Below are 115,343 nucleotides of genomic sequence, written 5' to 3' on the forward strand. Positions count from 1 at the left end.
AAGCCCGAGGTGCTGCTGCTCGACGAGCCCTGCTCGGCGCTGGACCCCATCTCCACCGGCAAGATCGAGGAGCTGATCCACGAGCTCAAGACCGACTACACCGTGATGATCGTCACGCACAACATGCAGCAGGCGGCGCGCTGCAGCGACTACACCGCCTACATGTACCTCGGCGATCTGGTTGAGTTCGGCCCCACGAGCGAGCTGTTCATGAAGCCGAAGAAGAAGGACACCGAGGACTACATTACGGGCCGGTTCGGCTGATCCGGCCGCCCGCCCCGCCCCCTGCCGCAGAGGAAGTCCCTATGTCCGACAAGCACATGTCCACCCAGTTCGATGCCGAGCTCTCGGGCATTTCCGGCCGTGTCCTCGAGATGGGTGGCCTGGTCGAGTCCCAGGTCGTCCTGGCCGTCAAGGCGTTGACCGAGTTCAACGGCGAGCTCGCCGACACGGTGCTGGCACAGGAGGACCGAGTCAACCAGATGGAAGTGACGATCGACCGTGAGTTGTCGGCCATCATCGCGCGCCGCCAGCCCACGGCGCGTGATCTGCGTCTGCTGATCGCGGTCAGCAAGACGATCGCCAACCTCGAGCGCGTGGGCGACGAGGCGGCGCGCATCGCGCGCACGGTCCAGCGGCTCATCAACACCGGCGTGTCGACGCGGCTGCGATTGCCGGTTTCCGATCTCGGCTTCGAGGCGGAGTTGGCCATCGCCCAGCTGCGCAAGGCGCTCGACGCCTTCGCCCGGCTCGACATCGCCCGCGCGCTGGAGGTGCTCAAGCAGGACGACCAGATCGACCAGGAGTTCGACGGCCTGATGCGCAAGCTGATCACCTACATGATGGAAGACCCGCGCACGATCTCCTCGAGCATCGACCTCGTCTTCGTGGCCAAAGCCATCGAGCGCGTGGGCGACCACGGCAAGAACCTCGCCGAGGCCATCATCTACGTTGTCAAGGGCACCGACGTACGCCACACCTCGATGGAGGACGTCGAGAACGCGGTGCGCTGAGTGCGGCCACCCCTAACGGAGGCTCCTGAGCGATGGGTCGCGTGCTGGTCGTCGAGGACGAAGCTGCGATTGCCGAGCTGATCGCGCTGAACCTGCGCCATCAGGGATTCGAAGTGGCCGTCGCGGCCGATGCGGAAGGGGCGCAGGCCGAGGTCGACCGGGTGCTCCCCGACCTCGTGATCCTCGATTGGATGCTCCCGGGCACCAGCGGCGTGCAGCTGGCTCGGCGCTGGCGGGCCGACTCGCGCACCCGCGAGGTGCCGGTCATCATGCTCACGGCCAGGGCCTCAGAGACCGACAAGATCGCCGGGCTCGACGCCGGGGCCGACGACTACCTCACGAAGCCGTTCTCTCCCGCCGAGCTGCAGGCGCGCATCCGCGCCGTGCTGCGGCGCCGGGTGCCGTCGGCGCTGGATCTCCCGGTTGAGGTCGGCGCCTTGCGGCTGGACCCGGGGTCGCGCCGGGTCACTTTTGACGTGGTGCCGCAGCGCATTGAACTGAAGGTCGGCCCTACCGAGTTCCGCCTGCTGCACGTGCTGATGAGCCAGCCCGAGCGCGTGCACAGCCGGGCGCAGCTGCTCAACCGCGTCTGGGGCGACCACGTCTTCATCGAGGAACGCACGGTCGACGTGCACATCAAGCGGCTGCGCGAGTCCTTGGCCCCAGCCGGCGCCCAGGCGATGGTGGAGACGGTGCGCGGCGCCGGCTACCGGCTGGTGGCTGCGCCCGATGGAGCCGGCGCATGACCCCAATCTCGGTGTCGCGCCTGGGCTTTGCTCTGGTTTTCGGCGCGCTGGTGGGTGCCGTGGGTGGCGCGCTGCTGGGCCTGCCTTGGGCCGGGGCCGCCCTCGGCGCGCTGACCGGCAGCTTGGTGTCGATGGTGGTGGACATGCGCCGCGGCCTGCGGCTGCTCGACTGGCTGCGCGGGCCGCAGCAGGCTGATGCGCCCCGAGAACAGGGCTACTGGGGCGAGCTGGCCTACCGCCTCGAGCGCGCGCTGCGTCAGAAGGACCAGGCCGTCGTGCACGAGCGCGAGCGGCTGGCACAGTTCCTGGCCGCGATCGAGGCCTCGCCCAACGGCGTGATGCTGCTCGATGCCAACGACCAGATCGAGTGGTGCAACACCGTGGCTGCCCAGCACTTCGGCCTCGACCCGCAGCGCGACCGACTGCAGCGCGTCACCAACCTCGTGCGCTCGCCGCTGTTCGTGGCCTATCTGCAGGGCGGTGACTTCGCCGAGCCGGTGACCTTCCCGGGGCCGCTCGGCCGCAGCACCGTGTCGCTGGTGGTGCGGCCTTACGGCGGGGGCATGAGGCTGCTGCTGTCGCAGGACATCACCGAGCGCGAGCGCGCTGAGGCCATGCGGCGCGACTTCGTGGCCAACGTGTCGCACGAGATCCGCACGCCGCTGACGGTGCTGGCCGGTTTCGTCGAGACGCTGGCCGAGTTGCCGCTGACGGAGCCCGAGCGACGGCGCGTGCTGGGCCTGATGGCGCAGCAGACGGCCCGCATGCAGGCGCTGGTGGGCGATTTGTTGATGCTTGCGCAACTCGAGGGCAGCCCTCGGCCCGGGGCCGACCGCTGGCTGCCACTGGCGACGCTGCTGCAGCGTTCTCTGGCGGACGCCGTGGCGCTGTCGGCCGGGCGCCACCTGATCGTGCCGCGGGGGGTCAGCGACGTCGAGGTTGCCGGCACCGAGGGCGAGCTGCTCAGCGCCGTGGGCAACCTGCTCGGCAACGCCGTGCGCTACACACCGGAGGGCGGGCGCATCGAGCTCGGCTGGGGTAGGCAAGAGGACGGACGCGCCTTCATCGAGGTATCGGACACCGGGCCGGGCATCGCACGAGAACATCTGCCGCGGCTGACCGAGCGCTTCTACCGTGTCGACGGCAGCCGATCGCGCGACACCGGCGGCACCGGCCTCGGGCTTTCGATCGTCAAGCATGTCGTGCAGCGCCACGGCGGCGAGATCGACATCGAAAGCGAGCTGGGCAAGGGGTCGAGCTTTCGGCTGCTGCTGCCGGCGCTGCGCGTGCGCGCGCTGGCGCCGCCGATCAGCGCTCGCGCTGAAGCAGCTGCGTGAGCTCGTCGCGGGCTGTCGGCCGCGGCACCACCGCGACGACGCTCCAGCCCTCGGGCACCGGCGGCAGCACGCGGTCGCGGGCCACGCGCAGCAGCAAAGGGCAGGGGCCTTGCAGCGCGCCCGGCGTGGCGTCCACACGCCAGCGACCGAAGTGCTCAAGCGCCGCCACGGTGGCCGGTGCCAGGCCCGGTGCCGCGATGCAGGGCGTGTCCGCCGGCACGTGCGGCGCCAGACGCAGCACCAGCGGGCGCGCGCTGCGGGCATGGTCGAGCGCCGGCAGCCATAGCGTCATCAGCAGCAGCCAGCACAGCGCCACGCCGCCAGCTGGCAGCACCAGGCTCTTCCAGAGTGCCTCCTGGTGGCGGCCGGTGCGCCAGCGCACCACTGCCACCCAGGCCAGCGTGCCGGCCACGGCCACGGCCAGTGCCAGTGCCGAGAAGGGCGAGTCGAAGCCGGGCACCTGCCGCGCCACGTTGGCGGCCGTCTTGGCGGGCACGCCGGTCTGCATCGCCAGGTAGACGACCCAGATCGTCAGCGCCCCGGCCGTGAAGAAGAACATCGAGAACCAGTCGATGGCTGCCGTGGCGCTGCGCTTGAGCGTGGGCAGCGCAAACGCCGCCATCACCGCCAGCGCCGGCAGGCCCAGCATCAGCGCGCGGTCCGAGCCGCCCTGGGCCACGTTGGCGCCCAGCGCCACGAGCACGAACACCAGCGGCACCGACACGTGCCGGTACAGCAGCTGCCGCCGCCAGCGCCACAGCGTCCACAGCGCCAGCGGCCACGCTGGCCACAGGAACCAGAGCCACTGGCGTGCCAGGTTGGGCAGCTCGTCGAGGCCAAGGCCGACGGCCCGCCAGCGCCAGCCGTCGAGCCCGGTGGCCAGCGCGACGCTGGCCGCCAGCGCCGCCAGCAGCCAGGGTGCGAAGCGGCGCACCTCGGGCAGGCGCGAGCGCAGGCAGACGAGGGCGCCGAGCGTGCCGGCAGCGGCCGCCACCGCGGGTGCGCCACAGGCCGCCAGCAGCGGCAATGCCAGCAGCACCGCGACGCGCGCCCGCCAGACGCGGAACGGCGCCGCAGCCAGGGCGTACAGCGCCAGCGACATCGCCGTCAGCTGGGCCAGCTCGGGCGTGGTCTCGTGGCCCAGTTGCAGCAGGCCCAGCGTGGCCATCAGCGCCAGCAGGCCGCCGTCGGCCATCGCGCGGGCATAGGCCACGGGGTCGGCCTCGCCACCAAACGCGAAGGCGACCGGCTGTGCGGCCTCGGTGCGGGCGAGCAGGAAGGTGCTGTACCAGGTCAGCGCCAGCGTCAGGGCCAGCAGCAGCGCGAACGCCAGCCGTGCGGCCAGCTCGGCGTCCAGCCAGCCCTGGCCGGCCACGATGAAGGCGGCGCCCAGCCAGTGGGGCAGCAGCGCACCATCGATCGGCACGCCACCGAGCTGCGGTGCCAGCCACGGGGTACGCCCCTCGGCCATCGCGACCATCGCCCCGAACGCCGTGACGTCGGCACTGCGCCAGGGATCGCGCCCGAACAGCCCCGGCAGCAGGTAGGCCGCGCACAGCAGCAGCAGCAGCAGCCGCGGCAGGCGGCGCGCGCCACGCTGCGTGACGACGGCCGGCGTGACGGAGGGCACGTTCGGGCTCACGGGGCGATCATGGCAAAGAGGCCGTGGCAAAGAAAAAGGCAGCCGAAGCTGCCTTCCCGGGAGGGCGCCGCGGTGGCGCCACGCTCACTTCTTCAGGCCCACGCGGGCGAACTTGTTGCGGAACTTCTCGACACGGCCGCCGAGGTTGTCCACGCTCTTCTGCGTGCCGGTGTAGAACGGATGCGTCTCGCTGGTGGTTTCCAGCTTGATCAGCGGCAGTTCGCGGCCGTCGTCGAGCTTGATCATCTCCTTCGTGGGCGCGCACGAGCGCGTGACGAAGGTGAAGCCGTTGCTCAGGTCCTGGAACGCGACCTCACGGTAGTTCGGGTGGATGCCGTCTTTCATGGCGTGCCTTGAGGTGTGCCGGGAGCCACGCCGGCCGTTCAGGGCCGTGCGCACTTTCCGAAGGGTTGCGGGCGGAAAACCCGTAATCATATGCCGGAACGGGGCTCACCCGCCACGCCGCATCATGTCGAAGAAGTCGAGGTTGTTCTTGCTCTGCTTCATCTTTTCGAGCACGAACTCCATCGCCTCGATCTCGTCCATGTTGTAGAGCAGCTTGCGCAGGATCCAGGTCTTTTGCAGGATCTCGGGCTTGAGCAGCAACTCCTCGCGCCGGGTGCCGCTCTTGTTGATGAGGATCGAGGGGTACACACGCTTCTCGGCCATGCGGCGGTCGAGGTGGATCTCGCAATTGCCGGTGCCCTTGAACTCCTCGTAGATGACCTCGTCCATCTTCGAGCCGGTGTCGATGAGTGCCGTGCCGATGATGGTGAGCGAGCCGCCTTCCTCGACGTTGCGCGCCGCGCCGAAGAAGCGCTTCGGCCGCTGCAGCGCATTGGCATCAACGCCGCCAGTGAGCACCTTGCCCGAGCTCGGCAGCACGTTGTTGTAGGCGCGGGCCAGTCGCGTGATGCTGTCGAGCAGGATCACAACGTCCTTCTTCAGCTCCACCAGGCGCTTGGCGCGCTCGATCACCATCTCGGCGACCTGCACGTGGCGCGCCGCGGGCTCGTCGAAGGTGGAACTGATGACCTCGCCGCGCACGCCGCGCACCATCTCGGTGACTTCCTCGGGACGCTCATCGACGAGCAGCACGATGAGGTGGATCTCGGGGTGGTTGGCGACCAGCGCGTGGGCGATGTGCTTCATCATCACCGTCTTGCCGGTCTTGGGCTGTGCCACCAGCAGCGCACGCTGGCCCTTGCCGATGGGCGCGATGAGGTCGACGATGCGGCCGGTGATGTTCTCTTCAGTCTTGACGTCGCGCTCGAGTTTGAAGGCCGCTGTCGGAAACAGCGGCGTCAGGTTCTCGAACATGATCTTGTGTTTGCTCTCCTCGGGCGTGAGGCCGTTGACACGGTCGACCTTCACGAGCGCGAAGTAGCGCTCGCCGTCCTTGGGCACGCGCACTTCGCCCTCGACCATGTCGCCGGTGTGAAGGTTGAAGCGACGGATCTGGCTGGGCGACAGGTAAATGTCGTCCGTGCTGGCCATGTAGCTCGCCTCGATGCTGCGCAGGAAGCCGAAGCCGTCGGGCAGCACCTCGAGCACGCCGTCGCCGAACACCTGCTCGCCGGCCTTGGCGCGCTTCTTCATGATCGCGAACATCAGCTCCTGCTTGCGCAGGCGCTGCACGTTCTCGATCTCCAGCGCCTCGCCCATCTCGATGAGCTTGGCGACGTGCATGAGCTTGAGTTCGGACAGATGCATGAGGCACCCTGTGGCCCGGCCGGTCGGTGCTGCGCAGCGCCCGAGGGCACCCGCGGCTGGCGGCGAAGAGGGCGGTTCGTGGAGTGGCGCCGTGACCCTGCACGGGGCCGGCCCGGTGACCGAGGGACGCTCGGCGGCAGGAACCGGTTGGCGCCGGAGGCCGGCAGAGGCCGGCGCGGGCGGTGCAGGGAGGCGGATCAGGCGGCCGGCACCTCAGGTGCCGACCGCGTGAGTGGATTATAGATGGCCGTCGAGGAAGGCCGTCAGCTGCGCCTTAGACAGCGCGCCGACCTTCGTCGCGGCGACCTTGCCGTCCTTGAACAGCATCAGCGTCGGGATGCCGCGGATGCCGTGCTGGCCGGGCACGCCCCGGTTCTCGTCGACGTTCAACTTGGCCACCTGCACCCGGCCCTCGTAGGCCTTGGACACCTCTTCGAGGATGGGAGCAATCATCTTGCAGGGGCCGCACCACTCGGCCCAATAGTCCACCAGGACCGGCTTGTCCGACTGCAGCACGTCGCTGCTGAAGGAGTCGTCGGTGACATGCTTGATCAGATCGCTGCTCATGGTTGATTGGCTCCGCGTGCCCGCCGCGGACACCAACGCGCGGTCAGACACAACCGGGATTCTGTCACGGTGGCTGCACCACAGGCAGCCAAGGGTTCGCTGCTTCGTGGCGCGGGCACGGCGGAACAGCCGGCCCTTGAGTGCACGGACTGGCGCTTCGCCGTTGGGTGCGGCGAGCTGCAATCGGCCGGTATGCGCTCCCCCTTGCGCCCTATGCACGACAAGGCGCACGCTGCGCTGCGGAGGCCGGAGTTCCCTCCTTCGCGATTGGTCGGCACGCTGCCACCGGCGCAAGCACGCGGCTCTCGAACCGGGTGCAGGCCGTGGGGATGAACACTGCGCCAGCATCAGCGACGCGCCGACGGCGGGCAGCATCTGCTCACGGTTGCTGAGCTGCAGGCGCGGCGGGCCGCCCATCCGCGGATCTGCCGCCGATCTTCCGCCTGCCACTGAAGCCGCTGGGCGGTCTGACCTGTTCACCGCCCTCTGCTCGCGGGGCGACGGCCTGCTGATCGCCGAAACCGCGACGATTGCGTCGCGCCTGCCGGGGTTCTTGCGCGGGCGTGTCGCTGCGCCAACTTTCTGCTGCTGCCGCTGGTGGTGAGGGGTTCGCCCATCGGGCTGATGCGCGCCGACGAGCCCACGGCCCACAGCCTGCTGCTGGTGGAAGATGGGCTGACGGCGGTGAAGAGCCTGCAAGATCAGGCTGTCACGATGCTGCCCCGACCCTGAAGCCCCTGCAGACAAGGTGCCGAGCCTTACCCCCGGCACTGGTCGCAACGCTGAGGGCTGCTTGGTTCCCCACCTGACCCGGTTGGGCGCGCTTCCATGCGGGGAGGCCCGGCGCGGTCAATTGTAGGCTAGCGCAGCTGAAGTTCATCCGCTCCCCAGCGCACGCCCAGCGGCTCGATGAACAGCTGCTTCGGCCCGGCCTCCACGGAGCCCGCCACCCAGGCGGCGATGCCTTGCGCACGGGCCGTGGCCGCGGCGCGTTCGGCGTCGTCGGGGTGCACGAAGAGCGCGAAGCCGGCCCCCATGTTCAGTGTGCCGTAGGCCTCGGCGTCGTTCAGGCCGGCCTGTTGCTGCAGGAAACGCAGCACTGGCGGCACCGGCGGCAGCGTGTGCACGCGGTAGGTGAGGGCCCTGGGATGCCGAAGCAGCTTGCGCCAGCCGTGTCCTGTGACATTGGCCGCGTAGTGCACGCGCACGCCCGCGGCCCAGAGCGCCTCGGTCACGGGGCTGTACAGAAGCGTCGGCGCCAGCAGGGCCGGGCCGAATCGCGCATCCGGCTGGCCTGGCTCGGCTGGGCTGCCCATCACGGTCTGGTAGCCCAGTGGAAGGCGGCCGGCGACCTTGCGGGCCAGACTCAGGCCATTGGCATGGATGCCGCTGCTCTCAAGCAGCACGATGGCGTCACCGGGGCCCAGGTGTTCGCCCAGCGTCAGCCGGGGCTTGGGGTTGACGAGGCCCGTGCAGCTGGCGGCCAAGTCGATGCGACCGGCCTCGACGATGCCAGCCAGCGCGGGTGTCTCGCCGCCTCCCCAGGCGGCGCCAATGCGGTCGCAGGTGGCCTTCCAGCCCGCGATCAGCGCCTGAGAGCGCTCGCCGTCGGCGAACCACTCGCTGCCGCCGGCTGCCCAATAGGCCTGCACCACCAGCGGCGTTGCGCCCACGGTGACGAGGTCGTTGACGGCCATCGCGATGGTGTCCTGCGCGATCGCGCCAAAGAAGTTCTCGCCGTGCTGCCACATCGCGTCGGCCACCAGTGTCTTGGTGCCCAGGCATTCGACAATGCTGGCGAGGTAGAACGGTCCGAGGTCGACGACGTAGGCCGATTCGCCGCGCGAGGCGCCGACCTCGCCAAAACCGTGCGCGGGCAGGTGCGCCGCAGTGGTGGCGGCAGCCCGCTGCGCCGCCACCTTCAAGGGGTCGATCAGGTCGTATCTCACCCCGGCCTGTTCGTAACTCAGCGGGGTCTGCGGCGGCGTCGTGGCGGGGGGCGTCATGGTCGGCCGATTATCCCTGCCCGCCTAGAATGCCGCGCATGTCCTACGTCGTCCTGGCACGCAAGTACCGTCCGCGCAGCTTCGCGCAGATGGTCGGTCAGGAGCACGTGGTGCAGGCATTGACGAATGCCCTCACGCAAGGGCGTCTGCACCACGCCTACCTGTTCACCGGCACGCGCGGCATCGGCAAGACAACCGTCAGCCGCATCCTCGCCAAGAGCCTGAACTGCGTGGGAGCAGACGGCCGTGGCGGCATCACCGCCACGCCCTGCGGCTCTTGCCAGGCCTGCACCGAGATCGATGCCGACCGCTACATCGACTACGTCGAAATGGACGCCGCCAGCAACGGCGGCAAGGATGAAATCCGGGACCTCATCGAGCGTGCCGCCTATAAGCCTGGAGTCGGCCGCTTCAAGGTCTTCATGATCGATGAGGCGCATCAGCTCTCGAAGGACGCGTTCAACGCGCTTCTGAAGACGCTGGAGGAGCCGCCCGAGTACCTGAAGTTCGTTCTGGCCACCACCGACCCTGACAAGGTGCTGCCCACGGTTCTGAGCCGCTGTCTGCAATTCAACTTGAGGCCGATGGCACCGGCCACGGTGCGTGGGCACCTGGCCAGAGTGCTGGAAGCCGAAGGCATCGCGGCCGAGGCGGGTGCGCTGCGGCTGCTGGCGCGCGCGGCGCGTGGCTCGATGCGAGACGGCCTGTCGCTGACCGACCAGGCCATCGCTTATGGCGGTGGCCGCCTGGTCGAGGAGGTCGTGCGCGCCATGCTTGGGGCGGTGGACCGCGGCCACGCGGCTGCGCTGGTGGAGGCGCTGGCCCGCCGCGACGCGGCCGCTGTGCTTCGCGGCGTCGACGCACTCCGCGCCGTCGGCCTGAGCGCTGAAGCCGCGCTTGAGGAGATGGCGCAGCTCTTGCAGCAGATGGCCATCGAGCAGGCGGTGCCGGGTGCACTCGATGCCAGTGAACCCGAGACCGAAACCGTGCGCGCAATGGCCCCGCTGCTGCCGGCCGACGAGACGCAACTGCTTTACCGGATGGCCCTCCAGGGCCGCGAGGAATTGCCGCTGATGTCCGACGAACACGGCGCACTGGCGATGGTGCTGTTGCGCTTCCTGGCCTTCCCGCCAGCGGGGGGTCATCCCGTGCCGACAGCGGCGCGGCCGGCGGCGGCGCTTCGTGCGCCTTCGCCGCCCGGGCTTGCGGTGGTTCCGGAGGCGATCGGGCGAAGCGTGGCCCTGGGCGGGCCCGACAGGCGCGTCGATGCAGCTGCGGCTTCTGCGCCGCCAGAGCCACTTGATGCCGCAGACCAGCCGGCCCGCGCCACCGGTCCGGTGTTGACGCCGCATGCCGCCGAGTCCGCGGCACCGTCCCCTGGCGGGCCTGCCGACACCGTCCTTGCTGACCGCTGGCAAGCGGCCGTGCATGCCCTCATCGAGGCGGGCTCCGTGGTGGCACTCTTGCGCGAGCTGGCGTGGCAGGCCGGCCTGGTGGCCATTGACGCCGGCACCACGCCGTCTACCTGGCGCCTGGCCGTGGCGCGCGAGCCGCTGCGCAGCCCGGCGCTGGCCGACAAGCTGGCGCTGGCCTTGGGGGCTCACCTGGGTGAGCCGGTGCAGGTGACGCTGGTGGCTGGCGAGCCCCTTGACACGCCGGCCACGCGCGATGCTTCCGCCCGAGCGAGCCGCCAGGCCGCCGCCGAGGCCACGATCCAGTCCGACCCGGTCGTGCGCGAGCTGTTGGGGCAGTTCAAGGGCGCGCGCATCGTGCCGGGCTCCATCAGGCCCGTCTGAACGTCCAGATCCATCAGAACCTACCAGGAGATCGCACCATGATGAAGGGCCAGCTTGCCGGCTTGATGAAGCAGGCGCAACAGATGCAGGAGAACATGAAGCGCGCCCAAGATGAGCTGGCGCAGTTGGAGGTCGAGGGCCAGAGCGGCGCCGGTCTCGTGAAGGTGGTGATGACCTGCAAGCATGACGTCAAGCGCGTGGCCATCGACCCCAGCCTGCTGGCCGACGACAAGGACATGCTCGAGGATCTGGTGGCTGCGGCTTTCAACGATGCGGTGCGGCGGGCCGAGGACGTCAGCACCGAGAAGATGGGCAAGCTCACTGCCGGGCTGCCGCTGCCCCCCGGCATGAAGTTTCCCTTCTGACCATGCGAGCCCCCGCGCACCTCACCATGGCTCCGCCTAACCCCTCTGGGGGAATCGGCCGCCGCGGGGTGGTGCCGCGCCGGGTGCACTGAGGTGGACGAGCCCGCACTCGCTGGCTTGGTCGACGCGCTCCAGCGTCTGCCCGGCGTGGGCCTGAAGTCGGCGCAGCGCATGGCCTTGCACCTGCTGCAGCATGACCGAGATGGCGCGCGCCATCTGGCTGGCGCGCTGACTGACGCGATGGCCTCGATGCGCCACTGCGCGCGCTGCCACACCTTCACTCAGCATGAGGTCTGCTGCACCTGCACCGATCTCAAGCGCGACCTGAGGCTGCTTTGCGTCGTGGAGACACCGGCTGACCAGGCGGCGCTGGAGCGCAGCGGCAGCTACAAGGGCTTGTATTTCGTCCTGCTGGGCCGGATCGACCCGCTGCGCGGTGTGGGCGTGCTGGACATCGATGCCGAGTCTCTGCTGGCGCGCGCCACGGATGGCGTCGTCCAGGAGGTCATCCTGGCCACCAACTTCACCGCCGAGGGCGAGGTGACGGCCGAGGTGCTGTCGTCGGCACTTGCGGCGCGAGGTCTCAAGGTGACGCGGCTGGCCCGGGGTGTGCCCGCCGGCAGCGAGCTGGAGTATGTCGACCTGTCGACAATCGCCCACGCGATGGGCGACCGTCGTTGAGAGCAGTCCACTGGGCAGCGATCAGGCCGTCCCGGGGAGGGCTGCTCTCAGACCCTCGAGTAATTGTCGCCGCCACGGGCTGCCCGGGCCGCGCCTGCCACGCGTTCCAGCAGCGCAACGGGGTCATCGTCCACCAGCACCAGCTCGCGCATCGCCGGGCTGAGAAACCCTTCAGCCACCGTGTGGTCCATGAAGCGCAGCAGCGGCTTCCAGTAGCCGGCGGTGTCGAGCAGACCAATCGGATTGTCGTGGTACCCCAGCTGGCGCCAGGTCCACACCTCGTACAACTCCTCCAGCGTGCCGATGCCGCCCGGAAGCGCGACGAAGGCGTCCGCCCGGGAGGCCATCAACTGCTTGCGGACGTGCATCGTGGGAACGACGTGCAATTCACTCAGGCCGCGGTGGCCGACCTCAAGCTTCTCCAGGCTCTCGGGAATCACGCCCACGGCGCGACCGCCGGCGGCCAGCGTGGCGTCGGCCACCTCGCCCATCAGCCCGACCTTGCCGCCGCCATAGACCAGCTGCCAGCCGCGCTCGCCGATGGCCGTGCCCAGTGCCCGCGCTGCGGCGGTGTAGGCCAGCCGCGCGCCATGGCGCGAGCCGCAGTAGACGCAGATGCTGAGAGGTCGGTTGTCGGTCATCGGGCGGGCTGCTTGCGGGCGCGGTGGGGCGGGTACCAGGTGATCAGCCGTGTTCGGCAGAGGGCATCGTGCAGGAACTGGCGGTCGGTGTGCAATCGAGCCAGCGCGGCATAGACCAGCACCCAGCCGAGCAGCGCCATGCTCACCGGCCCGGCGCCCTTGAGGCCCAGCAACTGGGCAAGCCCCAGGGACGGCAGGAACCACATCCAGGCCAGGAGATAGCGGGCTACTGCGCGCAAGGGCCGCAGCGGATGGCCGTCGACGGTGACGAGGCGCACGTGCCAGGTCAGCATGGCCAGGGTCTGGCCGCTGCGCGTCCATGAGATCGCGAAGTAAAGGCCCAGCACGCCGAACAGAAAGGCCTGCAGACCGGTCGACCCGACCAGGGCGTGCCGCTGCTGCGTTGCGATACCGTAGATCAAGCCGCTGAGCGCCACGATGCCGAAGACGAGCACCCCTTCGTATAGGAAGGCGGCCATCCGGCGCATCACGCCGGGCGTGGGCGCCCCGACTGCGCCACCCGGGTTGGCCGGGGCGGTCACGGCTCTGTCGCCGATGCGGCTGGCGCACTGCGAACCACCGCAGCGCCCTGCGGGCCGCGGCGTGGCAGCAATGTGGCCGGATCGACGAAGACATCCGTGGCTGCGATCTTGGGCAATCCGTGCTGGATGGTGGTGGGGGGCGGGGGGGTCTGGTTCATCGGTGATGTCGTCGCGCCCGAACGGGACTGCTGCAGTGCGGCGGCAGCAGCCCGGCTTGGAGCGGCAGGCGACGATTGCACCACGTTCGACTTGGCCTTCGGTGCCTGAGCCGATGCGGGGATCGCAGCCGTCGGGCGCGGTACGGGGCGGGCACGCTGTTCGGCCAGGCGCTGGCGCTCGGTCTCGGGCAGGGCCTGGTAGGCCTTCCAGGCGGCCTGGCGGTCTTCCGTTGACACCCTTCGGGCTTCCTGGAACTGCAATCTCGCCGTGCGCCGTTGCTGGGGGGTCATGCGCACCCATTCGACCATGTGTGCGTGCAGGCGCTGTCGCTCGGCGGAGCTCATCGAGGGGAACCGCGCCGCGACCTCCAGCCACTTGGCCTGGCGATCGGGGCTGAGCGATGCCCAGTCGGCCTGCAGCGGGTCCAGCGCCTGCTGCTGGATGGGGGTCAGCCGCGTCCAGGCCACACGTTCGGTGGCCCAGGCCGGCGTCGCGGCGGCCCACAGCGCGGACAGGGCGACGAGCAAGGCCAGCGCCGGCAGCAACCTGCGGACGCGTCGGACGCTCACGGCTCAGGGGCCGGCGGGGCGGCCGCCACGGCTTCGTCAAACAGGAACTCGGCGAATCCAGGATCGGCGTAGGCCTCGGGCGGCAGGTCGTCGGAGAGCAGCGCGGCGTCGATGTCGGCCGCCACCGCGATGTGCTCCTGCGCAGCCCAATGTTCGATGCCCACGAGTCCGGCGACCAGCACCACCAGTGGCAACAGAGCCGCCGCGCGCTGCCACCAGAGCACCGGGGCCCCAAACGGCCAGCCCGACGGCCCGCTGAAGCCGGTTGTTGCCCCGGCCATCTTGCTCACCGGGGCGGCCCAGGTCAGGGTCCGCGCGTGGTCGCGGGCCCGTCGCGCGCGCTCCAGCGCCGTTTGCCTGGCGAAGCGCAGGCGCTCCGAGGCGCCTGCGGCCAAAGGGGCATCATGGGCTGACATCACGCCCACCAGCCGCGCAGCCGCGCGTGCCAGAAGCACGTCGGCATCGGGACGCTGGCCGTTCATCTTCGGACTCCCTTGTCGTGCAGGGCCTTTGCCAGGGCGTGAACAGCCCGGGAGCAGTGTGTCTTGACGCTGCCTTCCGAGCAACCCATCACCTTCGCGGTCTCGGCCACGTCGAATTCCTCCCAGTAACGCAGCAGGAAGGCCTCCCGTTGACGCGCCGGCAGCTCTTGCAGGGCCGACTCGATCAACGCCATCAGCTGACCGCGGTAGACGGTGTCGGAAGCACTCTCGGTCCCCAGAGTCTCATCGAGCAGCTGCAGCGACTCCAGCAGATCGAAGTCGCCGCCTTCGTCGGGGTTGCCGTCGAAGTCACCGAAGTTGCGCACCACGTTGTGGCGCACCTGCTCCCGGCGGAACCAGTCCAGCGTCGCGTTGGTCAGGATGCGCTGGAAAAGCAGGGGCAGCTCGGCGGCCGGCCGGTCGGCGTACTTTTCCGCGAGGCGGATCATCGCGTCCTGCACGATGTCGAGCGCGGCGTCGTCGTTGCGCACGCTGTAGGCGGTGCGCTTGAACGCGCGCCGCTCGACGCTTTGCAGAAAGTCGGCGAGTTCCTGGTCGGTGGCCAACGAGAGGGGTGGCGGGCAGGCCGAGGCACCCAACAACAGGGCGCGCGGATTATGGCGGTGCGAAAGGCCCGCACGCCTGCCGACAGCCCGGAACAAGCCCGCGGTGCATAATCGCGGGTTCGCACAACGTTGTTTGGGGTGCGGATCCGGCCGGTCGACTCTCGTCACCCGGCGGACCGCACCAGGTCTCGAAGGCCTACCCAGGCCCCCTCCAGACCGCGCAGGCACCACATCCGCCTCACGAGGGCGCGAAGAGGTGCACCGATGGATTTTCGTCAGAGAAAACCTCAGAGGTTCAACATGGATCTGTCTGCCGCGGAAGTCAAGCGTGCCGCTTCGTCCGAAGTTCGCGCACAACCGTCTTCTTCCTCCGCCTCCACCGCACCCGGCGCCGAGATCAACGGCTCCGAGATCCTCGTCCGCTGCCTGCAGGCCGAGAACGTGCGCTACCTCTGGGGCTACCCCGGTGGCGCCGTGCTGTACATCTACGACGCGCTGTACAAGCAGGACACCATCGAGCACGTGCTCGTGCGCCATGAACAGGCCGCCGTGCACGCCGCCGACGGCTACGCCCGCGCCACCGGTGAAGTGGGCGTCGCGCTGGTCACATCGGGTCCGGGTGTCACGAACGCCATCACCGGCATCGCGACGGCCTACATGGACTCGATTCCGATGGTCATCATCACCGGACAGGTGCCTACGCCGGCCATCGGTCTGGACGCCTTCCAGGAGTGCGACACGGTCGGCATCACGCGGCCCATCGTCAAGCACAACTTCCTGGTCAAGGACGTGCGCGATCTCGCCATGACGATGAAGAAGGCCTTCCACATCGCCCGCACCGGCCGACCTGGTCCCGTGGTGGTGGACGTGCCGAAGGACGTGTCGCTCAAGACCGCCGCCTTCTCCTACCCCGAAAAGGTCGAGATGCGCTCCTACAACCCCGTGCGCAAGGGCCATGGCGGGCAGATCCGCAAGGCGGTGCAGCTGCTGCTGGGCGCGAAGCGCCCCTACATCTACACGGGCGGTGGCGTCATCCTGGGCAACGCGAGTGCAGAGTTGCGCGAGCTGGCCGACCTGCTCGGCTACCCCTGCACCAACACGCTCATGGGCCTGGGCGCGATCCGCGCGTCCGACCCCAAGTTCCTGGGCATGCTGGGCATGCACGGCACGTACGAGGCCAACATGACCATGCAGCACTGCGACGTGCTGCTGGCCGTGGGTGCGCGCTTCGACGACCGCGTGATCGGAAACCCCAAGCACTTCGCGCAGAACGAGCGCAAGATCATCCACGTCGACATCGACCCGAGCAGCATCAGCAAGCGCGTGAAGGTCGACATTCCCATCGTCGGCGATGTCAAGGAAGTGCTGGTCGAGCTGATCGCCCAGATCCGCGAGGCCCAGGCCAAGCCCGACGCCGCGGCCCTGGGCACCTGGTGGAGCCAGATCGACACCTGGCGCAAACGCGAGTGCCTGGCCTACAAGCGCAGCACCGAGGTCATCAAGCCGCAGATGGTGGTCGAGAAGCTCTGGGAGCTCACGAAGGACGGCGACACCTACATCACCAGCGATGTCGGCCAGCACCAGATGTGGGCGGCGCAGTTCTACCGCTTCGACGAGCCGCGCCGCTGGATCAACTCCGGCGGCCTGGGCACCATGGGCGTGGGCCTGCCTTACGCCATGGGCATCAAGCTGGCCAAGCCCGAGAGCGACGTCTTCTGCATCACCGGCGAAGGCAGCATCCAGATGTGCATCCAGGAGCTCAGCACCTGCCAGCAGTACCGCACGCCGGTGAAGGTGGTGTCGCTGAACAACCGCTACCTGGGCATGGTGCGGCAGTGGCAGCAGCTCGACTACGGCGGCCGCTACTCGCACAGCTACATGGACGCGCTGCCCGACTTCGTGAAGCTCGCCGAGGCCTACGGCCACGTGGGCCTGCTGGTCGAGAAGCCGTCCGATGTGGAACCGGCGCTCCGCGAGGCCATCCGCCTCAAGGATCGCACCGTGTTCCTCGATGTGCGCACGGACCCCACCGAGAACGTCTGGCCGATGGTGCAGGCGGGCAAGGGCATCAGCGAGATGCTGCTGGGTTCCGAAGACCTCTAGGCACGCCGTTTCCCGCGGGCCGCCGGCCGCCGGCCCGTTCTTCACCCGATGCTGCGTGGCCAAGGGCCCGGGGTTACCGCCCCGACGCCTGAAGAGCGCGTGGCCAGGACATCCACCATGAAACACATCATCGCCGTGCTGCTCGAGAACGAGCCCGGTGCCTTGTCGCGCGTCGTCGCGCTGTTTTCCGCGCGCGGCTACAACATCGAGAGCCTGACAGTCGCGCCGACCGAGGACGCGAGCCTGTCACGCATGACCATCGTCACCACCGGCTCCGACGAGGTCATCGAGCAGATCACCAAGCACCTGAACCGCCTCATCGAGGTCGTGAAGGTCGTCGACCTTACCGAGGCCAGCTACACCGAGCGCGAACTGATGCTCGTGAAGGTGCGGGCCGTCGGCAAGGAGCGCGAGGAGATGAAGCGCATGGCCGACATCTTCCGCGGCCGCATCATCGACGTCACCGACAAGAGCTACACGCTGGAGCTCACCGGTGACTCGTCCAAGCTCGATGCCTTCCTGCAGGCCATAGACCGCGCCGCCATCCTGGAAACCGTGCGCACCGGTGCCAGCGGCATCGGCCGCGGCGAACGCATCCTGCGCGTCTGAGCGGCGCGCCAGCTCACACCACCCCCATTTTTCACGGAGAGAGAACCATGAAGGTCTACTACGACAAGGACGCCGATCTGAGCCTCATCAAGGGCAAGAAGGTCACCATCATCGGCTACGGCTCGCAGGGCCACGCCCATGCGCAGAACCTCAAGGACAGCGGTGTCAACGTGACGGTCGGTCTGCGCAAGGGCGGCGCGTCCTGGGCCAAGGTGGAAAAGGCCGGCCTGGCGGTGGCCGAGGTCGGCGAGGCGGTCAAGGGTGCTGACGTGGTGATGCTGCTGCTGCCCGACGAACAGATTGCTGCGGTGTACGCCAAGGACGTCGAGCCGAACATCCGCCAAGGCGCCTCGCTGGCCTTCGCCCACGGCTTCAACGTGCACTACGGTTTTGTCGCGCCCCGTGCCGACATCGATGTCTGGATGGTCGCGCCCAAGGCCCCTGGCCACACCGTGCGCGGCACCTACACGCAAGGTGGTGGCGTGCCCCACCTGATCGCCGTGCACGCCGACCGCAGCGGCAAGGCGCGTGACCTGGCGCTGAGCTACGCCGCGGCCAACGGCGGCGGCAAGGCCGGCATCATCGAGACGAGCTTCCGCGAAGAGACCGAGACCGACCTGTTCGGCGAGCAGGCCGTGCTGTGCGGTGGCACGGTGGAACTGATCAAGGCGGGCTTCGAAACCCTGGTCGAAGCGGGCTACGCGCCCGAGATGGCCTACTTCGAGTGCCTGCACGAGCTGAAGTTGATCGTCGACATGATCTATGAAGGCGGCATCGCCAACATGAACTACACGATCTCCAACAACGCTGAGTACGGCGAGTACGTCACCGGCCCGAAGATCGTGACGGAGGAGACCAAGAAGGCCATGAAGCAGGCGCTGAAGGACATCCAGACCGGCGAGTACGCCAAAAGCTTCATCCTCGAGAACAAGGCCGGCGCGCCCACACTGACCAGCCGCCGCCGCTTGACCAGCGAGCACAGCATCGAGGTCGTGGGCGAGAAGCTGCGTGCCATGATGCCGTGGATCAAGGCCAACAAGCTGGTCGACAAGTCGCGCAACTGAGGTTTCGACCCCGGGGTCATCCAGGGCGCTATCCTCGCGCCCCGTGAACGACGATCCCAACCTCCAGGCCGACGACGAGCCCGTGGCTCTGCCCCCGCGGCGCCGCGGCATCTACGTGCTGCCCAACGCCATCACGCTGGCGGCGCTGTTCTCGGCCTTCTACGGCATCGTGATGGCCATCAACGGCCGCTTCGAGGCCGCCTGCATCGCGATCTTCGTGGCCGCCGTACTCGACAGCCTTGACGGCCGAGTCGCGCGCATGACGAACTCGCAGAGTGCGTTTGGCGAGCAGATGGACAGCCTGTCGGACATGGTGGCCTTCGGGGCCGCTCCGGCGCTCATCATGTACCAGTGGGCGCTGCAGGATCTGGGCCGCCTGGGCTGGATTCCGGCCTTCGTGTACATCGCCGGGGCCGCGCTGCGGCTGGCACGCTTCAACGTCAACATCGGCGTCGTCGACAAGCGCTTCTTCCAGGGCCTTCCGAGCCCGGCCGCAGCGGCGTTGGTGATCGGCTTCATCTGGGTCATGGACGACTCGGGCTTCAAGGGCGTGAGTCGCATCGACTGGATCGAGTGGTCGGCCTTCGCGATCACGCTGTATGCCGGCCTGTCCATGGTGACCAATGCGCCGTTCTACAGCTTCAAGGTCTGGGGCGGGCGGCGCACGGTGCCCTTTGCGGTGCTGATCGCCGTGATGCTGGTGATCGCGCTCGTGGCGCTGGATCCGCCGAAGGTGCTGTTCGGCATCTTCTGCCTGTATGCACTGTCAGGCTACGCGGTCTACGCGTGGCGCAAGTTCAAGGGCAAGCCGGCCAGCGTGCTGGCGCTGTCCACCGACGAGCCCGACGAAAAGGGCCTCCATCCCTGACTCGGTCGGCGGGCGCTGCGTGCTACATTCGGCCCATGTTGTCGTTCAACACCCTTACGCTGGATCTAGGCGCCGCGCTGCGGCTGCCCTGATCGAACGCGAGCGTCCCCTACAACGACCGCCCCGCTTCCCGCGATCAACGGCCCGCCAGCGTACAGCAGCGGGCCGTTGGTCTTTTCTCCGTTCCCCAAGCTGCGTGCGCCCCGCAACCCCGCAAAGGCACGACCATGACTGACAAACTCATCATCTTCGACACCACGCTGCGCGACGGCGAGCAAAGCCCCGGCGCCTCGATGACGCGCGACGAGAAGCTGCGCATCGCGCGGCAGCTCGAGCGGCTGAAGGTCGACGTCATCGAGGCCGGCTTCGCCGCCAGCAGCAACGGCGACTTCGAGGCCGTGCGCGCCATCGCGCAGGCGATCAAGGACAGCACCGTGTGTTCGCTGGCTCGCGCCAACGACCGCGACATCGGCCGTGCCGCCGAGGCGCTGAAGGGTGCCGCCCGCGCGCGCATCCACACCTTCATCGCCACCAGCGAACTGCACATGGAGAAGAAGCTGCGCATGACGCGCGAGCAGGTGCTTGAGCAGGCCAGGCTGGCGGTGCGCTTTGCGCGCCAGCACTGCGACGACGTCGAGTTCAGCCCGGAAGACGGCTACCGCAGCGACCCCAACTTCCTCTGCCGCGTCCTGGAGGCCGTGATCGCCGAGGGCGCGACCACGATCAACATACCCGACACCGTGGGCTACGCCATCCCCGAGCTGTATGGCGAGTTCATCCGCTCCCTGCGCGAGCGCATCCCCAACAGCGGCCACGCCATCTGGAGCGTGCACTGCCACAACGACCTGGGCATGGCCGTGGCCAACTCGCTGGCCGGCGTCAAGCTCGGCGGCGCGCGTCAGGTGGAGTGCACGGTCAACGGTCTGGGCGAGCGAGCCGGCAACTGCAGCCTGGAGGAGATCGTGATGGCCGTGAAGACGCGCCGCGACTACTTCGACCTCGAGCTTGGCATCGACACGACGCAGATCGTGCCGGCCAGCCGCATGGTCAGCCAGACCACGGGCTTTGTCGTGCAGCCCAACAAGGCGGTGGTGGGCGCCAATGCCTTCGCCCACGCCAGCGGCATCCACCAGGACGGTGTGCTCAAGGCGCGCGATACCTACGAGATCATGCGCGCCGAAGACGTTGGCTGGGCAGCCAACAAGATCGTGCTCGGCAAGCTCAGCGGCCGCAACGCGTTCAAGCAGCGTCTGCAGGAACTCGGCATCGCCATGGAGTCCGAGGCTGAAGTCAACGCCGTCTTTATGCGCTTCAAGGACCTGGCCGACCGCAAGGCCGAGATCTTCGACGAAGACATCATCGCGCTCGCCAGCGACGAGAGCGTCACTGCCGAGCAGGAGCACTACCGACTTCTGTCGCTCGCCCAGCGCAGCGAAACCGGCGAACGGCCGCACGCCCGAGTCGCCTTCGCCGCCGGCAACGTCGAGCACCATGCCGACAGCCACGGCAACGGCCCCGTCGACGCCAGCCTCAAGGCCATCGAGTCCAAGGTGAAGAGCGGCGCCGACATGGTGTTGTACTCGGTCAATGCCATCACCAGCGGCTCGACTGAATCGCAGGGCGAGGTCACCGTGCGTCTGCAGCACGGCGGCCGCGTCGTCAATGGTGTGGGGGCCGACCCGGACATCGTCGTCGCCTCGGCCAAGGCTTATCTGGCGGCGCTGAACAAGCTGCACAGCAAGGCCGAGCGGGTGGCCGCGCAGGGCTGACCAAAGAACCACCCGACTCACAGCAGAAACTTGAGGAAACGCATGCAAGCAATTGATATCGCCCACGTTTTCCTCAGTCGACTACACTTCGCAAGATTCGGCGCGGGGTTCCCATGGTTCTGACTTCGATCCAAGAGCGGGCACGGTTTCTGGCCGGGGCGCTGGCGCTGGCCTTTGCCATCCTGCTGCCGCTGGCGCCCGACATGGCCAATGCGGCTACGGCCCAGAAGGCCAAGCCCGCTGCATCCTCGAAGGCCAATGCGCGCACTGCCACCAAGGCGCAGCCGCGGGAGTCTTCCAAGTCGCGGGTGAAGGCGGGTCCGTCACGCAAGGCCCGTCCGCCCAAGACAGTGCGCCGTGCCGTGCGCAGGCCGCCTTCGGTGGGCCAACTGACAGGCCTTCGGGCCACCGACGATCCGCTGTCGCTCCAGTCCAGCGTGGCGCTTGTCGTCGACAAGGATACCGACGAGGTGCTCTTCAGCAAGAACCCCGATGCGGTCTTGCCGATCGCATCCATCACCAAGCTGATGACGGCGCTCGTGGTGGTCGACGCCGGGCTCTCGCTGGAGGAACCGGTCGAGGTGTCGCAGGACGATGTGCGCGGCACCGTCGGCAGCCGCATGCACTCGAAGCTACGCCCCGGCACACGCCTGAGCCGCGGCGAGTTGATGCACCTGTCGCTGATGTCGTCCGAGAACCGGGCCGCCCACGCCCTGGGCCGCACCTACCCGGGCGGGCTGGGTGCGTTTGTACGCGCGATGAACCACAAGGCTTCGGAACTCGGCATGACCGACACCCGATACGTCGAGCCCACAGGCCTGTCGGCCGACAACCGCAGCAGCGCTTTGGATCTGGCGAGGCTCGTCAGAGCAGCGTCCGAACATCCGGTGATCCGGGATTTGTCTACTTCGTTGGGCGCAGTCATCCCGGTGGGCCCGAAGCCGCGACCGGTGGAGTTTCGCAACACCAATGGCCTGGTGCACAACCCGGCTTGGGGCATCGGCTTGCAGAAGACAGGGTTCATCTCGGCCGCCGGCCGCTGCGTCGTGATGCAGGCCGAGTTGGCCGGCCGCCAGCTGATCATGGTGCTGCTCGACTCCGCCGGCCGCTACTCGCGCATCGGAGATGCCGAGCGCCTGCGGAAGTGGGTGTCCGAGCAGACGCCGCTGCCGCTGTCGGGCCGCCGCGGCGAGCCGCCGCTGCCGTCGAAGCTCCACCCACAACTGCCCTCCGTGCCGCTACCTGCCTTCGGCACAAGCGAGCCCGGCCTGCCATCCACCGACGCTTCCAGGCCGTGGGGGCAGGTGCCAGCGCTGCCGCTGCAGGGCGTGGAGCGTGGGCCTGCCGCGCCAGGCGCCTTTTAGGCGCCGCGGTACCCCAGCGCCTCGGAGATCTGCCGCGCGGTACCCCTCACCCGCTCGGCCCAGCCTTCATCCAGCCGGTCAGACGGCGCCGAGATGGACAGCCCGGCCAAGAGCCGGCCTTGATCGTCGTGGATTGCGGCTGCGATGCAGCGAACACCCACCTCAAGCTCTTCGTCGTCGCGCGCGATCCCGGTCGCACGGACCAGAGAAAGTTCCCGCTCCAGACGTCCCAACTCGGTGATGCTGTTTCGCGTGTGGCCAGACAAGCCTGTGCGCGCTGCGTACGCGCGCACGCGGGAGGGGTCGTCGTGGGCCAGAAACAGCTTGCCCACTGAGGTCAGGTGCAGCGGCGCGCGGCCACCGACGGCGCGCACCACTTGCATGCCCGAGCGCTCGCTGTAGGCGCGCTCGATGTACACGATCTCATCGGCCTGCCGCAGCGAGAGGTTCACCGCCTGATGAGTAAGCTTGTGCAACTCGCGCATCGGCGCGAGCGCGGCCTCGCGGACATCCAGCCGCTCCTTGAACGCGTTGCCCAGCTCGAGCAGGCGCATACCCAGGCGGTAGGTGCCGGCCTGCGGCCGTTCGACGAAGCGCCCTATGGTGAGGTCGTTGAGTATGCGGTGGGCAGTGGAAGGATGCAGCCCGCTGCGCTCGCTGATGACCTTCAGTGACAGGGCCTCGTCCGAGGCTGCCAGCAGGTCGAGCAACGAGAAGGTGCGCTCAAGCACCTGGATCGTGGGAGTTGACGGGGAATTGGCGGTCATGGGAACCCTGCAATCCCTGCGAATTTTGCATGGCAAAAACCCAGGCTGCAATCCGGGAGCCGGGAACCTGCGATGCACTCCCGATGGTCCCGGCAGGCAGGGCGGACGAACTCAAGCCGCCCGATCGGCAGAGGAAAGGCTGGCAACGGCCGCCTCGCCGCTGCGCACCGCGCCTTCCAGCGTGGCTGGGTAGGGTCCATCAAGGTGGTCGCCGGCAGCCACCAGGCCCGGCGCGATGAGGGCGGGCGGCCGGTCCAGCGCCGGCACGCAGCGGAAGGTGGCGCGTTTCTCGGCCAGCGTTCGCCGCAGCCGCGCCGTTGCCGGCCACTGCCTCGTTCCGAAGGCCACCTGGGCCTGGGTCAGGATGGCCGCGGCGGTCGCTTCCAGCCCGCGCGCCACCCAGGGCGCCGCGCCGCTCACGACAAACGCCAGCTGCCCGACCGGGCCGCCAAGCGCGCCGTGGTCGAAGACAAACTGCGCAGGTGCCTGCGGGCCGTCTTCCAGCGCCAGCATGGGTGCAGCCAGGCGCAGACCTGGCGCGTCGATGATCACCGTGACGATGGGCTCGTAGCCAAAGGCCGCCGTGCGCGCTGACCAGCCCGGCCCATGCGGCTGGGCCAGCCGCGCGGACTCGGCGGCGCTGGCGGCCAGCACCACGGCTTCGAAGGGCTGGCCGTCCACCTGCCAGGAGCCGGCCACCGAGCTCAGGTCCTGTACGCGGCGGCCTGCGTGCAGCGAAGCGCCGCGAGCCTGCAGCCAGGCCCAGGCCGGCTCGGGCAGGAGCGCGCCAAGCGGCGCACGGGGCAACAGCAGGTCCGACGAGCCGGGGCCAGAAAACAGTGAGTCGCGCAGCACACGCAGGAACACCGCCGCGCTGGCCTCATGGGCCGGCGTGTTGAGCGCGGCCACGCACAGCGGGTCGATCAGGCGCTGGCGCACGGCGCTCGGCAGGCCGAGGCACAGCTCGGCGACCGTCATGCCGGACTTGCAGCGGAAGCCGGCGAGCATCCAGCGAGCTGCAGCGGCCAGCAGTGCGAGCTTGTCGCGCGTCCCCCAGCCGTCTGCGCGGGCGACGCCAACACCGAATGCCAGCCAGGCTGGCCCCGCGGGCAGGCGCAGGCCGGCGCCAGCGGGAGTGCGCAGATCGAGCGGCTGACGGTGCAGCACCGTGGCCGTGTCGACGCCCACGGTGGTCATCAGGTCGAGCGTGCGGCGATAGGCACCGATCAGGATGTGCTGGCCGTTGTCGTGGCGGCGGCCGTCCGGGTCAGGCGCGAGGCTGCGCGCGCGGCCGCCCGGGGCCGGGGCCATCTCGAACACGGTCACCTGCCAGCCGGCCTGCACGCCGCGCACCGCGGCGGCCAGCCCCGCCCAGCCGGCCCCTACCACCGCCAAGCGCCGTGCAGCCATGCCCGGGTCGGCGCTCAGCGGCCGCGCACGTGCGTGCACGCGGCGATCCAGAGCTTCTTCAGCGGCGTCAGCGAGGTGCGCTGATGCAGGACGCGGAAGCCCTGGGACTCGATTTCGCGCAGAAGGCTGCGGTAGATGTTGGCCATCATCAGGCCCGGCTTCTGCGCCACGCGGTCGGCCTCGGGCAGCAGTGCCAGGGCCTCGTCGAAGGTGGCGTGTGCGCGCTGGGCCTGGAAGCGCATCAGCGCGTCGAAACGCTCGCTGTAGCCCCACGGCGACTCGCGCTGGAGCAGCTCGTGTGCCTTGACCCCAAAGCGCTGGAGCTCGTCGACCGGCAGGTAGATGCGGCCACGACGGGCGTCGTCGCCCACGTCTCGGATGATGTTGGTCATCTGCATCGCCAAGCCCAGGCGGTGCGCGTAGTGCAGCGTCTCGGCCTGTGTGCGCCCGAAGATGTTGGCGGCAACCTCGCCCACGACGCCGGCCACCAGGTGGCAGTAGCGCTGCAGTCCGGCAAAGTCAAGGAAGCGGGTCTGATCGAGGTCGGTCTGGCAGCCGTCGATCACGGCCTCCAGGTGCGCGGCCTCGATGCCGAATCCGGGCGCCAGCGGCATCAGTGCGCGTGTGACAGGGTGCGTGGGACGGCCGGCGTAGGCTTCGACCACCTCGCGCCGCCACCAGGCCAGCTTGGCGGCAGCCACGGACGGCTCGGAGGTCTCGTCGACGACGTCGTCGACCTCGCGGCAGAACGCGTAGAACGCGGTGATCGCTGCGCGGCGCGGTGGCGGCAGGAACAAAAACGCGTAGTAGAAGCTCGAGCCGCTGCCGGCAGCCTTGTCCTGCACATACTGCTCGGGCGTCTCCGCAGTGGTGGCCCGGGCGCTGGGGTTCACCGCAGAGTCCTCATGCCCAACGCCCGCCAGAGCAGCAGCGGCGCGTCGGCGGCGCCCACCGTGGGGCGGCGGAGGAGGCTGGCATGGTCCATCGCCGCGATTTTCTCAAGAATGCGCAAGCCCCCTTGCACGACGAGCCGCAGTTCCCAGCCGGCGCGGCCGGGCACCTGGTGCACCAGCGGAGCGCCTTCGTGCATCAACCCGTGCGCCCAGTTGCACAGATCGTGCACCAGCGCACGGGCAGCGGGGCCGTCGCGGCAGGCCCTCAGGTCGTCCAGCGGCACGTCGTGTCGTTCGCGGTCGGCCTCAGGCACGTAGTGGCGGCCACGTGGGCCGTCAATGCGGAGGTCTTGCCAGAAGTTGATGAGTTGCAGCGCCGTGCAGATGGCATCGGAACGGTTCAGTGCCTTGGGGTCGGTGATGCCGTACAAGTGCAGCAGCAGCCGGCCGATGGGGTTGGCGGAACGGCGGCAGTAGGCAAGCAGCGCGTCGCGGTCTGGATACGGCGGGTTGCTGGTGTCTTGGGCGAACGCTTCCAGCAGGTCGGACAGCAGCGACACCGGCAGGGCATGGCGGACGATCTGCTGAGACAGCGGTACGAACACCGGTGCCCATCGGGCCGACGGCGCTTGCCCCGTGGCCACGGCCATGAGGTCGCGCCGGTACTCGGCGAGATCGGCAAGGCGCGCCTCTGTGGGGGCGTCGCCCTCGTCGGCGATGTCGTCGGCCGTCCGCGCGAAGTGGTACAGGGCGGTGATGGCCGGCCGCAGCGCCGGCGGGCACAGCACCGAGGCGACGGGGAAGTTCTCGTAGTGGTCGACGCTCACGACGGCGGATTGTGCGGGCCGACGTGTCTTGGCATCGGCGGGTGATTGACACGGCGCGGGGCGTGCTTCTATATTACTGACCGGTCAGTCAGTAATAGGCCGCCTCGGCCGGCTTACGCCTTGCTCGCCGCAGACCTCTGGTCGCCAAAACATCCCAGAGCCTCCGCGCCCGAGTCCCCCGAACACGTCTCCGGCGACCTGCCCGTCGCCTCGCCCAGGTTGCCCGCCATGCCTAGTCGCTCTGCCATCCTGACCTTCGTCCTGTTGTCTGCCGCCCTGTGGCTGGCGGCCTGCTCGCCCAAGCCGCCAGCGCCTGAGCCGGTGCGTGCGGTGCGCGTGATGACCGTTTCCCCCGACCTCGCCGGTGGTTTGCGGGAGTACGCCGCCGAGGTGCGCGCTCGCACCGAGTCGCGGCTGGGCTTCCGCGTGGCGGGCAAGCTGGTGGCGCGGTCCGCCGAGGTGGGCCATCGCGTGCGATCGGGCCAGGCCCTGGCGCAGGTCGACCCGGTTGACCTCAAGCTGCAGCAGGAAGCCGCCCAGGCAGCGCTTCGCGCCGCGCAGGCAGCGGTCGACTTCGCCGCCGCTGACTTCAAGCGCTACGAGGAAATGCGCGCGCAGGGCTTCATCAGCGCCACGGAGCTGGAACGACGCGAGAGCAGCCTCAAGGCGCAGCGCGCCCAACTCGACCAGGCGCGAGCCCAGGCTGAAGTCCAGGGCAACCTGGCTGCCTACGCGGTGCTCACGGCACCGGCAGCAGGGGTCATCACCGCCACCGAGGCCGAGGTGGGCGCCGTGCTTGCCGCCGGCACGCCAGTTGTCCGAGTGGCACACGACGGGCCGCGCGATGTGGTGTTCTCCGTGCCGGAAGACGCCGTTGTCGGCATCCGCGCGCTGCAGGGCCGGCGTGGCGTCCTTCGCGTACGCCCTTGGGGCGGGGCCAATGCCTTGCCCGCCACCGTGCGCGAGGTGGCCGCCGCGGCCGACCCTGCCACGCGGACCTTCCTTGTCCGCGCCGACATCGGCCAGGCACCGGTCCAGCTCGGACAGACGATGACCGCGCAGCTTGATCTGCCGCGCCGCGACGCCGCGGCGCGCCTGCCGCTGAGCGCCATCATGAGCCAGCAGGGTCAGACGACTGTCTGGGTTCTGGAGCCGGCGAGCATGACGGTCAAGCTGCAGTCCATCGTGGTTGGCGAGGCCGACGGCAACTCGGTGATGGTGGCCAGCGGACTGCAGCCGGGTCAGCGCGTAGTGACGGCCGGCGTGCACATGCTGACGCCGGGCCAGAAAGTGAAGCTCTTCGACGATGCTCTTGACGCCGCCGCGCCGGCCCAGCCCGCGGCCCCCGCCGCCAGTCGCTGAAGCGATCGCGAGCACCGCCATGCACGACATCACCACCGCCGGCGCCAAATCTTCGCGCTTCAACATCAGCCGTTGGGCACTGGATCATCCGGCCCTCACGCGCTACCTCATGGTGGTGCTGATGGTGCTGGGCTTCGCAGCCTACTTCCAGCTCGGGCAGGACGAGGATCCGCCGTTCACCTTCCGCGCCATGGTCGTGCAGGCCTTCTGGCCTGGCGCCAGCGCGCAACAGATGGCCGAGCAGGTGACCGACAAGATCGAGAAGACGCTGCAGGAGGTGCCCTACGCCGACGTCATTCGAAGCTATACCAAGCCCGGCGAGAGCCTGACGATCCTGCAGCTCAGGGACAGCTCGCCGCCCAAGGAGGTGCCGAACAGCTGGTACCAGGCGCGCAAACGCGTGGGCGACATCCGCCAAACGCTGCCGGCCGGTGTGATCGGCCCCGTGTTCAACGACGACTTCGGCGACGTCTACGGCAGCATCTTCGCGCTGCGCTCCGACGGCTTCAGCCGCGAGGAGACGCGCAGGTTTGCCGAGCGCGTGCGTCAACGACTGCTGCGCGTGCCCGATGTCGCCAAGGTCGAGATCTTCGGCGCGCAGGCCGAGAAGGTGTTTGTCGAGATCTCGCAAAAGCGCCTGGCCCAGCTTGGCCTGGACATGAACCAGGTGATCGCGCAACTCGGTGCCCAAAACGCGGTGGAGGGCGCGGGCGTGCTCAACGCCGGCAGCGAGAACCTTCAGGTGCGGGTGGCGGGGCAGTTCAACTCGGTGGAGGATCTGAAGCGCTTCCCGATCCGCGCCGTCAACACCGCCACGGGCGTGGCCAGCACGATCAAGCTCTCGGACATTGCCGACGTAAAGCGCGACTACGTCGACCCGCCCACGACCAAGGTCCGCCACCAGGGCCATGAGGTGGTCGCCCTTGGCGTGAGCATGGCCAAAGGCGGTGACATCATCGCCTTGGGCAAGGCTCTTGGCGGTGCCGTCGCCGGCATCCAGGCTGACCTGCCCGTCGGCGTCAGCATCGAGCGCGTTCAGGACCAGCCCGCCGCGGTGAGCAAGTCGGTCAACGAGTTCGTGAAGGTGCTGATCGAGGCCATCGTGATCGTGCTGGCGGTGAGCTTCATCAGCCTGGGCCTGCGCACTCGGCCGCTGGGCATCGACGTCTGGCCGGGCCTGGTGGTGGCGATCACGATTCCGCTGGTGCTGGCGATCACCTTCGTGACGATGTTCTACTGGGGCGTGGGGCTGCACAAGATCAGTCTCGGCAGCTTGATCATCGCGCTGGGCCTGCTGGTGGACGACGCCATCATTGCCGTGGAGATGATGGTGCGCAAGCTCGAAGAGGGCTACGACCGCGCCCGAGCCGCCACCTTCACCTACGAGCTTGTGGCCATGCCCATGCTCACGGGCACGCTCATCACCGCGGCGGGTTTCCTTCCCATCGGCCTGGCCAAGAGCGTGACCGGCGAGTACACCTTCGCAATCTTCGCCGTCACCTCGGCGGCGCTGGTTGTTTCGTGGATCGTCTCGGTGTATTTCGTTCCGTACCTGGGCTGGCTGATGCTGCGGAACCGGCCCAAGGCGAGAGGCGAGGCGCACGAGCTCTTCGACTCCCCGTTCTACAGCCGCTTCCGCCGACTCGTGGACTGGTGCGTGCATCACCGCTGGATCACCATCGGCCTGACGGTGGGCACCTTCGCCCTCGGCATCGTCGGCATGGGCAAGGTGCAACAGCAGTTCTTCCCTGACAGCAGCCGCCCCGAGCTGCTGGTTGACCTCTGGCTGCCCGAGGGCAGCACCATCCAGCAGACTGATGAAATTGCCCGTCGTTTCGAGGCCCGCATGATGAAGGAGCCGGGCGTTGCCAGCGTCACCACCTGGGTCGGATCGGGTGTCCCGCGCTTCTACCTGCCGCTGGACCAAGTCTTCCCGCAGGCCAACGTCAGCCAGGCCATCGTGCTGCCCAATGGCCTTTCCGAGCGCGAGGAGCTGCGCGTGCGGCTGCCGGCGCTCTTGGCCACCGAGTTCCCCGAGGTGCGTGGCCGCGTCAAGCTGCTGCCCAATGGACCGCCGGTCCCCTATCCGGTGCAGTTCCGCGTCGTGGGCCCCGAGGCGGACAAAGTTCGGGCCTGGGCCGACCAGGCCAAGGAGATCCTGCGTGCCAACCCCAGCATGCGCGGCGTCAATGACAACTGGAACGAGCAGATCAAGGTGCTGCGCCTGGAGGTCGACCAGGACAAGGCGCGCGCTTTGGGGGTCACGAGCCAGGCCATAGCCCAGGCCTCGCGCACCATCCTGTCGGGCACGACCATCGGCCAGTACCGGGAAGGCGACCGCCTCATCGATGTCGTGCTGCGCCAGCCGTTGGAGGAACGCAAGGCCATCACCGACCTCGGCAACGCCTATCTGCCCACTGCCAGCGGCCGTTCCGTGCCGCTGACGCAGGTGGCCAAGGTCAGCCTTGCATGGGAGCCGGGCGTGCTCTGGCGCGAGGGCCGAGACTACGCGGTCACGGTCCAGGGCGACGTGGTGGAGGGTGTTCAGGGCCCCACAGTCACCTTCCAAGTGTGGCCCGAACTGCAGAGACTGGCCGGGCGCATGCCACCCGGCTACGAGATTCAGATTGCCGGCGCGGTGGCGGAGAGCAGCAAGGGCCAGGGTTCGATCGCGGCCGGCGTGCCCATCATGCTGTTCATCATCTTCACGCTGCTGATGCTGCAGCTGCAGAGCTTCAGCCGCTCGTTGCTGGTCTTCCTGACCGGGCCGATGGGCATAGCCGGCGTGGCGGCCGCGCTGCTGCTGCTGAACCGGCCTTTCGGCTTTGTTGCGCTGCTCGGCGTGATCGCGCTGATGGGCATGATCATGCGCAACTCGGTGATCCTGATCGACCAGATCGAGCAGGACCGCCGTGCCGGCGTTCCAGCCTGGGACGCTGTGGTCGAGGCCTCTGTGCGGCGGTTCCGGCCCATCGTGCTGACGGCCGCCGCGGCTGTGCTGGCGATGATCCCGCTCAGCCGCAGCGTGTTCTGGGGGCCGATGGCGGTGGCCATCATGGGCGGGCTGATCGTCGCCACGGCCCTGACGCTGCTGGCGCTGCCGGCCATGTACGCCGCCTGGTTCCGGGTGAAGCGGGAGCCGCCCTCGGGCGCCAAGGCTGAAGTCGGGGCGCGAGCCGGCTAAAATCGCGGGCTTCGACTGGAGCCGGGTTTGTATGCCCGGCAACAGGCCGAGCACCTGCGCGGGTGGCGAAATCGGTAGACGCACCAGGTTTAGGTCCTGACGCCTTCACGGGCGTGTCGGTTCGAGTCCGACCCCGCGCACCACGCCGCTGAAGTTTTGCCGCCCGCTGTCCCATTCCACGCCTCTTCGAGACCCGCCATGGCCGTGCAAGTCGAAACCCTAGAGAAGCTCGAGCGCCGCATCACGCTGACGCTGCCCGCCACCACCATCAACGGCGAGGTCGAGTCTCGTCTGAAGAAGCTGGCCCGCTCCGTCAAGGCCGACGGTTTCCGTCCTGGCAAGGTGCCGATGAGCGTGGTCGCCCAGCGCTACGGCTACAGCGTGCAGTACGAGGTGGTCAACGACAAGGTCGGCCAGCTGTTCGATCAGGCCACCCGCGAAGCCCGGATCCGTGTGGCTGGTGCACCACGCATCACGCAAAGCGACAAGGCGCCTGAGGGTTCGCTGGCCTTCGATGCCACTTTTGAGGTCTACCCCGATGTGCAGATTGGTGACCTTTCGGCAGCCGATCTGGAGCGGGTGTCGACGGAGGTGACAGACGCCGCGATCGACCGTACGGTCGAGATCCTTCGCAAGCAGCGCCGCACCTTCGGGCTGCGTGCAGCCGCCGAAGGTGCGGGCGAGGGCGACCGCGTCACCATCGACTTCGAGGGCAAGATTGACGGAGAGGCCTTTGCAGGCGGCCAGGCTTCCGATTTTCAGTTCGTCGTTGGCGAAGGTCAGATGCTCGAGCAGTTTGACCAGGCCGTGCGCGGCATGAAAATCGGCCAGAGCAAGACCTTTCCTTTGCAGTTCCCGGCCGACTACCAGGGCGCCGAGGTGGCCGGCAAGGAAGCTGATTTCCTCGTCTCCGTGAAGAAGATCGAGGCGGGAAACCTGCCTGAAGTCGACGATGCCTTCGCCAAGGCGCTGGGCATTAAGGAAGGCACGGTCGAGGCCCTGCGCGCCGATGTGAGGAAAAACCTCGAGCGCGAGGTGAAGTTTCGCGTGCTGGCCCGAAACAAGGCATCGGTGATGGAGCTCTTGGCGAGGACCGCCACCCTGGACGTGCCGAATGCGTTGGTGGCTGCCGAGAGTGACCGTCTCGTGGAGCAGATGCGAGCCAACCTCAAGGAGCGCGGCTTCAAGGACGCCGACAAGCTGCCGATCCCGGCCGAGAACTTCACGCAGCAGGCCGAGCGACGAGTGCGCCTGGGCCTTGCGGTGGCTGAGCTGGTGCGCGTCAACGGCCTGCAGGCCCGGCCCGAGCAACTGCAGAAACACATCGAAGAGCTGAGCCAGAGCTACGAAAAGCCGGCCGAGGTGATGCGCTGGTACCTGGGTGACCGCCAGCGCATGGCCGAGGTCGAGGCAGTGGTGATTGAGAACAACGTCGTCGAGTTCGTGTTGGGCCGGGCGACGGTCATCGACAAGGTGCTACCGTTCGACGAGTTGATGACGGCGTCCTGATCACGCCGCTGGAGGATCCCCGATGAGCATGCAGGAAACCACCGCGCTGGGCATGGTGCCCATCGTCATTGAGCAGTCCGGCCGCGGCGAGCGCGCCTACGACATCTACAGCCGGCTGTTGCGTGAGCGCATCGTGTTCCTGGTGGGCCCGGTGAACGACGCCACGGCCAACCTGGTGGTCGCGCAGATGCTCTTTCTGGAGAGCGAGAATCCAGACAAGGACATTTTTCTGTACGTCAACTCCCCGGGGGGCAGCGTGAGCGCGGGGTTGTCCATTTACGACACGATGAACTTCATCAAGCCCGACGTGAGCACGTTGTGCATGGGCATGGCCGCCAGCATGGGCAGCTTCCTGCTGATGGCCGGCGCCAAGGGCAAGCGCTTTGCGTTGCCCAACAGCCGGGTGATGATTCACCAGCCTTCCGGCGGCGCACAGGGCCAGGCCACGGACATCGAGATCGCGGCCCGCGAGATCATCAAGACGCGCGAGCAGCTCAACCGCATCTACGCCGATCGCACCGGACAGCCGGTGGAGCGCATCGCCGTCGACATGGAGCGCGACCGCTGGATGAACCCAGTCGAGGCGCTGGACTATGGCCTGATCGACCAGGTGCTCGAGAAGCGCGCCTGAGGCCGGCGCGGCCCCAGGGCCGCCCTGGAACGCCCCCTTCAGCATGACTCCAGAGCCTTTGATCGGGCTCTTTTCTTGGCCATCTCCGGCCGGCTCGTTCGTCTATGATGGGCCGGACTTCCCGTACACACGCACTCAAAAGCGCAGCCATGGCCGACAAGAAGGGCTCCTCCGGCGAAAAGGTTCTGTACTGCAGCTTCTGCGGCAAGAGCCAGCACGAAGTCAAGAAGCTCATCGCAGGGCCTTCGGTCTTCATTTGCGACGAGTGCATCGAGCTGTGCAATGACATCATCCGCGATGAGGTGCCAGCCGAAGGCGACGCCGCCAAGCAGGCCAAGGGCGACTTGCCCGTCCCGGGCGAGATCAAGGCCAGCCTCGACCAGTACGTCATCGGGCAGGACGTCGCCAAGCGCACGCTGTCGGTGGCCGTCTACAACCACTACAAGCGCCTGCGCCACATGGGCAGCGCCGGCGGCAAGAACGACATCGAGCTGACCAAGAGCAACATCCTGCTCATCGGCCCGACGGGCAGTGGCAAGACGCTGCTCGCACAGACGCTGGCTCGGCTGCTGAACGTTCCTTTCGTGATCGCTGACGCCACCACGCTCACAGAGGCAGGCTATGTGGGCGAAGACGTTGAGAACATCATCCAGAAGCTGCTGCAGAACTGCAACTACGACGTCGAACGTGCTCAGCGGGGCATCGTCTACATCGACGAGATCGACAAGATCTCGCGCAAGGCCGACAACCCGAGCATCACGCGCGACGTGTCGGGCGAGGGCGTGCAGCAGGCGCTGCTCAAGCTGGTGGAAGGCACCATGGCCAGCGTGCCCCCCCAGGGCGGACGCAAGCACCCGAACCAGGATTTCCTGCAGATCGACACCACGAACATCCTTTTCATCTGCGGCGGTGCCTTTGACGGGCTGGAGAAGGTCATCCAGAACCGCACCGAGAAGTCGGGCATCGGCTTTGGCGCCAGCGTGCACAGCAAGACCGAGAAGCGCGCAGCCGATCTCTTCCGTGACGTCGAGCCCGAAGACCTCATCAAGTTCGGCCTCATCCCCGAGCTGGTGGGACGCCTGCCCGTGGTCGCCACGCTGGGCGAGCTCACCATCGATGCCATGGTGCAGATCCTTACCGAGCCCAAGAACGCGCTGGTCAAGCAGTACCAGAAGCTGTTTTCCATGGATGGCGTCGAACTCGAGGTACGCCCTTCGGCGTTGACGGCGATCGCCAAGAAGGCGCTGGCCCGCAGGACAGGCGCCCGCGGCTTGCGCTCCATCCTGGAGCACTCGCTCATCGACACCATGTTCGATCTGCCCACGCTGGAAGGCGTGGCCAAGGTGGTGATCGACGAGCACATCGTCGATGACGGCGCAAAGCCGCTGCTCGTCTACCGGGAAAAGAAGGCGAGCGCCTGAGCGCTTACCGGCGGCGCAGCTTACCGGCAGCCGCGGGCCTTGCAATGCAGCCCGTGGGCCCAAACTGGGCCTGACACAAAAGGTCATCCTCCATGTCCGGACACCCCATCCTTCCGCCCGACCCCTTGACGCTGCCGCTGTTGCCGCTGCGCGACGTGGTCGTTTTCCCGCACATGGTGATCCCGCTGTTCGTGGGCCGGCCGAAGAGCATCAAGGCGCTGGAGGCCGCCATGGAGCTGGGCCGCCAGATCATGCTCGTGGCGCAGAAGGCCGCCGGCAAGGACGAGCCGCACCCCGAAGATCTGTTTGAGGTTGGCTGCATCAGCAGCATCCTGCAGATGCTGAAGCTGCCCGACGGCACCGTGAAGGTGCTGGTCGAGGGCGTGCAGCGCGCGCAGACCCAGGCCATCGTTGACACGGGGGAGCACTTCACCGGCAAGGTTGCGCCGGTCCAGGCAGAGGACGTTGCCACTCCCGAGATCGAGGCGCTGCGCCGCGCGGTTACGCAGCAGTTCGACCAGTACGTCAAGCTCAACAAGAAGATACCTCCCGAGATCCTCACCAGCATCGGCGGCATCGACGACGCCGGCCGTCTGGCCGACACCATCGCAGCGCACCTGCCGCTCAAGCTCGAGGCCAAGCAATCGGTGCTCGACCTCTTCAGCGTCGCCAAGCGGCTGGAGAAGCTGCTCGAGCAGCTCGAGCACGAGGTCGACATCCTGCAGGTCGAGAAGCGCATCCGCGGCCGCGTGAAGCGGCAGATGGAGAAGAGTCAGCGCGAGTACTACCTCAACGAGCAGGTCAAGGCCATCCAGAAAGAGCTCGGCGACGGCGAGGAGGGCGCCGACCTTGAGGAGCTCGAGAAGAAGATCAAGGCCGCGCGCATGAGCAAGGAAGCGCGCAAGAAGGCCGAAAGTGAGCTCAAGAAGCTCAAGCTGATGTCGCCGATGAGCGCCGAAGCCACGGTGGTGCGCAACTTCATCGACACGCTGGTCAACCTGCCCTGGCAGAAGAAGACCAAGATCAAGCACGACCTTGGCTTTGCCGAGCAGGTGCTCAACGAAGATCACTTCGGCCTGGAGAAGGTGAAGGACCGCATCCTCGAGTACCTCGCTGTGCAGCAGCGCGTCGACAAGGTCAAGGCGCCCATCCTCTGCCTTGTGGGCCCGCCAGGCGTGGGCAAGACCTCGCTGGGCCAGAGCGTGGCGCGCGCCACCGGCCGCAAATACGTGCGCATGGCCTTGGGCGGCATGCGCGACGAGGCCGAGATCCGCGGTCACCGCCGCACCTACATCGGATCGATGCCCGGCAAGGTGCTGCAGTCGCTCACCAAGGTGGGCACCCGCAACCCGCTGTTCCTGCTCGACGAGATCGACAAGCTCGGCATGGACTTCCGTGGCGACCCGAGCAGTGCGTTGCTGGAGGTGCTCGACCCCGAGCAGAACCACACCTTCAGCGACCATTACGTCGAGGTCGACTTCGACCTGAGCGACGTGATGTTCGTCGCCACCTCGAACTCGATGAACATCCCACCGGCGCTGCTCGACCGGATGGAGGTCATCCGCCTGGCGGGCTACACCGAGGATGAGAAGCTACACATTGCGCAGAAGTACCTGCTTCCCAAGCAGCAGAAGAACAACGGCGTCAAGACCGGCGAGATGGATCTCACCGAGGGTGCCATCCGCGCCATCCTGCGCTACTACACGCGGGAGGCGGGCGTGCGCAGTCTCGAGCGCGAGATTGGCAAGATCTGCCGCAAGGTCGTCAAGGGCCACCAGCTCAAGAAGTACGAGGGCCTGGTCGTCGCTACAGAAGACAACCTGAATGACTTCCTCGGTGTGCGCAAGTACGACTACGGCCGCACCGAGAAGAAGAACCAGGTCGGCCAGGTGGTGGGCCTCGCGTGGACGGAAGTCGGCGGTGACCTGCTCACCATCGAGGCGGCCGTGATGCCTGGCAAGGGCACCATTACACGCACCGGTTCGCTGGGTGACGTGATGAAGGAGTCGGTCGAGGCCGCACGCACCGTGGTGCGGTCGCGCTCGCGTCGGCTTGGCATCCGGGACGAGTTGTTCGAGAAACGCGACATCCACATTCACGTGCCCGATGGCGCCACGCCGAAGGACGGGCCGAGCGCGGGTGCGGCGATGACGACGGCGCTGGTCTCGGCACTCACCGGCATCCCGGTACGAGCCGACGTGGCGATGACGGGCGAGATCACGCTGCGGGGCGAAGTGACGGCCATCGGCGGCCTCAAGGAAAAGCTGCTGGCCGCCCATCGCGGCGGCGTGAGGACCGTGCTCATTCCCGAAGAGAACGTCAAGGACCTGCAGGACATCCCGGAAAACGCGAAGAACAAGCTCGAGATCGTGCCTGTCAAGTGGATCGACCAGGTGCTGGAGCTGGCGCTGGAGAGGCTGCCCGACAGCCTGCCCGACGACGAGCCGGTGCCTGCCGCCGAGACCAAGCCCGAAGCGGCGAGCATGGCGCCTGCGCCTTCTGCCGCGGCCGATGGTCTCCCGCACTGAGCCGGCAGGGCGTTGCGTCAATCCCCGGCCCGCTTGCAAATGGGCCGAAGGCAACGCTATACTGCGAGGCTCGTCGCGATCGACAGGGCAAGCGATCTCAACAGCGGCGATGTGGTGAGCCCCAAGCGGGATTAGCTCAGTTGGTAGAGCGATACCTTGCCAAGGTATAGGTCGAGAGTTCGAGCCTCTTATCCCGCTCCAGATTCCAAAGAATGGGAAGCTTCGGCTTCCCTTCTTTTTGGCCGAGAATGCCGTGGCAGGCAGATCACGGCGCGATAGCAAAGCGGTTATGCAACGGATTGCAAATCCGTCCAGTCCGGTTCGACTCCGGATCGCGCCTCCAACGCTCAGGGCCCTGGCCGTCATGTGGCCCGGATGGCGAAATCGGCAGACGCAGCGGACTTAAAATCCGCGGCCCTCTTCGGGGCATGCGGGTTCGAGCCCCGCTCCGGGCACCATCATTGCGACATCGCAAACCCAAACAGTCGCCCCAGCGTGGTGTCGACAGGAGATGCAGGATGGCGCTGTTCGCAATCGAGGCACTGAACCCCGGGGTCTCGCGGCGCGAGGTCGCCGGCTGGGCAATGTACGACTTCGCCAACTCGGGCTACACCACCGTCGTGCTGACGGCCGTGTTCAACGCCTACTTCGTGGGCGTGGTGGCCGACGGTGCCGACTGGGGCACGCTGGCCTGGACTCTTGCTCTGGGACTGAGCAACGCACTGGTGATGCTGGCCACGCCTGTGTTGGGCGCCTGGGCTGATGCAAGTGCCGCCAAGAAGCTGCTGTTGGTGGCCACCACGGTGGGTTGCGTGCTGGCGACCACCGCACTCGCGGGCGTGGGGCGAGGCGACCTCTGGCTCGCCGTGCTGGCCATCGTCGTGTCGAACTTCTGCTACGCCATCGGTGAGCAGCTCACCGCCGCGTTTCTGCCCGAACTGGCCAGGCGCGAGGCCCTGGGTCGCGTCTCGGGCTGGGGCTGGAGCCTGGGCTACTTTGGCGGCATGCTTACGCTCGGGCTGAGTCTCGGCTACGTGATCTGGGCGCAGGGCCAGGGCCTGCCGGCCACGCACTTCGTGCCGGTGACGATGCTCATCACGGCCGTGGTCTACGCGCTGGCCTCGCTGGCCACCTTCGCGCTGCTGAAGGAGCGCGCCGTCCCGCAGCCAGTGCGCCTGACGGGCGCCGTGGCCACGGCGCTGCAGCGCCTTCGCCGCACGTGGCACGAGGCCCGCCGCTACGAGGACTTCCGCTGGCTGCTGGCCTGCGCCGTGTGCTACCAGGCCGGCATCGCAGTGGTCATCGCACTGGCCGCGATCTACGCCGAAGAGGTGCTCGGCTTCAAGCAGACGCAGACCATGACGTTGATCTTCCTCGTCAACATCGCGTCGGCCGCCGGCGCTTTTGCCTTTGGCTACTGGCAGGACCGCGTTGGCCACAAGCGTGCTCTGGCCTACACGTTGTGGGGCTGGGTGCTGATGACGGTCCTGGCGATCGGCTCCACCACGCCTGGGCCGTTCTGGGTGGCGGCGGTGCTCGCTGGCCTGTGCATGGGCTCCAGCCAGAGTGCCGGCCGCGCACTGGCGGGGCTATTCGCCCCGCCCGATCGGCTGGCTGAGTTCTATGGCCTGTGGACCTTCGCGGTGCGCGCTTCGGCCATCGTGGGACCGGTCACCTATGGCCTCGTCACCTGGTTCACGGCCGGCAATCACCGCCTGGGAATCGCCACAACCGGACTGTTTTTCTTGGTCGGGCTGCTGCTGCTGCGTCGGATCGACGTCTCCCGCGGGCAGGCGGCGGCACTGGCCGCCGTGTCGGCGTCGAGAAAATAGTACGAACGTTCTATTTTTGGGCGTTCGCGAGCTGCGTCGGCACCCCCGGCACCTAGAATGGGGCGATTGACGTTAACGTCAATCGAAGCCGCTGACCGCGCGCGGAGCGTGGCCCCGGCCGCACGAACACAGTCCCCAAGGAGATGCAGGCATGAAGGTGCTGGTCCCGGTGAAGCGGGTGGTCGACTACAACGTCAAGGTGCGCGTCAGATCCGACGGCACGGGCGTGGACATCGCCAACGTCAAGATGAGCATGAACCCCTTCGACGAGATCGCTGTCGAGGAGGCCGTGCGGCTGAAGGAGAAGGGCGCCGTCACCGAGATCGTGGCGGTGTCTTGCGGCGTGGCGCAGTGCCAGGAGACCCTGCGCACAGCGATGGCCATCGGCGCGGACCGCGCCATCCTGATCGAGACCGACGCCGAGCTGCAGCCGCTGGCCGTGGCCAAGCTGCTCAAGGCCCTGGTCGACAAGGAGCAGCCCGGCCTCGTGATCCTGGGTAAGCAGGCCATCGACGACGACTGCAACCAGACCGGCCAGATGCTGGCCGCGCTGGCCGGCCTGCCGCAGGCCACCTTCGCGAGCAAGGTCGAGGTGGCCGATGGCGCAGCCACCGTCACGCGCGAGGTTGACGGCGGGCTGGAGACCCTGAAGATCACCCTGCCTGCCGTCGTGACGACGGACCTGCGGCTGAACGAGCCGCGCTACGTGACCCTGCCCAACATCATGAAGGCCAAGAAGAAGCCGCTGGAGACGCTCAAGCCGGCCGATCTCGGAGTGGACGTGACGCCGCGCATCAAGACGCTGAAGGTGTCGGAGCCGCCCAAGCGCGGAGCCGGCGTGAAGGTGCCCGACGTGGCCACGCTGGTGGCCAAGCTGAAGAACGAAGCGAAGGTGATCTGACCATGGCTGCTCTGGTGGTTGCTGAACACGACAACGCGTCGCTCAAGAGCGGCACCTTCAACACGGTCACGGCGGCATTGGCCTGTGGCGTCGATGTGCACGTGCTGGTGGCCGGCACCGGCGCCGCACTCGCGGCCGCCGCGGCGGCGCAGATCACTGGCGTGGCCAAGGTGCTGCACGCCGATGCGCCGCACCTCGACCATGGCCTGGCCGAGAACGTCGCCGCACAGGTGCTCGCGGTCGCCTCGGCCTACAGCCACATCCTGTTCGCGGCCACGGCCGCGGGCAAGAACGTTGCGCCGCGCGTGGCCGCGCTGCTCGACGTGGCGCAGATCTCCGATGCCACCAAGGTGCTCGCGCCCGACACCTTCGAACGCCCCATCTACGCCGGCAACGCCATCGCCACCGTGCAGAGCGCCGATGCGGTGAAGGTGATCACCGTGCGCACCACCGGCTTCGACCCCGCGGCCGCCACCGGCGGCAGTGCGGCGGTAGAGACCGTGGCCGCGGTGGCCGACGCCGGCAAGAGCGCTTTCCTCGGCAGCGAGATCGCCAAGAGCGACCGCCCTGAGCTCACGGCGGCCAAGATCATCGTCAGCGGCGGCCGTGCCCTCGGCAGCAGCGACCAGTTCAACGCTGTGCTCACGCCGCTGGCCGACAAGCTCGGCGCCGCCCTGGGCGCCAGCCGCGCCGCGGTGGACGCCGGCTACGCGCCCAACGACTGGCAGGTGGGCCAGACTGGCAAGATCGTCGCGCCGCAGCTGTACATCGCGGCCGGCATCAGCGGGGCCATCCAGCACCTGGCCGGCATGAAGGACAGCAAGGTCATCGTAGCGATCAACAAGGACCCGGAGGCGCCGATCTTCAGCGTCGCTGACTACGGCCTGGAGGCCGACCTGTTCACCGCCGTGCCCGAGCTGGTGGCCAGCCTCTGACGGCCCCGCGACCCCGCCGCACCAGGAGACCGCGATGAGCTACCGCGCCCCCGTCAAGGACATGCTGTTCGTCATGAAGGCGCTGGCCGGCATCGAGGCCGTCGCCACACTGCCCGGTCACGAGGACCACGGCCTGGACACCGCCGCGGCCGTGTTGGAGGAGAGCGCGAAGTTTACCGAAGGCGTGATCGCGCCGCTCAACTGGGAGGGCGACCGCAACCCGTCCTACCTGAGGGACGGTGTGGTGCACGCCACGCCAGGCTTCAAGGAGGCCTTCCACCAGTACGCCGAAGGCGGCTGGCAGGGCCTGCAGCACCCCAAGGCCTTCGGCGGCCAGGACCTGCCCAAGCTGATCCACGCCGCGTGCAGCGAGATGGTCAACAGCGCGAACATGAGCTTCGCGCTGTGCCCGCTGCTGACCGACGGCGCGGTGGAAGCCCTTCTCACTGCCGGCACGCCGCAGCAGCAGCAGCGTTATCTGCCCAAGCTCATCGACGGCACCTGGACCGGCACGATGAATCTGACCGAGCCGCAGGCCGGTTCGGACCTCAGCCTCCTGCGCACCCGCGCCGAGCCGCAGCCCGACGGCAGCTACAGGCTGTTCGGCACCAAGATCTACATCACCTGGGGCGAGCACGACATGGTGGACAACATCGTCCACCTCGTGCTGGCGCGCGTGACCGGCGCGCCCGAGGGCGTGAAGGGCATCAGCCTGTTCATCTGCCCCAAGGTGCTGCCCGATGGCACTCGCAACGACGTGCACTGCGTGAGCATCGAGCACAAGCTGGGCATCAAGGCCAGCCCCACGGCTGTTCTGCAGTACGGCGACCACGGCGGCGCCCTGGCGGAACTCGTGGGCCAAGAGAACCGTGGCCTCGAGTACATGTTCATCATGATGAACGCCGCGCGCTACGGCGTGGGCGTGCAGGGCATCGCGCTGGCCGAGCGCGCCTACCAGAAGGCCGTGCAGTACGCGCGCGATCGTGTACAGAGCCGCCCGGTCGACGGCAGCCTGTCGCAGGCCGCGGCCATCATCCACCACCCCGACGTGCGCCGCATGCTGATGACGATGCGTGCCTGGACGGAGGGTTGCCGCGCGATGGCGCTGGTGGGCGCGAGTGCCTTCGACGCCGCGCATGCGCACCCCGATGCCGACACGCGGGCGCAGAACCAGGCCTTCTACGAGTTCCTGGTGCCGCTGATCAAGGGCCTTTCCACCGAGATGGCGCTGGAGGTCGCGAGCCTGTGCGTGCAGGTGCACGGCGGCATGGGCTTCATCGAGGAGACCGGTGCCGCGCAGTACCTGCGCGACGCCAAGATCCTGTCCATCTACGAAGGCACCACGGCCATCCAGGCCAACGACCTGGTGGGCCGCAAGACGGCGCGTGACGGCGGCCGCGTGGCTCTGGCCATCGCCGGCCGCATAAAGGCCACCGAAGATGAGCTCTCCGCGCGTGACTCTGCCGCCTGCCAGGCGATGGCGCGGAGGCTGGCCGCGGCGCGCAAGGCGTTCGTCGAAGTGGTGGGCTATGTCGCCGGCCACACCAAGGCGCAGCCCAACGCCGTGTACGCCGGCAGCGTGCCCTACCTCAAGCTCGCGGGCCTCACGGTGGCCGGCTGGCAGATGGGCCGCGCGCTGATGGCCGCCGAAGACGCGCTCGCCGCGGGCGAGGACCCCGAATTCATGCGGGCCAAGATCGCGACTGCGCGATTCTTCGGCGACCACCTTCTCAACCTGGCCCCGGCGCTGCGCGACAGCATCGTCGAAGGCGCCGATGCCGTCACCGCGATGGCGCTGGAGTCGTTCTGATGTCCAAGCTTCCCGGTGCGCTGGCGCGCCTGCCGCTGCCGATCATCGGTGCGCCGCTGTTCATCATCAGCAACCCCAGGCTGCTGATCGCGCAGTGCTGCGCGGGCGTGGTGGGCAGCATGCCGGCACTCAACGCGCGCCCGGCCGCGCAGCTCGACGAGTGGCTGCACGAGATCACCGAGGGCCTGGCGGCCTGGGATCGTGCGCACCCCGATCAACCCGCGGCGCCGTTCGCCATCAACCAGATCGTGCACAAGAGCAACGACCGGCTTGAGCACGACATGGAGGTCTGCGCCCGGTACAAGGTGCCCATCGTCATCACGAGCCTGGGCGCGCGCACCGACGTGAACGATGCGGTGCACGCCTGGGGCGGCGTGGTGATGCACGACATCATCAACAACTTCTTTGCTCGCAAGGCCATCGAGAAGGGTGCCGACGGGCTCATCGCCGTGGCCGCGGGGGCTGGCGGCCATGCCGGCACCAAGAGCCCATTTGCGCTCATCCAGGAGATCCGCGAGTGGTTCGACGGCCCGCTGGCGCTGTCCGGCTCCATCGCCACCGGCGGCGCGGTGCTCGCGGCGCAGGCCATGGGTGCCGACTTCGCCTACATCGGCAGTGCCTTCATCGCCACCGACGAGGCACGCGCGGCCGATGCCTACAAGCTCTGCATCGTCGAGAGCAACTCCGACGACATCGTCTACTCCAACCTCTTCACCGGCGTGCACGGCAACTACCTCAAGCCCAGCATCCGCGCTGCCGGCATGGACCCTGACAAGCTGCCCGAGAGCGACCCCAAGGCCATGAACTTTGGCGGTGGCGAAAGCGCCAAGAAGGCCTGGAAGGACATCTGGGGCTGCGGCCAAGGCATCGGCGCGGTCAGGGCCGTGGTGCCGGCGGCCGAGCTGGTGGCGCGGCTGCGACGCGAGTACGGTGCCGCGCGCGAGCGCTGTGTTCTCCCCAGCCCAGGCGCAGGCGCGCCTCATCTCAGCGCAGGTTCGTGAAACGAGCCTCCGGCCGGTCGTCCGAGCGGTGCACGGTGGTCACCCCGGCCTTCATCACCCAAGGCCGGATCTGGTGGTGCAGGGGAATCAGCAGCGTCTCTTCGCGCACCCGCAGGAGTGCTTCGCGGATCATCGCGTCGCGCTTGGCCGTGTCGGTCTCGCTCTTCATGCCGTCGATCAGCCGGTCGAGCGCGGGGTCGGAGACGCGGCTGAAGTTGAAGTTGCCGTCCGCACCCGAGGTGCGCGTGCGCACCAGGCTCTGCAGGCTGTACTGCGCGTCGTAGTTGGCCACGCCCCAGCCCAGCAGGTAGATGCTGCTGTCGAAGTTCTGCACCTTCTGGATGAAGGTGGCCATGTTCTCGCTGGCCAGCTGGGCCTTCACGCCAATGTGCGCCCACATCGCCACCACGGCCTGGCAGATCTTCTCGTCGTTGACATAGCGGTTGTTGGGGCAATTCAGCCGCGCCTCGAAGCCCTCGGGGTAGCCGGCCTCCTTGAGCAGCGCCTTGGCGCGTTGAGGGTCGGGCTTGACCGGCGTGTCGAGCTGCGGTGTCCACCCGTTGACGCCCGGCGCCACGATCAGCCCAGCCGGGACGCTCTGCCCGCGCATGATGCTGCGCTGGATGGCCACGCGGTCGATGGCCAGGCTCAGCGCCTGGCGGACGCGCTTGTCGGCGAACGGATTCCTGCCCTTCACGTTGCTGTGCTTCAGCTCGGAGCTGCCCATGTCGGGTGCGAGGAAGATCGTGCGCACCTCGGGGCCGTTGACGACTTTCAGGCGCTTGTCGCGCGACAGACGCTCGAGATCCTGGACCGGCACGTCGGTGAGCAGATCCACGTCGCCGGCCAACAGAGCGGCCACGCGCGTAGCCTCGGCCTTGATGGGCGTATAGACGACCTGACGGACGTTGCTGCCGGGCTTGTCCCACCAGCCGTCGTGGCGCGCCATCATGATGCGCTGCTCAGGTTGCCAACTCAGGATGCGGAACGGCCCCGTGCCCATGACGTTGCGCGAGGCGAAGTTCTCCTCCTTGGCCTTGTAGTCCTGCACACGCGTGGTGTTGTTCTTCTCGGCCCAGGCCCGGCTCATGATCCGGAAGTCGATCAGGTTGCGCAGCAACGTCGGGTTGGGCGCGGCCAGGATCATGTCGACGGTGTGGTCGTCAACCTTCCGCACCTCGTTCACGCCGGTCACGAAAATCTGCATCGTGCCCTGCGGCTGGCGTATGCGGCTGAAGCTGAACACCACGTCGTCGGCCGTGAAGGGCGTGCCGTCGTGGAACTTGACACCCTTGCGCAGTTCGAAGCGCACCGTCGTCGGGCCTGTGAAGCTCCACTTCGTGGCCAGTGCGGGCTCCACCTGGTAGGTGGCGCTGTAGCGCACCAAGCCTTCGTAGGCGTGCAGCAGTATGGTGCTGGTGGTGGCGTGGTTCTGCGAGTGCGGGTCCAGCGTGAGGATGTCGTTCTGGGCGGCCCAGCGCAAGGTCTGCGCCTGCGCGGGGGTGGCCAACAAGGTGGTGGCGAGCAGGGCCGCGGAAAGCAGCGCGCGCGCAGTGGTGGGGCGGCGTCGGAACATGGCAGGCAAGGGCGGCATGGCCGCCCGGCTATCGATGAAGGCCCGCATGCTAGGAGCGTGGGCGGCAGAAATCCAGCCCCGCGTTGGGCCGACTTCGGGGCCCCGGCGCGGGGCTGGATTTCTGCCGCCCACGCTCCTAGGCCGCGAGCGTCCGTCACACCCTCAGGACTGGCCCGGGGCCGGGGTGCTCGGAGCCGGCAGCGGCTCGAACTCGGCGTCGCAGCCGCGGCCGGCGGCAATCCAGCGACGCGCCAGTGCCCGGGCCAGGGGCGCTGGCAGCCAGGGCAGCCAGCGCGCGGGCGAGACCAGGGCCCCGCAGCGGTAGCGGGTATCGGCTTCGTGCCACTCGAGCGCCACGCACGCCCCGCGCCGGCGGCGCGACAGCAACATGCCCAGCGGGCAGGGCTCGGCCGCGCAGCACACGCCGCAGCCGTTGCAGGCGGCCCCGGTGGCCGGCTTGGTCGGGGCAGTGGGGTGCAGGTGGATCACGCGCGGGGCCATGCCACGCACAGTCTGCCTGCTCAGCGCCGTGGCCTGTCAGGAAATTGAGGGGTCTGCGGGCGTCTAATCCGGCGGCAGCACAAGGGTGGCCGTGACAGCGCGGTGTTAGAGTGCCTTCCCAGACAACGAAGGTCCTTCCCGTCCCCTTGCCGGCACCGAGAAAGCCGGCAAGACGGGTCGCTAATCCGCCAACCGGTGAAGCCGGGACGCGGAAGGTTGATCAACCCATCAGCAGCCGCGGAAACCGTGGCGAAAGGTGAGCGAAGATGATGCAGCAGTACCGGCTCAACTCCTACCTGTTCGGGGGCAACGCGCCCTACGTGGAGGAGTTGTACGAGGCCTACCTCGACAACCCCGGGAGCGTGCCCGACAACTGGCGCGCCTACTTCGACAACCTCCAGCACGTGCCCGCTGTCGACGGCAGCAACAGCCGCGACGTCGCCCACGCGCCCGTCATTGAGAGCTTCGCCCAGCGCGCCAAGGCCAACGCCTTCGCGCTGAAGGCCAGCGAGGCCGACCTCGCCGTCGCCCGCAAGCAGGTGCACGTGCAGAGCCTGATCGCGGCCTATCGCTTCCTCGGCAGCCGCTGGGCGGATCTCGACCCGCTCAAGCGCACCGAGCGCCCGAGGATTCCCGAACTCGAGCCGTCGTTCTACGACTTGACCGAGTCGGACTTGGACATCACCTTCTCCGCCGCGAACACGTACTTCAGCAAGTCCGAACACCTGACGCTGCGGGAGATCGTTCAGGCGCTGCGCCAGACCTACTGCGGCACCGTCGGTGCCGAGTTCATGCACTGCACCGACCCCACAGAGAAGCGCTGGTGGCAGGAGAGGCTGGAGAGCGTGCGCAGCACGCCGAGCTTCACGCCCGACGAGAAGAAGCACATCCTTGAGCGCCTGACGGCCGCCGAAGGCCTTGAGCGCTACCTTCACACCAAATATGTCGGCCAGAAGCGCTTCAGCCTCGAAGGCGGCGAGAGCTTCATCGCCAGCATGGACGAGGTCGTGCAGCGCGCCGGCACCAACGGCGTGCAGGAGATCGTCATCGGCATGGCCCACCGTGGCCGCCTGAACGTGCTCGTCAACACGCTGGGCAAGATGCCGGCCGACCTGTTTGCCGAGTTCGACCACACCGCCAAGGAAGACCTGCCCGCTGGCGACGTGAAGTACCACCAGGGCTTTTCCAGCGACGTGACCACCCCCGGCGGCCCGGTGCACCTGAGCCTGGCCTTCAACCCCAGCCACCTGGAGATCGTCAACCCGGTGGTCGAAGGCTCGGTGAAGGCGCGCATGGACCGCCGTGGCGACAAGGAAGGCGACCAGGTGCTGCCGGTGCTGGTGCACGGCGACGCCGCCTTCGCCGGCCAGGGCGTGGTCATGGAAACGCTGGCGCTGGCGCAGACGCGCGGCTACTACACGGGTGGCACCGTGCACCTGGTGGTGAACAACCAGATCGGCTTCACCACCAGCGACCCGCGCGACAGCCGCAGCACGCTTTACTGCAGTGACGTGGTCAAGATGATCGAGGCGCCGGTGCTCCACGTAAACGGCGACGACCCCGAAGCCGTGGTGCTGTGCACCCGCCTGGCCATGGACTACCGCCAGCACTTCAACAAGGACGTGGTGGTCGACATCATCTGCTTCCGCAAGCTGGGCCACAACGAGCAGGACACGCCTTCGCTCACCCAGCCGCTGATGTACAAGAAGATCGCCACGCACCCGGGCACGCGCAAGCTGTACGGCGAGAAGCTCATCGCCCAGGGCGTGCTCAAGGCCGACGGTGCCGACAGCCCCGACGGCATGGTCAAGGCCTTCCGGGCCGCCATGGACGAAGGCCGCCACACCGCCGACCCGGTGCTCACCAACTTCAAGAGCAAGTACGCCGTCGACTGGGCGCCTTTCCTCGGCAAGAAGTGGACCGACGCCGCCGACACCGCGCTTCCTCTGGCCGAGGTCAAGCGGCTGGCCGAGAAGATCACCACCATTCCAGGCAACTTCAAGCTGCACCCGCTGGTGGAGAAGGTCATCGCCGACCGCGCCGCCATGGGCCGTGGCGAGATCAACGTCGACTGGGGCATGGGCGAGACGCTGGCCTATGCCTCGCTGGTGGCCAGCGGCTATGCCGTGCGCCTGAGCGGCGAGGACTGCGGGCGCGGCACCTTCGTGCACCGCCACGCCGTCTTGCACGACCAGAACCGCGAGAAGTGGGACACCGGCACCTACGTGCCGCTGCAGAACGCGGCCGAAGGGCAGGCGCCGTTCACCGTGATCGACTCCATCCTGTCGGAAGAGGCGGTGCTGGGCTTCGAGTACGGCTACGCCAGCGCCGAGCCGAACACGCTGACGATCTGGGAAGCGCAGTTCGGCGACTTCGTCAACGGCGCGCAGGTCGTCATCGACCAGTTCATCGCCAGTGGCGAGGTGAAGTGGGGCCGCGTCAACGGCCTGACGCTGATGTTGCCGCACGGCTACGAGGGCCAGGGCCCCGAGCACAGCAGCGCGCGCCTGGAGCGCTTCATGCAGCTGGCGGCCGACAACAACATGCAGGTCGTGCAGCCGACCACGGCGAGCCAGATCTTCCACCTGCTGCGCCGGCAGATGGTGCGGCAGTTCCGCAAGCCGCTGATCATCTTCACGCCCAAGAGCCTGTTGCGCGCGAAGGACGCCACCAGCCCGCTGACCGAGTTCACCAAGGGCGAGTTCCGCACCGTCATCGGCCCCAACCGTGCCGATATCGATGGCGACGCCGTCAAGCGCGTGATCTGCTGCTCGGGCAAGGTCGCGTACGACCTGCTGAAGAAGCGCGAGGAAAAGAAGACCTCCGACGTGGCCATCATCCGCGTCGAGCAGCTGTACCCGTTCCCGCACAAGGCCTTCGCGGCCGAGATGAAGCGCTTCCCCAACGCCACCGAGGTGGTGTGGTGCCAGGACGAGCCGCAGAACCAGGGCGCCTGGTTCTTCGTGCAGCACTACGTGCACGAGAACATGCTCGAAGGCCAGAAGCTCGGTTATGCCGGGCGCCCGGCCAGCGCCTCGCCGGCGGTGGGCTACAGCCACCTGCACCAGGAGCAGCAAAAGGCGCTGCTCGACCAGGCCTACGGCAAGCTCAAGGGCTTTGTCCTTACCAAGTAAACGCTGCCCGTTCGGGCTGAGCCTGTCGAAGCCCTGTGTGAAGCACCCCGGTGCCCGCGCCCTTCGACAAGCTCAGTGCGACCGGAGGTTCACCCACACCTGCTGAAAAACATCATGTCGATCGTCGAAGTCAAGGTCCCGCAATTGTCGGAATCGGTGGCCGAAGCCACCCTGCTGCAATGGAAGAAGAAGCCCGGTGAGGCCGTCGCCATCGACGAGATCCTGATCGAGGTCGAGACCGACAAAGTCGTGCTCGAGGTGCCGGCGCCGGCTGCCGGCGTGCTGGCCGAAATCGTGCAAGGCGATGGCGCCACCGTCGCCGCCGACCAGTTGATCGCGAAGATCGACACCGCCGCCAAGGCGGGTGCCGTGGCTGCCGCGCCGGCTCCGGCGGCGCCGGCTGCCGCCCCGGCTGCCGCGCCCGCCACGTCCACCAGCAAGGCCGACGTGGCGATGCCCGCCGCTGCCAAGCTGATGGCCGACAACCAGCTCGCCGCCGGTTCTGTGCCCGGCACCGGCAAGGACGGCCGCGTCACCAAGGGCGATGTGCTCGGCGCGCTGGCCACGGGTGCTGCGGCGCCGAAGCCGGCCGCTGCCGCTGTCTCCGTGGCGGCCGCGCCCGCCGTGGCCCGCCCGCTGCCGGCCGTGAGTGCCCCGAGTGTGAACCTCGGCGAGCGCCCCGAGCAGCGCGTGCCGATGAGCCGCCTGCGTGCCCGCGTGGCCGAGCGGCTGCTGCAGAGCCAGGCCACCAACGCCATCCTGACCACCTTCAACGAGGTCAACATGGCCCCGCTGATGGACATGCGCAAGAAGTTCCTGGAGAGGTTCGAGAAGGAGCACGGCGTCAAGCTCGGCTTCATGAGCTTCTTCGTCAAGGCGGCCGTGGCGGCGCTGAAGAAGTACCCGGTGCTCAACGCCTCGGTGGACGGCAACGACATCGTCTACCACGGCTACTTCGACATCGGCATCGCGGTGGGCTCGCCGCGTGGCCTGGTGGTGCCCATCCTGCGCAACGCCGACCAGATGAGCTTCGCCGACATCGAGAAGAAGATTGCCGAGTACGGCCAGAAGGCCAAGGACGGCAAGCTCGGTCTGGAGGAGCTGACCGGCGGCACCTTCTCCATCAGCAACGGCGGCGTTTTCGGCTCGATGCTGTCCACGCCCATCATCAACCCGCCGCAAAGCGCCATCCTGGGCGTGCACGCCACGAAAGACCGCGCGGTGGTGGAGAACGGCCAGGTCGTCGTGCGCCCCATCAATTACCTCGCGATGAGCTACGACCACCGCATCATCGACGGCCGCGAGGCCGTGCTGGGCCTGGTGACGATGAAGGAAGCGCTGGAAGACCCGGCCCGCCTGCTCTTCGACATCTGAGGCCGGCACGATGAGCACCAAGAACTTCGACGTCGTCGTCATCGGCGGCGGCCCCGGCGGCTACATCGCGGCCATCCGCGCGGCGCAGCTGGGCTTCAACACGGCCTGCATCGACGAGTGGAAGAACGCCATGGGTGGCCCGGCTCCGGGCGGCACCTGCACCAACGTCGGCTGCATCCCGAGCAAGGCGCTGCTGCAGAGCTCGGAGCACTACGATCAGGCGGCGCACCACTTCGCCGACCACGGCATCGGCCTGAAGGACCTGAGCATCGACGTCAAGAAGATGCTCGGTCGCAAGGACACCGTCGTGAAGCAGAACAACGACGGCATCCTCTACCTGCTCAAGAAGAACAAGGTCACGTTCTTTCACGGGCGCGGCGCCTTCGTCGGTGCCGCTGAAGGCGGCTGGGAAGTGGCCGTCAACGCTGAGTCGCTGATCGCGAAGCACGTGGTCGTGGCCACGGGCAGCAACGCCCGCGCACTGCCCGGCGTGCCCTTCGACGAGCAGAACATCCTCAGCAACGACGGGGCGCTGCGCGTGGGCGCCGTGCCCAAGAAGCTGGGCCTCATCGGCGCTGGCGTCATCGGCCTGGAGATGGGCTCGGTGTGGCGCCGCCTGGGTGCCGAGGTCACGGTGCTCGAAGGCCTGCCCACCTTCCTGGGCGCGGTCGACGAGCAGATCGCCAAGGAAGCGCACAAGGCCTTCACCAAGCAGGGCCTGAAGATCGAGCTGGGCGTGAAGGTCGGCGAGATCAAGACGACCCAGACCGGCGTCAGCGTGGCCTATGCCGACACCAAGGGCGGGGCGAGGACGCTGGATGTCGAAAAGCTCATCGTCAGCATCGGCCGCGTGCCCAACACCAACGGCCTGAACGCGGAGGGTGTGGGCCTGAAGCTCGACGAGCGCGGTGCGATCGTCGTCGACGACGAGTGCCGCACCAACCTGCCGGGCGTTTGGGCCGTGGGCGATGTCGTGCGCGGCCCCATGCTCGCGCACAAGGCCGAGGAGGAGGGCGTGGCCGTGGCCGAGCGCATCGCCGGCCAGCACGGGCACGTCAACTTCAACACCATCCCCTGGGTCATCTACACCAGTCCCGAGATCGCCTGGGTCGGCCAGACCGAACAGCAGCTCAAGGCGGCGGGCCGCGCCTACAAGGCCGGCACCTTCCCGTTCATGGCCAACGGCCGCGCACGCGCCCTGGGCGACACCACCGGCATGGTCAAGTTCCTGGCCGATGCGGCCACGGACGAGATCCTCGGCGTGCACATCGTCGGCCCCATGGCCAGTGAGCTGATTGCCGAGGCCGTGGTGGCCATGGAGTTCAAGGCCAGCAGCGAGGACATCGCGCGCATCTGCCACGCCCATCCGTCGCTCAGCGAGGCAACGAAGGAGGCGGCCCTCGCTGTGGACAAACGAACGCTGAACTTCTGACGAGCGTGGGGGTCCGTGCCGTCTACGAGGCTGCGCTCGCCGAGCGCGGCTACCGCAGCGACGACGCCCAGCAGGCAGCCGTCGTGGCGCTCGAGCGTTGCGAGCGCGAATGGGCCGAGTACAAGGCCCGGCGCCGCAACGCGCTGACCAAGCTCATCGTGCGCCCGCCCATTCCGCGCGGCGTGTACATGTGGGGCGGGGTGGGGCGCGGCAAGAGCTTCCTGATGGACTGCTTTTTTCATGCCTTGCCGCTGACGCGCAAGACCCGGCTGCACTTCCACGAGTTCATGCGCGAGGTGCACCGCGAGCTGCAAGAGCTCAAGGGCACGGCAGACCCGCTTGAGGAGCTCGCCCGCCGCATGGCGCGCCGCTTCCGGCTCATTTGTTTCGATGAGTTCCACGTTGCCGACGTGACCGACGCGATGATCCTGCATCGGCTGCTCGACGCCCTGTTCGCCAATCGCGTGAGCATCGTCGCCACGAGCAACTTCCACCCTGACGGCCTCTACCCCAACGGACTTCACCGCGACCGCATCCTGCCGGCCATCGAACTGCTGAAGGCGAAGCTGGAGGTCATCAACGTCGACGCCGGAACCGACTATCGCCGCCGCACGCTGCAGAAGCTGCCGCTGCTGCACACGCCGCTCGGTCCTCAGGCCGAAGCGGCCCTGGAGGTCGCCTTTGAGAGCCTGCGCGAAGCGCAGGACGAGCCGCCAGTGCTCAATATTGAGCACCGCGAGATCCGGGCCGTGCGCCGTGCCGGTGGCGTGGTGTGGTTCGATTTCCGGATCCTCTGCGGCGGCCCGCGCTCGCAGAACGACTACCTCGAGCTTGCCAGCCGCTTCCACACTGTGCTGCTGGCCAACGTGCCGCAAATGCCGCCGCGGCTGGCCAGTGAGGCGCGCCGCTTCACCTGGCTGGTGGACGTGCTCTACGACCGCCGTGTGAAGCTGATCTTGTCGACCGCTGCTCCGCCTGAACAGCTCTACACCGAAGGCCCGCTCGCGCACGAGTTCCCGCGCACCGTGTCGCGCCTGGTCGAGATGCAGTCAGCCGAATACCTGGGGCAGGCGAGGCGCACGGTGGACACCTCCCTCACCTGAGAGCACTCCCCAGCGTGAGGGCTTGGCAGAGCCCGCTCCTCGCATGGGCTCCCTCAGTCCCGTTGCCGCTGCCCGACCCGCCGAGGCCGTGCCAAGCAGCAGGACCGCTGACGAACGACTCCAGAGGATCGACCCGTGCCAGCGCCAGCGACAAGTTGTCGCCGCCGCCGCGGGCGCGATGGCGCGCCTTGCTGATCAGCACCTCGCTGGCCTCGCGCGGATGCAGCGCGCGCACGATGGTGCCGATTTCCTTGGGCGTGAAGTAGTGCCATAGACCGTCTGAGCAAGCCATCAGACTGTCGCCGAACTCCAGCATGCCGACGTCCCACGGCGTGATGGGAGGGTCAGCGTGCGAGCCCAGGCAAGCCGTCAACAGGTTGCTCTGCGGGTGCGTGTTGGCCGCATCGTCGCTGATTCTGCCCTCGTCGATGAGGCGCTGCACGAAGCTGTGGTCCACTGTCCGGCGCATCATGTCGGCGCCTCTGAAGTGGTAGACGCGGGAGTCGCCTGCGTGGATGACGTGGGCGCGCCTGTCAGGCCCCACGTGGAAGGCGGCGATGGTGCTGTGCGGCTCTTCTTCCGAAGTGATGGCCGTGAGCTTGATCGTGCGGTGCGACTCGGTCACCAGCCGCTTGAGCATGTCACCCGGGTCGTCCTCGTGCGGTGCGAAGCGCTCATAGACCTGGCGTGCCGTCAGCAGCACTTGGTCGGCAGCCTTGCGGCCACCGCTCTTGCCGCCCATGCCGTCGGCGACCAGCGCCAGGATGGAACCCTGAACCCGAGGATGCGGCAGGATCTCGACTTGGTCTTGCTGGTAGGCTCTGTCGCCTCGGTGAAGGCCGGTGGCCGCGCTGATGCGGAACGGCACGGTCGTGATGGACATGGGGCCGAATATAAACTTCGTCCTGCCGGCTGACCCGGGTGCCTTGATGGATCAGAACCTGCATTCCCCCACGCGCCGCCTGATCGAGCTGCGCCTCGAGCATGCCGATCTCAACGACCTGATCGATGCCGGGCAAGCCGGATCGGTCGACGAGCTCGAATTGCGACGCCGCAAGAAGCATCGTCTTTTGCTGCGGGACCAGATTTCCCGGCTTGAAGCCGAACTCGACCCGCGGGAGCCTGCCTGAGCGAGGACCTCGTCAGTGCCGTTCAGCGGGCCTTCGCGGCCGACGGACCGCTGGCCCGCGAGGTGCCGGGCTTCCTGCCGCGCCCACAGCAGGATCTGCTGGCGAGACGCATTGCCGAAGCCCTGCAGTCGCGCCATGCGCTGGTGGCCGAGGCCGGCACCGGCGTGGGCAAGACCTTCGCTTACCTGGTGCCGCTGCTGCTGAGCGGTCGCCGTGCGCTGGTGAGCACCGCCACCAAGAGTCTTCAGGACCAGCTCTTCCTGCGCGATCTGCCGCGCTTGGCCGAGGTGCTGGGCCTGCCGGTGCGCCTGGCGCTGCTGAAGGGCCGCGCCAGTTACCTCTGTCGCTGGAGGCTGCAGCAGGCCCAGTTCGGCGCGCACCTGCCCGATCGCTTCGCGGTGCGTGCGCTGCAACGCGTGGCGATCTGGGCGCAGGGAACGGCCAGCGGCGACCTGGCCGAGGTCGTGGGCCTGGAAGAGCGCTCGCCCGTGATCCCGCTTGTGACGAGCACGCGGGACAACTGCCTGGGCGCTGACTGCCCGGAGCACCGTGCCTGCCACGTGATGCAGGCGCGGCGTGAGGCCATGGCGGCCGACCTGGTGGTGGTGAACCACCACCTCTTCTTTGCCGATCTCGCCTTGCGCGACAGCGGCGTGGCCGAGCTGCTGCCGACGGTGGATGCGGCGGTGTTCGACGAAGCGCACCAGCTGGTGGAGGCTGGCGTGCAGTTCCTGGGCACGCAGCTGGCCACTGGCGTGGTGCTCGAACTGGGGCGCGATGCGCTCGCCGCAGGGCTGCAGCACGCCCGCGGCCTGTTGCCTTGGGCCGAACTGCAAGCCGGACTTGAGCGTGCCGCGCGCGATTTGCGGCTGGCTGCGGCCGGACCGCTGCGCGAGGTGCGCGCCGTGGTCAAGCGGCGCTGGGAGGACTGCGACGCGGCACTGTCCATCGGGCTGCCGGTGCTGGTCGATGCGGCCCGCGAACTGGCCGACGCGCTGGCTTCGGTGGCCGAGACGGCGCCCGACTTCCCGCGCCTGGAGCAGCGCGCGCGCGCGTTGGCGGCACTGGCCGGTCAGTTCGGCGAGCAGGCCGAACCCGGCCGCGTGCGCTGGGTCGACCTCACGCCGCACCAGGCACGGCTGGTGGAGTCGCCGCTGGACATCCGCGAGATGATGCAGGGCCAGCGCGAGGCCGCCCCCAAGGCCTGGGTGTTCACCTCGGCCACCCTGGGCGACGACGATGAGCTGAGCTGGTTCACGCGCCGCGCCGGGCTGGACGATGCCCGCACGCTGCGCGTGGGCAGCCCCTTTGACTATCCCGCCCATGCCCGCATCTGGATGCCGAGGCCGTTTCCATTGCCCAACTCGGAGGCCCACCCGTCGGCCGTGGGCGCGCTGGCCGGCCGCTTGGCCCGCGCGCTGGGCGGCCGCACCTTCGTGCTCACGACGACGCTGCGCGCGCTCCGGCAGGTGGCCGACGCCCTGGCTGCAACGGCGCCCGAGCTGACGCTGATGGTGCAGGGCCACGAGCCGCGCCGCGCCCTGTTGCAGCGCTACGGCGATGGCCGTGGCGCGGTGCTCGTTGGCTCAGCCAGCTTCTGGGAGGGCATCGACATGCCCGGCGACGCGCTGCAGTGCGTGCTGATCGACAAGCTGCCGTTCCCGCCGCCGGGCGATCCGCTGGTGGAGGCTCGGGTCCGGCAGCTGCGCGAGGAAGGCCGCAACCCGTTCGACGAGTACTTTGTCGCCGAGGCTGCGGTTTCGCTGAAGCAGGGCGCCGGGCGACTGATCCGCACCGAGTCGGATCGAGGCTTGCTCGTGGTGTGCGATCCGCGCATGGCTCAGATGCGCTATGGCCGGCGGCTGTTGCAGGCGCTGCCGCCGATGACGGTGCTGGCTGAGGAGGCCGACGCGGTGAGCTGGCTGAGCGAGCTGTCAGCGGCGCACTGAGGGCGCGCCGCCGGCGCACGGCTCACCAGAGCTTCCACCAGGGCCGATCGCGGGCCGCAAAGCCCTGGCGAAGGAAGGCGCTGTCGGGGAAATTGTTCCTCAGGACCCGCTCCGCGGCGTCGCGCAGATCGGTCATCAGCAGCTTGTCGTAGCTCTGCACCAGGATGAACAGCGCTTCTTCCACCGCCGGTGCTTGCTGGAACTCCGTGATCGCCGCCTGCGCGCGATTGGCCGCCGCCAGATAGGCGCCACGGCGGAAGTAGTAGCGCGCCACGTGCACCTCGTGTGCCGCCAGGGTGTGCAGGATGTGGTTCATGCGCAGCCGGGCGTCAGGGGTGTAGCGCGACTGCGGGAACTGGTCGGCCAGCTGCTTGAAGGCCTGCCAGGCGTCGCGTGCCGCACGCTGGTCTCTCTCGGCGATGTCCTGGTTGGCGAGGCGACCGATGAAACCCAGGTCATCATTGAAGTTGATCACGCCCTTCAGGTAGAAGGCGTAGTCGAGGGTCGGGCTGCTGGGGTTCAGGCGGATGAAGCGGTCGATGGTCGACAGCGCACTGGCCTGTTCGCCCTGCTTCCAGTTCGCGTAGGCCAGATCCAGGAGGGCCTGCTGAGCCAGAAGCGAGCCAGCCGCCAGCCCTTCGATGCGTCCCAGCAGCTGGGCGGCGCGGTCGTAGGCGCCTGCGTCCATATCGGCACGGGCGTCGCGGTACAGACGCTCGGCCTGGGCGGCCGGTGCGTTGTCGGGCAGTGGGGTGGAGCCGCAGCCGGCGATGAGGGCCGCAAGGACCACAATCGCCGCCTTCCAGGACAGCAGTGACCGGAACGCCAGGGACATGGGGAAAGTGGCGGGTGAAAGCACACGAGTATAAGGAGCCGGACACGGCAGGCGCGGACGCTGCCGGGTCGCAAGCCACTGAGGCCGAGGAGCCGTTCGCCGCCGACGTGCCGCCCGAGCGGCGCCGCGGGCTCATCGAGCGGGAGCGGCACGGCCAGCGGCTCGACAAGGCCCTGGTAGACCTTGCGCCGGAGTTCTCGCGCAGCCACCTGCAGCGGCTGCTCGAGGCCGGCCATGTGCGTCTGGATGGTGCCATCAGGAGCACGGCGTCGCAGCGCGTCAAGGCTGGCCAGGTGCTGGAAGTCGAGCTCGTGCCCACGGACGAAAGCCGTGCGTTTCGGCCACAACCGATGGCGCTGGCGCTGCTGCACGAGGATGAACACCTGCTGGTCCTCGACAAGCCTGTCGGGCTGGTCGTTCATCCCGCCCCGGGCCACTGGCAGGGCACCCTTCTCAACGGCCTGCTCGCCCATCATCCCGGCGCCGCGTCGCTGCCCCGGGCCGGCATCGTCCACAGGCTCGACAAGGACACCTCGGGTGTGATGATGGTCGGCAAGACCCTGCCGGCGGTCACCGCGCTGGTCCGGGCCATCGCCGCGCGCGAGGTGCAGCGACGCTACTGCGCCATCGCCGCACTCGGCCCTGGTGGGGTGCCGCCGCCGCCCCGGTTCAGCGTCGAAGCACCCATTGGCCGCGACCCGGTGTCGCGCCTGCGCATGGCCGTCGTCGTCACGGGGCGCCCGGCGCGGACCGACTTCGAGCTGCAGCATCGTTGCGATGGCTTCTTCGGCTTGCGCTGCACGCTCCACAGCGGCCGCACGCATCAGATCCGCGTGCACGCGGCCTCGCGCGGGCTGCCTCTCGTGAGCGATGCCTTGTACGGCGGTCGGCCGGCTCTGGGTCTGCAGCGGCAGGCTCTGCACGCGCACGAGTTGTCTCTCGCCCACCCGGTCAGTGGCCAGGCGCTTTCGTTTCGATCCGAGCTGCCTGCCGATTTCGCCGCCGCCTGGGCCGCGCTACAATAAGCCCCGATTCGGCGCAGCAGGCCCAGCCGCCGCCGAACGTCGCTCCATCCAGCCCCGAACACCGAGACGCTGCCACGCGCTGGCAGCCCGACCGGCGAACCGCGGTGCCTTCGTGCCGCTGATACGCCGCCCAACCGCCCGCCTGACAGCCGCAGGCACGCTCACCGCCCTCCAAGCCCGCCTTCGCGGGCGCTTCACGCAACCCGCGCCGTCCATGAACACTGCCGAGGCCAAGCGTGTCCTCGAAACCGCACTCATCTGCGCCGTCGCGCCGATGACGCTTTCGGAGATGCGTGCCCTCTTCGATGGCCAAATCGGCCCCGACACGCTGCGGCACCTGCTCGATGAACTCGCCCGCGACTGGGAAGGCCGCGGGGTCGAGCTGGTCGCGCTCGCCAGTGGCTGGCGCTTCCAGAGTCGCCCCGAGATGCGCGCGTACCTGGACCGCCTGCACCCCGAGAAGCCGCCGAAGTATTCACGCGCTGCGATGGAGACGCTGGCCATCGTGGCCTACCGTCAGCCCGTGACGCGCGGCGACATCGAAGACATTCGCGGTGTCACCGTCGGCAGCCAGATCATCAAGCAGCTTGAGGACCGAGGTTGGATCGACGCCATCGGCTACCGTGAGGCGCCCGGTCGCCCGGCGCTGTACGCGACGACGCGGCAGTTCCTCGACGATCTGGGCCTGGCCAGTCTCGAGCAGCTGCCTCCGCTCGAAGCGGGCACCGGTGTGCCGGCGGCCGGCGCCGCGCTGGGCGCCCTTGAAGGGGCGGATGCGTCCTTGCTCCTTGACGAGTTGCAGGCGACCGTGCCGTTGGCCGGATCCGCCTCGGCCCACGAAGCCGCCGGCGTGACCGACCGGGCTTCGCGTGCCGACTTGCTTCCCGCCCCCCACCCTGAAGCCGCCGACATGCCCGCCGATCCTGGCGTTGAACCCGCTGCAGAACCGGACGCTCCCATCCCATGACCCCTCCCGACGACGCCGACACCCCGCTGCCCGAGCCGATCGAGGCCGCTGCGCCCCCGAAGCGCCGACGTGCCCCACGCAAGGCGGCGGTCGATGTGCCCGCTCCCACGCCCGGCGAGATGGTCGGGGCGGTCGAGGCGCCTACGCGAGACGTGCTGTTCACGCCCGCCGCAGACACTCCGACCCAGCGGGTGCGCAAGCCGCGGAAGGCGGCCGAGGCCGCCACGGCCGATCAGGGCGTGCCGGCTGCAGCCCGGCCGCTCGCAGAGCCTCTCGACACGGCCGTCGAGGCACGCGCAGGCGAGGCGGACGCGGCGGCACCGGCCACGCCCGCCGGCGGCGGCTCCGATGGGGCGGCGCCCGATGACGCCGAACCCCGGGGCCGCCGGCGCAACCGACGCCGCGGCCGCCGTGGTCGCCGTGACGACGACACGCCCGGAGCGGTCGACGCAGCGCCGCCGGCGCCCGCGGGTGGCGATGCCGGCGAGGTCTTCCATCAGGTGCTGATGGGCGCCTTCGACCGTGAGGCCGAGATCGTCAGAATGGACGTCGCGCCAGGCGGATCGGTGGCGCTCGCTGGCGACGCCCTGGCCGATGCCGACGACACGGCGCCGGCGGTGGCCGCTGTGGCCGACGCTGTGGCGGACGCCGAGGAGGCGGCGCCCGACCAAGCCTTCGCCGAGGCGCGCCGCGTGCTCGCGCCCGACCACGGCGCGCCCAAGCTGCACAAGGTGCTGGCGCAGAGCGGCGTGGGCTCGCGCCGCGACCTCGAGCAGATGATCGTCGAGGGACGCGTGGCGGTGAACGGTACGCCGGCCCACGTCGGCCAGAGGGTCAGCTTCGGCGACCGCATCGCTCTCGACGGCAAACCTGTGAAGGTACGCATCCAGCCGCCGAAGCCGCGCGTGCTGGCTTACCACAAGCCGGCCGGCGAGGTCGTCACGCACGATGACCCGCAGCAGCGCCCGACTGTCTTTCGCCGTTTGCCGCGTCTGCCGCACGGCAAGTGGCAGTCGGTGGGGCGGCTCGACATGAACACCGAGGGCCTGTTGCTGTTCACGAACAGCGGCGAGCTCGCCAACCAACTGATGCACCCGCGTTTCGGCGTCGAGCGCGAGTACGCCGTTCGCTCCCTGGGCATGTTGTCCGAGGAGTCGAAGCGACGCCTGCTCGAGGGTGTGGAGATTGACGGACAGCGTGCGGCCTTCATGAGCATCGAAGACGGTGGCGGTGAGGGGGCCAACCACTGGTATCGGGTCGTCATTACCGAGGGTCGCAACCGCGAGGTGCGCAGGCTCTTCGAGGCCGTCGGTCATGCGGTGAGCCGCCTCATCCGCATCCGCTACGGTTGCGTGGTGCTGCCGCGCGGCCTCAGGCGCGGCGTGTGGGTCGACCTCGGCGAGGACGACCTGCGGGCATTGCGCCGCCTCACCAGCCAGCCGCGCCAGGCGGGCGAGGGTGCGCCGGTGGACATGGACGGCGCCGGCAGGAAGCGCAATCGGCGCGGCAGGAAGCGCGGCCGAGGCGATGTGGGGGATGGCCACTTCGAGGTCGCCGGCCCGCGCCCCGACGGTCCGCGACGCGAACCCGGTGCCCAGGGAGGCCCGGGGCCGGAGCGGCGGGCGGACGCCGCTGACCGCTTCGAGCAGCCACCGCCCAATGTGTCACCGCTGATGACCTCGCTGGACCGCACCCTGCGCAAGGGTGTGCCCAGGCCCGAGCGCAGCGCCAAGTCCATGGCCCGTTTTGAGCTCGAGGGGGGCTTCATCCCGAACCCGCTGCTGCAGACCTACGACAAGCGCGCAGCGCAGCTGGACAAACAGCGCCGCAACATCCCTGAGGACGGCCCGATCCCCAACCCGCTGCTGCAGACCTACGACAAGCGTGCCGCGCAGCAGGACACGCAGCGCCGCGACATTCCCGACGACGGGCCGATCCCGAACCCGCTGCAGCAGACCTACGACAAGCGCTTCGTGCAGAACCGCAAGAAGCCGCTGACCGCCGACCCCGACAAGATCCCAGACCCGATGCAGACGGCGGTGGGCTACATCGGCGCCCATGCTTTCCACCGAAAAGGCAAGGGCGGCGGCAAGGGCGGGCCCCGCGGTGGCGGGGGCGGCGGAGGCTCTGGGGGCGGTGGTCCTCGTCCGCGCAAAGCCGGCGGGACGGGCGGCGCGCCGGGTGGCGGCAGTCGCGGCAAGCGCGGCGGTGGCAAGCGCGGCGGCAGTTCATCCCGCTGAGCCGCCACCGTTCACAAGCTAAAATCAAAAACTTTGCCAAGTCCTTGATTCAGGAGAACTTTTCATGGCGATTGAACGCACCCTTTCCATCATCAAGCCCGACGCCGTGGCCAAGAACGTCATCGGCCAGATCTACGCCCGCTTCGAGGGCGCGGGCCTCAAGGTCGTGGCAGCCAAGATGGTGCACCTCTCGCAGGGCGAGGCCGAGTCCTTCTATGCCGTGCACAAGGCGCGGCCTTTCTTCAACGACCTGGTCAGGTTCATGGTCAGCGGTCCGGTGATGATCCAGGTGCTCGAGGGCGAGGGCGCCATTGCCAAGAACCGCGAGCTGATGGGCGCGACCGACCCCAAGAAGGCCGAGAAGGGCACGATCCGCGCCGATTTCGCCGACAGCATCGACGCCAACGCCGTGCACGGCTCCGACGCGTCCGAGACGGCCGCTGTCGAGGTGGCGTTCTTCTTCCCCGGGATGAACGTCTACTGCCGCTGAATGCGGAGCGCCGGCCCGTGCAGACCCCAAGCACCAAGCCCCTGCGAGGAGCCGTCTCCGCCCGGCCACTGCTTGAGCCCTCCGGGGGGGTGACGATCGAAGGGAGCCTGGGGCCACTCGTCAACCTGCTGGATCTCGATCTCGAAGGCCTCACGGTTTTCTGCGAGGGTCTGGGCGAGAAGCGCTTTCGCGCCACCCAGCTGTACCGCTGGATCCACCAGCGCGGCGCGTCGGACTTCGACGCGATGACCGACCTGGCCCGCTCACTGCGCGAGAAGCTGGCCCTGCGAGCCGAGGTGCGCGCGCTGCCGGTGATCAGCGAGCACCGCTCCGCAGACGGCACCGTGAAGTGGTTGTTCGACGTCGGCGGCGGCAACGCAGTGGAAACTGTGTTCATCCCCGAGGTCGACCGCGGCACGCTGTGCGTGAGTTCGCAGGCCGGGTGTGCCGTGGGTTGTCGCTTTTGCAGCACCGGGCACCAGGGCTTCAGCCGCAACCTCACCACGGGCGAGATCGTGGCCCAGCTGTGGTTCGCCGAGCACCGGCTGCGCTCTGTGGGGGGCCATGCCGTGCGCCAGATCGACAACGTCGTGATGATGGGTATGGGCGAGCCGCTGCAGAACTACGCAGCGCTGGTGCCTGCCTTGCGGACGATGCTCGACGATCACGGCTACGGCTTGAGTCGCCGCCGCGTCACCGTCAGCACTTCGGGCGTGGTGCCCATGATCGACCGGCTCCGCGACGACTGCCCGGTGGCGCTGGCCGTGTCGCTGCATGCACCGGATGACACGCTGCGCGAGCGACTCGTGCCGCTCAATCGCAAGTACCCGCTGGCCGAGCTGCTGGCGACCTGCCGGCGCTATCTTGAGGCCGCCCCGCGTGACTTCATCACGTTTGAGTACTGCATGCTCGACGGTGTCAACGACAGCCCCGAGCACGCACGGGCGTTGGCGGCCCTGGTGCAGGGCTGCGCCCAGGCCAGCCGCAGCGTCGGCGCGGTGCGCTGCAAATTCAACCTCATCCCGTTCAACCCCTTCCAGGCATCGGGGCTGCTGCGCTCGCCCCACGAGCGGGTCCTTGCCTTCGCCGGGGTGCTGCAGGCGGCCGGCATCGTCACGACCATCCGCAAGACGCGCGGAGACGACATCGACGCCGCTTGTGGCCAACTGGCCGGCGAGGTCCTGGACCGCACGCAGGCGCGTGAGCGCCTGCGTCAACGCCGAGCGGTGTTCGAGATCGTGCCGCAGACCCTGCGCGACGAGGCCCGGCGGTCATGAGGCGTCAGGCCGCTGTCTGGCAGCTGGCCGGCTGTGTGGGTCTGCTGGTGCTCGCGGGCTGCACCACCGTCACTACCACCACCTCTGACGGCAGTTTGGTGCCGACGCCGCCCCAGGGCGTGGCCGACCCTGAGCGCCGCGCGCAGGCCCGGCTCGAACTGGCGGGGCTGTATTTCGCGCGCGGCCAGAACCAGACCGCGCTCGACGAGATCCGCCAGGCCTTGCAGGCGCGGCCCGACATGGCCGAAGCCATCGGCCTGCGCGCGCTGGTATTGGCGGCCACGGGCGACAGCATTGGCGCTGAGGCTTCGTTTCAGCGCGCGATGCAACTGGTGCCGGGCGATGCCGGCATCGTGCACAACCATGGCTGGTTCCTGTGCAACGAGCGCCGTTTCGCCGAGGCAGACGCCGCTTTCGACCGGGCCATCGCCATGCCGCGCTACGACGGTCTGGCGCGCAGTTGGATGGCCAAGGGGGTATGTCTGGCGCGCGCCGGCCGCTGGGCCGATGCCGAGCGGGCACTGTCACGCAGCTACGAAGTCGATCCCGCCAGCCCGGTGACCGCCTACAACCTGTCCGAGGTGCTGCTGCGGCGCGGCGAGCTGGAGCGTGCGCGCTTCTACGTCGGGCGCATCAACGCCGTGCCCGAGCAGGTCAATGCACAAAGCCTTTGGCTGTCCGTGCGCATTGCACGCCGACTCGGCGACACCTCGGCCATGATGGACTACGGGCGGCGCCTGCGCGACCGTTTCCCCCAGTCCACCGAGGCCCTGCAGTTCGAACGTGGCCGCTTCGACGACTGAGAGCCACCACAACCCTCACACTGACTACCGTGAACGCCGAACATGGCCAGTCCGCAGAGTCCGGTGCCGAAAGGGCCGCGACCGCAGGCGCGCTGCTGAAGGCGGCGCGCGAAAGGCAAGGCTTGCACATTGCTGCGCTGGCCGCTGCCATCAAGGTGTCGCCGCGCAAGCTCGAAGCGCTGGAGGCCAACCGGCTCGGCGAGTTGCCCGACACGACTTTCGCGCGGGCGCTGGCCCAGACGGTGTGCCGCACGCTGAAGATCGACGCCCGCCCGGTTCTCGACCGCCTGCCGGCTGCCGGACCCTTGCCGCTGGTACCCCCCGACTCTGGATTGAATGCGCCTTTTCGCGAGGGCTCGGTGCGCAGCCTGCGCAAAGGCGACGACGCGCGGATGGCCCGGTTTGCGGTGCGGCCGATGCTCTGGGGTGCGGGGTTGCTGTTGTTGGCTTCGGTGGCCCTGTTCCTGGTGCCGCCTGTGTCGCAATGGGAATGGAGGGGCGGTGCGGGCTTGCCCGCGCCGGGATCGTGGCCGGCTTCGGCCGCCTCGGCGGCGTCGCTGGTGATGCCCTCGGTACCGGCCTCGTCGACACCGTCAGCGGCTTCCGGACCTGAGTCCGCACCTTCCGAAGCGGTGCCAGGGGCAGCCCTGCCGGGCAGTTCGGCCGGCGCCGCGTCGGCGCCGATGGTCGAGACCGTGTTCTCTGCGCCGCCTGCCGGGACCGATGCCGCCGCGGTCGCCGCGGCCGTGCTGCTTCAGTTGCGCGTGACCGAGGCGTCCTGGGTCGAGGTGCGCGACGCGCGGGGTAACATGCTCTTGTCCCGCACCGTATCGCCGGGTGAGCAGGTGGGGCTCAACGGGGCAGAGCCGCTGGCGCTGGTGGTGGGCAATGCCGCGGCCACCGAACTGGTCTTCCGCAGCCGCAAGGTCGACCTCGCCTCGCGCAGCCGCGACAATGTGGCCCGCTTCCAGTTGCCCTGACGCGCCCCCCTGCGCGCCGCACCGTGATGAACGCTGACGAACCCGTCGACCTGATCGAAGCCGCCTCCCCGGCGCCCCGCCGCTCGCGGCAGGCGCGTGTGCGGTGGGGCAGCCATGTCGTGACCATTGGCGGCGACGCCCCCGTGCGCGTGCAGAGCATGACCAACACCGACACGGTCGACGCCATCGGCACGGCCATCCAGGTCAAGGAGCTCGCTCAGGCCGGCAGCGAGCTGGTGCGCATCACGGTCAACACCCCAGAGGCTGCCGAGGCCGTGCCGCACATTCGCGAGCAACTCGATCGCATGGGCATCGACGTGCCGCTGGTGGGCGACTTCCACTACAACGGCCACCGTCTGCTTGCCGACCACCCGGCGATGGCCGAGGTGCTGAGCAAGTACCGCATCAACCCCGGCAACGTCGGCAAGGGCGACAAAAAGGATCGCCAGTTCGCGCAGATGGTCGAGGTGGCGGCGCGGCTGGACAAGGTGGTCCGCATCGGCGTCAACTGGGGCAGCCTCGATCAGGAGCTGCTGGCCTCGATGATGGACGCCAACGCGCGGCGCGCCGTGCCGCTCGACGCGAAGCAGGTGATGTACCAGGCGCTCGTGCACTCGGCGCTCAGCTCCGCCGACTATGCGCGCGAGCTGGGCCTCAACCCCGACCACATCATCATCAGCTGCAAGGTCAGCGGCGTGCAGGACCTCATCAGCGTGTACCGCGCGTTGGCGCGGCGTTGTGACTACGCGTTGCACCTGGGCCTGACCGAGGCCGGGATGGGCACCAAGGGCACGGTGGCCAGCGCCACGTCGTTGGGCATCCTGTTGCAGGAAGGCATCGGCGACACCATCCGCGTGAGCCTGACCCCGCAGCCGGGCGAGGCCCGCACGCAAGAAGTCGCGGTGGCGCTGGAGATCTTGCAGAGCCTGGGCCTTCGCAGCTTCAACCCCAGCGTGACGGCCTGTCCCGGGTGCGGTCGCACCACCAGCACCACCTTCCAGGAGCTGGCCAAGCAGATCGACGACTTCCTGCGTGCGCAGATGCCGGTGTGGAAGTTGCGCTACCCGGGGGTCGAGAACCTCAAGGTCGCGGTGATGGGCTGCATCGTCAACGGGCCCGGCGAGAGCAAGCACGCCGACATCGGCATCAGCCTGCCCGGCACCGGTGAGGCGCCGGCCGCGCCGGTGTTCATCGACGGCCAGAAGGCCCTGACGCTGCGCGGCGAGGGCATCGCGCAGGAGTTCCACAAGATCGTCGAGGACTACATCGAGCGGCGCTTCGGCGCCGTTACTGCGGGCCATTGAGGGCTGCGCTGCCCAAAGCCTCCAGCCCTCAGACCGCCCCTGCCGCGCCCGAAGGCGCCGCCCGCACCATGGCCGACAAGATCCTCGCCGTCAAAGGCATGAATGACATCCTGCCGGGCGGCGTCCCGCGCAGGGAGAAGCTGCCCGACTCCGCGCTGTGGCGCTGGTTTGAGCGCACGGTCGACCATGTGCTGTCGCAGCACGGCTACCAGTACCTCATCACGCCCGTGGTTGAGCCCACGCCGCTGTTCGTGCGCGGCATCGGCGAGGCGACGGACATCGTCGAGAAGGAGATGTACTCCTGGCGCGACGCGATGAATGGCGATGCGCTCACGCTGCGTCCCGAAATCACCGCGGGCATCGTGCGCGCGATGGTGGAGCACAACGCCCTCTACAACGGGCCGCTGCGCGTGTGGTCGGTGGGGCCGGTCTTCCGCCACGAGCGCCCCCAGAAGGGTCGCTACCGCCAGTTCCACCAGCTCGACGTCGAGGCGCTGGGCCTGCCCGGGCCCGATGTGGACGCCGAGCTGATCCTGCTCGTGCGTCGCCTCTGGCAAGCCCTTGGTCTGACGGTCGGGCGCGACGTGCGTCTTGAGCTCAACAGCCTCGGGCAGCCCGCGGAGCGCGCTGCCCACCGTGCGGCGCTCGTGGCCTATTTCGAGCAGCACCACGACCACCTGGACGAGGACTCGCGCCGCAGACTGCACAGCAACCCACTGCGCATCCTCGACACCAAGAACCCGGCCCTGCAGGCGCTGGTGGAAGCCGCGCCGGGACTGGAGGCGCACCTGGGCGAGGAGTCACGCGCCCATCTGCGCGCCGTGTGCGAAGTGCTCGATGCGGCCGGGCTGCCCTACCGCGTCAATCCGCGTCTGGTTCGCGGGCTGGACTACTACAACCTGACGGTCTTCGAGTGGGTGACCGACCAGCTGGGTTCGCAAGGCACGGTCTGCGGTGGCGGGCGCTACGACGGTCTGTTCGAGCAACTGGGCGGCAAGCCCACGCCGGCCATCGGGTTCGGCCTGGGCATCGAGCGCCTGCTTTTGCTGCTGCAGGAACTCGGCGTGCCCGTGCCCGACGCGGCCCCCGACGCCTATGCCCTGGTGGCCGAAGGCGCGCCGCTGGCCACCGTGCTGACCACGCTGGACGCGCTGCGCGCTTCCGGGGTGGCGGTGCAGATGCACGCCGGCGGCGGCAGCCTGAAGAGCCAGTTCAGGCGCGCTGATGCCAGCGGGGCCCGCTACGCACTGATCTTCGCGCCCGATGAACTTTCGCGTGGCGAGGTGGCTCTGAAGCCGCTGCGCGACTCCGCAGCGGCGCAGCAGGCGCGGCCGCTGGCCTCCGTGGTCCAGTGGGCCTGGGAACTGCTGCCCGCATAATCCAAGGCTCTGCCCACACGGCGGCGCGGTGCGCCCGGGGGCGTCCTTCCCGACACGCACGATGGCCACCAATCTCGACCTGCAGCAGCAGGAGCAACTCGAATCCTTCAAGGCGTTCTGGAAGTCCTACGGCAACCTGGTCACCTGGACGCTGATCCTCGCGCTCGGCGCCTTTGGCGGCTGGCGCTGGTGGGAGAACCGCCAGGCTCAACAGGGCCTGGAGGCCGGTGGCATGTACGAGGCCCTCGATCGGGCTGTTGCGGGGGCCGACCTGGAAAGGACCGCGCGCGTGCTCGCCGATCTGCAGCAGCGGTTCCCGAAGACCGCTTACGCCGCGCAGGGCGCGATGCTGGCAGCCAAACTGCAAGCCGAGAACGGACAGACCGATGCTGCCAAGGCCAGCCTGGGCTGGGTGCTCGCCAACGGAACCGATACCGACCTCAAGGCCATGGCGCGCCTTCGCCTCGCAGCGGTGCACGCCGAGGCCAAGGCTTACGATGAGGCGCTGAAGCTGCTCGCCGAACCCTTGCCTGCGCCGTTCGAGGCCCTGCGGGCCGACCGCCAAGGCGACCTCCTTCTGCTGCAGGGCCAGCAGGCCGAGGCCGTCCAGGCCTACCAGCGCGCGCAGGCCGCGATGAGCGACCAGGTCGACTATCGCCGCTTCATCGAGGCCAAGCTCGCGGCCCTCGGCGCGCCGGTGCGTGCCGCGGATGCTGGAGCCGAGGCTGCGAGCGCGCCGGCGAGTGCCGTTGCGCCAGGGGCGTCGAAGTGAGGGCGCTGCGCCGTTGGACGGCGTCGCTGTTGGCGCTGGCGATGCTCGCCGGCTGCGCGTCCGACAGGCCCGAACCCAAGCCGCTGGAGCCGCTCACGCCCAAGGTCACCGGCCGCCTGGTCTGGCAGGCCCACATCGGCCGTGTCGACTTCCCTCTCCTGCCGCTGGTGCGCGACGACCTCGTCGTCGTTGCCTCGACCTGGGGCGATGTGCAGGCCTTCAAGACCGAGACCGGCGAGCTGTGGTGGCGCTGGCCGGTTGGCGCGCCGCTGTCGGCCGGCGTCGGCCACGATGGTCGCTTCACGGCGGTCGTCACCCGCGACAACGAGGTCGTGACGCTCGATCAGGGCCGGGAAGTCTGGCGGGCGCGGGTGCCGGCCCGCGTGGTGACGCCGCCGCTGGTGGCCGGCGAGCGTGTGTTCGTGCTCAGTGTGGACCGCGCCGTGCACGCCTTTGATGCCGTGGATGGCCGGCGCCTGTGGGTGCTGCAGCGCCCCAGCGAACCGCTGACGTTGGCCCAGCCCAGCGTCATCGCGGCCCACCGCAACACGCTGCTGGTGGCGCAGGGGCCGCGCCTGGCCGGGATCGATCCCCTGCGCGGCACCGTGCAGTGGGAAGCGGCCATTGCCACGCCGCGCGGCAGCAACGAGGTCGAGCGCCTGGCCGATCTCGTCGGCCCCATGGTGCGCGTTGGCGACCGGGTCTGCATGCGCGCCTTCCAGAACGCTGTCGGCTGTGCCGACGCTGCACGCGGCAGCACGCTGTGGTCGCGCAACAGTGGCGGCATCACGGCGCTGGCCGGCGACGGGGAGCGCGTGTTCGGCGCCGACGCCAGCGACCGGGTCCATGCCTGGCGCGCGAGCAACGGCGACGCGCTCTGGAGCAACGAGAAATTCCTCCACCGCGGCCTGAGCGGCGGCGTTGCCGTCGGTCCGCTGGTGGTCTTCGGCGATCGCGAGGGCTACGTTCATTTCCTCTCTGTCGAGACCGGCGAGCCTCAGCTGCGCCTGGCCACGGATGGTCAGCCGATCATCGGCACGCCGGTGGTCTCGGGCCGGACGCTGATCGTCACCACGGCCGCAGGCGGCCTGTTCGCTTTCCGGCCCAACTGATGCGGCGCATGCGCTTTCGCCCATGAAGCCGGTCATCGCCATCGTCGGCCGCGCCAATGTCGGCAAGAGCACATTGTTCAACCGCATCACGAAAAGCCGAGATGCCATCGTGGCCGACCATGCCGGCCTCACGCGCGACCGCCACTACGGTGACGCACGCCTGGGGCCGCGCGAGTTCATCATCGTCGACACCGGTGGCTTCGAGCCCGACAAGCCCACGGGTGTGGTGGCCGAGATGGCCAAGCAGACCAAGCAGGCCGTGGCCGAGGCCGACCTGGTCATTTTCGTTGTCGACGTGCGCGCGGGCCTTTCGGCGCAGGACCACGACATCGCTCGGTTCCTGCGCCAGCAGCAAAAGCACGTGCTGCTCGCAGCCAACAAGGCGGAGGGCATGGTCGACGCGCCGCAGCTGGCCGAGTTTCATGAGCTCGGCATCGGCCCGCCGTTGCCGATCTCCTCGGCGCACGGGCAGGGGATCCGCAGCCTGCTCGAAACTGCGCTGGAACCCTTCCATCTGGGCGACGAGGCGGCGGACGAGGAGGCGAACGCCGACGAGTCCGATCGGCCCATTCGGCTGGCCGTGGCCGGCCGTCCCAACGTGGGCAAGAGCACGCTGATCAACGCCTGGCTGGGTGAGGAGCGCCTGGTGGCGTTCGACCAGCCCGGCACCACGCGCGACGCGATTCATGTGCCCTTCGAGAAGGACGGCCGGCGCTTCGATCTGATCGACACCGCGGGACTGCGGCGCAAGGGCAAGGTTTTCGAGGCGATCGAGAAGTTTTCGGTCGTCAAGACTCTGCAGGCGATCGCCGAAGCACATGTCGTGCTGCTGTTGGTCGACGCCACGCAAGGCGTGAGTGAACAGGATGCACACATCGCCGGTTACGTCCTGGAGTCCGGCCGGGCGGTGGTGATCGCGCTGAACAAGTGGGATGCCACCGACGCCTACCAACGGCAGCAGCTCGAGCGCAGCGTCGAGAGCCGGTTGGCCTTCCTGAAGTACGCGCCGGTGCTGCCCATTTCGGCCAAACGCCGGCAGGGTCTGGGTGCGGTCTGGAAGGCGCTGCTGCAGGCCAACGCCTCGGCCACGGTGAAGATGAGCACGCCGGTGCTCACGCGGCTGGTGCACGAGGCCGCCGAACACCAGGCACCGCGCCGCGAGGGCCGCTTTCGGCCCAAGATGCGTTACGCCCACCAGGGGGGCATGAACCCTCCGCGCGTCATCATCCACGGCACGGCACTTGAGCACGTCACCGACTCGTACAAGCGCTACCTCGAAGGCCGCTTGCGTGAACACTTCAAGCTCGTGGGCACACCGGTGCGCATCGAGCTGCGCTCGGCCAGCAACCCCTTCCTCGAACGCGGGCGTTGACGACTTCGCCGCCACTGCGTCTAGGGTCATGCCCTGTGGTAACGTGATCCACCGTTTCCCCCCAACACGGAACATATCGTGAGCAACAAAGGCCAACTCTTGCAGGATCCCTTTCTGAACCTGCTGCGCAAGGAGCACGTGCCGGTGTCGATCTATCTCGTCAACGGCATCAAGCTCCAGGGTCACATCGAGTCGTTCGATCAGTACGTGGTGCTGCTGCGCAACACCGTCACGCAGATGGTCTACAAGCACGCCATCTCCACCGTCGTGCCCAGCCGCGCGGTGAACTTCCATCCGAACGAGAGCGGCGAGCAGGCCTGAACGCAGCCTTGAACGAACTGCAGGACGCCGACGCCCCCGCCGTCGTCGAGACGCCCCCCGGCGTGACGCGGGCAGTGCTGGTGGGCGTCGATTTCGGACCCGGACACGTCTTCGAACACTCGCTCGACGAGTTGGCCATGCTGGCTGCGTCGGCTGGCGACGCGGCGGTTGCCCGTGTGACGGCGCGCCGCCGAGCGCCCGACCCGGCCCTTTTTGTAGGCAGTGGCAAGGCTGACGAGATCAAGGCGCTGGTGATCGCCACGGCGGCCCATGGCGTGATCTTCGACCAGGCGCTGAGCCCGGCGCAGCAGCGCAACCTGGAGCGCCATCTCGGCGTGCCGGTCGCAGACCGCACAGGCCTCATCCTCGACATCTTCGCCGCGCGTGCGCAAAGCCACGAGGGCAAGCTGCAGGTCGAACTGGCCCGTCTGCAGTACCAGGCCACGCGCTTGGTGCGGCGCTGGAGCCATCTCGAGCGCCAGCAGGGTGGCATCGGCACCCGCGGCGGCCCTGGCGAGGCGCAGATTGAACTCGACCGCCGCATGATCGGCGACCGAATCAAACAGGTCTCGGCCCGGCTTGAGAAGGTCAAGCGGCAACGCGGCACCCAGCGCAAGGCACGCGAGCGGCGCGGTACCTTTCGCATCTCGCTGGTGGGCTACACCAACGCCGGCAAGAGCACGCTGTTCAACGCCCTCGTCAAGGCGCGCAGCTACGCCGCAGACCAGCTGTTTGCTACGCTGGACACCACGACGCGCGCGTTGTGGCTCGGAGAGGCGCAGGCCCAGGTGTCGCTCTCCGATACGGTGGGCTTCATCCGCGACCTGCCGCACAAGCTGGTGGAGGCCTTCGAGGCCACGCTGCAAGAGGCTGCCCAATCCGATCTGTTGCTCCACGTGGTCGATGCCGCGAGTCCTGTGCTCGACGAGCAGCGCGCCGAGGTCGATCGCGTGTTGGCCGAGATCGGTGCTGCCGATGTGCCGCAGATCCTCGTCTTCAACAAGTCCGATCTGCTCGAGCAGACGCGCAGGCCGCTCCAGTTGGCCGACTGGGTCGAGTTGCACCCCGGCCAGAGGTGCGCTCGCGTCTTTGCGAGCGCGGTCACTGGAGCCGGCCTGCCTGAATTGCGGCAGGCCATCGCTGCACACGCTTTGGCCGAGCGCGGCGCGGCCGCTGACGGCCATGTCGCTGCTGCTGGCATCGCCGAGGCGCTATCGTCGTCCCCTTAAACCTCACCGAAACCCCGGACGCAGCCCCATGCGTGAATCCGCCAGCCCCTCCATTGAAGCCCCCTTTGGCCACCGGCTGCAAAGGGCGGCGCGCGCCTTTTCCGCCTGGGCGGGCGCGGCCATCACGCGCGGAGGCAGGCACGCGGGCTCGCGCAGCGAGGGCCCCGTCTTCAACAACCGCAACGACGGCCCGCCGGACCTTGACGAACTTTGGCGCGATTTCAATCGCAAGCTCTCGGGCCTGTTCGGCGGCAAGGGGGGCAGCGGTGGCCGTTCCAACCGGCCTGACGGCAGTGGCGGTGGGGGCGGGGGCGGGGGTTTCCAGCCCGACATGAAGAGTGCCGGTATCGGTGCGGGCCTGATCGGTGGCGTCGCGGCCCTCCTTTGGCTGGGCAGCGGCTTCTACATCGTGCAGGAAGGCCAGCAGGCGGTTGTCACCACTTTCGGCAAGTACGCGCAGACCAAGGACGCCGGCTTTCAGTGGCGCCTCCCTTACCCGATCCAGGCTCACGAGACGGTGGCGGTGTCGCAGCTGCAGTCGGTGGAAGTAGGCCGCAGTGCGGTGGTGGCGGCCACGGGGCTGCGCGACTCGTCGATGCTCACGCAGGACGAAAACATCGTCGACATCCGCTTCACCGTGCAATATCGCCGCACCGACGCGCGGGCTTATCTGTTTGAGAACAACCGCCCCGATGAGGCCGTGATCATGGCTGCCGAGACGGCGGTGCGCGAGATCGTTGGCAAGAGCCGCGTCGACCAGGTGCTGTACGAGCAGCGCGACGCCATCGCCGCCGACCTCGTTCGGTCGATCCAGGCGCAGCTCGACCGCCTCAAGGCCGGGATCACGATCGCCAACGTCAACATGCAGAGCGTGCAGGTGCCCGAGCAGGTGCAGGCCGCGTTCAACGACGCCGTCAAGGCAACCGCCGACCGCGACCGCTTCAAGAACGAAGGCCAGGCCTACGCCTCCGACGTAATCCCCAAGGCGCGCGGCACGGCCTCGAGACTGATGGAGGAAGCGGAGGGCTACCGAGCTCGCGTGGTGGCGCAGGCCGAGGGTGACGCGCAGCGATTTCGCTCGGTGCTGGCCGAGTACCAGAAGGCTCCAGCCGTCACGCGTGACCGTCTCTACATCGACACCATGCAGCAGGTCTACACCAACGTGAGCAAGGTGATGATCGACAGCCGTAGCGGCAGCAACCTGCTGTACCTGCCGTTGGACAAGCTGCTGCAACAGGCAGGCGTACCTGCGGCCATTGCCCCGGCGCCGGGGCCGGTGGCCACGCCAAGCAGCGTCGACCCAGCTGCGGCGCAGAGCGTCGACATCCGCTCACGCGCCGATGCCCGCTCTCGTGACCGTGAGGGCCGCTGAGGCCTGACCCAGGGATTGCGCCCCACCATGAACAAGATCGCCGCCACTCTGGCCATCCTCGCTGCGCTGCTGCTGGCAGCATCCAGCACCCTCTTCGTTGTCGACCAGCGCCAGGTCGGCGTGATCTATGCCCTTGGCGAGATCAAGGAGGTCATCACCGAACCGGGGCTGAACTTCAAGTTGCCGCCACCGTTCCAGAACGTCGTTTTCCTCGACCGCCGTGTGCAGACGCTGGACAGCCCGGAGACGCGCCCCATCTTCACGGCCGAGAAGAAGAGCCTGGTCGTCGACTGGCTCATCAAGTGGCGGATCGCCGAGCCGAGACAGTTCATCCGCAACAACGGTGTCGACTTCCGCAACCTGGAGGCGCGCCTGGCCCCGGTGGTGCAGGCTGCGTTCAACGAAGAAATCACGAAGCGCGACGTCAAGGGCGTCCTGGCCACCGAGCGTGACAAGGTCACGAATGATGTCAAGGGCCGCCTTGCGGACGATGCCAAGTCGTTCGGCATCGAGATCCTTGACGTGCGCATCAAGCGCGTGGACTTCGTCGCTGATATCACCGATGCGGTGTACCGCCGCATGCAGTCGGAGCGGCAGCAGGTGGCCAACGAGCTGCGCGCACAAGGCACCGCCGAAGGCGAGAAGATCCGTGCCGATGCCGATCGCCAGCGTGAGGTGATCGTCGCCGAGGCCTTCCGGGATGCGCAGAAGATCCGCGGCGAGGGTGACGCCAAGGCCTCGGCTCTGTACGCCGACGCCTTCGGACGCGACCCGCAGTTCGCGCAGTTCTACCGCAGCCTTGAGGCTTACCGCGCCACCTTCCGCAGCAAGAGCGACGTGATGGTGCTGGACCCGTCGTCGGAGTTCTTCCGCGCGATGCGCGGCAACACCCCGGCGCGCTGAGTGCGGGCCGGCTGACCGTCGATGGGCGAGGTGCTGATCGGCGCGATGGCGCTGGTTCTCATCGCGGAGGGACTGCTGCCCTTCCTGAGCCCGAGGCACTGGCGCGCCGTGTTCGAACGAGCCGTGCAGATGAGCGACGGCCAGATCCGGTTCATCGGGCTCCTGAGCCTGCTGGCCGGTCTGGCACTGCTGCTGGTCTGGGCCTGAGAGCAGACGTCGGGTGAGGTGGGGCGCCGAGTGCGGCGCCTACAATGCCTTTTTCAACGACGTCCCCGTCCATGCTCTCTGCCTGGCTGCTGCCCGAGCACATCGCCGACGTGTTGCCCGGGCCCGCGCGGCGCATCGAAGCCTTGCGCCGCGCGCTGCTCGACCGTGCAGGCGCCTACGGCTTCGAGCTCGTCATGCCGCCGCTGCTGGAGCACCTGGAGTCGCTGCTTTCAGGCACGGGTCGCGAACTCGACCTGCGCACCTTCAAGCTCGTCGACCAGGCCAGCGGTCGGTTGCTGGGGCTGCGTGCGGACACCACGCCGCAGGCGGCGCGCATCGATGCGCACCTGCTCAACCACGAGGGCGTCACGCGCCTGGCCTACTGCGGCCCCACGCTGCATACGCGCCCGGCAGGCTTGGCGGCAACGCGCGAGCCCTTGCAGTTCGGCGCCGAGATTTTTGGCCACGCGGGCCTGGAGGCTGATCTGGAGGCCGCCGAGCTGGCGCTGGACTGCATCACGGCGGCTGCGGTGGGCCCGCTTGCCATCGACTACGCCGACGCCCGCGTGCTGCGGGGCTTGCTGGCCGGCGTGGTGCTCGACGAGTCGCGCCTGCACGAGATCGCCCGCGCCCTGGCCAGCAAGGACGCCGCGGCGCTGGTGGCGCTGACTGACGGCGTGCCGGCCGAGTCGCGCGCGGCGCTGCGCGCCTTGCCGCGGCTCTTCGGCGGCGACGAGGTGCTGGCCGCCGCGCACGAGCAGCTGCCCGCCCGGCCCCTGGTGCGCGAGGCGCTCGAGCAGCTGCAGTGGCTGGGCAGCCACCTGCGCGCGGCCTTCCCGGGGCTGGGCCTGGGCTTCGACCTCTCGGACATGGGTGGCTACGCCTACTACTCGGGCGCACGCTTTGCGGTTTTCGGCCCTGGCGGCAGCGACGCGCTCGCGCGGGGCGGCCGCTATGACGAGGTGGGCGCCGTTTTCGGCCGCAACCGGCCGGCAGTGGGTTTCAGCCTCGACCTCAAGGCGCTGGCCGAACGTGCGGCACCGCTGCCCACGCAGCGCGCGATTCGCGCCCCCTGGGGCGAAGACGCCGAGCTGCGCGCTGCCGTGCGCCGCTTGCGCCAGGCTGGGGAGACGGTGCTGGCGGTGCTGCCGGGCCACGAGCCCGAGGCCGAGACCGTCGTCTGCGATCGCGAGTTGGTGCAAGTGGCCGGCCGCTGGGTGCTGCAGGCGGTGGCCGTCTGATGCACTCGAATCCACTCTCTCAAGGACTCATCCGAACATGCAACCGACCCTGAGACCCGGCGCTGGGCGCAACGTGGTTGTCGTCGGCACCCAGTGGGGCGACGAAGGCAAGGGCAAGATCGTCGACTGGATGACCGATCACGCCGAGGGCGTTGTGCGCTTCCAGGGCGGTCACAACGCCGGCCACACGCTGGTGATCAACGGCCGAAAGACGGCTCTGCAGCTCGTGCCTTCGGGTGTGATGCGTGAGGGCGTGGCCTGCTACATCGGCAACGGCGTGGTGGTCGATCCGGCGCACCTGCTGGCCGAGATTGCGCGCATCGAAGCGCTGGGCATCCTCGTGCGTTCGCGGTTGTTTCTGAGCGAGAGCTGCCCGCTGATCTTGCCGTTCCACGTGGCTGTGGACAAGGCCCGCGAGATGAAGCGCGAGGGCACCGCCGGCGGCAAGATCGGCACCACCGGCAAGGGCATCGGCCCGGCCTACGAGGACAAGGTCGCGCGGCGCGCGCTGCGCGTGCAGGACCTCAAGCACCCCGAGCGGCTGAAGGCCAAGCTCACCGAACTGCTCGAACTGCACAACGCCGAGCTGGTGCACGTGCTCGGCGCAGAGCCCCTGGCGCTGCAGCCCATGCTCGACGAGGTGCTCGCCGCCGCCCAGCAGCTCAGGCCGCTGATGGCCGACGTGGGCTACCGGCTCTTCAACGCCCACCTGGCGGGCCAGAACCTGCTGTTCGAGGGCGCCCAAGGCACGCTGCTCGACATCGACCACGGCACCTACCCCTTCGTCACCAGCAGCAATTGCGTGGCCGGCAACGCTGCGGCGGGCGCCGGCATCGGGCCGGGGCTGCTGCACTATGTGCTGGGCATCACCAAGGCCTACACCACGCGCGTGGGCGGCGGGCCGTTCCCCACCGAGCTCGACATCGAGGCCCCGGGCACCGTGGGCCACCACCTCAGCACGGTCGGGCAGGAGCGTGGCACTGTCACCGGCCGCGCGCGGCGCTGCGGTTGGCTGGATGCGGCTGCGCTCAAGCGAAGCATGATCATCAACGGCGTCTCGGGTCTTTGCATCACCAAGCTCGACGTGCTGGACGGCCTGCCCGAGATCCGCATCTGCACCGGCTACAGGCTGGGCGCGCGCTTGCTTGACGTGCTGCCTCTGGACGCCGACGAGATCGCGGCCTGCGAGCCCGTCTACGAGACCTTGCCCGGCTGGCGTGAAACCACCGCCGGCCTCACCAACTGGGAGCAGCTGCCGGCCAACGCCCGCCGCTATCTCGAGCGCATGCAGTCGCTGATCGGCGCGCCCATCGACATGGTGTCCACCGGGCCCGACCGCGTGCACACCGTGCTGCTGCGCCACCCGTTCCGCGCCTGATTCCCACCGATCACACCCACACGGAGACCGAGCCTCATGCTCACCGACGACGGCAAGCACCTGTACGTGTCCTGGGACGAGTACCACCAGCTGATCGAGCGTCTGGCGCTCAAGGTGGCGGCCTCGGGCTGGGAGTTCGACCAGATCTTGTGCCTGGCGCGCGGCGGCATGCGGCCGGGCGACGTGCTGTCGCGCGTGTTTGACAAGCCGCTGGCCATCATGAGCACCAGCAGCTATCGCGCCGAGGCCGGCACCATCCAGGGCCGGCTCGACATGGCCAAGTACATCACCATGCCCAAGGGCGAGTTGGCTGGGCGCGTGTTGCTGGTGGACGACCTGGCCGACACCGGTGTGACGCTGCGCGCCGTGGTCGACCGACTGCGCGGCATGCCCGCGATCAGCGAGCTGCGCGCCGCTGTCATCTGGGTCAAGGGCGTCTCAAGCTACACACCGGACTACTACTGCGACGTGCTGCCCACCAGCCCCTGGATCCACCAGCCCTTCGAGGACTATGACAACCTCCGCCCCGACGGCCTGGCGAAGAAGTTCCAGGTCTGAAAAACCAAAGGCCGCTTGCAGCGGCAAGCGGCCTTCGGCTCTGTGGTCTGGTCTGGTGCCCAGGAGAGGACTCGAACCTCCACGCCGTTAAGCGCTAGTACCTGAAACTAGTGCGTCTACCAATTCCGCCACCTGGGCTTTCAGGAGCCCAAGACTATAGCAAACATTTGAGCAACAGAACAAGTGCGTTGGCCTCCGGCGCTGGACTGATGGGCGATGTCGAAGGCACCGTCGAGGGCCACCGCGACGGCCACGGCTTCGTCTGGCCCGACCATGGCGAAACGCCGATCTTCCTGGCCCCGCAGGAGATGCGCAGCGTGCTGCACCGCGACCGCGTGCGGGTGCGTGTTCTGCGCTTCGACCGCAAGGGCCGCCCCGAGGGCCGCGTGATCGACATCCTCGACCGCCGCAAGGCGCCCATCATCGGCCGGCTGCTGCACGAGGGCGGACACTGGATCGTCGCGCCCGAGGACAGCCGTTACGGCCAGGACATCCTGATCCCCAAGAACGCCACCGCCAGCGCCGCGGTGGGGCAGGTGGTGTCGGTGGAGCTCACCGAGCCGCCCTCGCTGCACTCGCAGCCGGTGGGCCGTGTGGCCGAGGTGCTCGGCGAGATCGACGACGCCGGCATGGAGATCGAGATCGCGGTGCGCAAGTACGAGGTGCCGCACCTCTTCACGCCCGAAACGCTGGCGCAGGCCGCGGCGCTGCCCGACAAGCTGCGCGCCACCGACCGCAGGCACCGCATCGACCTGCGCGATGTGGCTTTGGTCACCATCGACGGCGAGGACGCGCGTGACTTCGACGATGCCGTCTACGCTGAGCCCTACAAGGCAGGCCGCGGCAAGAGCGCGGTCGAGGGCTGGCGGCTGCTGGTGGCGATTGCCGACGTCAGCCACTACGTCAAGCCCGGCGAGCCGCTGGACGAAGACGCGTACGAGCGCGCCACGTCTGTCTACTTCCCGCGCCGGGTGATCCCGATGCTGCCCGAGAAGCTGAGCAACGGCTTGTGTTCGCTGAAATCCGACGTCGAGCGCCTGGCGATGGTGTGCGACATGGTCGTCACCACCGACGGCAAGGTGCACGCGTACCAGTTCTACCCGGCGGTGATCGAGTCGCACGCGAGGCTCACCTACACCGAGGTCGCGGCGGTGCTGGCCAACACCCGCGGCCCCGAGGCCGCCAAGCGCGCCGAGCTCGTGCCGAAGCTTTTGCACCTGCACGAGGTGTACCGCGCGCTGCTGAAGCAGCGAGCCACCCGCGGCGCGATGGAGTTCGAGAGCACCGAGACGCAGATCGTCTGCGACGAGCAGGGCCGCATCGAGAAGATCGTTCCGCGAACGCGCACCGACGCGCACCGGCTCATCGAGGAGGCCATGCTCGCGGCCAACGTCTGCGCAGCCGAGTACATCGCCGGTGCCGAGCACCCTTGCCTGTACCGTGTGCACGAGGGCCCGACGCCCGAGAAGCGCCAGGCGCTGCAGGCGCAGCTCAAGTCGCTGGGCGTGGCGGCCGTGCTGTCCGAGCAGCCCAGGCCGGCCGAGATGGCCGCCATCGCCGCGGCGGTACAGGGTCGGCCCGACGCGCTGCAGATCCACACGCTGCTGCTGCGCTCAATGCAGCAGGCCATCTACACGGCCTCGAACAACGGCCACTTCGGCCTGGCCTATGGCGCCTACACGCACTTCACAAGCCCGATCCGCCGCTATCCCGACCTGTTGGTGCACCGCGTGATCAAGGCCATCCTGTCGGCCAAGCGCTACCACCTGGCAGGCAGCGCCAAGACGCGCAAGCCCGAGGCGCGCCGCAGCAAGCCGCCGCGCTCCGTGGCCAAGCCGATGAGCCGCGACCTGGAGCTCTGGGAGGCTGCCGGCGGCCACTGCAGCGCCAACGAACGCCGTGCCGACGAGGCCAGCCGTGACGTCGAGGCCTGGCTCAAGTGCCGCTACATGCGAGAGCACCTGGGCGAGGAGTTCGCCGGCACTGTGAGCGGCGTCGCGGGCTTCGGCCTCTTCGTGACGCTCGATTCCCTGTACGTCGAGGGCTTGGTGCACATCACCGAACTCGGCGGCGAGTACTACCGCTTTGACGAGGCGCGCCAGGAGCTCCGCGGCGAGCGCACCGGCGTCCGCTACACGATGGGCACGCGGGTGCGCGTGCAGGTCAGCCGTGTCGACCTCGACGGTCGCAAGATCGACTTCCGCATGGTGCGCGACGGCGAGGGCGAGCGGCAGCTGCAACGGGGCAAGGGCGCGGCGGCCGAGCGCGCCCCGGGCGAGAAGCTGGACAGCGCAGCGGCCGAGCTGGCCGCGGTGAAGCAGGCCGATCGTTTGGCCCGGGGCGCAGCCAAGGCCGTACAGACGCTTCGCGGCGCAGCAGCGGCCGTTGCCGGGCGGCCGGCGCGCTCGCGCAAGCCCGGACCGCAGCGGGCGTCGCCAAAGGCGCGGTCGCGGCGCTGAGGCGCGCGGGCTGTCAGCGCGAGTCGAGCAGGTGTTCGATGAGCGCGGCGGCGCGCAGCGGCCGCCCGGGGTGCGCGGCCGCGTAGGCATCGGCCGCGGCGCCGTGGCACCAGGCGGCTTGCGCGCCCACCGTCGAAGCTCCGGTGTCGGGTGCACTGCTCCAGCAGCCGCCTGCCCAGCCGGACAACACATCGCCTGTGCCGGCGGTGGCCAGTGCGGCGTTGCCGGTGGGGTTGACGACCAGCCGCCCGCCCGGTGATGTGATCACGCTGCCCGAGCCCTTGAGCAGCACCGCGGCGCCAGTCTCAGCAGCCAGCGCGCGTGCCGCGCCGAACCGGTTGCGCTGCACGGAGGCGGTGTCGCTGCCCAGCAAGCGGGCGGCCTCGAGCGGGTGCGGCGTCAGCAGCGTCGGGCGGCCCCGCTTGGCGCGGGCGAACAGCGCCTGCCGCAGCGCGGGCTCGGTGGCCACGGCGTTCAGCGCGTCGGCGTCAAGCACCAGCCGTGCGGCGTGTGCCAGCAGGGCAGGCAAGGGCGCCGCGATGCGGTCGCCGCCGCCGCAGCCGGCAACCACGGTGGTATCGCGCAGGGCCTGCGGCTGGGTCGCCGCGTCGAGCCCGCGGCGCATCAACTCCGGCCGCATCATGGGCACTCCCTCGGTGTCGAGCAGCGTCACGAACACGCGGCCGGCACCGGCGGCCAGAGCCGCTTCGGCGGCGAGCGTGGCAGCCCCCGTCATGCCGGGGCCGCCGCCGACAATGACCACGTCGCCATAGCGCCCCTTGTGGCTGGCGTGCAGGCGCGCAGGCGGCTGCGGCGCGCCGGCCAGCCAGGCGCTGCCGTCTCCGGGTGGGTGGCCGAGGTCGGCCAGCCAGACCGTGCCCGCATGGTCGCGACCCTGGTGGGTGAAGCAACCCGGTCGCAGCGATAACGCGCACAGTGTGGCCGTCGCCACAATGGCCTGGTCTCCGAGCAGGGTGCCGGTGTCGGGGTGCAGGCCGCTGGGCAGGTCGACGGCGAGCACCGGCGCGGGGCTCGCCCGCGCCGCCGCGATGGCATGCGCGATCTCGCCCTGTGGCGCGTGCTGACTGCCCAGGCCGAGCAAGGCATCGATCACGAGGTCGACAGGCGGCAACCGAACCGGGCAGGGTGTAGGCTCAAGGCCGACCTGCCGGGCCGCCGCCAACGCGGCGGCGGTGTCGACAGACGGCGCCCGGGCTGACTGGGCACGGTGCACCTGCACCGTCCAGCCCGCGGCGTGCAGGTGGCGCGCGGCCACAAGGCCATCACCGCCGTTGTCCCCCGGCCCGCAAAGCACGGCCACGCGGCGCCCGTATGGGGCCAACGCCAGTGCCAAGCGCGCCACGGCCAGCCCCGCGCGCGCCATCAGCGTGCCGGCCGGGTGCCCGGCGCGCGCAAAGGCCTCGTGCTCGCGGGCCGCCGCGGCATCCAGCAGCGGCCAGTGGCGGAAGACACCAACGCGCGCCAGCGTGCCCGTGTCGGGGGATTCCGCGTTCATGCTGGCATTGTGCGGCCGCCCGTGCTCCTACCGAAGGCGCGCGGCGGACAGCGGAACAAGCGCCTCGTCCGGGGCTTGACCGGCCAACTGCGCCACGATCAGCCGCGCGCTGCCGCAAGCCAGTGTCCAGCCATGCCCGCCGTGTCCGACATTGAGCCAGACACCCGGCAGGCGGCTGGCACCAATCGCCGGCATGCCGTCGGGCAGCACCGGCCGCGGGCCGCGCCAGTGCACGGCCTCACGCATGATGGCGCTGCCCGGGAACCAATCGCCGAGCGTGCGGTAAAGCGCGCGCAGCGTGTGCAGGGGTGGTGGCGTGGTGGCCATGCCGCCCAGCGTGTGACCGCCGCTGACTACGCACGCGCTGGCCCAGCCGCGAAATCACCGTGCCGCTGGTGGCGTCAATGACGCCCGCGCGCGGTGCTTGCGGCAACTGACCGTCAACATGGTTCACAGGTGCCGTCACCGACACGCCCCAGAGTGCGCGCAGCGGCAAGGTCAGCCCGGCGCTGGCCAGCAACGAAGCGGCGTCGACACCGGCGCACACCACCACTGAGTCGGCGACGACCGTGCTGCCGTCGGCCAGCACCAACGTCACTGGTGCCCCTGGCCGCAGCGTGTTGACAGCGGTGTCGAAGCGAAAGTGCGCCCCCTTCAGCACGGCCAGGGCCTTGAGGCGGTGCGCGAACTGACGACCGTTGCCCACGGCGTCCTGAGGCAGGTGGATCGCCGCGCGCAGCGGTTGTGCCGGGTTCAGTGCCGGCTCGATCTGGCGGGCGCGCTCGGCGTCCACCAGATCAAAAGCCACTCCGAGCTCTGCCATGCGCCTGAGCGTGGCACGGTGGGCGCGCAGCTGGCGCTCATGTCGCAGCAGCACGAGCACGCCGTCGGCCTGTTCGAAGTCGAGGTCGATCGAGCGCGTCAGGTCCAGCATGCGTTGCCGGCTGGCCAGCGCCAGTCGCTGCAAGGCCAGGCGGTGCGACACGAGCAGGCGCTCGCGGTGAGCAGCGATCGCCCGACCCAGCCAGGCCCAGCGCGTGGGCGTGGCCAGGCCCAAGCGCCACGGCGAGCAGCCGCCCAACGGCTCCACCCAAGCGGGTGCGATGACGCCAGCTTGCGCGAAGCTGGCTTCGGCGGCGACGCTGCTGCGGCGCTCGAACACCTCGACCTGGTGCCCGGCGGCGGACAGTTCGTAGGCGGTGGTGACGCCGACCAGGCCGGCGCCGATGACGGCTACGCGCATGGCCCAGGATCTCGTGTGGCAGGAGAGCTGCTGCAATCCTCGATGCCAGCATCCGGCGTTGCGCTGCGTGCTAAACTAGTCAGGTTTTGCCTCGACGCATGTTTCGTCCGGGGCGGATCAACGGGATCGTCGCTGCTGCATGGCAATCGCCATGCGGCCGATCCCGAAATCGCGAACCCGTCCGAACCAAGGTGTTGTGGGGAGCGCAACAGGCTGCAAGGTCTGTGGCAGCACGTCACGATGACAGGACGGGATTCTAGAACCAACCTTCGGAGTTCCCATGTCTGTCTCCATGCGTGAAATGCTGGAAGCGGGTGTCCATTTCGGACACCAGACGCGCTTCTGGAATCCCAGGATGGCACCGTACATCTACGGCCATCGCAACAAGATCCACATCATCAACCTCGAGAAGACGCAGCCGCTCTTCGAAGAGGCGATGAAGTTCATTCGCCAGCTCAGCGCCCGCCGCGGCACCATCTTGATGATCGGCACCAAGCGCCAGGCGCGCGATGTGATCGCGCTGGAAGCCCAGCGCTGCGGCATGCCCTATGTCGACCAGCGTTGGCTTGGCGGCATGATGACCAACTTCAAGACGGTCAAGGGCTCCCTGAAGAAGCTCAAGGACATGCAGGCCACCAAGGAGGGTGGCATCGAGCAGATGATCAAGAAGGAAGCCCTGCTGTTCGACCGCGAGCTCGTCAAGCTCGAAAAGGACATCGGCGGCATCCAGGACATGGGCGCGCTGCCCGATGCGATGTTCGTCATCGACGTCGGCTATCACAAGATCGCCGTGGCCGAGGCCAAGAAGCTGGGCATCCCGGTCATCGGCATTGTCGACACCAACCACTCGCCGCAGGGCATCGACTACGTGATCCCCGGCAACGACGACTCCGCCAAGGCCGTGGCCCTGTACGCCCGGGCCGTCGCCGATGCCGTGCTCGAGGGCAAGGCCAACGCCACGGCCGACGTCGTGCAGGCGGCTTCGGGCGGCGATGAGTTCGTCGAGGTCCGCGAAGAGGCCTGATTCGCCTGACCGGCCCCGCGGCGGGCGCACCACGCCCGCCGCTTGCGTTTTCACTTCCTGGAGAGATTCAATGCCCGCGATCACCGCCAGCATGGTGGCCGAACTGCGCGCCAAGACCGACGCGCCGATGATGGAGTGCAAGAAGGCGCTCACCGAAGCCGATGGCGACCTCGGCCGCGCCGAGGAGATCCTGCGCGTCAAGCTCGGCAACAAAGCCAGCAAGGCCTCGGCGCGCATCACCGCCGAGGGCGTGATTGCCACGTCGATGGCCGGCGACACCGGAGCCATCGTCGAGATCAACTGCGAGACGGACTTCGTCAGCAAGAACGATTCCTTCCTGGCCTTCGCCAGGAGCGTGGCCGAGCTGGTGGCCCGGCACGCGCCGGCCGACGTGGCGGCGCTTTCGGCACTTTCCTTGACGCAGGACGGCTTCGGCCCGACGGTGGAAGACGTTCGCAAGGGCCTGATCGGCAAGATCGGCGAAAACATGTCGATCCGCCGCTTCAAGCGCTATGCCGCTGGCGGACTGCTCGCCAGCTACCTCCACGGCACACGCATCGGCGTCGTGGTGGAGTTCACCGGCGAGGAGGCCGCGGCCAAGGACGTGGCCATGCATGTCGCCGCCATGAAGCCCAAGGCGCTGTCCACCGCCGACGTGCCGTCCGACTTGATCGAGGTCGAGCGTCGCATCGCTGCCGAGAAGGCTGCCGAGAGCGGCAAGCCGGCCGAGATCATCGCCAAGATGGTGGAGGGCTCGGTGCAGAAGTTCCTCAAGGAGGTTTCGCTGCTCAACCAGCCTTTCGTCAAAAACGACAGGCAGACCGTCGAACAGATGCTCAAGGACAAGGCCACCAAGGTCGCCGGCTTCACGCTGTATGTGGTGGGCGAGGGCATCGAGAAGAAGGTCGACGACTTCGCCGCCGAAGTGGCGGCGCAGGTCGCGGCGGCCAAGGGTCAATAGGCTCGTTCTCCGGTCTGGACCTGCGGGTTTCGCCGGGGGCCATCCCCCGGCGGAGCAGGCGGGCCGCGAGGCCCCGCCCCTTACACTCCACCCCAACCCGAAGCTCCGTCGACAAGCCGAATGCCGGCCTACCAGCGCATCCTTCTCAAGCTCTCCGGCGAAGCCCTGATGGGTGACGACGCTTACGGCATCAACCGCGCGACGATCGTGCGCATGGTGCAAGAGGTCAAGGGCATCACCGACCTCGGAGTGCAGGTGGCAGTCGTCATCGGCGGCGGCAACATCTTCCGCGGCGTGGCCGGCGGCTCGGTGGGCATGGACCGCGCCACCGCCGACTACATGGGCATGCTTGCGACGGTGATGAACGCGCTGGCACTGGCCGACACGATGAGGCAGGAAGGCATCACCGCGCGCGTGATGTCGGCCATCAGCATCGAGCAGGTCGTCGAGCCCTACGTGCGGCCGAAGGCCTTGCAGTACCTCGAGGAGGGCAAAGTCGTCGTGTTCGCCGCCGGGACCGGCAACCCCTTCTTCACCACCGACACGGCCGCGGCGCTGCGGGGCGCCGAGATGGGCGTCGAGGTTGTGCTGAAGGCCACCAAGGTCGACGGCGTCTACTCCGCCGACCCCAAGAAGGACCCGACGGCCACGCTGTACTCGCGCATCAGTTTCGACGAGGCGATCGCGAGGAACCTGCAGGTCATGGACGCCACGGCCTTCGCGTTGTGCCGTGACCAGAAGCTCCCGATCAAGGTGTTCTCGATCGTCAAGCCTGGCGCCCTGCAGCGCGTGGTGCGCGGCGAGGACGAGGGCACGCTGGTGCACGTCTGACGAGGATTCCGCACATGACGCCCGCCGACATCAAGAAGACCGCCGACACGAAGATGGCCAAGTCCATCGAGGCCTTCAAGAACGAAATGCACAAGATCCGCACCGGACGCGCCCATCCCGGTTTGCTCGACCAGGTGCACGTCGACTACTACGGATCGATGGTGCCCATCAGCCAGGTGGCCAACGTGTCGCTGCTCGATGCGCGCACGATCAGCGTGCAACCTTGGGAGAAGGGGCTGGGCGCCAAGATCGAGAAGGCCATCCGCGAGAGCGACCTCGGCCTGAATCCCAGTGCCCAGGGCGACCTGCTGCGGGTGCCGATGCCGGCCCTCACCGAGGAGCGCCGCAGGGAGCTGACGAAGGTTGTGCGCCATGCCGGCGAAGAGGCCAAGATTGCCGTGCGCAGCGTGCGCCGTGAGGCCAACGAGCACCTGAAGAAGCTGCTCAAGGACAAGGCCGTGTCCGAGGACGACGAGCGGCGGGCGCAGGACGAGGTGCAGCGCTTGACCGACGGCACGATCTCGCAGATCGACAAGCTGGTGCAGGGTAAGGAAGCCGAGGTCATGGCGGTCTGACATGAGCCTCCAAGCTCGATGCCGCTCGCGCCCCCCCCGAGGGGCCGCCGCCCGACGGCCCGGCCACGCCGGCTCCGCGGTCGGGGCTTGAGGCCGGCCCGCGTCGACATGACGAATCTCTCGCAGCCCGGCGCGGCTCTGGGCACGTTGCCGCGCCACGTGGCCGTCGTCATGGACGGCAACGGGCGCTGGGCGCGCAAGCGCTACATGCCGCGCTTCTTCGGCCATAAGCAGGGTGTCGATGCGCTCGTCCGCGCGGTCAACACCTTCGCCGACCGCGGCGTGCAGTACCTCACCGTGTTCGCCTTCAGCTCCGAGAACTGGAAGCGGCCCACCGAGGAGGTCTCGGGCCTGATGAGCCTGGTGCTGGTGGCGGTGTCGAAGTACCTCACCAGGATGCACCGCGACGGCGTGCGCATCCGCATCGTCGGCGACCGCGCGGCCGTCTCCGACAAGTTGCGCCAGGCCTGGGAGCAGGCCGAGTCTCTGACCGAGCACAACACGCGCATCACGCTGGCGGTGGCCTTCAACTACGGCGGTCGATGGGATGTGGTCCAGGCCTGCCGAAAGGCCATCGCCCATGACCTGCCGCCCGAGCGGCTTGACGAGGCCTGGTTGTCGCGGCACATGGCGCTGAGCTTCGCGCCCGATCCGGACCTGTTCATCCGCACGGGTGGCGAGATGCGCATGAGCAACTTCCTGCTCTGGCAGGCCGCGTACTCGGAGCTTTTCTTCACGGACTGTCTCTGGCCCGACTTCGGCGAAGCCGAGATCGATGCCGCGCTGGCCGCCTATGCCCAGCGTGACCGCCGCTACGGCGGCATTCAGCTGCCGTCGGTGGCGTTGCCAGGCGCTTGAGCGCCGGTGCCGATGCGAGCGCGCGCCCCGAGCACCGTCGTCGCCGGCATGCTGCGCCAACGCATCGCCACCGCTGTCGTGCTGGTGCTCTTGCTCCTGGCCGCGCTCGCGTCATCGAGCGCATGGCCGTTCGCGCTGCTGACTCTGGTTCTGATCGCTCTCGCCGGTTGGGAGTGGGCGCGCCTGAACCAGGCCGGGGCCGGGCTGTCCTGGGTGCTTGGCGGGAGCATCGGTTTGTCCGGGGCGGCGGCACTTGCGTCCGGTTGGCGCCTGGACTCCCTGGCGCCACTGTGGTGGCTGGTCTCGGCGCTGTGGGTGGTGGCCGGTGCCGTGGCGCTGGGCCGCGGTCCGGCCTCGTGGCCGCGGCTGTCGCGCTCGGCACGTTGGGCGCTTGGTCTGTTGGCGCTGTGGGCGGCGTGGCTGGCGCTCGCGCATGCGCGCGCCATCGGGATCAACTTCCTGCTGTCGGTGCTCTGCCTGGTGTGGATGGCCGACGTCGCGGCCTACTTTGGTGGCCGTGCGTTCGGCCGCCGCAAGCTCGCGCCGATGATCAGTCCGGGCAAGAGCTGGGAGGGTGTGTGGTCGGGCATGGCCGGCGTGCTGATGCTGGGGTCCGTCTGGGTGGCCATCGACGGGCATTTCGCGGTCGATGTGCCGAGCCTGTTCTCCCTGTTGCGGCAACGCCTGGGCGTGGGGGGCACCGTGCTTGCGCTGCTGGTGCTCAGCGGGCTCAGCGTCGTCGGCGACCTGATCGAGTCGCTCGTCAAGCGGGCGGCTGGCGCCAAGGACAGCAGCCGGCTGCTGCCCGGACACGGGGGTGTGCTCGACCGTGTCGATGCGCTCCTGCCGGTGCTGCCCGCGGCGATGGCCCTGGCCAGCTGGGCGCGCTGAAACCCTTCGCATCGAAGCGCCCATGAGCACCCGACGTCAACGTCTCGCTGTCCTCGGCTCCACGGGCTCCATCGGCACCAGCACGCTCGACGTGGTGGCGCTGCATCCCGAGCGTTTCGAAGTCTTCGGCCTCACGGCCTTTCGGCGCACTGAGCTGCTGCTTGAGCAGTGCCGGCGCTTCCGGCCCGCGGTGGTGGTGGTGCCGGATGCCGGCCCTGCAGACGCGCTGCGCACCCAACTCGCCGACGCCGGTTTGCCGACTGTGGTGCGCAGTGGCGCTGTGGCTCTGGCCGAGCTGGCCGCCGCGCCGGAGGTCGATGCGGTCATGGCGGCCATCGTCGGTGCCGCCGGCTTGCCAGCCTGCATGGCCGCCGCGCGCGCGGGCAAACGCCTGCTTCTGGCCAACAAGGAAGCGCTGGTGGTGGGCGGCGCGACCTTCATGCGTGCAGTGGCGCGCGGCGGCGCGACGCTGTTGCCGATCGACAGCGAGCACAGTGCGATCTTCCAGTGCCTGCCCGAAGACCGCGCCGCCTGGCCGCGCCGCATTGACCACATCGTGCTCACCGCCAGCGGCGGGCCGTTCCGCGAACGCGCGCACGCCGCACTCGCCGACGTGACGCCGGCCCAGGCGGTCGCCCATCCGAACTGGGTGATGGGCCCGAAGATATCGGTCGACTCCGCCACGATGATGAACAAGGCGCTCGAGGTCATCGAGGCGCGTTGGCTGTTCGACCTCGTGCCCGAGCAGATCCGCGTCGTCATCCACCCGCAGAGCATCGTGCACAGCATGGTGGTGTGCCGCGACGCCAGCGTGTTGGCGCAGCTCGGCACGCCCGACATGAAGGTGCCCATCGCCTACGGGCTGGCGTTCCCCGAGCGCATCGCCAGCGGTGCCGCGAGGCTGGACTTCATCGGTCTGAAGCCGCTGACCTTCAACGAGCCTGATCGCACACACTGCCCGGGCCTGTTCCTGGCCTGGGATGCGTTGCGCGCCGCCGAGGGCACGACCGCCGTGCTCAACGCCGCCAACGAGGAGGCTGTCGCCGCGTTCCTGCAGGGAACGATTCGCTTCACCGACATTCACAGCGTCAACGCCGAGACGCTGTCGCGGCTGCCGCCCGCCCTCGCTGCCGACCCTGGCGTGGACGACCTCATCGATCTCGACCAGCGCGCCCGCGCCATGGCCCGCCACGTCATGCAAGGCCTGGCCAAGGGTTCTCGATGATCACCGCGCTTCTGGCCTTTGTGCTCACGCTGGGCGTCCTCATCATCATCCATGAGTACGGCCACTATCGGGTGGCTGTGGCGTGCGGTGTGAAGGTGCTGCGCTTCTCGGTGGGCTTCGGCCGCGTGGTCTGGAGCCGCCGCTGGGGAGCCGACGGCACCGAGTTCACGCTCAGTGCGCTGCCGCTTGGCGGCTACGTTCGCATGCTCGACGAGCGCGAAGCAGATGTGCCGCCGCACGAGCTTCACCGCACCTTCAACCGCCAGCCGCTGGGCAAGCGCGCGGCCATCGTGGCCGCCGGGCCCCTGGCCAACCTGGCCCTGGCGGTGCTGCTCTATGCCGGCTCGCACTGGATCGGCGTCGAGGAGCCCAAGGCCTTGCTGTCGACGCCCGCTGCGGGTTCGCCGGCCGATCGGGCCGGCCTGCGCGCGGGTGACTGGGTGCGCAGCTTCGCCACCGACAACGGTGAATGGTCAGAACTGCGATCGATGGCCGACCTGCGCTGGGCCGTCACCCGCGCCGCGATGGACCGCCAGGATGTGCGCCTGGAGGTCACCGATCGAGAAGGACGTGCGCGCCGCTCCCTGACGCTGTCGCTGGCCGGTTTCGATCCCCGAGATGTGGACTCCGGCTTCATGCGTCGCATCGGTTTGGCCGGCGGCTTCAGCGAGCCCGTGGTCGGCGAGGTTCTCGCCGACGGACCCGCCGCCCGCGCCGGACTGCAGCGCGGCGACCGCGTGCTGGCCATTGACGGTCAGCCGGTGGCCGAGGCCATGGCCGTGGTGGAGCGCGTGCGGGCGGCGGTGGTCACTGGTGCCGACGGCATGGAGAAGGCGCGCACGCTGCGCTGGTCGGTCGAACGCGCCGGCCGCACGCTGGAACTTGAAGTCACACCGCGCCTCGTGCGGCAGGACACACGCGATGGCCCGCGCACGCTGGGTCGCATCGATCTCCAGCCCGGGCAGGCCCCTGAGCGCGTGCTGGTGCGCCACGGGCCGCTGGACGGCCTCGTGCTGGGCGCCGAACGCACCTGGGAGGTCTCGGTGATGACGCTGCGCATGCTGGGGCGCATGCTGATCGGCGAGGCCTCACTGAAGAACCTCTCCGGCCCCGTCACCATCGCCGACTACGCCGGCCAGAGTGTGCAGCAGGGCCTGGCGTTCTACCTGGGCTTTCTGGCTCTGGTCAGCGTGAGCCTGGGTGTCCTGAACCTCATGCCCTTGCCCATGCTCGATGGCGGTCACCTCCTGTATTACATTTTCGAGGCTGTCACCGGGCGCCCTGTGTCCGACGCATGGCTGGCCCGGCTGCAGCGTGGCGGCATCGTGGTGTTGCTGGCGATGATGTCGCTCGCGCTGTTCAACGACATGGCCCGTCTGCTGGGCCTTCACTAGACCTCATGTTCCCATCCTCCCTACAGGCCTCGTCCCTGGCGCCGCTGCGCCGCGTCGTCGCCGTTCTCGTGGCGGCCGCGGCCGGCGGCCTGTCCGCGCAGACCCTTCCGCGGGCTGTCGAGCCCTTCGTCATTGCCGACATCCGGATCGAGGGTCTGCAGCGCACCGACCCGGGCACCGTCTTCGCGACGCTGCCGTTCCGGATCGGCGACACCTACACCGACGACAAGGGATCGGCGGCCGTGCGCGCGTTGTTTGCCACCGGCCTGTTCAAGGATGTGCGGCTTGAGATCCAGGATCGCGCGACCGTCGTCGTCGTCGAGGAGCGGGCGATCATCGCTGCCGTCACCTTCGTCGGCCTGAAGGAGTTCGACAAAGATCCGCTGACCAAGAGCCTGAAAGACGCCGGCATCGGCGAGGGCCTGCCCTTCGACCGCGCGCTGATCGACCGTGCCGAACAGGAGATCAAGCGCCAGTACCTGAGCCGCAGCCTCTACGGCGCCGAGGTCACGACAACGGTGACGCCGCTGGAGCGCAACCGCGTCAGCGTCACCTTCACCATGAACGAGGGCGAAGCCGCGCGCATCGCCGAGGTGCGCATCTCCGGCACCCGCGTGTTCAGCGAGCGCGAGTTGCTGGAGCAGTTCGAGCTCACGCCCAGTGGCTGGTTCACTTGGTACACCAAGTCCGACCGCTACTCGCGCACCAAGCTCAATGCCGATCTCGAGAAGCTGCGCGCCTGGTACTTCAACCGCGGCTACCTCGAGTTCGCGGTCGATTCGACGCAGGTCACGATCTCGCCCGACAAACAGACGATCTCGATCGCCATCAACATCCGCGAGGGCCAGCCCTACACCGTGACGGCCGTGCGGTTGGAGGGCGAGTACCTGGGCCGCGACGAAGAGTTCCGCCGGCTCGTGCTGCTGCAGGCGGGGCAGCCGTTCCGCGGTGATGCCGTCACGGCCTCGCAGCGCCGCTTCCAGGAGTTGTTCGGGCAATACGGCTACGCCTTCGCCCGAGTCGAGCCCCGCACCGAGATCGACCGCGCCACCGGGCAGGTGGCGGTGGTGATGGCGGCCGAGCCATCGCGCCGTGTCTACGTGCGGCGCATCGAGGTCGCCGGCAACACGCGCACCCGCGACGAGGTCGTGCGGCGCGAGTTCCGCCAGCTCGAGAGCGCCTGGTACAACGGCAGCCTGATCCAGCTCAGCAAGCAGCGAGTCGATCGCCTGGGCTACTTCGAGAACGTCGAGATCGAGACCAACGAGGTGCCCGGCGCTCCCGACCAGGCCGATCTCGTGGTGACCGTGAAGGAAAAGCCCACCGGTAACCTCGCCATCGGTGCCGGCTATTCCAACGCCGAGAAGCTGACCTTCAGTGCCTCGGTCAGCCAGGACAATGCTTTCGGCTCGGGTCGCAGCCTGGGTTTCGAGATCAACACCAGCCGCTTCAACCGGCAGCTGTCGCTCCGCACGGTGGATCCTTACTTCACGGTCGACGGCATCTCGATGGCGGTCGATGCCTTCTACCGGACCGCGCGGCCCGTGAACTTCCTGCTCGAGAGCTACGACCTCCGTACGCCGGGTCTGTCGGTGCGCTTCGGTGTGCCGTTCTCCGAGCTCGACACCGTGTTCGTGGGTCTGGGCTGGGAGCGCACCGAGCTCGGCACTTCGGTGGGCCTGCCACTGTCATGGCTGAACTTCCGCGCACTGTACGGCAACAACGCCGATTCCTTCACCACAACCGTAGGCTGGGCTCGCGATGGCAGAGACAGCCTGCTCGTGCCCAGCGCGGGTCGGTTCCAGCGCGTGCTGTTCGAGTATTCGTTCGCGGGCGAGGTGCGTTACCTCAAGACCAACGTGCAGTATCAGGAGTACTGGTCGCTGCCCTACCGCCTGACGCTGGGCGTGAACGCCGAACTGGGCCTGGGCAAGGGCCTCGGCGGCAGCCCGTACCCGGTCTTCAAGAACTTCTACGGCGGTGGCCTGGGCACCGTGCGCGCGTTCGAGCAGAACTCGCTGGGCACAGTGGACCCAACCGGTGCCTACATCGGCGGCGCGAAGCGCTTCAACGTCAACACCGAGCTGTACTTTCCGGTGCCGGGCTCGGGCAACGACCGTACCCTGCGCATCTTCGCCTTTGCCGATGCCGGCAACGTGTGGGCCGAGCAGGAGCGGGTCACCTGGGACTCGCTGCGCGCCTCTGTGGGCGTTGGCCTGAGCTGGATCTCCCCGGTGGGCCCGTTGAAGCTCAGCTGGGGCCGGCCGATCCAGGTGCAGCGCAACGATAGAATCCAACGCTTCCAATTTCAGATCGGGACTGCCTTTTGATGAAGACGTTCGCTCGCTCCCCGGTGACCTGCGGCCTGGCCGCGGTGGCCATTGCCGCGGCTGGTTTGGCTGCGGCACCCACGGTCTCGGCGCAGGAGCTCAAGATCGGCTACGTCAACAGCGAGCGCGTGCTGCGCGAGGCGGCGCCCGCGCAGGCTGCTCAGCGCAAGCTCGAAGCCGAGTTCAGCAAGCGCCAGCGCGAGATGACCGAGGCCGAGCAGCGCCTGAAGGCCGCCGCCGACCGGCTTGAGAAAGACGCTCCCACGCTGGCCGCCGGCGACAGGAGTCGCCGCGAGCGTGAACTCGTCGAGCAGGACCGCGACCTGCAGCGCAAGCGCCGCGAGTTCCAGGAAGACCTCAACCAGCGCCGCAACGAGGAGTTGTCGGCCGTGGTGGAGCGCGCCAACCGCGCGATCAAGCAGATCTTCGACAGCGAGAAGTACGACCTGATCCTGCAGGAAGTGATCTTCGCTGGCACGCGTGTGGACATCACGGACAAAGTGATCCGCGTTCTGAACGCGCCGGCCGCTGCGACGCCGGCTCCAGCGCCGCGCTGAGGGCGGCGGGCGCGCGCATGACGCCGCACGGGCCGGTTCGCCTGGGCGTGCTGGCGCAGCACCTGGGCGCGGAGTTGCGGGGCGACGCGGATGCGCTGATCGAACGTCTGGGTCCCCTGGAGACGGCGGATGCCCAGACCATCAGCTTCCTGGCCAACCCGCGCTACCAGGTTCAACTGGCGCACTCGCAGGCCGGCTGCGTGATCGTCGGACAGGCGCTTGCCGACGCGGCGGCGGCGCGCGGTGCGGCGTTGGTGTGCTCCGATCCCTACCACGCCTTTGCGCGTCTGACGCAGTGGTGGGCGGCGCGCACGCGCCGGCCGCCCGTGCCCGGTGTGCACCCCACGGCAGTGGTGGAAGAAGGCGTCATCATCGCGGCCGACGCTTCGGTGGGCCCGCTGTGCGTCCTGAGTCGTGGCGCGCGCATCGGGCCCGGTGCGGTCATCGGTCCGCAGTGTCACGTCGGCGAGGGGGCCTCGGTCGGAGCCGGCACCTGGCTGAAGGCTCGCGTGTTGTTGTCCGACGCCTGCCGCATCGGCGAGCACGGCATCGTGCATGGCGGTGCGGTCATCGGCGCCGACGGCTTCGGCTTTGCACCGCACGAGGGGCGCTGGGACAAGATCGAGCAGCTTGGTGCGGTGCGCATCGGTGACCAAGTCGAGATCGGCGCCAACACCTGCATCGACCGTGGTGCACTCGATGACACCGTGCTGGGCGACGGCGTCAAGCTCGACAACCTCGTGCAGATCGGCCACAACGTCCGCATCGGCGACCACACCGCGTTCGCAGGCTGCGTCGGCGTGGCCGGCAGCGCGCGCATCGGGCGCCACTGCACAGCCGGCGGTGGGGCCATCATCCTGGGGCACCTGGAGATCGTCGACCACGTGCACATCACCGCGGCAACGCTGATCACGCGCTCGATCCACAAGCCGGGTCAGTACAGCGGGGCCTTCCCCTTCGACGACAATGCCGCCTGGGAGAAGAACGCTGCGACTCTGCGCCAGCTGCACACATTGCGCGAACGCCTGCGCACGCTGGAAAAGAAGAACGCCTGATGCGCCACCAGGTGCGCCGACCGCGGGGTACCGGACCACACCATGCTCGACATCCAACACATCCTGCGCAAGCTGCCGCACCGCTACCCCTTCATCCTGGTCGACCGGGTGCTGGAAATCGAGCACCACGTGCGCATCAAGGCGCTGAAGAACGTCACCATCAACGAGCCGTTCTTCCAGGGGCACTTTCCGGCCCGGCCGGTGATGCCGGGCGTGCTGATGCTGGAGGCGCTGGCGCAGGCCGCTGCGCTGCTGAGCTTTGAGAGCGAGGGCACCGAGCCGGGCGACAACACGGTGGTGTACTTCGCGGGCATCGACGAGGCCCGCTTCAAGCGCCCCGTGGGGCCGGGCGATCAACTCATCCTCGAGGCCGCCATCGAACGGCAGAAGGCGGGCATCTTCCGCTACAAGGCCCGTGCCACCGTCGACGGCCATCTGGCCGCCGAAGCGCTGCTGATGTGCACGATGCGCAAGGTGGGCTGATGCCGGCGCGCGTGCATGCAACGGCGCTGGTGGACGCGGCCGCCGAGCTCGACGACGGCGTCCTGATCGGGGCCTACACCCTCATCGGCCCTGGCGTGCGCATCGGCGAAGGCACCACGATCGGCCCCCACTGTGTGATCGAAGGGCCCACCACCATCGGGCGCAACAACCGCATCGGCAGCCACAACGCCCTGGGCCTGGCGCCGCAGGACAAGAAGTACGCCGGCGAGCCCACCGAGCTCGTCATCGGCGACGGCAACACGGTGTTCCAGTTCTGCACCTTCAGTCGCGGCACGGCGCAGGACGCGGGCGTCTCGCGGGTTGGCAACGACAACTGGATCATGGCCTACGTGCACCTGGCGCACGACGTGCAGCTGGGCAGTCACACCATACTGGCCAACAACGCCACCCTGGCCGGCCACGTTCATGTGGATGACTGGGCCATCATCGGCGGCCTTTCCGGCATCCACCAGTTCTGCCACATCGGCGCGCATGCGATGACGGGCTTCCAGAGCCACGTGAGCCAGGACGTGCCGCCCTACATGACGGTGTCGGGCAATCCGCTCGCGGTGCACGGCTTCAACGCCGAGGGCCTGCGTCGGCGCGGCTTCAGCCGCGAACGCATCGGACTCGTCAAGCAGATGCACAGGCTGCTGTACCGAGAGGGCCTCACGCTCGAGGTGGCCAAGGTCGCACTCTCCGAGCTGAAGGGCACGGTCGAAGGTGGTGACGCCGACGTCGACAGGCTGCTCGATTTCCTCGCCGCGTCCACCCGCGGCATCGTGAGATAGGGAGCACGCGGCCATGCAGTTGGCCATGGTCGCGGGCGAGACCTCTGGCGACCTGCTCGCCTCCTTGCTGCTGGGCGGTGTCAGGGCCCGCTGGCCTGCGCTGCAGACGGCTGGCATCGGCGGCCCGAGGATGAGCGCGCTGGGCTTCGACGCCTGGTGGCCCAGCGACCGCCTCGCCGTGCGCGGCTACGTCGAGGTGCTGCGCCACTACCGCGGCATCAAGGCCATTCGGGACGCGCTCGGCGACCGCCTGCTGCGCGAGCGTCCGGCCGGCTTCGTGGGCATTGACGCGCCGGACTTCAACCTCGGCCTTGAGAAGCGACTCAAGGCCGGCGGCGTCCGCACCGTGCACTTCGTGTGTCCCAGCATCTGGGCCTGGCGCGGCGGCCGAGCCCGGAAGATGGCCGAGAGCTGCGACCACGTGCTGTGCCTGTTCCCCTTCGAGCCCGAGCTGCTCGCCCGGCACGGCGTGGCGGCCAGCTACGTGGGGCATCCGCTGGCCGATGCCATCCCGCTGCAGCCGCCGCGGCAGGCCAGCCGCGCCGCTTTGGGCCTGGGCGAGCACGACGAGGTGCTGGCCGTGCTGCCCGGCAGCCGCAAGAGCGAGATCCTCGCCATCGCACCGCGCTTCTTGCAGGCGGTGGCGCGGCTGGCCCGCTCGCGGCCAGGGTTGCGCTTCGTGTTGCCGGTGGCGCCGGGCCTGCGGGGCCTGGTGGAGCCGCTCGTGGCGCAGCACGCCCCCGACGCCGGTCTGCGGCTGCTCGATGGCCAGAGCCACGCCGCGCTGGCCGCCTGCGACCTGACGCTCATCGCCAGCGGCACGGCCACGCTGGAGGCGGCGCTCTTCAAGCGGCCCATGGTCATCGGCTACGCCATGCACCCCTGGAGCTGGCAACTCATGAAGCGCATGGCCTACCAGCCCTGGGTGGGGCTGCCCAACATCCTGGCGGGCGAGTTTCTCGTGCCCGAGCGCATCCAGGAACACTGCAACCCCGAACGGCTCGAGCGCGACGTGCTCGAGTGGCTGGGCGACGCGCCACGGCGCGAGCGCGTGGCGGCGCGTTTCGTCGACATGCACCTGCTGCTGCGCCAGGATACGGCCAGGCGCGCCACCGATGCCCTCGCGCAAGTCTTTTCGCTTTGAGCAGCTCGGCCCGGGATGGGACCGGCCGGGCCTGGTGGCCGGTGTCGACGAGGCCGGCCGCGGCCCGCTCGCGGGGCCGGTGGTGGCGGCGGCCGTCATCCTCGACGACCTGCAGCCCATCCGCGGGCTGGCCGACTCCAAGGCGCTCACGGCGCGCAAGCGCGAGGGGCTGTTCGACGAGATCCGCGCCCGCGCGCTGTGCTGCAGCGTCGCCTTGGCCAGTGTCGACGAAATCGACCGCCTGAACATCCTGCGGGCCACGCTGCTGGCGATGCGTCGTGCCGTCGACGGGTTGCGCCTGCCGCCGCACCGCGTCGTGGTGGACGGCAACCGCGTCCCCATGCTGCCCATGCCGGTGGCGGCCGTCATCAAGGGCGACGCCCAGGTGGCGGCCATCTCGGCAGCCTCGATCCTTGCCAAGGTCACGCGCGACCGGCTCTGCGCCGAGCTGCACACGCGGTTCCCGCTCTACGGCTTCGAAGGCCACAAGGGCTATCCCACGCCCGCGCACCTGGCCGCGCTGCGCACCCACGGGCCGTGCCCGGAGCACCGGCGCAGCTACGCGCCCGTGCGCGCCTGCCTGCGCGGGGAGGGCGGATCTTGAGCGACCTGCAGCGCATCGCCTCGCGAGACAACGCGCTGCTCGTCCGCCTGCGCCGGCTGGCGCAAGACGCCACGGGCTACCGCCGCGTCGGCCAGACCTGGCTGGAGGGCGACCACCTCTGCCGCGCCTTCGTGCAGCGCGGGGGCCGGGCTGCGCAGGCCGTGTTCACCGACGAAGCCTGGCAGCAGCCGGCCCTGCGCGCCCTGGCCGCCGGGGCCGAGCGCGTGGTGCTGGTGCCGGCGGCGCTGTTTGCCGGCATCAGCAGCCTGCCGAGCCCGGCGCTGATGGGCTTCCTCGTCGAGCTGCCGCCCGCAGCCGCGCTGCAGCCCGGCGCACACACGCTGGTGCTGGACCGCGTGCAGGATGCCGGCAACGTCGGCAGCATGCTGCGCAGCGCGGCAGCCTTCGGCGTGCGCCAGGTGATCGCGCTCAAGGGCACGGCCGCGCTGTGGAGCCCCAAGGTGCTGCGCGCCGGGATGGGCGCGCACTTCGGCCTGGCGCTGATCGACGGTGCCGAGCCGGCGCTGCTGGACGGGCTGGCCGTGCCGCTGGTGGCCACCAGCTCGCACGCCGGCGCGGCACTGCCCCACGCCGCACTGCCGGCGCCCTGCGCCTGGGTGATGGGCCACGAAGGGCAGGGCGTCGATGCCGTGCTGCTGGCGCGCTGCGCGCACACCGTGCGCATCCCGCAGCCCGGCGGGGAGGAGTCGCTCAACGTGGCGGCGGCGGCGGCGGTGTGCCTGTACGAGTCGGCGCGACGCGACGGCGGCGCTCAGTAGATGAGCCGGTCGGGCCGCAGGTCGCGCAGGATCGTCGTTGCGATCTCCTCGATGCTCTTGTGCGTGGACGACAGCCACGACACGCCCTCGCGCCGCATCATGGTCTCGGCCTCGCGGACCTCGTAGCGGCAGTTCTCGATCGCGGCGTACTTGCTGCCGGGGCGGCGCTCGTGGCGGATCTGCGAGAGGCGGTCGGGGTCGATGGTCAGGCCGAAGCACTTGCGCTTGTAGGGGGCCAGCGGCGTGGGCAGGCGGCCGCGTTCGAAGTCCTCCGGGATCAGCGGGTAGTTTGCTGCCTTGATGCCGTGCTGCATGGCCAGGTACAGGCTGGTGGGGGTTTTGCCGCTGCGGCTCACGCCCAGCAGGATGACGTCGGCCTGCTCGAGGTTGCGCGCGCTCTGGCCGTCGTCGTGCACGAGGCTGAAGTTGATCGCCTCGATGCGGTCGGAGTACTCCTGGCTCCTTGACACATCCGAGAAGCGGCCCACACGGTGGTTGCTCTTGACGCCGAACTCCTCTTCAAGCGGTTCGACGAAGGTGCGGAACAGGTCCATCACCAGGCCCTTGCAGCCCTCGCCGCGGGCCCCGGTGAGGATGTCGCGAACGTCCTCACGCACCAGGGTGACGAACACGATGGGACGCTGGCCCTCACGCTCGGCCGTGGCATCGATCTCGGCGCGGACCTGGTGCGCCTTGTCGGGCGTGTCGATGAAGGGCCGCCGGACGTGCCTTGGCCTGGCGGAGAACTGCGCCAGGATGGAATTCCCGAAGGTCTCAGCGGTGATGCCGGTGCCGTCCGAGACAAAGAACACGGTGCGTTCGGGCATGGCGGCGGCGGTTCGGGCCGGGGGCTGTCGCGATCCGGTCATCATAAGGAGACAGTCCCTAGAATCCGTGGGTTTTCCCGCCTCGCCACCCCGACGTGAACCTCACCGGCCCCGAACAAGCAGAACAAGCTGCCGGCAGCAGGACGATCGGCGTGGTGTCAGCCAGGGCACCGGTTTACCCCCATCACGGAGCTTTCCCATGGCACAGGCATCGTTGGCGACCGCCCTGGTCGTACCCTTCGAACAACTGAGGATGACCGACGTCGAGGTGGTTGGCGGCAAGAACGCCAGCCTCGGCGAGATGATCAGCCAGCTGGCCCATGCCGGCGTGCGTGTTCCCGGAGGCTTCGCCACCACGGCGCATGCCTTCCGCGTCTTCCTGCGCGAAGGCGGCCTCGAGCAGCGCATCACCGAGACGCTGGCCCGGCTCGACGTCGACGATGTGCGCGCGCTCGTCGAGACCGGCGCCATGGTGCGCCGCTGGGTGATCGAGGCCCCGCTGCCGGCCGCGCTGGAGACCGAGGTCCGCGCGCACTACGAGCGCCTGGCGGCCGAGTCGCCCGAGGCCAGCTTCGCCGTGCGCTCCTCGGCCACCGCCGAGGACCTTCCCGACGCCAGCTTCGCGGGTCAGCAGGAGACCTTCCTCAACGTGCGCGGCATCGACGAGGTGCTGCTGCACATGAAGGAGGTGTTCGCCTCGCTCTACAACGACCGCGCCATCAGCTACCGCGTGCACAAGGGCTACGCGCATGCCGACGTGGCGCTGTCGGCCGGTGTGCAGCGCATGGTGCGCTCAGACGTGGGCGCCGCCGGCGTGCTGTTCACCATCGACACCGAGAGCGGCTTTCCCGACGTGGTGTTCATCACCGCCAGCTACGGCCTCGGCGAGCTGGTGGTGCAGGGGTCCGTCAACCCCGACGAGTTCTTCGTCCACAAGCCGACGCTGGCGGCCGGGCGCTTCCCCGTGATCCGCCGCGTCCTGGGCAGCAAGCTGCAGCGCATGGAGTTCGCCAGCGAGGCCGACCGTGCCGCGGGCAGCCGCCTTGTGAAGACGCTGGACACGCCGCCTGAGCAGCGCAACCGCTACGCCATCACCGATGCCGATGCCGTCGAGCTCGCCAAGTACGCGGTCATCATCGAGAAGCACTACGGCCGGCCGATGGACGTGGAGTGGGGCAAGGACGGCATCGACGGCAAGCTCTACATCCTGCAGGCCCGACCCGAGACCGTGAAGAGCCAGGGCCAAGGCGTCGAGCAGCGCTTCAGGCTCAAGGGCGACCACAGCAAGACGCCGGTGCTGACCGAGGGCCGCGCCATCGGCCAGAAGGTGGGAACCGGCCCCGTTCGCCTGGTGCGCAGCACGGCCGAGATGGAACGCGTGCAGCCCGGCGACACTCTCGTGACCGACATGACCGACCCCAACTGGGAGCCGGTGATGAAGCGCGCCGCGGCCATCGTCACCAACCGCGGCGGGCGCACCTGCCATGCGGCCATCATCGCGCGCGAACTGGGCATCCCGGCCGTGGTGGGCTGCGGCGACGCCACCGACAAGCTGGCCGAAGGCGCGCTGGTCACCGTGAGCTGTGCCGAGGGTGACACCGGCTTCATCTACGACGGCCTGATCGAGACCGAGGTCACCGAGGTGACGCGCGGCGAGATGCCGTACTGTCCGATCAAGATCATGATGAACGTCGGCAACCCGACGCTGGCCTTCGACTTCGCGCAGATGCCCAACAGCGGCGTCGGGCTGGCGCGGCTGGAGTTCATCATCAACAACAACATCGGCGTGCACCCGAAGGCCATCCTGGACTACCCCCACATCGACGCCGATCTGAAGAAGGCGGTGGAGAGCGTGGCGCGCGGCCACGCCAGCCCGCGCGCCTTCTACGTCGACAAGCTCACCGAGGGCGTGGCCACCATCGCCGCGGCTTTCTGGCCCAAGCCGGTCATCGTGCGGCTGAGCGACTTCAAGAGCAACGAGTACCGCAAGCTCATCGGCGGCACGCGCTACGAACCGGATGAAGAGAACCCGATGCTGGGCTTCCGTGGCGCCAGCCGCTACATCAGCGGCGACTTCGCAGACGCGTTTGCCATGGAGTGCGAGGCACTCAAGCGCGTGCGCACCGAGATGGGCCTCACCAACGTCGAGATCATGGTGCCCTTCGTGCGCACTGTGAAGCAGGCCGAGACCGTCAAGGGCATGCTGGCCGACAAGGGCCTCAGGCGCGCCGCCGATGGGGGGACCGACGGCCTGCGCCTGATCATGATGTGCGAGGTGCCGAGCAATGCCATCCTGGCCGAGCAGTTTCTTGAGCACTTCGACGGCATGAGCATCGGCAGCAACGACCTCACCCAGCTTACGCTGGGCCTGGACCGCGACAGCGGCCTGGAGCAGCTGGCGCACGACTTCGACGAGCGCGATCCGGCCGTCAAGGCGCTGATCTCGCGCGCCATCGCAGCCTGCCGTGCCACCGGCAAGTACGTCGGCATCTGCGGCCAGGGCCCCAGCGACCACCCGGACTTCGCCGACTGGCTGGCGCAGGAAGGCATCGTGTCGATCTCGCTGAATCCGGACACGGTGGTCGAGACCTGGCTGCGCCTGGCCCGTCGCTGAACGGAAAAGCGGCCGCGGTTAGTCGATTATCAGAGTCCCTTGCACGCCGAGGGACATGCCCGGCGAGACCTAGGGAAAGACCTATTCGGGGATGCGATGCAGGCGGGCGGGTGCGTCAGACATTCGTAAGCGCCCCCACAAAGAGTCCAGGCCAGCGGATTGACAGGCCTCAGGGCCCCCCATGCTGACCGTCCTCAACATCGCCCAGGTTGTGCTGTACGTGGCGCTGCTGGCCCTGATGGGCCAGGGCGTCCTGTACGCGCTCGCAGGCGCCAAGCGCGAGTCGAACATCTTCTACACGCTGCTTCGCGTCATCGGCAAGCCGTTTACCGTGCCGGTGCGCTGGGTCGTTCCCAAGATCTTCTCTGACCAACAGGTCGGCGTGCTGACTTTCGTGCTGCTGCTGATCGTGAGCTTCATCGTCTTCGTGGAGCGCGGCTTCCTGCTCTGCGAGCAGCTTGGCCACGCGGGGTGTCGCGGATGAACCGCCTCGACTATCTCTGGGACAAGTGGCGCGCCATCGGCTGGCTGGTGATCGGGCGCGATGCTGAGGCCTTGTCCCTCTTCGACGAGATGGCCGCGCGCTGGCCCGACGACGTGTACGTGATGGCAAGCCGCGTGCAGCTGCTGTCCAACGCCGGCCGCACGGCCGATGCACTGGACGTCTCTGCGCGGCTGGTCGGCTTGCAGCCCGAGAACCCCGGCCATTGGTTCAACCGCGGCTACCTGTTCGAGCAGGCCGAGCAGTGGGAGGGCGCGCTCCGGGCCTTCCGCCGAGCCACCGAGTTGAGCCCCAAGCTCGACCGTGCCTGGTATGGCATGGGCCTGGTGCTCATCCGTCTCCAGCGCTACGAAGAGGCCGTGGTCGCGCTCAAGCGCAACACGGAGCTGCAACCCATGAGCCCCTACGGCTGGTACCAGTTGGCGCGCGTGCACGTGGATCGCCAGGCGCCCGACGAGGCCATCAAGATCATCAGGCACCTGCAAGGCTTCGAGCCCAAGGTCGCCGCGCAGCTGGCGCGCGAGACCGGGCTCGTGCCGCCGCAGCCCACGCTCTGACGGCGATCTGCGCCGTCGGCCGCCGAGTTTCGAGAGAGAGACAGGCCCGGTCCGGGTCGAACACTGAGAAGAGGTGACAACCATGCAGGTGAGTGAAAACCACCAGCGATACTGGTCGAAGAACCTCAGGATCACCTCGATCCTGTTGGCGATCTGGTTCGTGGTGACTTACGTGGTCGCGTTTTTTGCGCGCGACCTGAGCTTCAACTTCTTTGGCTGGCCGTTCAGTTTCTGGATGGGCGCCCAGGGATCGCTCGTGATCTACGTGGCGATCATCTGGTACTACGCCCACTACATGAACAAGCTCGACCAGGAACACGGCGTCGCCGAGGAGGAGTGACATGGCAGGCTTGTCTTTCGAACCCCAGACCGGGGTCTCCAACAAGGAGGCCAACGCGGCCTTCAAGAAGGGCCTGAACAAGGTCTACGGCTGGTACACCGGCGGCTTCCTGGCCTTCATCATTGTGCTGGCCATTGCCGAGCAGATGGGCCTGAGCCGCGGTGCCATCGGCATCGTGTTCCTGCTGGCCACGGTGGGCTTGTATGCCGGGATCGGCATCATGAGCCGCACCAACGATGCGGCGGAGTACTACGTCGCCGGCCGTCGCGTGCCTGCCGTCTACAACGGCATGGCCACGGGCGCCGACTGGATGAGCGCCGCCTCGTTCATCGGCATGGCCGGCACGCTGTACCTCAGCGGCTACGGCGGCCTGGCCTTCATCATGGGCTGGACCGGCGGCTACTGCCTGGTGGCGCTGTTCCTGGCGCCGTACCTGCGCAAGTTCGGCCAGTTCACGATCCCCGACTTCCTGGGTGCCCGCTACGAGGGCAATGCCGCGCGCTTCGTCGGCATCCTGATCGCGATCCTGGTGTCCTTCGTGTACGTGGTGGCGCAGATCTACGGCGTGGGCCTGATCACCACGCGCCTCACCGGCCTGGCCTTCGAGATCGGCATCTTCGTCGGCCTCGGCGGCATCCTGGTGTGCTCGTTCATGGGCGGCATGCGCGCCGTCACCTGGACGCAGGTCGCGCAGTACATCATCCTGATCGTTGCCTACCTGATCCCGGTGGTGTGGCTGTCGGTCAAGCAGACCGGCGTGCCCATTCCGCAGGCCATCTACGGTGCGCAGCTGCAGAAGGTCACGGAGCGTGAAGCCCAGCTGATCGCCGACCCGAAGGAACTGGAGGTCCGGGCCGTCTTCAAGCAGCGCAGCGACGACCTCGCCGCCAAGCTCAAGGACGTTCCGGCCGCCCTGGCCGCCGACCGTGCCGCCGCGCAGAAGAAGGTCGACGACCTGAAGGCTGCCAACGCCCCGCTGGCCGACATCCAGGCGGCCGAGAAGGCCCTGGCTGCCGTGCCCAAGGACGAGGCCGCTGCCAAGACGGCCTGGACGGCCGCCAAGGCCGCCGCCGACGCGCGCACGGGCCCGCTGGGTGGCATGCCGCGCCACGCGCAGCAGTACGCCGGTGACCCGAACGGCGACGCCAAGGCGCAGGCCGCCTACGACACCTCGCGCCGGAACTTCCTGGCCCTGGTGTTCTGCCTGATGGTCGGCACGGCCGCGCTGCCGCACATCCTGATGCGCTACTACACCACCCCGTCGGTGAAGGAGGCCCGTCAGTCGGTGACCTGGTCGCTGTTCTTCATCTTCCTGCTGTACTTCACGGCGCCGGCCCTGGCGGTGCTCGTCAAGTACGAGGTGTTCAACGTCCTGGTGGGCACGCCTTTCGACAAGCTGCCGGCCTGGATCGGCGCCTGGGCGAAGGTGGATCCCGCGCTGCTGTCGATCGCCGACGTCAACAAGGACGGCATCTTCCAGCTGGGTGAAATGCGCATCGGTGGCGACATCATCGTGCTGGCCACGCCAGAGATCGCGGGTCTTCCGTATGTGATCTCGGGCATGGTGGCGGCGGGCGGCCTTGCGGCAGCCCTGTCCACCGCCGACGGCCTGCTGCTGACGATCGCCAACGCGCTGTCGCACGACCTGTACTACAAGATGATCGATCCCAACGCGCCCACCGCGCGCCGGGTGATGATCTCCAAGGTGCTGCTGCTGGTCGTGGCCCTGGCCGCCGCCTACGTGGCGTCGCTGAAGATGGCCGACATCCTCTTCCTGGTGTCTGCCGCCTTCTCGCTGGCTGCCGCGGGCTTCTTCCCGGCGCTGGTGCTGGGCATCTTCTGGAAGCGCGCCACCAAGTGGGGCGCGGTGCTGGGCATGCTGTCTGGCGTGAGCATCACGCTGTACTACATGATCACCACCCACCCGTGGATGCGCGGCCTGTTCAACGTGACCGGTCCGATTCCCGACTACACTTGGCTCGGCATCGCGCCGATCTCGGCGGGTGTGTTCGGTGTGCCGCTGGGCTTCGCGGTGATCATCATCGTGAGCATGCTCACCAAGGCGCCGAACCGCGAGATCCAGGAACTGGTGGAGCACGTGCGCTACCCGAACCTGGCCGGCGCCAAGTAAGCGTCTGTCTCTCCGCGGGCCCCGCCGGGCCTGCGGCGACGAGGGGCCGCCTCCGCAACGAGGCGGCCCCTTCTTCATTGGCGGGCCGCGCGGCCGGCTTGACGCGTGTCAGCCCCACGGGCCGGCGAGCAGTCCTAGCATGCACGCCATGAACGACACCGCCACCAGTCCCGGCCGCTCGACGCCGTCGCCGTCGCTGCTTGGGCATCTTCGGGCCGAGCTCGTGCAGCACCTGCCGTTCTCGGCGATGAAGGCCGAGCATGTCGACCAGTACCTCGGGGCCGCATCGCAGCGCTACTGCGCGCCCGGCGAGCGTGTGCTCGACCCCGCCGGCGGCGCGGTGCGCGAGCTGCTTTTTGTTCGTCGCGGAAGCATCAGCGGCCGGCGCGGCGTGGCCGACACCACGGGCCCGATCGAGTACGCGGCGGGCGACCTGTTCCCCGTCGGCGCACTGCTCGCCGGCCGCGCCGTCACGGCCACCTACACCGCCAACGAAGACACCTTCTGCCTGAGCCTGCCGGCCGAGGCCGCGCAAGCCTTGGTGCAGAGCAGCGCGCCCTTCGCCGATTTTCTGAACGCGCGTGTGCTGAAGTTCCTCGAGCTGTCTCGTCGGGCCACGCAGGCGGCGTTTGCGTCGCAGACGCTGGCCGAACAGTCGCTCGAGACGCGCCTGGCGGAGCTGCCGTCCAAGGCACCGCTGTCCTGCACGCCCGAGACGCCACTGGCCCAGGCGCTGGCCACGATGCACGAGCGCCGGGTTGGCTCGATGCTCGTGCTCGGGGAAGATGGTGCGGTGCAGGGCATCCTCACGCGGCACGACATCCTGGGCCGCGTGACGCTGCCGCAGCGGCCGCTGAGCACACCGATCGGCGAGGTGATGAGCGCGCCGGTGCACACGCTGGGCGTCGAGCACCGGCTGTCCGACGCCGCGATGCTGATGTCGCGCCACGGCGTGCGCCACGTACCCGTTGTGCGCGACGGGCGCGTCGTCAACATCGTTTCCGAGAGGGACCTGTTCGCGCTGCAACGGCTGTCGCTCAAGCAGCTGGGCAGCAGTCTGCGTGGCGCACCCGACGAGGCCACGCTGGTGCAGCTGGCGGGCAGCATCCGCGAGTTTGCGCGCAACCTGCTGGGGCAGGGCGTGCACGCCCGGCAGCTCACCGAGCTGGTGAGCCATCTCAACGACCTGCTGGCCACGCGGCTGGTGGAGCTGGTGGCGGCGCGCCGCGGGCTCGATCTCGGCCGCGCCTGCTGGCTGGCCTTCGGCTCCGAGGGCCGCAGCGAGCAGACGGTGGCCACCGACCAGGACAACGGCCTCGTGTTCGACAGCACCGAGCCCGACGCCGACCGCACGGCCTGGCTGGCCTTCGGCCGCGAGGTCAACGAGGCGCTCGACCGAGCCGGCTATCCCTTGTGCAAGGGCGGCGTGATGGCCGGCAACGCGGCCTGCTGCCTGACCGTGGCCGAGTGGTCAGCGCGCATCGAGCACTGGATCGAGCACGGCGCGCCGCAGAACCTTCTCGATGCCAGCATCTACCTTGACCTGCGGCCGATCGCCGGCCACATGGCGCTCGCGGCACCGCTGGAGCGGCTGATCGGGCAGGGTCCGGCGCGCGTGCCGCGCTTCCTCAAGCAGATGGCCGACAACTCGCTGCGTCACGCCCCGCCGCTCAACTGGCGGGGCGGCCTCGACCCCGTCGAGGATGGCGAACACGCGTGGATCGACCTCAAGCTGCAGGGCACGGCCATCTTCGTCGACGTGGCGCGCCTGTATGCGCTGGCGCACGGGCTGCCGGCCCGCGGCACGCGTGCGCGGCTGGAGGCGGCGGCGCCGCTGATGGGCGCCAGCGATCGCGAGAGCAGCAGCTGGGTGGCCTCGTTCGAGTTCCTGCAGATGCTGCGGCTGCAGCTGCAACTGGGCCACCGCGGCCCGCAGCCCGGGCGCGACGACAATCCCAACCGCATCGACGTGAAGCGCCTCAACGACATCGACCGCCGCCTGCTCAAGGAAAGCCTGCGGGCGGCGCGCACGCTGCAGCAGCGGCTGCAGCTGGACTACCAGCGTTGAGCACGATGGCGGCGTGGTGGCAGCGCCTGCTTGGCGGCGACCGTGAGTTGCCCGAGTCGCGCTGGGTGGTGCTGGACGTCGAGACCAGCGGTCTGGACGCGCGTCGCGCGCGGCTGCTGGCCATCGCCGCGCTGGGCGTGCACCGCGACGGCCCGCACTGGCGCATCGTGCCGGCCGACAGCTTCGAGGTCGTGCTGCGCTACGAGCCGGACGAGGCTGGGCGGCCCGATCGCGACAACATCCTGCTCCACGGCATCGGCGTCGGTGCGCAGCGCGGGGGCGTGGCGCGGCCCGAGGCGCTGCAGCGCTTCGCCGGCTTCGTGGGTGATGCGCCACTGGTGGCCTTCCACGCCGCCTTCGACCGCACGATGATCGAGCGCGCCTGCCGCGCCGCGCAGCTGCCGGTGCCGGCCAACCCCTGGCTCGACCTTGAGCCGCTGGCCGGCGTGCTGATGCCGCAGCTGCGGGCGCGCTCGCTTGACGAGTGGATGGCCGAGCTCGGCATCCCCTGCGCGGCGCGCCATGAGGCCGCGGCCGACACCCTGGCCACGGCCGAGCTGCTGCTGCGCCTGGCGCCGCGCCTGAACGCCGAGATCGGCGGCGCCGGCTTTGCCGCGGCGCAGAAGCTTGCCGCGCAGCGCCGCTGGGTGGGCGCCTGAGCGGGGCGCGCCGAGGTGGGCCGATCCGGCCGCGGAAGCGGCTATACTCGTGGGCTTTCCTTGCCGCACCCGACCCCAGGCAGACCATGCCCGGGACCCCCGACGCACCGGGGCGGCTTCCACCGGGCTTTGGCCCGGGAATCCACAAGGAGTGTTCATGCGTCACTATGAAATCGTGCTGCTGATCCATCCGGACCAGAGCGAACAGGTTCCAGCCATGCTGGAACGCTACAAGGGCCTCGTCACCGCCGCCGGCGGCAAGGTCCACCGCGTCGAGGACTGGGGCCGCCGCCAGCTGGCCTACATGATCCAGAAGCTCGTCAAGGCGCACTACCTCTGCCTCAACATCGAGTGCAGCCAGGAGACGCTCAACGAGCTGGAGACGGGCTTTCGCTTCAACGACGCCGTGCTGCGCCACCTGACGGTGGCCAAGGCCAAGGCCGAGACGGCCCCGTCGGTGATGATGAAGGCCGTCGAGCGCGAGGAAGCCCGCAAGGAACGCGCGGAGGCCCAGGCCTGAAGCCGCCACCCCGTTGCCCGCAGGGCGGCACTGCGAATGAACGGGCATGAACCGCCTGGTTCTGCAGGCCACCCTGGTGCAGCGGCAGGCGATGCGCTACACCCCCGCCGGCCTTCCGGCCCTGGACCTGAGCCTCGCGCACAGTTCCACGGTCAGCGAGGACGGCCAGCCCCGGCAGGTGTCTTTCGAGATGCGGGCCGTGGCGATCGGGGCAGTGACGCGTACGCTGCAGCCTCTGCCACTGGGAAGCGCCGGTGTTTTCGCCGGTTTCCTGACCAGCCAGCGCAACGGACGAGGTCTTCTGTTCCACATCACCGAGGTCGAGATCGAGCCCGCTGCAGAGCCCGCCAACCCGACCCCTTCCGGATCCAACTGAGTTCAGCCAGGAGCTTCATATGCCCCCGCCCCGTGGTAAAGGTCGTTTCTCCAAGGACAAGCGCCCCAAGCGCAACAGCCAGAGTCTGCTGTTCCGTCGCAAACGCTTCTGCCGCTTCACCGTCGCCGGTGTCGAGGAGATCGACTACAAGGAAATCGACGTCCTGCGCGATTTCATCAGCGAGAACGGCAAGATCACGCCGGCCCGCCTGACCGGCACGCGCGCCTTCTTCCAGCGCCAGCTGACGGTCGCGATCAAGCGCGCGCGTTTCCTCGCGCTGATGCCGTACTCCGACCAGCACAAGGTCTGACGGAGGACCCACCATGCAAGTCATTCTTCTCGAGAAGGTCGGCAAGCTCGGCAACCTGGGCGACGTCGTCAAGGTCAAGCAGGGCTACGCCCGCAATTTCCTCATCCCGCAAAAACTGGCGCGCCGCGCCACCGACGCGGCCATCGCCGAGTTCGGGGCCCGTCGGGCCGATCTGGAAAAGGCCGCGCAGGCCAAGCTCGACGCCGCCCGTGCGCTGGGCGAGCAACTGTCCGGCAAGACCGTGCGCGTCGTCCAGAAGGCCGGTGTCGACGGCCGCCTGTTCGGCAGTGTCACCAACCATGACATCGCCGACGCGCTCACCAAGACGGGCCTGGCGGTGACGAAGGCGCAGGTGCGCATGCCCAATGGCCCGCTCAAGACGGTGGGCGAGCACACCGTCTCGGTGGCGCCGCACGGTGACGTCGTTATCGACGTCACGGTGCAGGTGGTGGCGCAGGCCGACTGACGCCGCTATCCTGCAGGTGCCCCATGAAGGCCGGCGCAAGCCGGCCTTCTGCATTTGGCGGCTGTCGTTCTCCACAGGAGACGCAGCCGCTGTCCACAGGCTTGTCCCCGACCCGGCCCCACCATGGACCTGCTCAGCACCCTTCGCGACCCCGCTGCCCCGCGCGACGACGAAGTCGAGCGCCTGCGCGTGCCACCGCACAGCACCGAGGCCGAGCAGAGCGTGCTCGGCGGCCTGCTGCTGGACAACCTGGCCTTCGACCGCGCCGCCGAGCTGCTGGCCGACAGCGACTTCTACCGCCACGAGCACCGGCTGATCTTCGGCGCCATCCGTGGCCTCATCCAGGCCGGCAAGCCCGCCGACGTGGTGACGGTCTTCGAGCACCTGCAGAGCCAGGGCAAGGCGGACGACGCCGGCAAGCTGAAGTACCTGAACGACCTGGCGCAGAGCGTGCCGAGCGCCGCCAACATGCGACGCTACGCGGAAATCGTTCGCGAGCGCGCTGTGCTGCGCAAGCTGATTGCCGCCAGCGACGAGATTGCCACCACGGCCTTCAATCGCGAAGGCCGCGCGGTCAGCCAGATCCTTGACGAGGCCGAGAGCAAGATCCTCAAGATCGGCGAGGAAGGCAACCGCTCTCAGCAGGGCCCGCAGCCCATGGGCGGCCTGGTGGTGGCGCTGATGGACCGCGTCAACGAGCTGGCAGAGAACCCGGCGGGCGACGTGACCGGGGTGAGGACCGGCTACTACGACCTCGACAGCATGACGGCCGGCCTGCAGAAGGGGGACCTCATCGTGCTGGCGGCACGTCCATCGATGGGCAAGACCGCCTTCGCACTGAACATCGCCGAGCATGTGTGCATCAAGGAGGAACTGCCAGTCCTCGTGTTCTCCATGGAAATGGGCGCGGCGCAGCTGGCGTTGCGCCTGGTGGGCAGCCTCGGCCGCATCAACCAGCAGAACCTGCGCACCGGCAGGCTGGCCGACGACGAATGGGGCCGCCTGGCCGACGCGGTGGAGAAGCTCGGGCGCGTCTCCATGTTCATCGACGAGACAGCCGGACTCTCGGTGGCCGAACTGAGGGCACGCGCCCGCCGCATGGCGCGGCAATTCGGCGGCACGCTGGGACTGATCGTTGTCGACTACCTTCAGCTGATGAGCGGCTCCGGCGGCAGTGACGAGAACCGCGCCACCGAGCTGGGCGAGATCTCTCGCGGCCTCAAGGCGCTGGCCAAGGAGCTGCAGTGCCCGCTGATCGCGTTGTCGCAGCTCAACCGCAGCGTAGAGAGCCGCACCGACAAGCGCCCGATGATGAGCGACCTGCGCGAGTCGGGCGCCATCGAGCAGGACGCCGACATCATCATGTTCATTTACCGCGATGAGTACTACACCAAGGAAGCCTGCAAGGAGCCCGGTGTCGCGGAGATCATCATCGCCAAGCAGCGAAACGGCCCGGTGGGCACCGTGAAGCTGACCTTCCTGAAGCCGCTGACGAAGTTCGACAACCTGGCGCCCGGCAGCTCCAACGAGTACTGACGACGCAAGGCGGTCCGGCCTGCCACAGGCCCGCACCCGCGCGCTTGCCGCCGCCGCGGCCTTGCAGGGGCAGGGCCGGCACTCTTGACCCCGCCCGCGGCTCCGGTCCGACCGCTCAGCGGCGCAGCACCATGCCCCCGGAAGAACGCTTGCTGCGGCGCACGCCGGCAATGTGCGTCGCAATGGCGCAGTAGCGCCGAGCCAGATCCGACTGTGCCGCCATCAGCTTCCGCACGCCATCGATGCGCTCTTGATGCCGCTTGGCCACCAGTCCGGCCATCTCGATGAGCTTGGAGTTGCCGGTGCTACCGCCTTGCTGCAGCAGCGTCTGCACAGCGCGCGTCGGCTGGCCTCTCAGCGACAGGTTCATGGCCGACTCCGCGACCTGCATCACCTGTGCGTACGCGTCGCGGATGATGGCGGCCGATGCCGGATGGTGGCGAGCCGCCGCCACCAGCACTTCACAGGTCGCGTGTGACACCGCGAATCGCTGGGCAATTCGTCCGATCACCGACTCGATCTCGTCGGTACCCACGCCGAGGCGTTGCAGCCGTGTCCAGACCGAAACCACATTGGTGGCAGACTCCATGTCGAACGCGGGCTCCAGCAGGTCTTTGGACTCGCACCGAAGCAGCGTCAGGCCTTCCTGAAGGCGACCTCGATGCAGCCGCACCAGGACTTCGCCGAGCTGCTCCATCCGTTCGAGGCGCACCGACTCCGGGTTGCGGCTGGAGAACCTGACCAGCACGTCGTAGGCCGCCTCGAGGCCCTTGGTGTCGCCGGCATCGAACCGCAGCAGCGTCAGCAGCATCATGGACAGCACGTCGAACAGCGCGGACTTGTGGCCCAGCTGCCAGGTCCGCTCCAGCAGCTGCACGGCGCTGCGCACGTCGCCGGCATAGAAGCTGAGCGTGCCGGCGTGCTGAAGTCGCAGCACGCATCCGGGCGTCATCTCGGCCGCCTTGCGGTAGGTCTCCAGGGCCTCGGCGAGGTTGCCCTGCTCCATGTGCACCTTGCCCAGCACATCGTAGCTGTCGGCGAAATCCGGGTCGGAGCTGACGAGCGCTTCCAAGGTTCGGCGTGCCAGCGCCACGTCGCCGTCAGACAACTGCACCCGCGCCACGCCCAGCCGGGCCCAAGGCAGCGTCTTGGCGGCGATCACCGCGTCGTACAAGGCCTTGGCTTCCTCATTGCGATTGAGCATCAGCAGCAATTCGGCGCCGATGCGCGCGGCGTAGAGCCAGTAGAGCCGGCGCTCGTTGAACCGCTCCAGGCAAAGGTTGGCGGCGCGCTCGAAGTCCTTGGCCTCCATGGCCTCGAAGATGGTCTTGAGCACGCGCTTGCGCTGACGGGCCTCCTTCAGCCGCTCGAAAAGCGCGTTCGCCGAGAACGGCTTGACCATGAAGCTGTCGAGCGCGGCTTCGGCCGCCTCGGCGACAGAGGCGTAGGTGGCCTCCGGGGTGATCATCACGAACACCGTCGAGTAGGGCAGCAGCTGTTCCCGCCGCAGTTCCTCCAGCAGATCCTGGCCGGTGTGGCCGCCGCCGTCACCGGTGTCGTCGCACAGGATCAGGTTGAAGCCCCGGGTTTCGATCAACTCGCGCGCATCGGCGATGCGGCTCGTGCACTTCACCGTGCCGAAGCCGAACTCGCGCAACTGCGCCTGCAGCACGCTGCGGCTCGTCGGGTTGGCATCGACCACGAGGGCGCTGTGGTCGGCCACCTCGCGGTCAATTGCCATCTGCATCGGCGGTCTCCTGGGCTCGCACCCGCAGGTGCAGGCCGCCCGGTGAGCGGCCGTTTCGCTGGATGGCCGTGACGTGGCTGGCGGCGCGGGGGGTGCGGGCCTGCAAGGCCCGGGCTTCGTCGAGAGCAGCCTGCAAGTCCGGCTGGTGCGCGTGACCCCGGGCCTTCATGGCGCGGTGGCCCAGAGCCACGGCCATTTCGATGAGCTTGGCATTGGGATGCTGACGGGCGTGCTCCAGCAGCAAAGCGAGCGCAGCTGCCGGCTTGCCCGCCAGCGAGTGTTCCACCGCCCGCTCGGCCACGCTGCTCACGGCCTGCTGGCAGGCCTGCAACCAGCCGACCACCGTGGCGTCTCGCCGCGATGCCGCCATCAGGATCTCGGTGATGGCGCGACCGGTGCAGAAGCGCAGACCCAGCCGGCGCACCAGCGCCTCATGCTCCGGACCGAAGCGCTGGCCAGCGGGCGTGCGGGCCCACAGGCCCAGCAGCAGGTTGGCGCCCTCGATGTCGAAGGCATCGTCGCGGGCCGCGTCCGACAGCGTGCTCAAGCTCGCCGTGGCGACATGGGTACGGCCCTCGGCCATCATGACCTGCGCCTCCATGACGTCCCCCAGGCGCTGCAGCCGCGGCGAATCGGCGAAGCGTTGCCGGTACAGCGCCAGATGCGAAGCGGCGGCATGCAGGCCCGGCACGTCGCCGGCGTCGGCACGGAGCATGGCGAGCAGCACCAGCGTGAGAGGGTCGAACAGCTTGCTCTGGGATCCGATCGAGACGGCGCTCGACAGCCACTGCGCTGCCGACGCAGCCTGGCCCTGATAGAAGGCCAGCGCCCCTGCGTGCTGGTTGCGCAGCAGGCAGCTCGGGGTGATCTCCACGGCCCGGCCGTAGGCTTGCAGGGCGCGGTCGAACTGGCTCTGCTCCATCAGCAGCCGACCGTCCAGCTCGTGGGCGTCGGCGTTGTCGGGATCGGACTGCAGCACACGCTGCACCACGGACTGCGCCTGCTGCCACTGGCCCGCGGCCAGCTGGGCGCGCGCCACGCCCAGCAGCGCCCACGACGCGCCCTCCGAGTCGGCCAGCGCCTCGAACACTCTGCGGGCCTCCCCGGTGCGCCCCAGCCTCAGCAGCAACTCGCCACCCAGCCGGCCGCACCACTGCGCGTACGGCTGCTGGGCTTCCCAGCGACGAATGGCCAGGGCGAGAGCCTGCTCGTCCTGCCCGGAATCCAGAGCCTGCAGCACGGGGTCCAGCTCGCGCTTGCGTTTCCGTGCCTCGAGCAGCCGCGACTCCAGCGCCGTCGCGCTGCAGGGGCGAATGATCAGGCCGTCGAGCGCCGATTCGCCGGCTTCCACGACCTGGTGATAGGTGACCTCCGAGCACAGCATGATGAAGACCGTGCTGTGCGGCAGCTGGTTCTCGCGACGGAGCTCGTCGAGCAGGTCCTGGCCGTTGTCGGGCATGCCCTCGAACTCGCGGCAGCACAGCACGATGTCGAAGGGCCCTTGCTCCAGTGCCAGGCGTGCCTCGCGCGTGCGCTGCACGGTCGTGACATGGCCCACGCCCAGATCGCGCAGCTGCGCCGCGAGGATGCTGCGCATCGTTTCCTGCGGCTCCACTCGGGTGGGCGCGGGCCTTGTGGATGTCGCGATCCATCACAGCAGCCAGCAACGGACGGCGGCCGATGGGCGGCAATGAAGGTGGACCGATGAGCTCACGGGCTTGAGCGCCCACTTGAGGACGCACAGTGGCGACGCTCAGGCTATCGGCGCCGCAGCCGGCTTACTTGAACACGTCCTTGACGCGGTCGGTCCAGCTCTTGGCGTTGGGCGAGTGGCGCTCGCCGCCCTTCTTGAAGCTCTCGTCGAGCTCCCTGAGCAGCTTGCGCTGGTGCTCGCTGAGCTTGACGGGCGTCTCCACGGCCACGTGGCAGTAAAGGTCGCCCGGGTAACTTGAGCGCAGGCCCTTGATGCCCTTGCCGCGCAGGCGGAAGGTCTTGCCGTGCTGGGTGCCCTCCGGCAACTCGATCTCGGCCTTGTTGCCCAAGGTGGGCACCTCGATCGTGCCGCCCAGCGCGGCGGTTGCCAGGCCGACCGGCACCGTGCAGTGGAGGTCGTCGCCATCGCGCTCGAAGATCTCGTGCTGCTTGACCCGGATCTCGATGTAGAGGTCTCCCGCGGGGCCGCCGTTGTGGCCGGGCTCGCCGTTGCCGGCCGAGCGGATGCGCATGCCTTCGTTGATGCCGGCGGGGATCTTCACCTCCAGCGTCTTCTGCTTCTTGATCTTGCCGGCACCGTTGCAGGTGGCGCAGGGATCCGGGATGATCTTGCCGCTGCCGTGGCAGTGCGGGCAGGTTTGCTGGATGCTGAAGAAACCCTGGCGCAGGTGCACCGTGCC

The 115,343-nt window shown here is 68.6% G+C and carries 102 protein-coding genes, 5 tRNA genes, 1 other RNA gene and 1 pseudogene (2 of these 109 running past the window's edge); 83 read left to right on the forward strand and 26 right to left on the reverse strand.

All coding sequences use genetic code 11. The features are described 5' to 3' along the window. The 4 genes in view from pstB to phoR are tightly spaced (at most 41 nt apart) and all read left to right on the forward strand, a layout consistent with a single transcriptional unit that may run on beyond the window. On the forward strand, positions 1-264 hold the 3' end of the coding sequence (gene pstB, locus KA711_16700; protein ID MCM0610610.1) for a phosphate ABC transporter ATP-binding protein PstB. It extends 522 nt beyond the left edge of the window; the window shows 264 of its 786 coding nt (coding positions 523-786); its start codon lies off the left edge, out of view; it ends in the stop codon at positions 262-264. 41 nt (positions 265-305) lie between these two features. Next, on the forward strand, positions 306-1,013 hold the full coding sequence (phoU, locus tag KA711_16705) for a phosphate signaling complex protein PhoU (GenBank protein MCM0610611.1): 708 nt from the start codon (positions 306-308) through the stop codon (positions 1,011-1,013). Between the two features lie 32 nt (positions 1,014-1,045). Continuing rightward, positions 1,046-1,759: a phosphate regulon transcriptional regulator PhoB gene (gene phoB, locus KA711_16710; protein ID MCM0610612.1), complete on the forward strand. Its 714-nt coding sequence runs from the start codon at positions 1,046-1,048 to the stop codon at positions 1,757-1,759. After that, positions 1,756-3,096 (forward strand): phosphate regulon sensor histidine kinase PhoR, encoded by a 1,341-nt coding sequence (gene phoR / locus KA711_16715; GenBank protein ID MCM0610613.1) that lies wholly within the window; start codon positions 1,756-1,758, stop codon positions 3,094-3,096. Before phoB ends, phoR begins: the two co-directional genes overlap by 4 nt. Here phoR and KA711_16720 read toward each other — a convergent pair. The 6 genes from KA711_16720 to KA711_16745 form a co-directional block, all read right to left on the reverse strand. Beyond that, entirely contained in the window at positions 3,068-4,726 is a 1,659-nt protein-coding gene (locus tag KA711_16720) for a hypothetical protein (GenBank protein ID MCM0610614.1), read from the reverse strand. The two genes, phoR and KA711_16720, sit on opposite strands and share 29 nt — an antisense overlap. Positions 4,727-4,822: 96 nt before the next feature. Next, on the reverse strand, positions 4,823-5,083 hold the full coding sequence (locus KA711_16725; GenBank protein ID MCM0610615.1) for a type B 50S ribosomal protein L31: 261 nt from the start codon (positions 5,081-5,083) through the stop codon (positions 4,823-4,825). Between the two features lie 105 nt (positions 5,084-5,188). Continuing rightward, positions 5,189-6,451, reverse strand: a complete 1,263-nt coding sequence (rho, locus tag KA711_16730) for a transcription termination factor Rho (GenBank protein ID MCM0610616.1) — start codon at positions 6,449-6,451, stop codon at positions 5,189-5,191. A 237-nt stretch (positions 6,452-6,688) separates the two neighbouring features. Then, on the reverse strand, positions 6,689-7,018 hold the full coding sequence (trxA, locus tag KA711_16735) for a thioredoxin TrxA (protein MCM0610617.1): 330 nt from the start codon (positions 7,016-7,018) through the stop codon (positions 6,689-6,691). A 747-nt stretch (positions 7,019-7,765) separates the two neighbouring features. Continuing rightward, positions 7,766-7,863, reverse strand: an RNA gene (ffs, locus tag KA711_16740) — signal recognition particle sRNA small type. A 15-nt stretch (positions 7,864-7,878) separates the two neighbouring features. Then, complete coding sequence (locus KA711_16745) at positions 7,879-9,024, reverse strand: phosphoribosylformylglycinamidine cyclo-ligase (protein MCM0610618.1); 1,146 nt, start codon at positions 9,022-9,024, stop codon at positions 7,879-7,881. 38 nt (positions 9,025-9,062) lie between these two features. On the opposite strand from KA711_16745, the gene dnaX reads away from it, so the two are divergent. From dnaX to recR, 3 genes are all read left to right on the forward strand, one after another. After that, on the forward strand, positions 9,063-10,820 hold the full coding sequence (gene dnaX, locus KA711_16750; GenBank protein MCM0610619.1) for a DNA polymerase III subunit gamma/tau: 1,758 nt from the start codon (positions 9,063-9,065) through the stop codon (positions 10,818-10,820). A gap of 38 nt (positions 10,821-10,858) precedes the next feature. Then, the gene (locus tag KA711_16755; GenBank protein ID MCM0610620.1) at positions 10,859-11,185 is read left to right on the forward strand and encodes a YbaB/EbfC family nucleoid-associated protein; all 327 of its coding nucleotides are present in this window, start codon (positions 10,859-10,861) and stop codon (positions 11,183-11,185) included. A 93-nt stretch (positions 11,186-11,278) separates the two neighbouring features. After that, positions 11,279-11,866 (forward strand): recombination mediator RecR, encoded by a 588-nt coding sequence (recR, locus tag KA711_16760; GenBank protein MCM0610621.1) that lies wholly within the window; start codon positions 11,279-11,281, stop codon positions 11,864-11,866. Between the two features lie 47 nt (positions 11,867-11,913). Here the strand turns inward: recR and KA711_16765 are convergent, their stop codons facing one another. The 5 genes from KA711_16765 to KA711_16785 are packed head-to-tail and all read right to left on the reverse strand — an operon-like array spanning position 11,914 to position 14,825. Next, entirely contained in the window at positions 11,914-12,507 is a 594-nt protein-coding gene (locus tag KA711_16765) for a TIGR00730 family Rossman fold protein (GenBank protein MCM0610622.1), read from the reverse strand. Next, on the reverse strand, positions 12,504-12,995 hold the full coding sequence (locus KA711_16770; GenBank protein MCM0610623.1) for an RDD family protein: 492 nt from the start codon (positions 12,993-12,995) through the stop codon (positions 12,504-12,506). Before KA711_16770 ends, KA711_16765 begins: the two co-directional genes overlap by 4 nt. Positions 12,996-13,045: 50 nt before the next feature. Continuing rightward, positions 13,046-13,777 carry a DUF3106 domain-containing protein gene (locus tag KA711_16775; GenBank protein ID MCM0610624.1) on the reverse strand — a complete coding sequence of 244 codons (732 nt, stop codon included), beginning with the start codon at positions 13,775-13,777 and terminating at the stop codon, positions 13,046-13,048. Further along, entirely contained in the window at positions 13,774-14,259 is a 486-nt protein-coding gene (locus KA711_16780; GenBank protein MCM0610625.1) for a DUF3619 family protein, read from the reverse strand. The genes KA711_16775 and KA711_16780 overlap by 4 nt, the downstream gene beginning before the upstream one ends. Continuing rightward, on the reverse strand, positions 14,256-14,825 hold the full coding sequence (locus tag KA711_16785) for an RNA polymerase sigma factor (GenBank protein MCM0610626.1): 570 nt from the start codon (positions 14,823-14,825) through the stop codon (positions 14,256-14,258). Before KA711_16785 ends, KA711_16780 begins: the two co-directional genes overlap by 4 nt. Positions 14,826-15,125: 300 nt before the next feature. Here KA711_16785 and KA711_16790 point away from each other — a divergent pair, with 300 nt between their 5' ends. From KA711_16790 to KA711_16815, 6 genes are all read left to right on the forward strand, one after another. Further along, a complete protein-coding gene (locus KA711_16790) occupies positions 15,126-16,928 on the forward strand; it encodes an acetolactate synthase 3 catalytic subunit (GenBank protein MCM0610627.1) in 1,803 nt (600 codons plus the stop codon). Between the two features lie 117 nt (positions 16,929-17,045). Further along, positions 17,046-17,537, forward strand: a complete 492-nt coding sequence (ilvN, locus tag KA711_16795; GenBank protein ID MCM0610628.1) for an acetolactate synthase small subunit — start codon at positions 17,046-17,048, stop codon at positions 17,535-17,537. A gap of 47 nt (positions 17,538-17,584) precedes the next feature. Then, positions 17,585-18,601, forward strand: coding sequence for a ketol-acid reductoisomerase (gene ilvC, locus KA711_16800; protein MCM0610629.1), 1,017 nt, complete (start codon positions 17,585-17,587; stop codon positions 18,599-18,601). Positions 18,602-18,644: 43 nt separating this feature from the next. Beyond that, positions 18,645-19,469 carry a CDP-diacylglycerol--serine O-phosphatidyltransferase gene (pssA, locus tag KA711_16805; protein MCM0610630.1) on the forward strand — a complete coding sequence of 275 codons (825 nt, stop codon included), beginning with the start codon at positions 18,645-18,647 and terminating at the stop codon, positions 19,467-19,469. Between the two features lie 227 nt (positions 19,470-19,696). Then, positions 19,697-21,238 carry a 2-isopropylmalate synthase gene (locus tag KA711_16810; protein MCM0610631.1) on the forward strand — a complete coding sequence of 514 codons (1,542 nt, stop codon included), beginning with the start codon at positions 19,697-19,699 and terminating at the stop codon, positions 21,236-21,238. 203 nt (positions 21,239-21,441) lie between these two features. Beyond that, positions 21,442-22,602 carry a serine hydrolase gene (locus KA711_16815; GenBank protein MCM0610632.1) on the forward strand — a complete coding sequence of 387 codons (1,161 nt, stop codon included), beginning with the start codon at positions 21,442-21,444 and terminating at the stop codon, positions 22,600-22,602. Here KA711_16815 and KA711_16820 read toward each other — a convergent pair. The 4 genes from KA711_16820 to hpnC all read right to left on the reverse strand — a co-directional run bounded on the left by KA711_16820 (position 22,599) and on the right by hpnC (position 26,499). Continuing rightward, complete coding sequence (locus KA711_16820; GenBank protein MCM0610633.1) at positions 22,599-23,369, reverse strand: IclR family transcriptional regulator; 771 nt, start codon at positions 23,367-23,369, stop codon at positions 22,599-22,601. The two genes, KA711_16815 and KA711_16820, sit on opposite strands and share 4 nt — an antisense overlap. Before the next feature lie 111 nt (positions 23,370-23,480). After that, positions 23,481-24,779: a hydroxysqualene dehydroxylase HpnE gene (gene hpnE / locus KA711_16825; protein MCM0610634.1), complete on the reverse strand. Its 1,299-nt coding sequence runs from the start codon at positions 24,777-24,779 to the stop codon at positions 23,481-23,483. Between the two features lie 14 nt (positions 24,780-24,793). After that, positions 24,794-25,672 (reverse strand): presqualene diphosphate synthase HpnD, encoded by an 879-nt coding sequence (gene hpnD, locus KA711_16830; protein ID MCM0610635.1) that lies wholly within the window; start codon positions 25,670-25,672, stop codon positions 24,794-24,796. Beyond that, positions 25,669-26,499, reverse strand: coding sequence for a squalene synthase HpnC (gene hpnC, locus KA711_16835; GenBank protein MCM0610636.1), 831 nt, complete (start codon positions 26,497-26,499; stop codon positions 25,669-25,671). Before hpnC ends, hpnD begins: the two co-directional genes overlap by 4 nt. A 228-nt stretch (positions 26,500-26,727) precedes the next feature. Between hpnC and KA711_16840 the strand changes: the two genes are divergently transcribed. The 15 genes from KA711_16840 to KA711_16910 all read left to right on the forward strand — a co-directional run bounded on the left by KA711_16840 (position 26,728) and on the right by KA711_16910 (position 43,613). After that, positions 26,728-27,861 (forward strand): efflux RND transporter periplasmic adaptor subunit, encoded by a 1,134-nt coding sequence (locus KA711_16840; GenBank protein ID MCM0610637.1) that lies wholly within the window; start codon positions 26,728-26,730, stop codon positions 27,859-27,861. A 19-nt stretch (positions 27,862-27,880) separates the two neighbouring features. Further along, complete coding sequence (locus KA711_16845; GenBank protein ID MCM0610638.1) at positions 27,881-31,045, forward strand: efflux RND transporter permease subunit; 3,165 nt, start codon at positions 27,881-27,883, stop codon at positions 31,043-31,045. Positions 31,046-31,101: 56 nt separating this feature from the next. Continuing rightward, a tRNA-Leu gene (locus KA711_16850) sits at positions 31,102-31,188 on the forward strand. Positions 31,189-31,243: 55 nt separating this feature from the next. Further along, on the forward strand, positions 31,244-32,554 hold the full coding sequence (tig, locus tag KA711_16855; GenBank protein MCM0610639.1) for a trigger factor: 1,311 nt from the start codon (positions 31,244-31,246) through the stop codon (positions 32,552-32,554). Between the two features lie 22 nt (positions 32,555-32,576). Beyond that, entirely contained in the window at positions 32,577-33,185 is a 609-nt protein-coding gene (clpP, locus tag KA711_16860) for an ATP-dependent Clp endopeptidase proteolytic subunit ClpP (protein MCM0610640.1), read from the forward strand. A gap of 149 nt (positions 33,186-33,334) precedes the next feature. After that, positions 33,335-34,606 carry an ATP-dependent Clp protease ATP-binding subunit ClpX gene (gene clpX, locus KA711_16865; GenBank protein ID MCM0610641.1) on the forward strand — a complete coding sequence of 424 codons (1,272 nt, stop codon included), beginning with the start codon at positions 33,335-33,337 and terminating at the stop codon, positions 34,604-34,606. Positions 34,607-34,698: 92 nt separating this feature from the next. Further along, positions 34,699-37,134 carry an endopeptidase La gene (lon, locus tag KA711_16870; GenBank protein ID MCM0610642.1) on the forward strand — a complete coding sequence of 812 codons (2,436 nt, stop codon included), beginning with the start codon at positions 34,699-34,701 and terminating at the stop codon, positions 37,132-37,134. A gap of 125 nt (positions 37,135-37,259) precedes the next feature. After that, positions 37,260-37,335 (forward strand) — tRNA-Gly (locus KA711_16875). 68 nt (positions 37,336-37,403) lie between these two features. Continuing rightward, a tRNA-Cys gene (locus KA711_16880) sits at positions 37,404-37,477 on the forward strand. A 26-nt stretch (positions 37,478-37,503) separates the two neighbouring features. Further along, a tRNA-Leu gene (locus KA711_16885) sits at positions 37,504-37,592 on the forward strand. 60 nt (positions 37,593-37,652) lie between these two features. Beyond that, positions 37,653-38,966 (forward strand): MFS transporter, encoded by a 1,314-nt coding sequence (locus tag KA711_16890; protein MCM0610643.1) that lies wholly within the window; start codon positions 37,653-37,655, stop codon positions 38,964-38,966. Between the two features lie 151 nt (positions 38,967-39,117). Continuing rightward, positions 39,118-39,867: an electron transfer flavoprotein subunit beta/FixA family protein gene (locus KA711_16895; protein MCM0610644.1), complete on the forward strand. Its 750-nt coding sequence runs from the start codon at positions 39,118-39,120 to the stop codon at positions 39,865-39,867. A 2-nt stretch (positions 39,868-39,869) separates the two neighbouring features. Further along, entirely contained in the window at positions 39,870-40,802 is a 933-nt protein-coding gene (locus KA711_16900) for an electron transfer flavoprotein subunit alpha/FixB family protein (GenBank protein MCM0610645.1), read from the forward strand. Between the two features lie 34 nt (positions 40,803-40,836). After that, positions 40,837-42,612: an acyl-CoA dehydrogenase gene (locus KA711_16905; protein ID MCM0610646.1), complete on the forward strand. Its 1,776-nt coding sequence runs from the start codon at positions 40,837-40,839 to the stop codon at positions 42,610-42,612. Beyond that, positions 42,612-43,613, forward strand: coding sequence for a nitronate monooxygenase (locus tag KA711_16910; GenBank protein MCM0610647.1), 1,002 nt, complete (start codon positions 42,612-42,614; stop codon positions 43,611-43,613). Before KA711_16905 ends, KA711_16910 begins: the two co-directional genes overlap by 1 nt. Here the strand turns inward: KA711_16910 and KA711_16915 are convergent. Continuing rightward, entirely contained in the window at positions 43,597-45,189 is a 1,593-nt protein-coding gene (locus KA711_16915) for an ABC transporter substrate-binding protein (protein MCM0610648.1), read from the reverse strand. The genes KA711_16910 and KA711_16915 overlap by 17 nt on opposite strands. A gap of 162 nt (positions 45,190-45,351) precedes the next feature. After that, positions 45,352-45,690 carry a hypothetical protein gene (locus KA711_16920; GenBank protein MCM0610649.1) on the reverse strand — a complete coding sequence of 113 codons (339 nt, stop codon included), beginning with the start codon at positions 45,688-45,690 and terminating at the stop codon, positions 45,352-45,354. Between the two features lie 266 nt (positions 45,691-45,956). Between KA711_16920 and KA711_16925 the strand changes: the two genes are divergently transcribed. The 4 genes from KA711_16925 to KA711_16940 all read left to right on the forward strand — a co-directional run bounded on the left by KA711_16925 (position 45,957) and on the right by KA711_16940 (position 52,733). Next, on the forward strand, positions 45,957-48,824 hold the full coding sequence (locus KA711_16925; GenBank protein MCM0610650.1) for a 2-oxoglutarate dehydrogenase E1 component: 2,868 nt from the start codon (positions 45,957-45,959) through the stop codon (positions 48,822-48,824). Positions 48,825-48,938: 114 nt separating this feature from the next. Next, the gene (odhB, locus tag KA711_16930; GenBank protein ID MCM0610651.1) at positions 48,939-50,198 is read left to right on the forward strand and encodes a 2-oxoglutarate dehydrogenase complex dihydrolipoyllysine-residue succinyltransferase; all 1,260 of its coding nucleotides are present in this window, start codon (positions 48,939-48,941) and stop codon (positions 50,196-50,198) included. A gap of 10 nt (positions 50,199-50,208) precedes the next feature. Further along, positions 50,209-51,630, forward strand: coding sequence for a dihydrolipoyl dehydrogenase (lpdA, locus tag KA711_16935; GenBank protein MCM0610652.1), 1,422 nt, complete (start codon positions 50,209-50,211; stop codon positions 51,628-51,630). Positions 51,631-51,635: 5 nt separating this feature from the next. Continuing rightward, positions 51,636-52,733 (forward strand): AFG1 family ATPase, encoded by a 1,098-nt coding sequence (locus KA711_16940; GenBank protein MCM0610653.1) that lies wholly within the window; start codon positions 51,636-51,638, stop codon positions 52,731-52,733. On the opposite strand, the gene KA711_16945 is transcribed toward KA711_16940, so the two are convergent. Next, positions 52,726-53,616 carry a serine/threonine-protein phosphatase gene (locus KA711_16945; protein MCM0610654.1) on the reverse strand — a complete coding sequence of 297 codons (891 nt, stop codon included), beginning with the start codon at positions 53,614-53,616 and terminating at the stop codon, positions 52,726-52,728. The two genes, KA711_16940 and KA711_16945, sit on opposite strands and share 8 nt — an antisense overlap. A gap of 46 nt (positions 53,617-53,662) precedes the next feature. On the opposite strand from KA711_16945, the gene KA711_16950 reads away from it, so the two are divergent. Both KA711_16950 and KA711_16955 read left to right on the forward strand, forming a co-directional pair. After that, positions 53,663-53,863: a DUF465 domain-containing protein gene (locus KA711_16950; protein ID MCM0610655.1), complete on the forward strand. Its 201-nt coding sequence runs from the start codon at positions 53,663-53,665 to the stop codon at positions 53,861-53,863. After that, positions 53,860-55,812, forward strand: a complete 1,953-nt coding sequence (locus KA711_16955) for an ATP-dependent DNA helicase (protein MCM0610656.1) — start codon at positions 53,860-53,862, stop codon at positions 55,810-55,812. The genes KA711_16950 and KA711_16955 overlap by 4 nt, the downstream gene beginning before the upstream one ends. Positions 55,813-55,834: 22 nt before the next feature. On the opposite strand, the gene KA711_16960 is transcribed toward KA711_16955, so the two are convergent. Continuing rightward, positions 55,835-56,647 (reverse strand): outer membrane protein assembly factor BamD, encoded by an 813-nt coding sequence (locus KA711_16960; GenBank protein ID MCM0610657.1) that lies wholly within the window; start codon positions 56,645-56,647, stop codon positions 55,835-55,837. A gap of 14 nt (positions 56,648-56,661) precedes the next feature. On the opposite strand from KA711_16960, the gene KA711_16965 reads away from it, so the two are divergent. The 20 genes from KA711_16965 to KA711_17060 all read left to right on the forward strand — a co-directional run bounded on the left by KA711_16965 (position 56,662) and on the right by KA711_17060 (position 77,577). Beyond that, positions 56,662-57,672, forward strand: coding sequence for an RluA family pseudouridine synthase (locus KA711_16965; GenBank protein ID MCM0610658.1), 1,011 nt, complete (start codon positions 56,662-56,664; stop codon positions 57,670-57,672). 214 nt (positions 57,673-57,886) lie between these two features. Continuing rightward, complete coding sequence (gene scpB / locus KA711_16970) at positions 57,887-58,639, forward strand: SMC-Scp complex subunit ScpB (protein MCM0610659.1); 753 nt, start codon at positions 57,887-57,889, stop codon at positions 58,637-58,639. Next, positions 58,636-60,879 carry a pseudouridine synthase gene (locus tag KA711_16975; GenBank protein ID MCM0610660.1) on the forward strand — a complete coding sequence of 748 codons (2,244 nt, stop codon included), beginning with the start codon at positions 58,636-58,638 and terminating at the stop codon, positions 60,877-60,879. The genes scpB and KA711_16975 overlap by 4 nt, the downstream gene beginning before the upstream one ends. Positions 60,880-60,943: 64 nt before the next feature. After that, entirely contained in the window at positions 60,944-61,369 is a 426-nt protein-coding gene (gene ndk / locus KA711_16980) for a nucleoside-diphosphate kinase (GenBank protein ID MCM0610661.1), read from the forward strand. Between the two features lie 107 nt (positions 61,370-61,476). After that, positions 61,477-62,646: a 23S rRNA (adenine(2503)-C(2))-methyltransferase RlmN gene (gene rlmN / locus KA711_16985; protein ID MCM0610662.1), complete on the forward strand. Its 1,170-nt coding sequence runs from the start codon at positions 61,477-61,479 to the stop codon at positions 62,644-62,646. Further along, positions 62,643-63,449, forward strand: a complete 807-nt coding sequence (pilW, locus tag KA711_16990; GenBank protein ID MCM0610663.1) for a type IV pilus biogenesis/stability protein PilW — start codon at positions 62,643-62,645, stop codon at positions 63,447-63,449. Before rlmN ends, pilW begins: the two co-directional genes overlap by 4 nt. Positions 63,450-63,478: 29 nt before the next feature. Continuing rightward, entirely contained in the window at positions 63,479-64,429 is a 951-nt protein-coding gene (locus KA711_16995) for a DUF4115 domain-containing protein (protein MCM0610664.1), read from the forward strand. A 26-nt stretch (positions 64,430-64,455) separates the two neighbouring features. Further along, positions 64,456-65,733 (forward strand): flavodoxin-dependent (E)-4-hydroxy-3-methylbut-2-enyl-diphosphate synthase, encoded by a 1,278-nt coding sequence (ispG, locus tag KA711_17000; GenBank protein ID MCM0610665.1) that lies wholly within the window; start codon positions 64,456-64,458, stop codon positions 65,731-65,733. A 68-nt stretch (positions 65,734-65,801) separates the two neighbouring features. Then, positions 65,802-67,112 carry a histidine--tRNA ligase gene (gene hisS / locus KA711_17005; GenBank protein ID MCM0610666.1) on the forward strand — a complete coding sequence of 437 codons (1,311 nt, stop codon included), beginning with the start codon at positions 65,802-65,804 and terminating at the stop codon, positions 67,110-67,112. Positions 67,113-67,173: 61 nt separating this feature from the next. Beyond that, the gene (locus tag KA711_17010) at positions 67,174-67,884 is read left to right on the forward strand and encodes a tetratricopeptide repeat protein (GenBank protein ID MCM0610667.1); all 711 of its coding nucleotides are present in this window, start codon (positions 67,174-67,176) and stop codon (positions 67,882-67,884) included. Positions 67,885-67,889: 5 nt separating this feature from the next. Beyond that, positions 67,890-68,996, forward strand: a complete 1,107-nt coding sequence (gene bamB / locus KA711_17015; protein MCM0610668.1) for an outer membrane protein assembly factor BamB — start codon at positions 67,890-67,892, stop codon at positions 68,994-68,996. A 22-nt stretch (positions 68,997-69,018) separates the two neighbouring features. Further along, positions 69,019-70,368 carry a ribosome biogenesis GTPase Der gene (gene der / locus KA711_17020; protein ID MCM0610669.1) on the forward strand — a complete coding sequence of 450 codons (1,350 nt, stop codon included), beginning with the start codon at positions 69,019-69,021 and terminating at the stop codon, positions 70,366-70,368. Positions 70,369-70,446: 78 nt separating this feature from the next. Further along, complete coding sequence (gene hfq, locus KA711_17025) at positions 70,447-70,689, forward strand: RNA chaperone Hfq (protein MCM0610670.1); 243 nt, start codon at positions 70,447-70,449, stop codon at positions 70,687-70,689. 74 nt (positions 70,690-70,763) lie between these two features. Next, on the forward strand, positions 70,764-71,918 hold the full coding sequence (hflX, locus tag KA711_17030) for a GTPase HflX (GenBank protein MCM0610671.1): 1,155 nt from the start codon (positions 70,764-70,766) through the stop codon (positions 71,916-71,918). A gap of 28 nt (positions 71,919-71,946) precedes the next feature. Continuing rightward, positions 71,947-73,290: an FtsH protease activity modulator HflK gene (hflK, locus tag KA711_17035; GenBank protein ID MCM0610672.1), complete on the forward strand. Its 1,344-nt coding sequence runs from the start codon at positions 71,947-71,949 to the stop codon at positions 73,288-73,290. Between the two features lie 27 nt (positions 73,291-73,317). Beyond that, complete coding sequence (gene hflC / locus KA711_17040; GenBank protein MCM0610673.1) at positions 73,318-74,193, forward strand: protease modulator HflC; 876 nt, start codon at positions 73,318-73,320, stop codon at positions 74,191-74,193. A gap of 21 nt (positions 74,194-74,214) precedes the next feature. Further along, positions 74,215-74,400 carry a DUF2065 domain-containing protein gene (locus KA711_17045; protein ID MCM0610674.1) on the forward strand — a complete coding sequence of 62 codons (186 nt, stop codon included), beginning with the start codon at positions 74,215-74,217 and terminating at the stop codon, positions 74,398-74,400. 71 nt (positions 74,401-74,471) lie between these two features. Then, positions 74,472-75,641, forward strand: coding sequence for an ATP phosphoribosyltransferase regulatory subunit (locus KA711_17050; GenBank protein ID MCM0610675.1), 1,170 nt, complete (start codon positions 74,472-74,474; stop codon positions 75,639-75,641). Positions 75,642-75,678: 37 nt separating this feature from the next. Continuing rightward, positions 75,679-77,019 (forward strand): adenylosuccinate synthase, encoded by a 1,341-nt coding sequence (locus KA711_17055; GenBank protein MCM0610676.1) that lies wholly within the window; start codon positions 75,679-75,681, stop codon positions 77,017-77,019. Positions 77,020-77,055: 36 nt separating this feature from the next. Next, complete coding sequence (locus KA711_17060) at positions 77,056-77,577, forward strand: phosphoribosyltransferase (protein ID MCM0610677.1); 522 nt, start codon at positions 77,056-77,058, stop codon at positions 77,575-77,577. A 53-nt stretch (positions 77,578-77,630) separates the two neighbouring features. Here KA711_17060 and KA711_17065 read toward each other — a convergent pair. Next, positions 77,631-77,715, reverse strand: a tRNA-Leu gene (locus KA711_17065). A 71-nt stretch (positions 77,716-77,786) separates the two neighbouring features. Here KA711_17065 and rnr point away from each other — a divergent pair. Continuing rightward, positions 77,787-80,036 carry a ribonuclease R gene (gene rnr / locus KA711_17070; GenBank protein MCM0610678.1) on the forward strand — a complete coding sequence of 750 codons (2,250 nt, stop codon included), beginning with the start codon at positions 77,787-77,789 and terminating at the stop codon, positions 80,034-80,036. A 13-nt stretch (positions 80,037-80,049) separates the two neighbouring features. Here the strand turns inward: rnr and KA711_17075 are convergent, their stop codons facing one another. Beyond that, positions 80,050-81,552, reverse strand: coding sequence for an NAD(P)H-hydrate dehydratase (locus KA711_17075; protein MCM0610679.1), 1,503 nt, complete (start codon positions 81,550-81,552; stop codon positions 80,050-80,052). Between the two features lie 27 nt (positions 81,553-81,579). Further along, positions 81,580-82,795: pseudogene (locus KA711_17080) on the reverse strand (FAD-dependent oxidoreductase). A gap of 280 nt (positions 82,796-83,075) precedes the next feature. Here KA711_17080 and rpsB point away from each other — a divergent pair. From rpsB to KA711_17160, 16 genes are all read left to right on the forward strand, one after another. Then, positions 83,076-83,819: a 30S ribosomal protein S2 gene (gene rpsB, locus KA711_17085; protein ID MCM0610680.1), complete on the forward strand. Its 744-nt coding sequence runs from the start codon at positions 83,076-83,078 to the stop codon at positions 83,817-83,819. A gap of 70 nt (positions 83,820-83,889) precedes the next feature. Continuing rightward, on the forward strand, positions 83,890-84,780 hold the full coding sequence (locus KA711_17090) for an elongation factor Ts (protein MCM0610681.1): 891 nt from the start codon (positions 83,890-83,892) through the stop codon (positions 84,778-84,780). A gap of 120 nt (positions 84,781-84,900) precedes the next feature. After that, a complete protein-coding gene (locus KA711_17095; protein ID MCM0610682.1) occupies positions 84,901-85,611 on the forward strand; it encodes a UMP kinase in 711 nt (236 codons plus the stop codon). A gap of 14 nt (positions 85,612-85,625) precedes the next feature. After that, positions 85,626-86,186 (forward strand): ribosome recycling factor, encoded by a 561-nt coding sequence (gene frr, locus KA711_17100; protein MCM0610683.1) that lies wholly within the window; start codon positions 85,626-85,628, stop codon positions 86,184-86,186. A 108-nt stretch (positions 86,187-86,294) separates the two neighbouring features. Next, the gene (gene uppS / locus KA711_17105) at positions 86,295-87,044 is read left to right on the forward strand and encodes a di-trans,poly-cis-decaprenylcistransferase (GenBank protein ID MCM0610684.1); all 750 of its coding nucleotides are present in this window, start codon (positions 86,295-86,297) and stop codon (positions 87,042-87,044) included. 48 nt (positions 87,045-87,092) lie between these two features. Next, positions 87,093-87,935 (forward strand): phosphatidate cytidylyltransferase, encoded by an 843-nt coding sequence (locus KA711_17110; protein MCM0610685.1) that lies wholly within the window; start codon positions 87,093-87,095, stop codon positions 87,933-87,935. Positions 87,936-87,957: 22 nt separating this feature from the next. Continuing rightward, positions 87,958-89,160, forward strand: a complete 1,203-nt coding sequence (locus tag KA711_17115) for a 1-deoxy-D-xylulose-5-phosphate reductoisomerase (GenBank protein MCM0610686.1) — start codon at positions 87,958-87,960, stop codon at positions 89,158-89,160. Beyond that, a complete protein-coding gene (gene rseP / locus KA711_17120; protein MCM0610687.1) occupies positions 89,157-90,554 on the forward strand; it encodes an RIP metalloprotease RseP in 1,398 nt (465 codons plus the stop codon). Before KA711_17115 ends, rseP begins: the two co-directional genes overlap by 4 nt. A gap of 5 nt (positions 90,555-90,559) precedes the next feature. Then, positions 90,560-92,884: an outer membrane protein assembly factor BamA gene (gene bamA / locus KA711_17125; GenBank protein MCM0610688.1), complete on the forward strand. Its 2,325-nt coding sequence runs from the start codon at positions 90,560-90,562 to the stop codon at positions 92,882-92,884. After that, entirely contained in the window at positions 92,884-93,441 is a 558-nt protein-coding gene (locus KA711_17130) for an OmpH family outer membrane protein (GenBank protein ID MCM0610689.1), read from the forward strand. The genes bamA and KA711_17130 overlap by 1 nt, the downstream gene beginning before the upstream one ends. A gap of 17 nt (positions 93,442-93,458) precedes the next feature. Further along, positions 93,459-94,496: a UDP-3-O-(3-hydroxymyristoyl)glucosamine N-acyltransferase gene (gene lpxD, locus KA711_17135; GenBank protein MCM0610690.1), complete on the forward strand. Its 1,038-nt coding sequence runs from the start codon at positions 93,459-93,461 to the stop codon at positions 94,494-94,496. Positions 94,497-94,538: 42 nt separating this feature from the next. Beyond that, positions 94,539-94,979 (forward strand): 3-hydroxyacyl-ACP dehydratase FabZ, encoded by a 441-nt coding sequence (fabZ, locus tag KA711_17140; protein ID MCM0610691.1) that lies wholly within the window; start codon positions 94,539-94,541, stop codon positions 94,977-94,979. Next, positions 94,979-95,770, forward strand: a complete 792-nt coding sequence (gene lpxA, locus KA711_17145; protein ID MCM0610692.1) for an acyl-ACP--UDP-N-acetylglucosamine O-acyltransferase — start codon at positions 94,979-94,981, stop codon at positions 95,768-95,770. The genes fabZ and lpxA overlap by 1 nt, the downstream gene beginning before the upstream one ends. A gap of 13 nt (positions 95,771-95,783) precedes the next feature. Next, complete coding sequence (gene lpxB, locus KA711_17150; protein ID MCM0610693.1) at positions 95,784-96,914, forward strand: lipid-A-disaccharide synthase; 1,131 nt, start codon at positions 95,784-95,786, stop codon at positions 96,912-96,914. Further along, positions 96,886-97,518: a ribonuclease HII gene (gene rnhB, locus KA711_17155; GenBank protein MCM0610694.1), complete on the forward strand. Its 633-nt coding sequence runs from the start codon at positions 96,886-96,888 to the stop codon at positions 97,516-97,518. Before lpxB ends, rnhB begins: the two co-directional genes overlap by 29 nt. Further along, positions 97,512-98,297, forward strand: coding sequence for an RNA methyltransferase (locus tag KA711_17160; GenBank protein ID MCM0610695.1), 786 nt, complete (start codon positions 97,512-97,514; stop codon positions 98,295-98,297). The genes rnhB and KA711_17160 overlap by 7 nt, the downstream gene beginning before the upstream one ends. On the opposite strand, the gene KA711_17165 is transcribed toward KA711_17160, so the two are convergent. Then, positions 98,291-99,124, reverse strand: coding sequence for a kinase/pyrophosphorylase (locus KA711_17165; protein ID MCM0610696.1), 834 nt, complete (start codon positions 99,122-99,124; stop codon positions 98,291-98,293). The genes KA711_17160 and KA711_17165 overlap by 7 nt on opposite strands. A 199-nt stretch (positions 99,125-99,323) precedes the next feature. On the opposite strand from KA711_17165, the gene ppsA reads away from it, so the two are divergent. The 12 genes from ppsA (at position 99,324) to dnaB (ending at position 111,203) form a co-directional block, all read left to right on the forward strand. Then, on the forward strand, positions 99,324-101,738 hold the full coding sequence (ppsA, locus tag KA711_17170) for a phosphoenolpyruvate synthase (protein MCM0610697.1): 2,415 nt from the start codon (positions 99,324-99,326) through the stop codon (positions 101,736-101,738). Positions 101,739-101,919: 181 nt separating this feature from the next. Then, entirely contained in the window at positions 101,920-102,222 is a 303-nt protein-coding gene (locus KA711_17175) for a hypothetical protein (protein ID MCM0610698.1), read from the forward strand. Beyond that, complete coding sequence (locus tag KA711_17180; protein MCM0610699.1) at positions 102,219-102,797, forward strand: tetratricopeptide repeat protein; 579 nt, start codon at positions 102,219-102,221, stop codon at positions 102,795-102,797. Before KA711_17175 ends, KA711_17180 begins: the two co-directional genes overlap by 4 nt. Positions 102,798-102,879: 82 nt before the next feature. Further along, positions 102,880-103,137, forward strand: a complete 258-nt coding sequence (locus KA711_17185; protein ID MCM0610700.1) for a DUF4212 domain-containing protein — start codon at positions 102,880-102,882, stop codon at positions 103,135-103,137. Between the two features lies 1 nt (position 103,138). Next, positions 103,139-105,268: a cation acetate symporter gene (locus tag KA711_17190; GenBank protein ID MCM0610701.1), complete on the forward strand. Its 2,130-nt coding sequence runs from the start codon at positions 103,139-103,141 to the stop codon at positions 105,266-105,268. 139 nt (positions 105,269-105,407) lie between these two features. Further along, positions 105,408-107,336 (forward strand): CBS domain-containing protein, encoded by a 1,929-nt coding sequence (locus KA711_17195; protein MCM0610702.1) that lies wholly within the window; start codon positions 105,408-105,410, stop codon positions 107,334-107,336. Further along, the gene (locus KA711_17200) at positions 107,333-107,995 is read left to right on the forward strand and encodes a 3'-5' exonuclease (GenBank protein MCM0610703.1); all 663 of its coding nucleotides are present in this window, start codon (positions 107,333-107,335) and stop codon (positions 107,993-107,995) included. Before KA711_17195 ends, KA711_17200 begins: the two co-directional genes overlap by 4 nt. Positions 107,996-108,152: 157 nt before the next feature. Continuing rightward, a complete protein-coding gene (gene rpsF, locus KA711_17205) occupies positions 108,153-108,515 on the forward strand; it encodes a 30S ribosomal protein S6 (GenBank protein MCM0610704.1) in 363 nt (120 codons plus the stop codon). 46 nt (positions 108,516-108,561) lie between these two features. Then, positions 108,562-108,891: a primosomal replication protein N gene (priB, locus tag KA711_17210; protein ID MCM0610705.1), complete on the forward strand. Its 330-nt coding sequence runs from the start codon at positions 108,562-108,564 to the stop codon at positions 108,889-108,891. Between the two features lie 19 nt (positions 108,892-108,910). Continuing rightward, positions 108,911-109,201 (forward strand): 30S ribosomal protein S18, encoded by a 291-nt coding sequence (gene rpsR / locus KA711_17215; protein ID MCM0610706.1) that lies wholly within the window; start codon positions 108,911-108,913, stop codon positions 109,199-109,201. Between the two features lie 13 nt (positions 109,202-109,214). Then, positions 109,215-109,667, forward strand: coding sequence for a 50S ribosomal protein L9 (gene rplI, locus KA711_17220; protein MCM0610707.1), 453 nt, complete (start codon positions 109,215-109,217; stop codon positions 109,665-109,667). Between the two features lie 123 nt (positions 109,668-109,790). After that, entirely contained in the window at positions 109,791-111,203 is a 1,413-nt protein-coding gene (gene dnaB, locus KA711_17225; protein MCM0610708.1) for a replicative DNA helicase, read from the forward strand. 115 nt (positions 111,204-111,318) lie between these two features. On the opposite strand, the gene KA711_17230 is transcribed toward dnaB, so the two are convergent. From KA711_17230 to dnaJ, 3 genes are all read right to left on the reverse strand, one after another. Beyond that, positions 111,319-112,950: a response regulator gene (locus KA711_17230; GenBank protein ID MCM0610709.1), complete on the reverse strand. Its 1,632-nt coding sequence runs from the start codon at positions 112,948-112,950 to the stop codon at positions 111,319-111,321. After that, the gene (locus KA711_17235; protein MCM0610710.1) at positions 112,934-114,547 is read right to left on the reverse strand and encodes a tetratricopeptide repeat protein; all 1,614 of its coding nucleotides are present in this window, start codon (positions 114,545-114,547) and stop codon (positions 112,934-112,936) included. The genes KA711_17230 and KA711_17235 overlap by 17 nt, the downstream gene beginning before the upstream one ends. 181 nt (positions 114,548-114,728) lie before the next feature. After that, positions 114,729-115,343 carry the 3' portion of a molecular chaperone DnaJ gene (gene dnaJ, locus KA711_17240; GenBank protein MCM0610711.1) on the reverse strand. The gene runs 543 nt beyond the window's last position, so 615 of the gene's 1,158 nt are visible here — the last part of the coding sequence; its start codon lies off the right edge, out of view — the gene reads right to left on this strand; its stop codon occupies positions 114,729-114,731.

This window comes from Ideonella sp. WA131b (genome assembly GCA_023657425.1).
Classification (GTDB): Bacteria; Pseudomonadota; Gammaproteobacteria; order Burkholderiales; family Burkholderiaceae_C; genus Rubrivivax.

Coding starts and splice junctions, on each gene's coding strand:
- uppS (MCM0610684.1), top strand. CDS start 86,295: ATGACGAATCTCTCGCAGCCCGGCGCGGCTCTGGGCACGTTGCCGCGC.
- KA711_16820 (MCM0610633.1), bottom strand. CDS start 23,369: ATGACCGCCAATTCCCCGTCAACTCCCACGATCCAGGTGCTTGAGCGC.
- hpnE (MCM0610634.1), bottom strand. CDS start 24,779: ATGGCTGCACGGCGCTTGGCGGTGGTAGGGGCCGGCTGGGCGGGGCTG.
- odhB (MCM0610651.1), top strand. CDS start 48,939: ATGTCGATCGTCGAAGTCAAGGTCCCGCAATTGTCGGAATCGGTGGCC.
- ispG (MCM0610665.1), top strand. CDS start 64,456: ATGAACGCTGACGAACCCGTCGACCTGATCGAAGCCGCCTCCCCGGCG.
- clpX (MCM0610641.1), top strand. CDS start 33,335: ATGGCCGACAAGAAGGGCTCCTCCGGCGAAAAGGTTCTGTACTGCAGC.
- fabZ (MCM0610691.1), top strand. CDS start 94,539: ATGCTCGACATCCAACACATCCTGCGCAAGCTGCCGCACCGCTACCCC.
- KA711_16895 (MCM0610644.1), top strand. CDS start 39,118: ATGAAGGTGCTGGTCCCGGTGAAGCGGGTGGTCGACTACAACGTCAAG.
- lpxA (MCM0610692.1), top strand. CDS start 94,979: ATGCCGGCGCGCGTGCATGCAACGGCGCTGGTGGACGCGGCCGCCGAG.
- KA711_17050 (MCM0610675.1), top strand. CDS start 74,472: ATGCTCTCTGCCTGGCTGCTGCCCGAGCACATCGCCGACGTGTTGCCC.
- KA711_16915 (MCM0610648.1), bottom strand. CDS start 45,189: ATGTTCCGACGCCGCCCCACCACTGCGCGCGCGCTGCTTTCCGCGGCC.
- hisS (MCM0610666.1), top strand. CDS start 65,802: ATGGCCGACAAGATCCTCGCCGTCAAAGGCATGAATGACATCCTGCCG.
- rpsR (MCM0610706.1), top strand. CDS start 108,911: ATGCCCCCGCCCCGTGGTAAAGGTCGTTTCTCCAAGGACAAGCGCCCC.
- ppsA (MCM0610697.1), top strand. CDS start 99,324: ATGGCACAGGCATCGTTGGCGACCGCCCTGGTCGTACCCTTCGAACAA.
- tig (MCM0610639.1), top strand. CDS start 31,244: ATGGCCGTGCAAGTCGAAACCCTAGAGAAGCTCGAGCGCCGCATCACG.
- KA711_16745 (MCM0610618.1), bottom strand. CDS start 9,024: ATGACGCCCCCCGCCACGACGCCGCCGCAGACCCCGCTGAGTTACGAA.
- KA711_16905 (MCM0610646.1), top strand. CDS start 40,837: ATGAGCTACCGCGCCCCCGTCAAGGACATGCTGTTCGTCATGAAGGCG.
- KA711_17130 (MCM0610689.1), top strand. CDS start 92,884: ATGAAGACGTTCGCTCGCTCCCCGGTGACCTGCGGCCTGGCCGCGGTG.
- KA711_16840 (MCM0610637.1), top strand. CDS start 26,728: ATGCCTAGTCGCTCTGCCATCCTGACCTTCGTCCTGTTGTCTGCCGCC.
- KA711_17195 (MCM0610702.1), top strand. CDS start 105,408: ATGCACGCCATGAACGACACCGCCACCAGTCCCGGCCGCTCGACGCCG.
- KA711_17060 (MCM0610677.1), top strand. CDS start 77,056: ATGCTCACCGACGACGGCAAGCACCTGTACGTGTCCTGGGACGAGTAC.
- KA711_17185 (MCM0610700.1), top strand. CDS start 102,880: ATGCAGGTGAGTGAAAACCACCAGCGATACTGGTCGAAGAACCTCAGG.
- rnhB (MCM0610694.1), top strand. CDS start 96,886: ATGCCCTCGCGCAAGTCTTTTCGCTTTGAGCAGCTCGGCCCGGGATGG.
- KA711_16765 (MCM0610622.1), bottom strand. CDS start 12,507: ATGACCGACAACCGACCTCTCAGCATCTGCGTCTACTGCGGCTCGCGC.
- ilvN (MCM0610628.1), top strand. CDS start 17,046: ATGAAACACATCATCGCCGTGCTGCTCGAGAACGAGCCCGGTGCCTTG.
- scpB (MCM0610659.1), top strand. CDS start 57,887: ATGAACACTGCCGAGGCCAAGCGTGTCCTCGAAACCGCACTCATCTGC.
- KA711_16950 (MCM0610655.1), top strand. CDS start 53,663: ATGGATCAGAACCTGCATTCCCCCACGCGCCGCCTGATCGAGCTGCGC.
- dnaB (MCM0610708.1), top strand. CDS start 109,791: ATGGACCTGCTCAGCACCCTTCGCGACCCCGCTGCCCCGCGCGACGAC.
- KA711_16810 (MCM0610631.1), top strand. CDS start 19,697: ATGACTGACAAACTCATCATCTTCGACACCACGCTGCGCGACGGCGAG.
- KA711_16845 (MCM0610638.1), top strand. CDS start 27,881: ATGCACGACATCACCACCGCCGGCGCCAAATCTTCGCGCTTCAACATC.
- KA711_16975 (MCM0610660.1), top strand. CDS start 58,636: ATGACCCCTCCCGACGACGCCGACACCCCGCTGCCCGAGCCGATCGAG.
- rseP (MCM0610687.1), top strand. CDS start 89,157: ATGATCACCGCGCTTCTGGCCTTTGTGCTCACGCTGGGCGTCCTCATC.
- ndk (MCM0610661.1), top strand. CDS start 60,944: ATGGCGATTGAACGCACCCTTTCCATCATCAAGCCCGACGCCGTGGCC.
- KA711_17095 (MCM0610682.1), top strand. CDS start 84,901: ATGCCGGCCTACCAGCGCATCCTTCTCAAGCTCTCCGGCGAAGCCCTG.
- rpsF (MCM0610704.1), top strand. CDS start 108,153: ATGCGTCACTATGAAATCGTGCTGCTGATCCATCCGGACCAGAGCGAA.
- KA711_16770 (MCM0610623.1), bottom strand. CDS start 12,995: ATGCGCCGGATGGCCGCCTTCCTATACGAAGGGGTGCTCGTCTTCGGC.
- phoB (MCM0610612.1), top strand. CDS start 1,046: ATGGGTCGCGTGCTGGTCGTCGAGGACGAAGCTGCGATTGCCGAGCTG.
- KA711_16960 (MCM0610657.1), bottom strand. CDS start 56,647: ATGTCCCTGGCGTTCCGGTCACTGCTGTCCTGGAAGGCGGCGATTGTG.
- ilvC (MCM0610629.1), top strand. CDS start 17,585: ATGAAGGTCTACTACGACAAGGACGCCGATCTGAGCCTCATCAAGGGC.
- KA711_16945 (MCM0610654.1), bottom strand. CDS start 53,616: ATGTCCATCACGACCGTGCCGTTCCGCATCAGCGCGGCCACCGGCCTT.
- lpxB (MCM0610693.1), top strand. CDS start 95,784: ATGCAGTTGGCCATGGTCGCGGGCGAGACCTCTGGCGACCTGCTCGCC.
- KA711_17055 (MCM0610676.1), top strand. CDS start 75,679: ATGCAACCGACCCTGAGACCCGGCGCTGGGCGCAACGTGGTTGTCGTC.
- KA711_17165 (MCM0610696.1), bottom strand. CDS start 99,124: ATGCCCGAACGCACCGTGTTCTTTGTCTCGGACGGCACCGGCATCACC.
- trxA (MCM0610617.1), bottom strand. CDS start 7,018: ATGAGCAGCGATCTGATCAAGCATGTCACCGACGACTCCTTCAGCAGC.
- KA711_16815 (MCM0610632.1), top strand. CDS start 21,442: ATGGCCAATGCGGCTACGGCCCAGAAGGCCAAGCCCGCTGCATCCTCG.
- KA711_16920 (MCM0610649.1), bottom strand. CDS start 45,690: ATGGCCCCGCGCGTGATCCACCTGCACCCCACTGCCCCGACCAAGCCG.
- KA711_17010 (MCM0610667.1), top strand. CDS start 67,174: ATGGCCACCAATCTCGACCTGCAGCAGCAGGAGCAACTCGAATCCTTC.
- lpdA (MCM0610652.1), top strand. CDS start 50,209: ATGAGCACCAAGAACTTCGACGTCGTCGTCATCGGCGGCGGCCCCGGC.
- KA711_17180 (MCM0610699.1), top strand. CDS start 102,219: ATGAACCGCCTCGACTATCTCTGGGACAAGTGGCGCGCCATCGGCTGG.
- pilW (MCM0610663.1), top strand. CDS start 62,643: ATGAGGCGTCAGGCCGCTGTCTGGCAGCTGGCCGGCTGTGTGGGTCTG.
- phoU (MCM0610611.1), top strand. CDS start 306: ATGTCCGACAAGCACATGTCCACCCAGTTCGATGCCGAGCTCTCGGGC.
- dnaX (MCM0610619.1), top strand. CDS start 9,063: ATGTCCTACGTCGTCCTGGCACGCAAGTACCGTCCGCGCAGCTTCGCG.
- phoR (MCM0610613.1), top strand. CDS start 1,756: ATGACCCCAATCTCGGTGTCGCGCCTGGGCTTTGCTCTGGTTTTCGGC.
- rnr (MCM0610678.1), top strand. CDS start 77,787: ATGGGCGATGTCGAAGGCACCGTCGAGGGCCACCGCGACGGCCACGGC.
- bamA (MCM0610688.1), top strand. CDS start 90,560: ATGTTCCCATCCTCCCTACAGGCCTCGTCCCTGGCGCCGCTGCGCCGC.
- KA711_16900 (MCM0610645.1), top strand. CDS start 39,870: ATGGCTGCTCTGGTGGTTGCTGAACACGACAACGCGTCGCTCAAGAGC.
- KA711_17235 (MCM0610710.1), bottom strand. CDS start 114,547: ATGCGCAGCATCCTCGCGGCGCAGCTGCGCGATCTGGGCGTGGGCCAT.
- KA711_17175 (MCM0610698.1), top strand. CDS start 101,920: ATGCTGACCGTCCTCAACATCGCCCAGGTTGTGCTGTACGTGGCGCTG.
- KA711_17090 (MCM0610681.1), top strand. CDS start 83,890: ATGCCCGCGATCACCGCCAGCATGGTGGCCGAACTGCGCGCCAAGACC.
- KA711_17110 (MCM0610685.1), top strand. CDS start 87,093: ATGCTGCGCCAACGCATCGCCACCGCTGTCGTGCTGGTGCTCTTGCTC.
- KA711_17075 (MCM0610679.1), bottom strand. CDS start 81,552: ATGAACGCGGAATCCCCCGACACGGGCACGCTGGCGCGCGTTGGTGTC.
- lon (MCM0610642.1), top strand. CDS start 34,699: ATGTCCGGACACCCCATCCTTCCGCCCGACCCCTTGACGCTGCCGCTG.
- KA711_16780 (MCM0610625.1), bottom strand. CDS start 14,259: ATGAACGGCCAGCGTCCCGATGCCGACGTGCTTCTGGCACGCGCGGCT.
- KA711_16890 (MCM0610643.1), top strand. CDS start 37,653: ATGGCGCTGTTCGCAATCGAGGCACTGAACCCCGGGGTCTCGCGGCGC.
- rpsB (MCM0610680.1), top strand. CDS start 83,076: ATGTCTGTCTCCATGCGTGAAATGCTGGAAGCGGGTGTCCATTTCGGA.
- priB (MCM0610705.1), top strand. CDS start 108,562: ATGAACCGCCTGGTTCTGCAGGCCACCCTGGTGCAGCGGCAGGCGATG.
- KA711_16925 (MCM0610650.1), top strand. CDS start 45,957: ATGATGCAGCAGTACCGGCTCAACTCCTACCTGTTCGGGGGCAACGCG.
- KA711_16790 (MCM0610627.1), top strand. CDS start 15,126: ATGGATCTGTCTGCCGCGGAAGTCAAGCGTGCCGCTTCGTCCGAAGTT.
- rho (MCM0610616.1), bottom strand. CDS start 6,451: ATGCATCTGTCCGAACTCAAGCTCATGCACGTCGCCAAGCTCATCGAG.
- KA711_16910 (MCM0610647.1), top strand. CDS start 42,612: ATGTCCAAGCTTCCCGGTGCGCTGGCGCGCCTGCCGCTGCCGATCATC.
- KA711_16725 (MCM0610615.1), bottom strand. CDS start 5,083: ATGAAAGACGGCATCCACCCGAACTACCGTGAGGTCGCGTTCCAGGAC.
- KA711_17045 (MCM0610674.1), top strand. CDS start 74,215: ATGGGCGAGGTGCTGATCGGCGCGATGGCGCTGGTTCTCATCGCGGAG.
- KA711_17115 (MCM0610686.1), top strand. CDS start 87,958: ATGAGCACCCGACGTCAACGTCTCGCTGTCCTCGGCTCCACGGGCTCC.
- lpxD (MCM0610690.1), top strand. CDS start 93,459: ATGACGCCGCACGGGCCGGTTCGCCTGGGCGTGCTGGCGCAGCACCTG.
- rplI (MCM0610707.1), top strand. CDS start 109,215: ATGCAAGTCATTCTTCTCGAGAAGGTCGGCAAGCTCGGCAACCTGGGC.
- der (MCM0610669.1), top strand. CDS start 69,019: ATGAAGCCGGTCATCGCCATCGTCGGCCGCGCCAATGTCGGCAAGAGC.
- clpP (MCM0610640.1), top strand. CDS start 32,577: ATGAGCATGCAGGAAACCACCGCGCTGGGCATGGTGCCCATCGTCATT.
- KA711_16755 (MCM0610620.1), top strand. CDS start 10,859: ATGATGAAGGGCCAGCTTGCCGGCTTGATGAAGCAGGCGCAACAGATG.
- KA711_17230 (MCM0610709.1), bottom strand. CDS start 112,950: ATGCAGATGGCAATTGACCGCGAGGTGGCCGACCACAGCGCCCTCGTG.
- KA711_17190 (MCM0610701.1), top strand. CDS start 103,139: ATGGCAGGCTTGTCTTTCGAACCCCAGACCGGGGTCTCCAACAAGGAG.
- hflC (MCM0610673.1), top strand. CDS start 73,318: ATGAACAAGATCGCCGCCACTCTGGCCATCCTCGCTGCGCTGCTGCTG.
- frr (MCM0610683.1), top strand. CDS start 85,626: ATGACGCCCGCCGACATCAAGAAGACCGCCGACACGAAGATGGCCAAG.
- hflK (MCM0610672.1), top strand. CDS start 71,947: ATGCGTGAATCCGCCAGCCCCTCCATTGAAGCCCCCTTTGGCCACCGG.